The following is a 113319-nucleotide window of genomic DNA, read 5'->3' as shown; positions in this document are numbered from 1 at the left end:
CGTTTTATTTTAAGGTTGCAAAGAAAAGCGACTCTGTCGCTGATGAAGTGTGGTAAATAAGGCAAGAGCTTTATCTAATCGATTGAAAATCGATTCATTCTTAGCTGCCTCAAAATATATTATTATAAAAATAAAGCTTTGCGTTCCAGAAATAAAGTGCTTTATATTTAACAAAAATAAAAGTTGAAGTAAAAATGCATAGGATTATGGCTTTTAAAATTGAAAAATAAACGCAAAGCTTTCTTAATTGAACGTTTTATTTTAAGGTTGCAAAGAAAAGCGACTCTGTCGCTGATGAAGTGTGGTAAATAAGGCAAGAGCTTTATCTAATCGATTGAAAATCGATTCATTCTTAGCTGCCTCAAAATATATTATTATAAAAATAAAGCTTTGCGTTCCAGAAATAAAGTGCTTTATATTTAACAAAAATAAAAGTTGAAGTAAAAATGCATAGGATTATGGCTTTTAAAATTGAAAAATAAACGCAAAGCTTTCTTAATTGATCATTTTATTTTAAGGTTGCAAAGAAAAGCGACTCTGTCGCTGATGAAGTGTGGTAAATAAGGCAAGAGCTTTATCTAATCGATTGAAAATCGATTCATTCTTAGCTGCCTCAAAATATATTATTGTAAAAATAAAGCTTTGCGTTCCAAAAATAAAATGTTTTACATTTAACAAAAAACATAAAATACACAAATGGATGACAGAAAACGAATTATCTTACAAAATAATAGGAGCTGCTATAGAAGTGCATAAAAACCTAGGTGTTGGCTTATTAGAAAATGCATATGAAATGGCTTTAGCTTATGAATTAAAAAATCAAGGGTTTAATGTACAGCAACAAGTTTATTTACCATTAAGATACAAAGATATAACTGTAGAAAATGCTTATAAAATTGACTTGATTATAGAAGATAAAGTAATTGTAGAAGTTAAATCAGTATTAGAGTTACATCCTATCTTTTATTCGCAGACATTAACCTATTTAAAACAAACCAATTTAAAATTGGGACTGCTTATTAATTTTAACAGTGAATTGATTAAATACGGAATCCATAGAATTGTAAACAAACTTATTAATGAATAAAACTATCCTTTTTGCCTTTCTTTTCATTCAGAATTTTGTAGCTGCACAGTCTTTGGAAAGAAATCTTTCCTCTGAAAACTGGCAGTTTAAAAACCAGAAAGACCAAAACTGGCTTTCAGCAAAAGTACCCGGAACAGTTCATCTGGATTTGATGAATAATAAAGCCATTTCAGATCCTTTCAAAGACGAAAATGAAAAGAAAGTACAATGGGTAGAAAATGAAGACTGGGAATATCAGACTCATTTTAATATTTCTCAAAAAGAATTAGAAAACCAACATGCGGATCTTGTATTCAACGGGTTGGATACTTTTTCAGAAATCTACCTTAACGGGAAACTGCTGAAAAAGACAGATAATATGTTCAGAAAGTGGGAAATTCCGGCGAAAGAATGGCTGAAAAAAGGAGATAATGAACTGAAAATTATATTCAGATCTGCCGTTGAAGAAGGAAAAAAACTTGCTAAGCAGGTTCCTTTCACAATGCCGGAATCTCCGAGAAGTTTTGTAAGGAAAGCCCAATATCAGTTTGGCTGGGACTGGGGACCAAGGCTTGTAACGGCAGGTATATGGAAGGATATAAAAATTGAATTTTGGAATGCCGCCAAAATTGAAACAATAAAAATTGAACAGAAGAAGTTATCAGATAAAAAAGCTGAGTTAGCTATCCATGCTTCGATTTTAGCAGAAAAAGAAGGGAAGTACATCTTTATCATCAATAATAAAACGAATACGATTGATTTAAAGAAAGGGAAAAATCAGCTGGAAATTCCTTTTACGATTCAAAATCCAAAGCTTTGGCAGCCTAATGGCTGGGGAGAGGCTTATCTCTATGATATGAAATTCTCATTACATAAAGATTCGGAATTGCTCTCTGATGAAACTATGAAATTAGGGTTGCGAACAGTAGAACTTATACAGGAAAAAGACACCAAAGGAAAATCATTTTACTTTAAGGTTAACGGAAAACCATTGTATATTAAAGGAACCAACTGGATTCCTGCAGATAGTTTTTCACCAAGAATTACAAAAGAAAAATATAAAAAGCTTATCGGGGATGCCAAAGAAGTTCATATGAATATGATCCGTATCTGGGGTGGCGGGATTTACGAAGATGATGAATTTTATAAAGCCTGCGATGAAAACGGAATCTTAGTTTGGCAGGATTTTATGTTTGCAGGAAGTTTTTATCCCGCAGATGATATGTTTTTAAATAACGTAAAAGAAGAAGTAAAAGATCAGGTCAACAGACTTCAGAATCATCCTTCAATAGCCTTATGGTGTGGAAATAATGAAATTGATGAAGCCATTGTCAACTGGGGATATCAGAAGCAATTCAAATATTCAAAAAATGATTCCCTGCAGGTGTGGAAGGATTATAAAAAATTGTTTCATAACTTGATTCCCAATACGTTAAAGGAAAATCTTACAGCAGATAAAAATATCTATTGGCCAAGTTCCCCTTCCATCGGGTGGGGGCATAAAGAAAGTCTTACAGAAGGAGATTCCCATTATTGGGGTGTTTGGTGGGGAGAGCAGCCTTTTGAAATTTACAATGAAAAGGTAGGCAGATTTATGTCGGAATACGGTTTTCAGGGAATGCCGACTCTTGAAACAACAAAATCTATGTTTTCAGGAGCTCCGGATCTGAATTTACAGAATCCGAGTATCAAAGCCCACGAAAAGCATGCAAGAGGTTGGGATATCATTAATGAATATATGAAACGGGATTATAATATTCCAACAGATTTTGTGAAATACAATTACGTTTCCCAGTTACTGCAAGCCCGCGGAATGCAGATTGCCATCGAAGCTCACAGAAGAGCAAAACCATATAATATGGGAACTTTATACTGGCAGCTTAACGATTGCTGGCCTGTGGTTTCATGGTCTTCCATCGATTATCTTGGAAATTGGAAAGCATTCCACTATCAGGCAAAAAGAAGCTTTGAGCCTGTAATGGTGTCCGTTACAGAAACAGATAAGACCTATGATATATATGGTATAAATGATGGACTTAAAAAGTCGAACTTCAATTTGAAATTGGAACTGACAGACTTTAACGGGAAAAAACTCTGGGAAAGTAACAATTCCGGAATATTAAAAGAAAATGTGAGTGAAAAAGTATTGAGCATCCATAAATCTGATTTTGCTCCGTTTGACTTGTCAAAAGCTGTTTTAAAAATTTCGGAAGCAGAGCTGAAATACGAAAAACTATTCTTTTTTAACAAACCGAAAGATTTAAAACTTACAAAACCAAACATTACAATCAAAAAGATATCTCCAACTGAAATTGAAATATCCACTGATGTTCTCGCAAAAGATGTTTATCTGATTGGAGACACTCATTTCAATGATAATTTTTTTGATCTTCTGCCCAAAACTACAAAAAGAATTATCCTCTCAAAACCTTTGAAAAATGTTGAGGTGATGAGTCTTTGGGAAACGAATTAATTAAAAAATAAAGATACTATTTACTTAAAGCTTTGTAAAATCAGCGTATTCTGCAAAATCCGCGAGATATAATAAAATACCTGTATTCCAATACTACCGGAACTTAGCAGGAATTCTACCCAAAAAAGTATAGATTTTACCTTTCCAACTCAAAAATCAGCCGTAAATTTGTATCATATTTCTTTACAGTTATGGTAAATTTTGTTCTTATTGCAGTGTGCATTATGGCAGGAATGATATTCAAAGCAACAAAATCTATCCACCCGGATGCTCATAAAGGCATCAACACCTGGATTCTTTATCTTGCTCTTCCGGCAGTTTCATTTAAATATCTGCCTAAAGTACAATGGACGACAGAAATGTTATTTCCGATTGTTGCTACATTTCTGATCTCTGTTTTCTGTTTCTTTTTTATGATGTTTTACAGTAAAAGCAGAGGCTATTCAAGGCGTTCGAGAAGTACATTGGAATTGGCAAGCGGATACAGCAATACCTCTTTCATTGGTTTTCCTCTCATCAGCGCTTTTTATGGGGAAGGGCTCTTAAGTATTGCTATTATTTGCGATCAGACCATGTTTTTTGCCCTTTCAACTCTTGGAATTATTGCTGCGGTTAAAGGAGGAAGTAGATCAGGAAAAGTAAGTGCTTTGTTTATTTTGAAACGACTGGTAACATTCCCTCCGCTAATTGGTTGTATTTCCGCATTGATATTATCACAGTTTATAGATTTTACAGTGGCAGAGCCGTTTTTTGATAAACTGGCAGCAACGGTGAGTCCTTTGGCCTTATTCTCAGTTGGGTTACAGCTGAAGTTCAACGGTTGGAAAAAACTGATTCCACAAATGTCGATGTCTATGCTTTACAAGCTTGTTCTGGCTCCGGCAATGGTCGTAGGGTTGGCTTTACTATTTAAAATAAAAGGAGATATTGCCAAGATTACAGTATTTGAAGCCGCTATGCCAACTTTAGTAACCTCAAGTATTATTGCAGAACAGTTCAGATTAAATACAAAATTGACGAACCTGATTATTGGAGTCAGTATTATTGTCGGATTTTTTACATCTGCATTTTGGTATGAGATTACAGAGTTCCTTTTTTAATTGAAGGAATGTACCCTTTATATCCCACGTTTCTCGTTAAGAATGATTTTAAATGTTTAATCTTTCACAGCTTTTGTGGTTAATCTCATCGTTGAAACAAGTATTCTGGATAGCGCAAAAGAATGTATGTAAAGTTGCAGTTCTCTGAAGAAAAAATTAATTTTACAGTTTAAATATTTCCCTTGCAATACGCTCAAATTGTTTTACCTCTGAATTTAAAAGGATCTTTTACTTATAAAGTTCCTGAAGAACTGATGTCCAACATACAACCCGGAATGCGGGTGCTGGTTCCGTTTGGAGGAAAGAAAATTTATACGGGAATTGTTTTTGAACTGCATGACAATGCGCCGGAAAGCTTTGTGGCAAAGGAAGTCATCAGTATACTAGATGATCAGCCGATTCTTCCGGGGGAGCAGATCAGCTTCTGGAACTGGCTTTCAGGATATTATCTGTGCAGCCTTGGTGAAATTTACAGATTTGCTTTTCCTTCATCTCTAAAACTTGAAAGTGAAACCTATCTAAAATTAAAACCAGGTGCAGTTGTAGATTTCGAAAACCTTGATGTCAATGAAATGTACCTGATTCAAGCGTTGGAGGTCAGACAGCTGATCAATCTGACAGATATTGAAGCATTCATTCCTAAAAAAGAGATCATTAAGACCATTAATTCACTGATAGATCTGCAGTATATTGAAATTGATGAGAAGATTGCTGAAAAATATAAAGCAAAGGAAGTAGCCTATGTAAGAATTAATAGTGATATTTTGAATAATCAGAGTCTTACTGAGATTCTTTTGAAGCTGAACAAGGCTCCAAAGCAAAAAGATCTTTTTCTTGCCATTCTTGAGAAACAGACTGAACATCCTGATACCCCTATCAAAAAAGCGGAACTGTTTGAAGACGGATATTTCGGAAGCTCCCATTTCAAAGCACTTGCAGATAAAGGCCTTGCGGAAGAATATTATATGCAGAAAGACAGGATTGAAAGCTATGAGGGAGAAATAGAAGAGCTGGAAGAGCTTTCCGAACAACAGAAAACGGCAAAGTCTGAAATAGACGAAGCTTTTGAAGAAGGGAAGAATGTTCTGCTTCATGGCGTTACTTCATCCGGAAAAACCCATATTTATCTTGAGAAAATTGACGAATGTATCAAAGAAGGAAAAAATGTTCTGTTCTTACTGCCTGAAATTTCTCTTACCAAACAGATCACACAAAGATTAGAAAAAAAATATGGAAGACAACTGGGGTTCTATCATCAGAAACTAACCGATTTTGAAAGAGTGGAAGTCTGGAGAAGAATTAAGCAGAATGATATCCGTATTCTGATCGGAACGCGTAATGCCTTGTTTCTGCCTTATCAGAATTTAGGACTTATCGTAGTGGATGAAGAACATGATTCTGCATACAGGCCAAGAGAAGTTTCACCTTATTTTAATGCAAAGGATGCTTCACTGGTTGTAGGTGGGTTTTACAATGCAGGAGTAATCTTAGGATCTGCCACACCTTCTGTTGAAAGCTATTACCGAGCCAGAAAAGATAAAATGAAATATGTTTTCCTGAATGAAAGATTCGGGAATGTTAATCTGCCGGAATATGAGCTGATCAATTTCAAAGAAGCTCAGGAATCTAAAAAGGTTTCCGGGAATTTTTCTTTGAGACTTATTGAAGAGATCAAAAAGACAATAGATGAAAGAAATCAGGCTATTGTCCTTCACAACCGCCGTGGTTATGCCAATGTAGTGGAATGTGAAAGCTGTGGATATGTGAATTACTGCTCCAATTGTGATGTCGTAATGACGTATCACAAAGCTGCCAACGAAATGAAATGTCATTATTGCGGGCAAAGAGCATCGAAACCGAAAACTTGTCCGAAATGTTATTCGGAAAACCTAAATGAAAGAGGTGTAGGAGTTGAACAGATTCATGAAGAAGTTTCTAAATTATTTCCTGAAAATGAAGTGGACAGAATGGATGTAGATTCCATGCGTAAAAAGTTCGCTTATGAAAAGCTATATGAGAAGATTGAAGACAGGGAAACCGATATTATCGTAGGAACACAAATGATTTCCAAAGGATTGGATTTTGATCATATTGAACTGGTTGCCATTCCTAAAGCGGACTCCTTATTATATGTTCAGGATTTCAGAGCGGAAGAAAGAGCATATCAGCTGATCACACAGGTTTCAGGAAGGGCGGGGAGAGTTTCAGGGAAAGGAAAGATTCTCATTCAGACCTATAATCCTGATCATTCCGTATTTCAGCTGATTAAGATGAATAATCCGGCGAAAATTTATAAATATATTCTTACAGAACGTCAGAAATTTCATTATCCGCCGTTTACCAAGCTGATCATGATAGAGCTTAAGCATAGAAGAGAAGATAAAGTAGACCGGGCCTCCCAGTTTCTGGGTTCTATCTTAAGAAAATACCTTCCGGAAGATTGTGTTTTGGGACCGGAAAGGGCTCAGATTGCAAGGCTTAACAATTTATACCAGTTTCAAATTATGCTTAAACTTCCTCGGGGGAAAAACTATGAGAAGTTCAAGAATATGGTTTTGATAAGTTTGAAAGAATTTGATGAAATCACTGCATATCAAAGCATTAAAAAAGACGTTTTTGTGGATTTTTAACAATTTTTAACAAAATTTACACTCTTTTATAATGGGGCTGTGGTCCTTTATATAACAATAATTTCTACTTTTGGACGTTGATTAAGTGTTTGGCTTTTTAATTGAATGATTTAACCTATCATTTTTTATAGAGTCAAAACCTATAGAACAAAAAGAAGATAGATGGTAAATTTCAGAAAATATATTTCAAGCGCGGCGGTGTTGGCTTCTGGTCTTTTCCTGGCTCAATCTACCGTTTCTACTGTTCTTTATTCTCAGAATTATGACAATCAGAAAAGCAGTTTAAATCTGCCCTCACCGGTGAGTTCGGTGGTGGAAAAAACTGTTTTGTCAGCAAAAGAACTTGTAGACATTAATGTAAACACAATGATGGCGGATCCTGTGCTGAAAAATGCAACCTGGGGATTCGTTGTGTATGATCCGAAAACGAAGAAAGTGATTTCTTCGTACAATGAAAACACTCCTTTAGTTCCGGCTTCCACTACCAAATTGCTGACAACAGAGACGGCTTTAAACCTTTTAGGGGAAAACTACCGTTGGATGACTCAGCTGGAGTATTCGGGAACAGTAGACGAAAATGGAGTTTTAAATGGAAATCTTTATATAGTAGGAAGTGGTGATCCTTCTTTGGGAACCAATAAAGCAGGAGCTTCTTCTTACAGGGATATTATTTCAGATTTTATAGGAGGACTTTCACGTGAGGGAATCAAAAAGGTAAATGGTGATATTATCATTCAGACAGCGCTTTTCAAAGGTAATATTTCAGTGCTTCCGGAAAATGTTGTATGGTTGGAGAACAATAATTATTATCTGCCGGTAGGTACAACACGGGGAATTAATCCTGCAAACGAAAAATTGATCGTAAAGAAAGGAGGCTTCTCTACAGAAAAGAAGTTTTTCTACGTTTCTCCTTATGCCCACCAAATGGTGTATGCTGAAAAGTATGACGGAGACGGTCTTTTAACAACAAAACTTCCTGACGCACCGGCTTACCTTGCCAATTCTTTCAGAACAACAATGGTAAAAAGCGGGATTCCTGTTACAGGGAAAGTAAGCACCAAAATGACAGATACTGCTCCTGAAAACAGAAAAATGCTATCTGCGTATAAATCTCCCACTTTAAGTGATATTATTTATTATACGAATCAGCATAGTGATAACTCACTAGCTGAAGCCTTGTTAAGAACAGTAGGTTTCCAGAAAATGGGTGACCAGACTTCTGAATCAGGAAGAATAGTAGTAACCGATCACTTAAAAAATGCCGGGTTTGATATGAATGGCTTGAATTATATTGATGGAAGTGGCCTTTCAAGAAGCAACAATGTAACTCCAATTTCTCAGGTGAAGTTCTTAACTTCTCTGATGGACGAAAAGTATTACAGATCTTATTTAACTTCTCTGCCGATTGGAGGGCAATCCGGAACTTTAAAAAGAATGTTCATCGGGGGCGGGAACGGACAGGTTTTTGCTAAAACCGGAACTTTAAATAAAGTAAAAACATTGGCAGGATATCTGAAAACCAATTCCGGGAAAACTTTAGTTTTTTCTTTAATGGTTAATAACTATTCAGGTTCCGTAGATATGGTAAAAAAGAGAATGGAGAAGATTCTTGAACCTGCATTGGATCTCTAAAAATATTTTATTTTATATATTATAACAGCCTTTTAATCATTGATTAAAAGGTTTTTTTTATATTTGGTTAAATATTTCGAAGTATGAAAAAATTGTACCTTCTCGCATTGGGATTCTTATTGTCTCAATCGTTTTATGGGCAGAAACAGGACCAAAACATAGATAGAAAAGGGCTGTTAGAAAAGGAAAAAAAATCCTTTGCCCACAAAATGAACATTGGAAATGTGAATCCCAATACCCTGAATTATGACCTTCAGTATCAAAGAATGGATGTTACTCTGGATCCTGCGGTCTATAATATTTCCGGTTCGGTGACTTCTCATTTTAAACCCACTCAGAGTTTGGGAAGTATTTATTTTGATCTTTCCAATTCATTAACGGTTTCTCAGGTGCAATATCACGGAACCAATATCACGAGCTTTCAGCAGCTTTCATCAAAGGAAATAAAGATCGATCTTCCGGCTTCCATTCCTGCCAATACATTAGACTCTCTTACCATTTATTATTCGGGAGCTCCTTCCACGGCTAATGATGCTTTCAGAACCTCTGTTCAGGGCGGTACACCGGTTCTTTCTACTTTAAATGAGCCATATGGTGCTCAGGACTGGTTTCCAACCAAACAAAGCCTGAATGATAAAATTGAGAGATTTGATTTTAAAATTACCACACCATCACAATATAATGTGGCAGCTAATGGGAAACTGATGTCTGAAACAACCCTTCCGAATAGTAAAAAACTTACCTTCTGGAGAACGATGTATCCAACACCAGCCTATCTGATCGCACTTTCCATTACCAATTTCATTAAGTTGAATGACACGATGGGAAATCCTCCGTTCCCATTTGTAAATTATATTTATCCGTCTACTAATTCGAATCCTACCAGTATGGCGAATATTGAATGGACGAAGCAGATCATGAATACTTTTGAAACTTATTTCGGTACATATCCATTCCGCAATGAAAAATACGGCCATATGGAGTTTATGTATGGTGGAGGAATGGAGCATCAAACCATGTCTTCCATGGGAGGGTGGAGTAAAACGCTTATTGCTCACGAGCTGGCCCATCAGTGGTTTGGAGATAAAGTAACATGCGGCGCATGGAATGATATCTGGCTGAATGAAGGTTTTGCTACTTTTGGAGAACATGTGGCCTATGAAAAACTTATCATGTCAAACACGGAATTTTTAAGTTATCTGCAGGATCAGGTAAATTATATTACTGGCAGTCCAGGAGGTAGTGTTTATGTTCCGGATAGCGGCCTTTCCAGTATAAACAGAATTTTTGACAGCAGACTTTCCTATGCGAAAGGAGGTTATGTCTTGAGAATGCTGAAATGGATTTTAGGAGATACTGCTTTTTATCAGGCTCTTAAAGATTATCATAACAGACCGGCATTGGCCTATAACTATGTAAGAACTTCAGACCTTAATGCCTCTTTACTTCAGTCTACAGGAAAAGATTTTACAGAATTTTTTAATGATTGGGTGAATGGTGAAGGATATCCTACCTATACCATTAAATGGATGCAGAACGGAAATCAGGCATTATTCAATGTTTCTCAGACACAGAGTAGTTCAACAGTAAGCTTTTTTGAAATGCCTTTACCGGTTAAAGTGGTTGGAGCAGCCGGACAAACCGCTTATCTGGTACTTAATAATACATCAAATAACCAGAATTTTCTGGAATCTGTTCCTTTCCAGATTACAAGTGTTCAGTTCAATTATGAGTATCAGATCCTGGAAAAAAACTCTACGGTTACCAAAGACAATACATTGAGTGTTTCTTCAGTAGATAAAGACAATTTTGGTTTATATCCTAACCCTGCAAAGAATGAACTTTATCTGAAAGGAATTAGTAAAGCAGCCGATTTCTCTATTCATGCAATTGACGGAAAATTGGTAAGAAGAGGAACTTATCAGCCGGGTAAAGCAATCGGAATTACAGAACTGGTTCCCGGTGCTTATATTTTCACGATTGGTGAGAAAAATATCAAGTTTATTAAACATTAATATTTCAGGATCAAATATGATTTTGTGATAAAAAATATGATACAATAAGAAGCTTTCAGATTTGAAAGCTTCTTTGTTTTCTGGCAGCTCTTGCTCCTCTTATTTTAGCTTTTTTTACTTTATATTCGAACCATTTTTCTTTGAAAATCTTACGCATCAGATTATCGAAATGCCTTGTGATCACCAGGTTTTTAAAGCCACGCCATTTTTCAAGTGAGCTTGAAGGAAGAGCTCTTACAGAAACAGAATATCCTTCCGTATCATATTGTATATAATGCCACCATCCGGATGGAATATAAAGTGTTTCTCCCGGATGGAGAATGGCTTCATAGCCATTTAAATAGAGCAGGGCTGGGTATTTTCTGTAATCAGGGTTTTTAATCTGAACAAGGCTGTGAAAATTATATGGTAGTTTATACATAAAATCAGACTGTTCCCACGGAAACAACCAGATTCTTTTAACTCCCCGGAATTGGGTGATAAACACATGCGACATGTCAATATCAATATGATTTCTGGTAACGGAACCTTCTCCTCCGAAAAACATAAAAGGCAGCCATTTTAATATCTTACCGTCTGTAACATCGTTGTAAATGATGTCGTTTTTAAGTTCAGGTCTGATTTTTAATAAATTAAATAGGAAAAGTCTGTGTTCGGTAGGGCGTTTTGTGATCAGATCCAGATATTCTGAAAATGTGGTCTGCGCAACTGGATCACTTGCAACTCTGTCCAGAGAATCAAGTTCACTGCCATAAATATTGACCATCTGATCTCCTGCAACTTCTTTGAAATAATCATAATTCCACTTTTTAAAAGCAGGACTTTCGGGATTTATAAAATTTTCAAGAATGGTAGGAAGCCTTGATTTCATATAGCTTTTGATAAAGGTTTCTGAGTTAATTGACTTTATTTTCTGTACCTGCTTTAATCTCATGCTTTCAAATTTTAAACAAATATAAATATTATCCTACTAAATTAGTAGACTATTAATGTTAAAACTGAATGTAGGATCAATTTTTTAGAATTAAACTTATAAAAGGTTTTATTTTACTGCCTTTTTAGTAAATTAGCACATCTAAAAAATTACTAAAATGATCTCTGAAAAATACCTTCAACATTTACAGAATGAACTTCAGAATATTGAGAATGACGGACTTTACAAAAGAGAAAGAATCATCACTTCTCAGCAGAGTGCAGAAATAGAAGCTAACGGAAAAAAACTTTTAAACTTCTGTGCCAACAATTATCTGGGATTATCCAACAATCCGGAAGTTATGAAAGCTTCTCAGGATATGATCCAGTCTCATGGGTACGGAATGTCTTCTGTACGTTTTATCTGTGGAACTCAGGATATTCATAAAGAGCTGGAGAAAAAGATTGCAGATTTCTTAGGTCTTGAAGATACGATCCTTTATGCTGCTGCTTTTGATGCAAACGGAGGTGTTTTTGAACCGTTATTCACTGAAGAAGATGCTATTATTTCAGATGAACTGAACCATGCTTCAATTATCGACGGGGTTCGCCTGTGTAAAGCAGCGAGATACAGATATAAAAACAATAATATGGCTGATCTGGAAGCTCAGCTGATTGCAGCTTCTGAAAAAAATCACCGTTTTAAAATCATCGTTACAGACGGAGTTTTCTCTATGGACGGTATTGTGGCTAACTTAAAAGGAGTGTGCGACCTTGCTGATAAATATGATGCTTTGGTAATGGTAGATGATTCTCACGCCACAGGTTTTATTGGTAAAACAGGCCGTGGAACACATGAAGCCAACGAAGTAATGGGTAGAGTGGATATCATTACTTCTACATTAGGAAAAGCTTTAGGTGGGGCTTTAGGAGGATTTACCTCCGGTAAGAAAGAGATCATCGATATGTTGAGACAACGTTCAAGACCTTATTTATTCTCAAACTCTCTGGCTCCGGGAATTGTAGGTGCTGCTTTGAAGGTATTGGATATGATTGCTGATGATACCAGCCTTCGTGATAAAGTAATGGAAAATGCAGACTATTTCAGAACGGAAATGAAAGCAAAAGGTTTTGATATTCCTGACGGAGATGCTGCAATTGTTCCGGTAATGCTTTATGATGCGCCGCTGTCTCAGAAAATGGCTGAAAAACTTATGGATGAAGGAATCTATGTAATCGGGTTCTTCTATCCTGTAGTACCGAAAGGAAAAGCAAGAATCAGAGTACAGCTTTCAGCTGCTCATACAAAAGAACATCTTGATAAAGCGATTGCTGCTTTTGAAAAGGTTGGAAAAGAGCTGGGAGTGATCTCTTAATTGTGATTCTACTAATGAAAATATAATGTTCGGCTCGGGCAGCTTTGCTGCCCCGAGCCGAACTATTTTTTATAGAAATCTATTTTTAATTATATTTTCCTGATCAAAAGAAAATTATTTTTAAAAATTAGATAAAAGCTTATCTTTGCTGTTAATTTTTTCTGAATGCTTTACACTATAATCAAAGCGCTGCACATTATTTTTATGGTAAGCTATTTTGCGGGAATTTTTTATCTCGTAAGAATCTTTGTGTACTATAAGGATACCGATGAATTTCCGGAAGAAAAAAAGAAAATTCTGAGAGAGCAGTATACATACATGGCCAGAAGGCTGTGGAATATTATTACCGTTCCGGCGGGTGTCATTATGGCGGTATGTGGACTAGTCATGATATTCCTGAATCCGGGACTGATGAAAATGGGCTGGTTCCACTTAAAACTGACATTCCTTATCGGTCTTGCCGTTTATCATTATTGGTGCTGGAAAAAAGTACTTCAACTAAAGACTTTAAACGGGAATACAATCCCTACGGCCAATATCAAACTCAGACAGGCGAATGAAATTGCAACCTTCATTCTGTTTCTTGTGGTATTTACCGTTATTCTGAAATCAATGGTAATTGAATACTGGTGGCAATTAATCACAGGATTTTTCGTTCTTGTATTTCTGATCATGATGACAGTGAAACTCGTTAATAAAAATAAAAAAAACAAATAATTGTGAGGTAGGGTGTATGCATTAATACATTCATCCTTTTACATTTTACAAAAAAACTATGATTGCAATTTTAAAGAAAGAACTTTGGAGTTATTTCGGAAACTGGAGCGCATGGGTGATCATTGCTGCTTTTAGTCTGATTACGACTCTTTTCCTGTTCTTTTTCGACAACGATTCTAATATTTTTGAGATCGGAATGGCATCTCTTCAGAGCTATTTTGTATTGGTTCCATGGCTGTTAATGTTTATCATTCCGGCGCTTTCTATGAAGACTTTTGCGGAAGAACAGCAAACAGGAACACTCAACTGGCTTTTTTCACAACCGTTAAAAGTGTCGGATTTGGTGACAGGAAAATTTTTGTCTGTATGGATCGTCGGGATTCTATGCCTTATTCCATCTCTAATTTACCTTTATACCGTATATGTTCTGGGAGTTCCTGTGGGAAATATAGATCTTGGAATGACCTTCGGAAGTTATTTAGGGTTAATTATTTTAATTGCAGGATTTTCGGGAGTGGGGATTTTAGCTTCTTCATTATCACAGAATCAGATCATGGCTTACCTGCTGGGTGTTTTTATGTGTTTTATCATGTATTTTGGGATCGAACAGCTGGCAAGCTATAAACTATTGGGCGGAGCAGATTTTATTCTTCAGAATATAGGATTTTATCAACATTTCTTAGGATTCACAAGAGGTCTTATTGATTTTAAAGATGTTGCTTATTTTATACTTATTATCGGTGCTTCATTAGTATTGTCGAATCATTTTATTAACAAAAAGAAGTAGAATTATGAAGAAGATCAATGCTAAATCTCCACTGGGAATTTTCTTATTTGCTATAATTCCTTTAGTTATTATCCTGGCATATTCAGGAATCAGATTAGACTTAACAAAAGAAAAAAGATATACTCTTTCTGACAATACGATTAAAGTATTGGAATCCGTTAAAAAGCCGCTTACTGTTGAGGTTTATCTTGAAGGTGATTTTCCGGCAAGTTTCAAACAGCTGCAGAGTGAAACGAAGTTTATGCTGGAGGAATTCAGAAAGATCAATCCGAAGATCGATTTTAAATTTATCGATCCTATTAAAACAAAAATGTCTCAGGACACCCTTATGGCTATGGGAATGCAGCCTTCAATCCTTCCGGATGTGAAAGACGGCAAAATCTCGCAAATCACCCTTTTTCCTTATGCTGTAATCAAACATGGAACTGATGGAGTTTCCATACCTTTAGTAGTACAGCAGGCAGGTATTGATGCAGATGAGCAACTGACAAGGTCTATTGAAGGACTGGAATATAACCTTGTTTCCAATATCAAAAATATTGCTGCCGATAAGAAGAAGAAAATCGGGATTCTGGTGAATCATGATGAATTGAGCCCGGAAGAGTTTCAGGGTTTTGTTCAGCTGGCATTGGAAAATTATGATGCAGGGCCAATTATTCCTAAAAATCAAACAGAACTTTCATTGGCAGACGTACCATTGTTAAAGCAGATGAGTGCTTTAGTGATTGCAAAGCCAAGAAAAGCCTTTACGGATAATGAAAAAGTGATTCTTGATCAATACATAATGAACGGAGGGAAGACACTTTGGATGATTGACGCAGTAAATGCGGAAATGGATACTTTAACAAGATCTAAAAAAGTGATGCCTTTCCCGATTGATATCAATATGACGGATTTCTTTTTCAACTACGGCTTAAGAATCAATCCGGCATTGGTGAAAGATGTTAAAAAGTTTGCTTTATTGAGACTCGTAACCGGAGAAGTAAGCGGAAATCCTCAGTATACAAGCTTACCCTGGCCATATTATCCTCTGGGAATTGCTGAAAACAACAATCCGATTACAAAAAATATCAACCCTGTGAAATTTGAATTTCCAACTTCCATTGATACATTGGGAAGAAAGAATATCAAAACAAAGGTACTTTTCGAGTCCAGTGAAAGAACATTGCTGAAACAGGTTCCGAATTATGTGGATCTGAAAGAAATTGCAAGCGTAGACAGCCTTGGACAAATGGAAAAACCAAGCACACCAAAGATCTTTGCAGTTGCTTTGGAAGGAAAGTTCAACTCTGCTTATGCTTCAAGAATTGAAAGAAAATCTTATCCTGGCTTTAAAACATCCAGCCCGGAAAATAAAATGATTGTTATCGCAGACGGAGATGTCGGAAGAAATAAAGTAATCAAAGGAAAACCGCTTCCGTTGGGAGTAGATCTGATGACCAATGAACAGTTTGGAAACGAACAATTCCTTAGAAATGCTTTAGATTACCTGTTAGACGACAGCAACCTGATGGAGCTAAGAAACAGAAATATTGAAGAAAGACTTCTGGACAGGTACAGAATTACAGAAGAAAAAAGCCAATGGCAATGGTTTAACTTATTGCTTCCACTGGCAGTTATAGGCCTTATCGGAGGATTATTCTTCTGGCTGAGAAAGAAGAAGTTTGGATAAAAATAAAAGAAGCCGTCTCACTTGTGAGACGGCTTCCAATTTTGTTTTTACAAAATAATATTTTTTCTGTCAGCGAAGAAGTTTGAATTCTCTTCCATATAGTAAATAATTAGTTGATTTGGGTATTAAGAGAGAATTATTATTTCTGATAGGCTTCTTTAGGAAGTAATGCAGCGGTTTTATAATAGCTGATATCCGTTGCGATACGTTCTTGAAGATCCTGGAAAGTATCATAATCATAATGTGTCCAGTTTTCCTCATGTTCAGGATCAGATGTTTTATCAATGGCTAATTCCAGTTTTCCGTCTTCCTGATAACTGCATTCTATAGCCGCGTATTTTTCACCGTTCTCATCGTTGGTGTACCAGCATTTCACCGTTCTTTCAAGTTGTGGCTCCTGAGTTTCATTATCAATAACCTGGGAACATATAAAATTTTCAGGATCATCTGTTTTGAAAACAGTCTTTGAAATTAAGGGCAGTTCGTCTACAGATAAAGAATAAAGTTTATTCGTGGAAATAATAAATCCGTCATCGGTTTCTTTTTTTTCAATATCAAAGAAATCGGACTTCTCTTTCAGATAATCTACTACCTGTGATTCATCTTCTCCATCACTTAGAAAATAGTTGATATTATAAATACTGTCTTCATTGATAAATTCAATCTCTTTTATAAAATCAGAACCTTCCTCGTAATAATACAGATGATATTCATCTAGTTTCATAGCATTGCTCTTGGAGATAACTTCTCCAAAAATGTTTTTGTACACTTTTCTCATTTTTAGTCATGTTATTTAGTTTCATCTATTAGTTTAAGTGGTATAAGCAAAGATAAGATTTCTTTTTTATCTCTACTTGGGCATTAAACGGTAATTATTTCACAAGTATTCTATATATCCTTTATAAAATCCTCATATTCATAATAAAACCTTTCGAAACCTTCCATTTTGTCGAAAAAAAATTCAAAAGTTTCCTGCCAGGTATTTTTATTAAAAATGGAAACATTATGTTTCTCTACCCATATTCTGCTGATAACCTTGCCATTGTCCAAAGTGAAATACTCTTCTTTCTGAAAATCTCCTATAAAATCCTTTAAGATATCTTCCAGTGACCAAATCTTTTCGTAATAGGCATTCCGGAAGATTTCATCTTTCATTTCGATATCTAACGAAACCTCTGCCTTTTTATTATCGGCAGAAAATTTAAATGCCATATCCTTGATTTTGGTATCATAAAGAATCCATTTTCTGGGAAACGATTTTCCGAAAGCTGTCCAAAATTCTTTTTTTAGTTGCTGTGCCTCTTGTTTACTGAACATATGGCAAACATAATGATTTAATAGGAGAAAGGCAAAAATGTGGTAGCTAAAGCGAAGCTGAAAGAAGGTATTATAAAGAAAACGGAATATATTAATTGGTTTTTGCAGTGCACATAGAGGTGTTAGCTTTCTTCACTTTTTCACATATTAAACAATTTTCTTATTTTTGCTGTAATGCTTTCAAAAAAATCTCAATATGCGTTTAAGGCGCTTTCATATCTTGTAGAAAAAAGAAATGAAGGCCCGATTCTTATTTCTGAAATTGCGGAACACAAAAAGATTCCTTTAAAGTTTTTAGAAAATATTCTGCTTGAACTGAAAAAAGCGGATATCCTTGATAGTAAAAAAGGGAAAGGCGGAGGTTACTTTTTCAAAGAAAATCCTGAAAATGTAAAACTTGCCAAGATCATCCGTCTTGTTAATGGTCCCATTGCCATGCTTCCTTGTGTAAGTCTGAACTTTTATGAAAAATGTGAAGATTGTAATGAAGACCACTGCGGGCTTCATGATGTATTGATTGAAGTACGGGATGCCTCACTGAATATTCTTGAGAAAAAAACTTTAATGGATCTGGTCGACTGACCTGATCCTTTTTTTTGAATTATTAGTCTACTTATTTTGTAGGGTAGATATTTTATCAGATATTTGCAAGACTTCAAATGAATAAACTATGATTTCAAAAGAAGATACAACCAGATTACAAAAACTTACGGTCTTCATTGGAACAGGAGATCCTGCCTTAGCACACAGATCATTAATCCTGGAATTGTACGTTAATACCCCAAATGATTTTGTAAAATGGTAATTTCAAGAAAAATTCAAATAAGGCTTAATGTTCTTTTTGTGACTACAGTTATTTTGCTCATTACGGTATTTTCTATGTACGAGCTGGGATATCTGGATGACCTTTTGACTATTTTGGCAAAAGATAACCATATTTTTTACTGGATGCTGCTGGTAGGCGTTTTTGCCGAAATAGTTGCAGGATCAATGGGAATGGGATATGGTGTTATCTGTACTACAACACTTCTGCTGCTGAATATTCCTCCTCATATTGTAAGTGCAAGTATTCATTCTGCTGAAAGTTTCACAACTGCCGCGGGAAGTATAAGCCATGTAAGGCTTAAAAATGTGAGCAAAAGTCTGGTAAAAAAACTGGCAATTCCTGCCGTTATCGGTGCTGTTATCGGAGCCGTCTGCCTTACCTATCTTGGGGAATATTACGCCAAAATCACAAAAACAATAATTGCTTTTTATACTCTTTATCTCGGATTTCAGATTTTCTCAAATGCTTTTAAGGAAAAACAGAACAAATCGCTTAAAAAGAAAACAAACCTTACAAGATTAGGGGTAATCGGAGGTTTTATAGATTCATTTGCAGGGGGTGGCTGGGGACCTTTGGTAACCGGAACTTTAATCAAAAATGCATTTACTCCCAGATTTGCAGTAGGTAGTTCTACGGTAGCCAAATTTATACTGACAATAACCGCCGCTGTTACTTTTTTCTTTACCCTTGGAATTCAGCACTGGAACATTATTCTCGGGCTTTTGATCGGAGGTATTATTACCGCTCCTTTTTCTGCAATGCTTACAGCTAAGCTTCCTGTTAAAAAAATGTTTCTGATTATTGGTTTGCTGGTTATTGTTATGAGCTCTATAACTATTTATAAATCAGTTTTTAATTAAAAAATAGGCTTGCTGTGGAAAAATAAAAGCTGTAAATTCTATTTCGGTTTTGAAAATATTTTACTTTTACATGACTAAATATTAGAACATGAATTTACATATCATTGCACTCTTTAAGTTTAATGAAAATTATCTGATGGAAGCTGTAGAGCTGTTTCAGAACCTGGTGAAAGAAACAAGAAAAGAAGAAGGCTGTCTGCAGTACGATCTTATTGAAGATAAAGATAATAAAGGCACCTTTTTCCTGATCGAACTTTGGGAAAGCATAGATCATCATAACAGACACAACGGGCAGGATCATCTGCTGGATTTCCGAAAAGATGCTTCCAAAATGATGGAAAGCTCAACGGAAGTGTACAAAGGATTTAAAATATACTAGAATAAAAGGCGGTTTCAAGATTCTGAAACCGCCTTTTTATTAGAAAAAATAGAAAGTATTAAAATAAAATATCTTATTTTACAATAAGCTTTTTCGTCTCCGATTGGCCGCCGTAAGTAATTTTAACAAGATAATTTCCTGAAGTCAGATAAGATAGGTTCAGATCTTGCTTGTAAAACCCAGCCTGATTGGTAAGTTCTGCAGAATATACTTTTTTTCCGGTAAGGTCAAAAACTTCTACATTCCCTTTGTTACCCGCTTTTTCTTTTATGTCAAAAAGAACCGTTACTTTTTTATCCGCTGTAGTCGGGTTTGGATAGATTCCGAAAGAAGCCTTTTTCCCTACTTCGGTAATTCCTAAAGTTTCGGTGATCTTTTTGTATTTGAAATACATATTTCCTGTGGAAGATCCTCCGTTGGTTGTAAAATACATTCTGTAGTAATCGCTTCCCTTCTTAATATAATAAACAACATCGGAATATGCATTACCAATACCTTTCCAAGAGTGTCCTACCGTGGTGATATTGGAAGAGAAACTCGCATTGGCAGGAAGGGTATATGCAGCTGTTGCTTGAGTCTCCGGCTGCACTTTAGCCACGGTCACAGTAGGTGCCTGAATAGCTCCGGAGAGCGGGTACATCATAATATTGTTATAGAATGTGTAATATTTAGTGAAGACGAAATCCCATGCACTTTTGGAAGGTTCAAGATTATTAACTTTGGCTCCTGTGGTGAAAGAGAAATAGTTAAAATAAGCGTCATCCGTTCCGTTTGCTATAGTTCTGGTTTCAGTTGCATCCCATGAGTTTCCATTCCACTTTGAATATTTGAATGTATATCCTCCGAAATAGTCAAGAATAGCAAATTTGATATAGGTTCCGTCAGAATATTTTAAAACAAAAATGATTTTTCCATCTATGTGATGTGTTGCACCATTATATTGTCCCCAGCCGTAAGGAGCCGATCCTTGTTCAAACGCACCATCCTGGAGAGAAGTTGTCTGATCCGGATTATAGATAGGACTTCCCCAATTGGATACATTTGCAATATTGATATTGTCCCAATCTGCAAGATTATTGGAAGCTTCATAAACTTCAATATCTTGTGCATCATTCACTCTGGATCCGAAATTCATTGAGGAATTTCTGAAGAACGCAATATCCCAGCTTTTTGCAGGCTGAGAAACCATATTACCATCTGCCAGATTGAAAAAAACACGGTTTTGGTATCCCTGTCCCATTGTCATGTTTACTTGTGAATATCCCAATGCATCAGTTTGTGCTAGAACTGTCTGCTGAACAGAAAGAGCAAACAATGAAGCCAATAATAGTTTTGTTTTCATAATTTAATTTTTTACATCCTTATTTAGAATTATTCTACAAAAGTATATATTTATTTTTAATGATTCTAAATAAAAACATGATTTTTATCGTGTTTTCTTTTGATCATATATTAAAGCAGGGGATTATAGAGTAAAAAAAGCCGGCAGGAAAAATCCTGTCGGCTTTGAAAAGGTAAATAATAGTCTAATAAACCTTATTTTTTGATAAACTTAGATTTGATTTCTTTCCCCTCGGTAGTTTCGATAAGCATATAATAAACGCCGGGCTGAAGAGTACTGATGTCGAAACTTTGGCCGTTCAGTTTTCCTTCCGCTGCTTTTTGACCTGAAGCAGAATAAATCTGGATATTTTTAGGATCCTTTCTTGTTCTAAACTCCAAAGCAGTTTGAGAATTATTCATAGCAAATCTGATTTCTTCATTGGATTTCAGGTGGTCAGAAACAGACAGGGTAGATGAAGTATTGTAAACTACATTATCAATTTGTAATGCAGTATGCACAATGGTTGGTGTAAACTTGAAAACAATATAGGTAGAGGTGGATGCCGGTACGGAAACGGTATAGGTCTGCATGGTTTCACTCGTTAAGGAAATTGGAGCTCCCAATGATACAAAAGTGGTCATATCTGTCGGGTTTGAAGCCAGTCCTATCTCTAGTGTTCCGTTACCGTTGGTTCCTGTGCTTTTTGCAGCTGAAAAAGAGAGTGTTTTGTCACCTGCAGGAGCTATGATTTGCGGAGTGATCAGGTATGAGGGTGCGCTTGAATTATTTCCTGAATAAGCCTGCACTACTTTATCTGTAGTAGCAGTTACAATCATCAGAGGAGCAGGAGGGAAAGGCATTGGATTAGGGGCTAGTACAGCAGACCATCCGTTTTGAGGAAAAGTATTATTTCCTGCCGTAAAATTGTCAAAATTTTCGTTGAGTGTTGAAACCTGAGCGTTTGCTGCAGCTGCTGTGAACATTAAAGCTCCTATAAGTAATTTTAGTCTCATAATAGATTTTATTTAGAATTATTCTACAAAAATATATATTTATTTTTACTTGTTCTAAATAAAGTTTTATATTTGCGAAAATTTTTTCAATCTATGAAGAAGAAAGTGCTTACCGTTTTGTCACTGTCCATTGCTTTCTGGATGAATGCACAACAAAAAGATTCTTTAAATCAGAAGAATATTGATGAAGTTGTTATCACAGGGCAATATATGCAGCAGTCAATTAGTAAATCAATTTATAAGGTAGAAGTAATTGATGCACAGCAGATTAAAAACATGGCAGTAACCAGTGTTGCCGAAGTTTTAAACCAAAACCTTAATATCTTAATAGTACCTGATAAAGGCTCAGGGAATTCCGGCGCAAATATCATGGGACTTAGCGGAGCGTATACCAAGATTCTTATTGATAATATTCCAGTTGTTAGTGATGAAGGGTTGGGAAATCTGGTAGACCTTACAAAGATCAACGTTAATAATGTTGAGCGTATTGAAGTGGTAAAAGGAGCAATGGGCGTGGAATACGGAAATAATGCACTGGCAGGAGTGATCAATATTATTACGAAAAAGAATTACAGTAAAAAAATTAATATTCAGGCTTCTTTGCAGGAAGAAACAGTGAATAAGGATTATGACTGGTTTAAAAAAGGAAACGGACGTCATATTCAGTCTTTGAACTTAGGATACAGAATAAATGACAACTGGTCTGTTGCTGCCGATATTAATCATAATGATTTTCAGGGGTATAAAGGACGATTTCAGGGGTATAAATACTTTAATGAAGGGAATGACGGACAGCGTGGCTACGACTGGCAGCCCAAAGATCAGGTGACAACCAATGGAGTGATCCGATACAGTAAAAACAACACAAGTTTTTATTATAAACTGAATTTTCTTTCCGAAAAGATCAATTACTATAATCCGTTGGTGGAAGAATTGTATCTGGGAGGAGGTAACAGAACCTATACTTCAAAAGATATTGATTACAATACAAAAAGATGGATTCATCAGTTCAATATACAAACCAAATTGGGAAGACTTAATTATAATGGGGATTTCTCTTATCAGACTCAGGAAAGAAAATCTCAGCATTATACTTATGATGTTCCCAACAGAAAAGAATTGTCAAGAGATCCTAATTTAACATTTTATAAATCGGATGTTCTTTATTCAAGAGGAATGTTCAGTAACTTCTTAGACAGTGAAAAAATTAACTTTCAGATAGGCTATGAATTAGACCGAACCAAAGGTTTTGCAGATGCCACAACATTTGAAAGCAATAACAACGGAAAAAGTATTGAACGCTCAATATTCAATTATGCCAATTTCTTATCTGCAGAATGGAATGCTACTCGCTGGCTTTCTGTGCGTCCCGGGTTGAGATTAGCTTTGAGTGATAAATTTGATACACAATATAACTACTCAACCACATTAAGGTTTAAAACCACGGAAAAATCTGATATCCGTCTGGTATTTGGCTCTGCTAATAGATTCCCGACTTATGATGAGCTATATACTTTTGTAGTAGACAACAATCATGATATCAGAGGGAACGAGAACCTGAAACCCGAGACAGGATATTCAGCAGGGATGTTCTGGGATTATGCAATCACTAATCATAATGACTGGAAGTTTAATTTCAGTGCTTCAGGAATGTTTTTAGACGTAAAAGACAGAATTGAAAGTGTAATTATTAACAACAGTCCTTTACAAATTACCTATTTAAATGTTGATAATTTTAAATCTATATTATTGGGAGGAAGCGTAAATGTTAGAAAAGGGGACTTATCCGTAAACGCAGGTGTTTCAGTAATGGGAGTTTCTCAGGTGTTGAATACCGGAAATATTTATTCTCCTGATGATTATAATTTCTACGCAGAAGCCAATCTTGCAGCTAACTATACACTACCTTACACTAAAACATTATTTGCCCTTTATTACAAATACACAGGAACTCAGAAAAAATATACCCTTAAAACGAATGCTAATGATCCAAAAGATCCAGGGCAGTATGTACTAGGAGAAGTAGGAGATTATAATATGCTGAATTTCACCCTGAGCCAGCCTTTCTTTAAGAATCATTTTGAGGTCAGTGTTGGGGTTAAAAATATTTTTGATGTAACCAATGTGAGAAATACAACTCTGGCAGGGAACAGTCATAATGCTTCTGCAGAAATGCAAAATCTATTCTATGGCAGAAGTTATTTTGCCAGATTAAATTATAATTTTTAAAGGTTAAAAATGAAAAAAATACTATTTTCCCTTTTAATAGGTGCTTCTTTTATTTCTCAATCATGTATTAATGATAATGAAGACGCCGTGATGGTTGCTCCTTCAGACGGAGCTGTTGTCAGCCCGAATGTAGGCGGAGCTGCTGAACCTAATCAGGTTTGGTTTGATTTGGGAACCAATACTGAAGCTTTAACAGTAAGAACAGACTGGGATTTTGCATTTTATTCAGGAAATGAATTTAAAGTGGTTTTAAATTCATCCATCATGATGGCAGCAGGTAAAATTCCAAATGCAACAAATATAGATTTAGTAACAGATGCAAGTGTAGCCGCCCTGAAAGATAAAGTACAGGTTGCTAACTTCGATCCTTCCAATGAAACCTATATAGATGATGTGAAAGGAAACTTCCCTTCAGGATATACTGCTATTAATGAAATTAAGTCTGATGATTCTGAAAACGCGGTTTACCTTGTTAATATGGGGAAAAAGATCTTTACAGGAACTATTCCTACAGGATCTGTTGCTACAGGAGGTGACAGCAGAGGATGGATGAAGGTCCAGGTTGTAAGATCAGGCAACGGCTACAAAATAAAATATGCTGAGCTTAATGCTTCCAGCCATAAAGAACTGACCATCGTAAAAAATGCAGTATACAATTACAATTTTGTAAGTCTTGCAAAAAACAGTGAGGTAATTATACAGCCGGAGAAAAAGAAATGGGATATCTGTTTTACGGTATTTACCAATATTATTTCCGGTGCCGGAAGTTATATTTATGCAGATTTTGTAACCACTAATACGGTAGGAGGAGTAGGTGCCTATGAAGTAAAAGTAACCTCAGGATCAGGTGTGGAAGCTTACAATAATTTTAAAGCCTCAGATGTTGACCCGTCCAAATTCATTTACAACGATCACAGAGTAATAGGAGGAAACTGGAGAAATCCTGTAGGGACCAATGGACTTGAAGTATACGGGGACCGTTTCTACATTATTAAAGATGCTGAAGGCTATTACTTTAAACTAAGATTTACAAGGCTTACCAGCACTACAGGAGAACGAGGAAGACCTCAATTCGAATATAAACCTTTATAAAATATGGCTGTATGGATTTATGATTAACTGGTTTTCCAGAGATGATGATTCCATATGACCTTAAAAATATCTACACTATGAAAAAATTCATTCTTGCAGCCTCTGTTCTTGTAGCAGTATACTCATGCAAAAAAGCAGAAGGAACAACCAAAGAAAATACAACGGAAGCTACTTCCGAAGCACCAAAGACTAATAATAAAATCGTATCGCTAAGCGGAGGAATTACAGAAATTGTAAGCGCTCTGGGCCACGAAAAAGAAATCGTGGGAACAGATGTTACCAGTACGTACCCTGAAAGCTTAAAGGCTACAGCCAAAGATTTAGGCCATGTAAGATCTATGACCATTGAGCCGATCATGGCAGTAAACCCTACTTTGATCCTTGCTTCCGATAAAGATATCAACCCGGAATTATTAGGAAAAATCAAAGCATCAGGCATTAAAGCAGATGTTTTCAAACAGGAATACACCGTTGAAGGAACCAAGAAACTGATCGAAGATGTAGCAAAAGCCTTAGGAAACACAGAGTATCAAAAACTAAATGATAAGATTGATGCAGATTTGAAACAGGTACAGCCGATTGAAAAAAAGCCGAAAGTATTATTTATTTATGCCAGAGGGAATATGCTGATGGTAGCAGGTAAGAACACGCCTATGGCTGAACTCATCAATCTTGCCGGAGCAGAAAATGCAGTCAATGATTTTGAAGATTTCAAACCATTAACACCCGAAGCTGTTGTAAAAGCTAATCCTGACGTATTATTTTTCTTTACTTCAGGTCTGCAGGGAGCAGGAGGAAACGAAGGAGCGCTTAAAATGCCGGGAGTTTCCCAAACCAACGCAGGAAAAAATAAGAAGATCATCGCAATGGATGGAGGTTTAGTGTCAGGTTTCGGACCGAGACTAGGAGAAGCAGCATTAGGATTAAACAAACTTTTAATTGAAAGCACAAAGTAAACTATACTTTTATCTTATTATAAGTGCAGTGCTGCTGGTTATCATAGCAGTACTGTCACTTAATACAGGAGTCTACGATTTTAGCGGAACATCTCCGTTCAGAGTTTTGTGGCAGTTTATAAAAGGAGATCCCGGTTTATCCTTAAGTGATAAATATGTAATATGGGACGTAAGAGCAGCCAGAATTATTATGGCGATTTTAATAGGAAGTATGTTATCGGTTTCAGGAACAAGCCTGCAGGGGCTTTTCAAGAATCCTTTAGCAACGGGAGATTTAATAGGACTTACATCGGGAGCAACATTGCTGGCGGCCATTGCCATTGTTTTAGGAGGACATTTTAAGCAATATCTTCCTGAAGCTGTACAATTTTCCCTGGTAGGAATTGCAGCCTTTGTAGGATCTTTTTTATCGATGATGTTGGTATACAGAATTTCAACAAGTGGAGGAAAAACCAATGTAGTAATGATGCTTTTAACCGGTGTTGCTATTACAGCAATTGGATTTTCAATCACCGGATTTCTGATCTATATTTCAAAAGATGAGCAGCTCAGAGATTTGACATTCTGGAATTTAGGAAGTTTAGCAGCAGCTACCTGGACCAAAAATATTATTTTAACCATTGTTGCTGTCATTGCCTATATTATTCTTTTGCCAAAAGGAAAAGCACTGAATGCTATGATGCTGGGTGAAAAAGATGCACAGCATCTGGGAATCAACGTGGAAAAGCTAAAGAAGCAGATTACTATTATAGTTGCTTTAATGGTGGGAACATGTGTAGCATTTTCGGGAACGATTGGTTTTGTAGGTCTTATTGTACCTTATATTTTAAGGCTGTTGTTCAAATCCAATTATACTTTCATTCTGCCCTTATCAGCATTATGCGGAAGTATTTTGCTACTAACTGCGGATACATTCAGCAGAAGTATTGTAGCACCGTCCGAATTGCCGATAGGAATCTTGACAGCATTGATGGGAGGACCTATTTTTATCGCTATTTTGGTTAAATTTAAAAAATCACTGTAATGATTAAGGCACATCAGATTAATTATAAACATAAAGACTTTCGTATTCTGGATGGCGTAGACGTTTCTCTGGAATATGGTGAATTTCTGGCAATCGTAGGACCAAACGGAGCCGGTAAATCAAGTCTGCTGAGTGTTCTGGCCAATGAAGTGAAAACCGGAAAACAACAGGTTTTGTTTAAAAATAAACCCATTTCTGATTGGAATGTGAAAGAACTTTCAAAACATAAAGCAAAGTTTTCCCAGCATAACAGCAACGATATTCCACTTGAAGTAAAAGATGTCGTGATGATGGGAAGGTATCCCTATTTTGATGCCCAGCCAGGTAAAGAAGATCTTGAAGCAATGAATAATATGATGTATGAAACCGATATTTTTCATCTGAAAGAAAGAGAATACAATACCCTTTCCGGCGGTGAAAAACAAAGGGTACACCTTTCAAGAGTAATGGCACAGCTGCAGAATGAAATAACCCATAAACTTGTTTTTCTGGACGAACCTCTGAATAATTTAGACATAAAACATCAATACAAAGCGTTGGAAATTATCAAGAATTTCACGAAAAAAGCCAATAGTGCAATTGTTGTTTTACACGATCTGAACCTTGCTGCACAATTTGCAGACAAGATTTTATTAATGAAATCAGGAAAAGTTTCCGCCTATGGAACACCACAGGAAGTTTTTACGGCAGAAAATATCAGTAATGCCTATAATTTCCCCTGTACCATCTGCGGGCATCCCATTACCAATAACCCAATGATCATTTTTGGATAACCATGGAAAAAGAAGAACTTAAAATTCTCGCACAGAATCTAGCCAATCCTCAGGGAGAAAAAGGTATAGAGATTGGTGAAATGATGAATGCCACTAACATCAGTATGACGTTAGAAAGTATCAGAACACTTCTGATTGAAGATAACCAGCAGATCCTTGAAATAGGACACGGAAATGCCGGACATCTGAAAAATATTTTTGGATTAGCCAAAAACCTGAAATATACAGGAATTGATATTTCCGAAACCATGCACAATGAAGCCAAAAGATTGAATAAAGAATTCGAAAATCAGGCAGATTTTATATTGTATGAAGGAAAGAAACTTCCTTTTCAGGACAGAACCTTTGATAAAATATTTACAGTCAATACCGTGTATTTCTGGGAAAATCCGGTTGAGTTTTTAAATGAGGTTTACAGAGTTCTGAAAGACGACGGAACATTTGTTCTCACTTTCGGACAGAGAGAATTTATGGAAAAACTGCCGTTTACAGCATTTGATTTTACCCTGTACAATAATAATGAAATGGAAGAACTGATCTCCAAAAGCCATTTTAAAAGGATGAAAACTTCTGAAAAAGAAGAACAGATAAAAAGTAAAACCGGAGGCGAAACAATACATAGAATTTATACAATTTTAACCATAAAAAAATAAAATAATGAGCACATTAGTAAATGACTTAAAGGAAAAATGGGAAGCTCTGAAAGCAGAAAATCCACATATAAGAATAAGAAATGCCGCTGCACAATTAGGAGTTAGTGAAGCAGAACTTTTACTGACCAGTGTAGGAGATGAGGTAACTGTTTTAAAAGCAGATTTCCCAGGCATCCTTACAGAAGCAGAGAAGTTGGGGAAAGTAATGGCTCTTACCCGTAATGATGAATGTGTTCATGAAAGAAAAGGAACTTACCTTAATGGTGATTTCAGCAGCCCTCATGCACAGCTTTTCGTAGGAGAAGATATTGACCTTAGAATTTTCCTTAACCACTGGAAATTCGCTTTTGCAGTAGTGGAAGGAGATAAAAAGAGTCTTCAGTTTTTTGGTAAAGATGGATTGGCGTTACATAAAATCTATCTTACAAAAGACAGTAACAGTGATGCTTTTGATGCTATTGTTGAAAAATTCAGAGCCGAAGATCAGAACGAAACTTTTACATTTGAAGCAGTGGCTCCTAAACAAGCAGAAAAAGCTGATTCTGAAATAGATGTAGAAGGTTTCAAAAAGGCCTGGACAGAACTAAAAGATACTCACGATTTCTTCATGATGACCAGAAAATACGGAGTAAGCAGAACACAGGCATTAAGATTAGCTCCGGAAGGATTTGCTAAGAAAATTGATAATGCTAAAGTGGTAAACATCCTGGAAGACGCTTCTGAAAAGAATACCCCAATCATGGTTTTCGTTGGAAACAGAGGAATTATTCAGATCCATACAGGAAATGTTAAGAAAACACTTTGGCACCAGCAATGGTTCAATGTAATGGATCCTGATTTCAATTTACACCTTGATGTAACGAAAATTGCAGAAGCCTGGATCGTTAAAAAGCCAACGGAAGACGGAGAAGTAACCGCTATTGAAGTTTTCAATAATGAAGGTGACTTTATCGTTCAGTTCTTCGGGAAAAGAAAGCCGGGAATTCCTGAACTTCAGGAGTGGAAGGATCTTGTAGCAGCATTAGAGCAATAATAATTAGATAATTTGAATAAGACCGTTTTGTTTGTAAAATTCAAAGCGGTTTTTTTATTTCAGATAAAAGATAAAGAAATTCAAAAGACAAGTTTGGCTGCTATAGTAGGATGAGTGCCAAAATATTTGTGTAATTTGTAGTTAAATATAAAATAAAAATGAAAAACATTTTCATAGCGATACTGATTGCCGGTTGCTGTTCTTTGAAAGCACAGGAATTTAAAGCGTATCAGTTTTATGATAAAAAAGGGAAGGAGGTAAAGACAGAAAAATTAGTGAAAGAACTGGCAGATTATGACGTGGTATTTTTTGGTGAAAATCATAACAGTTCCATTAATCACTGGCTGCAGCTTAAAATTACAGAAGCTTTGTTTGCTAAGAAGAACGGTCAGCTTATTCTGGGGGCAGAAATGTTCGAGAGAGATAATCAGGCTCAGCTGGATCAGTATTTAAACGGGAAATTCGACGCAAAAACATTAAAAGATTCAGCCCGTTTGTGGAATAACTATGCAACAGATTACAAACCTTTGGTTGATTTTGCTAAAAGTAAAAAACTGAATTTCATTGCAACAAATATTCCAAGAAGATACGCTTCACAAACGGCAAAAGAAGGGCTGGAGTCTTTGAATAAATTAAGTGAGAAAGAAAAGACTTATATCGCCCAATTACCAATCAAAGTAACTTTAGATACTCCAGGTTATCCGGAAATGAAAAAGATGATGGGCGATCATGCGGAGGGAACAAAAGTGATGAATTTTATTTCAGCACAAGCTACAAAAGACGCTACAATGGCGGAATCTATTCTGAAAAATATTCAGGCCGGAAAAACATTTGTTCATTACAACGGAAATTATCACAGTAAAGAGTTCGGCGGAATTTACTGGTATATCAAACAGAAAAATCCGAATCTGAAAATGGTAGTGATCTCTGTTTTTGAATCCGATGATCCAGAGTTGAAAGTTCCGGCAAAAGATTATATCCCAACTGATTTCAATTTGATTATTCCGGGAGATATGACAAAGACTTTTTAATTTTACTTCTACAGACTATTTGAGTTTATTAAAAGAAGTAAACAAGATTTATTCAAGTACATATCAATAGGGACGGGCTTTAGCCCGTTTTTTAGGTTAAATTTTCAACGGCTTTATCCAAAACCTGAAATCCTGCAGTAAATTATTCTTAGTATTAATTGAAGTCTGGTCTATTTGAATAACAATATTTACCTTTGTATCACATTTAAAAAACATGAATAAATTATCCATTCTGCTCATCTTTTTTATGGGATTTTTCAATGCCCAGAAGCTCACCTCTAATGAACTTTCGATTATTAATCAGGGAGATATAAATACAGCTTTGCCTATCTATCAGACTACTGATTCCAATCAACATAAAACACTGTTGAGCCTTTCTTCAGAAATAAACCCTTTGGATCCCAATACTGCTGTTCTGGTAAAAAGAATGAAAGAATCCCTTCTTTCAACAGATGGTGGAGTAGGAATTGCAGCACCGCAGGTTGGAATCAACAGAAAAATAATCTGGGTACAGCGTTTTGATAAAGAGGGAACACCCCTTGAATATTTTATCAATCCGGTGATCGTGTGGAAGTCTGACTTACAAAATCTTGGTCCTGAAGGAGATCTGTCAATCCCGGATTTCAGGGATCAGTTTTACAGAAGTAAAGTCATTCAGCTGGAATATGTAGATTTGAAAGGGCAAAAGTATTCGGAGCTTGTGGAAGGATTTACGGCGGTTATTTTTCAACATGAAATAGACCATCTTTACGGAATTTTAATTTCAGATAAAAAAGAAAAAGAGAAGAATAACTCATATAAAAAGGTAGATGCATATCAGAAAAGTGATATGAACAGAAGATAAATGATGAGTGACTGATAGTCTAACGAAGTTTTAATGAAGAATCCTTTTGTATTTATCTCAGAAATTTTGTTACTAGAAAATAAAAAGGAGCTGTTTTCATAAAAAACAGCTCCTTTCGTTATAACTATGCTTAAAAAAATTGGATTAATCGTTATTGGTTACGGAAAGTTTCACCTCGATATTATTTCTGGTAGCATTGGAATAAGGACAGATCTGATGTGCCTTTTCTGTTAAAGCCTGTGCTTCCTCAAGAGAAACTCCCGGAATATTGACATCCAGTTCTGCGGCTAATCCGAAACCTCCGTTTTCAAGTTGTCCTATGCTTACTTGTGCAGTAACTGTTGTTTCTCCGGTTTTTACTTTTGACAAGCTGATCACTCTGTTCAAAGCACTGTCAAAACACGCTGAATATCCGGCCGCAAAAAGCATTTCAGGATTAGCAAAATCATCATTAGCTCCTCCTAAACCTTTTGGCATTCTTACTTCAAGATCTAAAACTCCGTTTTCACTTTTCACGTGGCCGTTTCTTCCTCCTTTGGCGGTTACCTGTGTGGTGTATAATGTTTTCATTTATTTTTCTATTTTGTTTAATATTTTTAAGACGGTATCTTTTAATTGTATAAGCTCTTCCGGCTGTATATCAATTTTTTTATGAATTTTTCCGGGAATTTCACAGGCTTTTTCACGCAGTTTCTTTCCGGCCTCATCCAAAAATACTTCAACCACTCTTTCATCTTCTTTTTTCCGTTTCCTTATAATAAAACCTTTAGATTCCAGTCTTTTGAGAAGAGGAGTTAAAGTTCCGCTGTCCAGGAAAAGTTTCTCTCCAATATGGCTTACCGTAATGCCGTCTTCCTCCCATAATATCATCATAACAAGGTATTGCGGATAGGTGATGTCCAGTTCATCAAGAAAAGGACGATAAAGTCCGGTGATCTCTTTAGCTATCACGTATAAAGGAAAGCAGATCTGGTTTTCTAATTTGGGTGTTTTCGGATTTTCCATAAGTTGAAGTACGAAAGATTAGATGAAGGTATTACTTTTTTATGATAAATTCATCCATTGGAATACGGACTTTTTTCATACTGGAAAGCCAGTCATTAGCCTCGTCGCGGTATCCCAGATATAAAAGACTCACGCTTTTCAGACCTAACTCTTTTAAGCCCAATACTTCATCTACCACCTGATTACTGAATCCTTCAGCGGGAGTACTGTCGATTTTAAGTTCCGCTGCTTGTGCAAGAGCAATTCCTAACGCAATATAAGTTTGGCGGGCAGTATGTGCAAAATGCTGCTCTGGAGTCTGAGTTCCGTATATTTCTTTAATTTTATCCGTATAACTTCCGAAACGCCCTCTAGGAAGATCTCTTACATCTGTGTGATAATCGTAAACTTTATCTATTTTTTCATTAGAATAGCTGTCCCATGCTGCAAAGACCAATACATGAGAAGAATCTCTCATCACTTCCGGGTTTAAAGCTCCAGCTACCATTTTTTCTTTCAGTTCCTGGTTTTCTACTACAATAATTCGGAAAGGCTGTAATCCGGATGAAGTAGGAGCCAGTCTTGCCGCTTCTAAAATAGTGTTAAGGTCTTTCTGTGAAACTTTTTTATTAGGATCATAAGCTTTTACAGCATGTCTCCAGTTTAGATTTTCTATTAATGACATTTTTATCGTTTTTATATTGAACTCAATTAACACTGCAAATATATGGCCAATTAAATTGTGTGCAATTTAATTTTAAAAGATTTTATTGATGGCAATTATTGATAGATTTAAAAATGTACAGCCACTTCCGCAGGATTCGGATTTTTTGAGACCCTCTCTATTTTAATCTTTGCAGTAGAATTTTAAACTAAAAAGCAATGCAGAGATTTAACAACAAAACAGCATTAATAACCGGCGGAACCAATGGAATGGGATTAGCTACTGCGCAAAAATTCATTGAAGAAGGGGGAAAGGTAATTATTACGGGGAGGAGCGAGAAAACCGTAAATATGGCTTTGGAAATATTGGGAGAGAAAGCTTTTGGAATTGTATCCAATGCCGGAAATATCAATGATCTGATGAATATACGGAAGGAAGTTGAGAAATATACGGATCAGATAGATGTACTCTTTTTAAATGCTGGTTACGGAAAATTTGCACCTATAGAATGTGTAGATGAAAATCAGTTTGATGAGCTTTTCAATATGTTGGTAAAAGGACCTTTTTTTACTGCTCAGCAGATACTACCATTGATGAAAAGCGGGAGTTCCGTCATTTTTAATACTTCCATGGCAGCGGATATTGCGATGCCTGATTTTTCAATATATTCAGCCGCAAAATCTGCCGTGCAGTCTTTCATCAAAACATTTGCAGCAGAGCTTACGAAGCATGGAGTTCGTGTGAATGGTGTGAGCCCGGGGCACATTAAAACCAATATCTTTAACAATACGGGTTTAACGAAGGAACAGATTGATAATGCAATTATTGACATTATTCCTAACATACCTTTTAAAAGACAGGGGGAACCATCTGAAATCGCGAATGTAGTGCTGTTTCTTGCATCAGAAGAAGCTTCATACATTCATGGAGCAGAGATCAAAGTAGATGCTGGAATTTCTGTGATCAGATAAAAAATTGTGGATTATTTGATATCGTTAATCTGTTTAATGATATTCGTATTATTTTCAATTCCGATATTGTAAGCCTTTCCTTTCTTAAAACTCTGATCCAGCTTTTGCATAAGTGTTTTATAGTCCGGTGATTTTTTTGAAAGATAAAAAACCTGCTGGCTGATGCCTATGGAAATACGCATCAGTTCTTTAGGTTTATCAGGGTCTTCGGTGATATTGCTTATTGTAGCTTTATTATACCAGGTTAAGTTTTGTGAACCTGAGCTGCCTGAACAGGATGTGAACATACAAAAGAATAATAGAATGTAATGTAAGATTTTCATTATTTGTACCATGTATTAAAATGCTCCTGCTATTTATAGCTGATAAAAGCAGGAGCTATATTATAAAGGGTTAGAACCCGCAGTGGCTTACACTTGGAGCTGGCGATGGCGAGCATCCTGAAAGTGATGAGAAGGTAGTTAATACGCAATTGGTGTTTACGTAATTATTGTCATATAACAATGATCCGGCAGGGCTTCTGTAATAAACGTTTCCTGCCGTATTGGCAAAAGAAGACACAGATGCAGATCCACAGCTTGTGTTGGTGCATGCTGCTCTCCAAGCCGCATCCGTTACCGGTCCGCTGGAGAATAATGATGGATCTATGATTCTTTTTTCAACCACTCCCGAAGCATTTTTAAAGCTTACTAGGATTGCTACGTGATACACCCAGGATACACAGCATGTACCTGTGGAAGCTCTCAAATTACCATATACAAACTGTTTTTCACAATCATATCCGGCATTAATAAGGATTTGTCTCATTTTGTGAGCCCTTGCATAGCATCCATCCACAGGGTATCTGAACGTAATACAAGGAGAAGAAGCGGTAGAAGTTCCGCAAGACTGATTTTTAATTTGTGTGAACAAGCTGTTCAAAGTAGCAAGATCAGGAATAACGCTGGCCAGTTTTTGACTGTTATCACTTTTCGTTTCCTTGGTCAGGACTGATTTGAAATAACGGATGTCGTCTTGTGTAGCTTTTTCAACTTTAGCAATTTCAGTGGTATTGCCTTTCATAAAAACATGAATTGGAGATTCATCTTTTACGGCTTGTTCAATCATGGAAATGTACGCCTCATTGTCTTTGCTGTCTTTAATTTGAAAAGGTTGTGCAGAAACAATAAATGAAACTTTGTATTTTCCATTTTCTTTTTCTATCCCTACCGGAACAGTTTTTCCGAAGTCTTTCAGAGCCATTTCACTTGACTCTTTTGAAACGAGATTCGGATCTTGATTCGCATTTGAATCTGAACAGGAGTTGAATGACAGTACCGTTACAAATACCATCATGGATAACAGAAATTTTTTCATAATTATTATAATTTAGTGGTTGATGAGTCGTAAACTACTTGATAATAGTTCACTATTTTGTGATTTTAAAATTAATAAAAATTAAAATATATACAAGAAATTTTTTCAAAAAATAAATAAATTCTACAAATTCTTTGATTTTATGATATTAAAAAGGGCTAAAAACCCAATGATTTTAATGGTATAACTCAGGGAAAAGATAAAATGTTAGAATAATGGAAATTTGAATTTTGTAGTCTGGATTCCTTAGGAATGACAAACTGTGGATAAGACCTCGGTTTCGATTGTGTCATTTCTTAAGAATCCAGCCGATTTCACAAAATAACATTATTTTCCAACATCATTAAGCCTTTTTTAACATGTAGGAATTTTTAGATACTTGAATGTTTAAGAAGTACACTTAGGGTTTTGAAGCCTTTGATTTTCAAATTATAAATAAAACGGTTTAGATTCTGTAGGATCTAAATGTTCTGATCATCAGGGTATAATTTAAACTAAAAAACCAGCTTCAATTATTGAAACTGGTTTATGATGAGTACATCTTAATTTGTATTATTTATAGATCAGTTCTGCCTGGAAGACCTCTACGAAATGTTTTCTTAGTTTGGCTTTCAGTTCTTCCATTTCCTGGGGTGTCAGCTCTCTTTCAAGTTCTCTTTTTAAGGAAGTAACCTGTTTATCTTTGATTCCGCATGGAATAATGTATTCAAAATAACGCATATCTGTATTTACATTCAAAGCAAAACCATGTAAAGTAACCCAGCGCGACGCTTTTACGCCCATAGCACAGATCTTTCTTGCGTAAGGTTTTCCTACATCCAGCCAAACCCCTGTTTCGCCCTGAGACCGTTCACCTTTAAGGCCGTATTCTGCCATGGTTCTGATGATCACTTCTTCCAGATTTCTCATATACAGATGAATATCTGTAAAAAAGTTTTCAAGATCAAGGATAGGATACCCTACAACCTGTCCGTAACCGTGATAAGTAATATCACCACCGCGGTTTACTTTTACGAAAGTAGCATCAATTTCTTTCAGTTTATCGATGCCGGCAAGCATATTTTCTTCATGTCCGCTTTTTCCCAAAGTATAAACATGGGGATGCTCTACAAAAAGAAGGTGATTCGGAGTGGTGGTATGTTCTTCTTCCGGAAGATCTCTGTTTTTTATTTTGGTATCAATAATAGATTTCATCAGTTGTTCCTGATAATCCCAGGCTGGCTGATATTCTTTGATACCCAGATCTTCAAATTCTACTGCTTTATTTTGATTTGTATTCATTTCAATTTTTGATATACAAATTTAGTGAATTTTACCCTTTTATGGAATGGATAAAATCTATGGCGCTTTTCTTCCAGTCTTTATCCTGCAGCAGAATATTCACAAAAGCAGTTCCAATAATTCCTCCGTCTGCTTTTTCCGTTACATTTTCAAAATCTGCTTTAGACTTAATTCCGAATCCTATCATTACAGGATTCTTCAGAGGAAGAGAAGCCAGTCTGGAAAGGTAGTTCTCATTTTTTAACACGGCATTTTCATTTCCGGTTGTTGAGGATGAACTTACCGCATACAGAAAACCTGAGCTCAGAGAATCAAGATAGAGTATCCTTTCATCAGAAGTTTCCGGCGTTACCAGAAAAGTGAAATTGAGATTGTATTGTTTTAAAATATGCTGGTAATTTTTCTCAAACTCAATAGGAGGAAGGTCGGGAAGAATCAATCCTGAAACTCCGCTTTCGGAACATGCTGCACAGAATTTTTCAAATCCGAAACTCAATACGGGATTGATATATCCCATCAGAATAATTGGAATTTTGATTTCATTTTTGACTGCTTTTAATTGAGATAACAGTTTCTCAATTGTCATTCCGTTTTGCAAAGCCAGTTCATGGGCTTTCTGGATTACAGGTCCGTCTGCTACAGGATCAGAATAAGGCATTCCGATTTCGATCATATCAGCTCCGGAGTCCTGGATTAGTTTTATAATATCAGCTGTATCTTCCAATTGAGGAATTCCGGCTGTGAAATAGATGTTTAGTTTTTTCATTTCCTTGTTATAGAGGTTAGAAATTAGAGGTTAAAAATTAGAAGATGAATGTTGTTTCCGAGTAATATTGTACTAATTTCCGGCATCTAATTTCTTTAAATAGGTTTCCATATCCTTGTCTCCACGTCCGCTCAGACAAATAACTACAATGTCATTTTCATTAAATTTCTTTTTGTCTAAAACAGCAAGAGCGTGAGCGCTTTCCAGAGCGGGGATAATTCCTTCCAGTTTGGTAAGCTCAAAAGCACATTTCAAGGCTTCATCATCATTGATACTGAAAAATTCTGCTCGTTTTTCTTTAAACAAATGTGCATGGAAAGGCCCGATTCCCGGATAATCTAATCCTGCGGAGATGGAATGTGGTTCTATTACCTGCCCGTCTTCTGTCTGCATTACGAGACTTTTACTTCCATGAAGCACTCCAAGAGTTCCTAAAAAAGTGGTTGCTGCAGATTTTCCTGAGTTAACACCAAGACCGCCGGCTTCGGCAGCAATGATTTTTACCTCCTGTTCTTCTACAAAATGATAGAAAGTTCCGGCAGCATTGCTTCCTCCGCCTACACAGGCAATCACATAATCAGGATTTTCTCTTCCAATCTTTTCTTTAAGCTGTTCTTTAATTTCTTTGGAAATAATACTCTGGAATCTTGCCACAAGATCCGGAAAAGGATGAGGGCCTACTACACTTCCAATCACGTAATGAGTGGTCACAGGATTGTTGATCCAGTCTCTTAATGCTTCATTTACCGCATCTTTTAGTGTTTTTGAACCTGAAGTGGCAGCTACTACTTCTGCTCCCAGCATTTTCATTCTTGCGACATTGGGGGCTTGTCTCTGGATATCGATTTCTCCCATGTAAACAATGCATTCAAGACCTAAGAGAGCACAGGCTGTAGCAGTGGCCACCCCATGTTGCCCGGCACCTGTTTCAGCAATAATTCTTGTTTTTCCCAGTCGTTTTGCCAAAAGAACCTGCCCCAGTGCATTATTGATTTTATGCGCTCCGGTATGATTAAGATCTTCTCTTTTCAGGTAGATCTGAGTCTGATATTTTGCACTCAGATTTTTGGCAAAATACAATGGTGTCGCCCTTCCTACATAATTTTTAAGCAGATCCTGATACTCGGTCTGAAATTCTTCAGATTCAATGATTTCAAGATAATTTTTTTGTAATTCTTCTACATTAGGATAAAGCATTTCGGGGATAAATGCTCCTCCGAATTCACCATAATATCCATGTTCATCAGGGTTTTTATAATTCATTTCTTTATTCTTTAGTGATTAAATAAGCATTGTTTTGTGTGCTCAGCTGATTGAGCAGTTCTTTTCTTTCCTTGTTTAAATTAAAAATCAAAATATCATCATCTTCAGAATTAATCCATTCTGAGCCGATATTTTCTTTGATCATTTTGGCTTTGTCGTGGAGGATTTCAATATTACATTTTTCATAAAACGGGCGAAGGTCCGAATGGCAAAACCCAATGGTGTCCATATTTTTTTGGGCAGTATCATCTTTAAAATGGCGAACCAGTGCAGCTCCATATCCTTTTTTCTCATGCGCGGCCACCAATCCTACAACTTCTGCAAAAGAATAATCTTTATCAGATATTTTTAAGGTGAAATCAAAGTTTACCCGGAGAACCGCCAGTATATTTTCATCAGTATCCATCAGAAAATGAAATTCCGAATCTTTAAAAAAAGTACGAAAATAGGCAGATTTCATCGTGTTCCAGGCAGATACGTCCCAGAGATGCAAAATATGTTCGATCTCTTTTTCTTTTAAATCTTTGGCTTCTTTTATTTGATATTTCATGGGTTTAAACTATTAATAAATGTAAGATGGTAATCATACTGCTGTTTGGTAATCAGTTTTTTATAATATAATAACTCAATTTTATGAGTCAGATCAACTAAGGTTGCTTTATCTATTTTTGACTGATACATTGTAATAGCAATTTCCAGATTGTCAATTAAATAATAAGGATCAGAATCTTCGTAAAGCAGAAATATTTTGGCGTAAATTAGTCCTAAATCGTATTTTATGCTTGATCTGACATGGGTTTCTAAAAATTTATCCGAAATAATAACCAGATAATAGCTGTTCCATAGGCTGATCCTCTCAAAAAAATACTGAATATCATTCTTTTCAAAATCCTTAATAATACTGATAAAATCAGACAATAATCCACCTACTTCCCAATGTTCTGTATTATTGTCGTTCTGCGCAATAAAGTGATAGAGTGTCTGGATTCTATTATTTCCAAATTTAGGAGGAAATAATGTTTTGTAAAATGTCTTTTTTAGTAAATGTATGTTCATCATTGTGTGTTTTTTAATTTATATATTTTGCTGATACAAGGTCTTAAACTTTTTTATGTTATCTATATTTTTATTTCCCGGGGCTGTTTCAAATTTTGAATTGATATCCAAAGCAAAAGGCTGCTGGCGCAATATTTTCATGTTTTCAACATTTTCTTCTGAAATACCTCCGCTTAAAAAGTAGGGAAGAGGGATTTCCAGGTCATTTAATAAACTCCAGTCAAATTGTTGCCCTGTTCCTCCGAAAGCTTTACTGTCTGTATCAAACAGATAGTAATTGATATACTTCAAATTATTTTCTTTAGAGATCAGTTTGACAATTTTATCTTTATTTTCTGCATCATTGTTCCCGATTCTGATGGCTTTGATGATTGCTGTTTCAGGGTTTAACGTCTTTCTTAACTCTATAATAAAATCACCGCTTTCATCACCATGGAGCTGAATAAAATTCAATCCGGCTTTTTGAGCAATCTCTGCCACTGTATCAATTTTTTCATTGACGAAAACCCCGGTTTTTCCTTGATGATCAATAGCTGAAATAGCTTCCAGGCTCATATGATTCAAAACATACCTTGGTGATTTTTCATAAAAGATAAAACCAAGGAAATCTACATTCATTGCTATCAGCTCCTGAATCTGATCAGGTTTTGTGAGACCGCAGACTTTGAGTTTAGGGAGGTGGGCAGGTTGCAGGTTCATTTTTATGGCTATTTTATATATTAAATCTGTATTGAGAAATCTTCAAATGCTTTGGCAGGATCTGTATTTTTCATAAAATATTCTCCCATCAGGAAACCGTCGAATCCTTTTTGTTTTAAAAATTTAAAATCTTCAAGATGATAAATACCGCTTTCCGCAACAGATAAAACATCTTTTGGAAGAAGGTTTTTCAACTGAACGGAGTGTTGTAAATCCACTTTAAAATCTTTTAAGTTTCTGTTATTAATTCCAACCAGATCAATTGTTGAATGGAAGTGTTTCAACTCATCCTCGGTGTGAATTTCTAGAAGAACTTCCATTTCCAGTTCATGAGCAAGTTGGGTAAACTCCTGAACCTGATTGGGGGAAAGACAGGATGCAATTAGTAAAACAACATCAGCTCCAATGCTTTTGGCTTCATAAAACTGATATTCATCAATCATAAAATCTTTTCGAAGAATAGGAATTTTAATTTGATCTCTAACCTTGAGTATATCATTAAAATCTCCTCCGAAAAAATCTTTGTCGGTAAGGATAGAAATTCCACTGGCTCCGAAGCTTTCATAAGCAGAAACTACTTCCAGCGGCTGAACACGGTTGTTGATCATTCCTTTTGAAGGAGATTGTCTTTTAAATTCAGCGATAATTCCACTTTTATTTTTCACAGAGTCTTTCAGAGAATAGGTTTTGCGTCCAAAAAACTCAGTGTTTTTTAAGTGTTCAAGAGAAATATTTGACTTTGATGTTGTAATTTCTTCCTTTTTTCTTTCAATAATTTTATCTAGTATAGTCATTTTTTGTGTTTGAGATGAGAATCCTGGGTTGTGATTAAAAAACTTATATTTTCTTTATTTATTGAATCAAAAGCTCAAAACTGTTGAGTGCTTTTCCACTTTGTAAGCTTTCCTGAGCAAGAAGGAGACAATCATCATAACTACCGAATTTATGAGTATTGTAAAGTGCTACGGATGCATTGGCCAAAATCACTGAGTTTTGTTGTTCGGTGCCTTTTCCTTCAAGAATATTCATGAAAATTTTTGCTGTTTCCTGAATTGTATCTCCCGCTTTGATATCCTCCAACGTTACCGGATTAAAGCCCAGATCTTCCGCAGAATAAATTTCTTCTCCGTTTTTCGTAATAATTTTGGTGTCATGTGTTAAACTTATTTCGTCATAACCATCCAATCCATGAACAAGAATGAATTCTCTTTCTTCATTTTGTAATAGATATTGATAAATTCTTGCAATCTCAAGGTTGTAGACCCCGATCATGGAATGTTGAGGTTTTGCAGGGTTTACCAACGGACCTAAAAGGTTGAAGAAGGTTCTTAACCCTAAAGATTTTCTCAATAACCCTACAGATTGTAAAGCCGGGTGGAAGTATGGGGCATGTAAAAAGCAGATGTTTGCTTTTTCAAGTTCTTCATTCAATTGATCCGAATTATTTTTAAACTGATACCCCAGTTCTTCCATCACATTGGATGAGCCTGTAATGGTGGAAGCCCCATAATTTCCATGTTTTGTTACTTTCTGCCCGGCCCCGGCCACTACAAAGCTTGCCAATGTTGATATATTGATTGTGTTTTTTCCGTCACCTCCTGTTCCTACAATATCAATAGCGTTTTCAGCATTGATATGAACAGGTACCGCCATTTGTAACAAAGCTTCTCTGAAGCCTTCCACTTCTTTCAATGTTATATTTCTCATCAGAAAAACACTGATGAAAGCGGTTACCTCTGCGGCATTGAATTTATTCTGTGCAATCTCGATCATGGTTGCTTTTGCCTCTGATTTTGAGAGTGTATTATGATTGAACAGGTATTGTAGTATTTCTTTCATTTGTGGAGCTTTTATGGTTGATAAAGGGAGGTCTGTTGTTTTCATTATAAAAGAAAATTTTTAATGATTGTTTCTCCGTCCGGAGTCAGAATGCTTTCAGGGTGAAATTGTACCCCATGCACATCATAAGTCTTATGCTGTAAAGCCATGATCATTCCGTCATGATCTACGGCAGTCACTTCCAGTTCTTCCGGGAAATCCTGGGTATTGACTGCCCAGCTGTGGTATCTTCCAACTTCAAGCCCTGAATGTAAGCCATCGAATAGTTTTGTGTCTTCTTTTATAATATCCGTTGTAGTAGCTACACCATGGAAAATTTCCGACAGGTTGATAAGGCTTCCTCCAAATGCTTCGGCAATGGCCTGCTGCCCAAGACATACTCCCAGAATACTTTTGGTAGGAGCATATTCTCTGATCAGATCTAATAAAATGCCTGCTTCTTCAGGAATTCCGGGACCTGGAGAGAGAATGATTTTATCATACTTTCCGATTTCTTCCAATGTAATTTCATCATTTCTTACCACATCCACTCTTTGATTCAGAATCCTTTCGATAATCTGAACGAGATTATAAGTGAAGCTGTCGTAGTTGTCGAATACAAGAACTTTAAGCTGTGGCTGCTGAGTGTTTATATTGTTATTCATTACTTTTTTATGAGTTAGTTACTGATTGTTTTTGCTGTTAGTTGATGGGCTGGAACTCGTTTTTATTTTTCAACTATTTTTTCTGCTTTTTCCACTGCTTTTTTTAGCGCGTTCAGCTTATTATTGACCTCCTGCAGTTCATTTTCAGGAACTGATTTGGCAACCAGACCGGCTCCTGCCTGATAATATAATGTATTGTTTTTACTTAAGAATGTTCTGATCATAATCGCCTGGTTGCATGTACCATTGAGACCAATCATTCCAATACATCCTCCGTAATATCCCCGGGAATCTTTTTCATATTGATTGATCAGCTGTAAGGCTTTGTGTTTAGGGGCTCCGCTTAATGTCCCCTGTGGAAAGGTGGCGGAAACCATTTCGAGAGGATTGATGTCGTTAGCAACATCAGCAGTCACTTCGCTCACCATATGAATTACATGGGAGAAAAGCTGGATTTCTTTCAGTTTGGTAACGGTGACATTTTTACCCAGTTTTCCAAGATCGTTTCTGGCAAGATCTACCAGCATGGTGTGTTCCGCATTTTCTTTTGGATCGGCTTTTAAAACTTCAATAGCTTCTAGATCAGCTTCAAAATTTCCTGTTCGTTTAGAAGTTCCGGCAATGGGATGGATAATAGCTTTGTTGTTTTTTATAATAAGTTGGCTTTCGGGGCTTGATCCAAATAGCTTGTAATTCCCATAATCAAAGTAGAATAGGTAAGGGGAAGGGTTAATGTTTCTCAAAGCACGGTAAACATTGAATTCATCCCCTTTGAATTTCTGTTCAAATCTTCTGCTCAATACCAATTGGAAAACATCTCCTCTCATACAGTGTTTCTGAGCTGTTTTCACCAATTCGATATAATCTTCGTCAGTAATATTGGATGTCTCCAGATCTGTTTTTTCAAAAGGATAAACCGGAGTGTTCTGGTTTTTGATGAGGTTTTCTAAAAGGTGGAGTTCTGATTTTACGTCATCTATCTGATTTTCAATAATGTACATTTCATCATTGAAATGGTTGATAGCAATAACATACTGGTACAATCTGTATCGTAATACAGGAATCTCTACTTCCGGACTTTGTGCCTTTAAATTAATATTTTCAAAGAACTGTACGGCTTCAAAACTGGTATATCCGAAAAGACTTTGAGCTGTTTGTTCAATGAGATCATGGGTTGTTTCACACTTAAAGATATTTCGGAAATCTTCAAAAATATCAGTGATCTTACGTTCCATAATAAATTGTTTTACAGGAGCGGAAGTGGGAAGCTTTATTTCATATTCATTAAGGTTTTTTACTTCAATTCCGGCAATGGCATTCACCGCAATAAAGGAAAAGTTGTTATCAATGCTTTTTGAATCTGAGCTTTCCAGAAGGATGGTATCTCTGAATTTGTCTCTGATCTTAAGATAAATATTCATTGGGGTATGAAGGTCTCCCAGTGTCTTTTTCGAAACGGTTTTTATTTTGATTGTATCAGTAAACATCTTGTTGTTTTTTTTTAGGTTAAGGAATAAAAAAAGGCTTTAACGTTATCCGTCAAAGCCTATATATTGTTTATTTTATTATTTCTGCTGTGTAATTAACAACATGACAATACCTTCAGACCCGACGAAGAGTTTGAAAGCCACCACCAAATATTGTTGTTCATTTTTAACATGTAGCAAATGTAGAAAATTTTTTAATACAAAAAAGAAAAAATATCAGAAAATAAAAAAACTTAATATGACAACCTTATTATTTAAGTTGTTTAAGCTCTTTTTTCAATTCCTTGATTTTTGCTTCATAGGTTTCATCATCATATGTTTTTACATAATCTTCCAGTGCTGATATATATTCTTTAATAAACTCCTTGTTGGTTCTGTCTGCTTCGTATTTTATTTTTGCAGAATTAACGGGAGCTTGTTTAGAATATCTGAGTACAGCTTGTCCTTCATCAGACTGATTATAGAGAATAACAATATTTTTCTCATACCCCGGAATATATTTTACAGGAAAATAAACTTCCGTTTGTGGTATCCGAATTGCATTTTCAATAGGATAAATAGCGGCAGAAGTTGTAGAGAAGAAGGTTGAAACATATTTCCCATCTTGTTTCTTTACTATAGCCTCATAATCATGGATAGGCATATCGTTAAGAGTAGAATTGGTTTCTATGTCAGAAGTGATGAGAGCTATGCTTTCCGTACCATATTTATTGAGAAACCAGGCATTTAAAAACTGTCCCGCGAATCCGTTTAAAATTGCCAGTGGAATGATTGGAATAAGAAACCATACCTTCTTTGTCAGAAAAGAGAGCAGACCAAAGAATAAGATCAGCAATATCACAGTGTAAAAACCATGATGGCTGATGAAAAACAGAATTTTTGATAGTAAAACCATGATCTAAATTTACTACTATCTTTTTAATATAGAGTGAATTAAATAATATGATTTAAGTGTAAAGCTTGAAAAAGGAAGCTGAAAGTTTCCGTCTTCCAGTCTTAAGCTTTTTTTAATCCTATTGTACTGGTTCTGATAGCGGGATGTCAGGAGTTCCGCTGTAAAAAACAATCAGAGTAACGCCCTTATCTCCGGTTTTGCCTCTGTGGGCTATATTCACCATCTCAGGAAGAACCTGGCCTTTTGTTATCCATTGTGTTTTACCATTATCTTTCCTTTCTACCTGAATTTCACCCTTTTCTACATAAGCAGCATTGATCACTGGATGTTTGTGCCAATCCAATGCCTTATTGGGAGGGACGGCAATTTTAAGCACAGAAATTTCAGGTTGTGTAGTGGGATAGGCGGGATATTGGGTTCCATCCCATGATTTGGTAGTTTTCAATAGTGTTACCGATTCAATTTTGTCAGAATATTCCGACTTAGGTTCTCCCGATGAGCTCTCACAGGAAAAGACAAGAGTAGATAGCACAGCTAATAATGCTGTACGGAACAATTTTTTTTTAGACATAAATTTTTAATTAAATGTGTTATTTTCAGATCTTAATGATCCGATACACAAAAATAACGATGAATTTTAAATATCTATTATATTTGAACTAATTATTGTTAATTGTGGAGGGTGAAAAATATTTCTCAAAGGAAACATTTGTCATCAGTTTAAAAGTTTATTTTTTATATTTTTGCTTCCAAATTAGAAAACAATGAAAAAAGTATTAGCAATCGCATTTATCGGAGGTTTATTATTAGCAAGCTGCTCTAAAAAAGTAGATCACTCTTTACAGGACAGCAATACAATGCTTGAAGAGCCTGAAGCAACTACTGTGGCAGATTCTACTGCAAAACCAGCTGCTCCTGCCGCTGCAACTCCTGCTCCTGAAGCTGCTAAAACAGATTCTACAGCTAAGAAATAATGAAAAAAATATTTTTGGCAGGAACTTTAGGTCTTCTGATCATGTCCTGTTCTAAAAAAGAAAATACAGCAGAAGTAGCATCTTCTTCTGAAACTAGTGCTGTTTCAGAGCCTGCAAAATCTAATCTTTCCGGTGACCAGATCATTGGGACTTTAGACTGTTCAGGGTGCCATTCTGCTACAGAGAGAATGATAGGACCTTCTTATCAGGAGATAGCAAACAAATACTCTGAAAAGGATATAGAATTGCTGGCTTCCAAAATTATAGAAGGCGGAAGTGGAGTTTGGGGAGGTGTGCCTATGGCTGCCCATCCACAGGTATCTAAAGAAGATGCCAAAAAAATGGTGGAATATATTTTAAGTCAGAAGAAATAAAATATGTCCACTGAAAAATCCAGTCTGCACACAAGAAATCTGCATCGTAATCCCTATGATTTTGATCAGCTTATTTCTTGTGTGCCAGAACTGAAACACTATGTTTTTGTAAATGCTTATCAAACGCTAACCATTAACTTCAGCATTCCTAAAGCGGTTAAGCTGCTCAATAAGGCCCTACTCTTACATTTTTATAATATTAAAGACTGGGATATTCCCGATACCAATTTATGCCCCCCGATTCCCGGACGGGCAGATTATGTACACTATATTGCAGATTTATTAGCTGAAAAATCAGGGGAAATCCCAACCGGAACTTCTGTAAAAGGTCTGGACATTGGTGCAGGAGCCAATCTTGTTTATCCTTTAATAGGCCACAGGTCTTATGGCTGGAAAATGTTAGGAACAGATATCAATCAGGCTTCTCTGGAGAATGCACAACGTATTTTAGATCAGAATCCGGATCTGTCATCTGTCATTCAGTTAAAGCGTCAGCCTGATTCCAACCATATTTTCAAAAATATTATTGGTACTGAAGATCAATTTACATTCACCATGTGTAATCCTCCTTTCCATGATTCTGAAGAATCAGCTTTAAAAGGGAATATCAGGAAGACAAAAAATCTTAATAAATCAAAGAAAGAAAAACCGCTTCTTAACTTCGGTGGACAACAGTCTGAATTATGGTGTGAAGGCGGAGAACTTGCTTTCATCACAAAGATGATTCACGAAAGTGTATTGTTTTCTTCACAGATTCTTTGGTTTACCTGTCTGGTTTCAAAAAAAGATAATTTGCCTAAGCTTACCCATTTGTTAAAGAAGGTGAAAGCTGCGGAGGTTAAAACAATTGATATGGCTCAGGGACAGAAGGTGAGCAGAATATTGGCGTGGAGATTTTCTCATAAGTAATGATTACTATTAATAAAGGTGTTTAAACTTAACCACAAAGTCACAAAAGGTTTTTATTTTTCAAACACTTTAGCCCACTTTAGAAAGCTTAGAGAAATACCTCACATTTAATTTCACATACCTGTTAATTCTTATTCTTCTGTCAAAAATCAATATTCACAATTTCCATTTTAAAATTTCTGAAAAAACTCATTGACGGTCAGCGCAAAAATGCCTAAATTTGTACGCTTTTAGAAAAATAAGAAATGCAATTATCAGAACAAGAAATCATTAGAAGAGAAAAGCTGAATAAGCTGACTGAAATGGGGATTAATGCGTTCCCTGCGGATGAGTATACAATTACAGATACTACAGAATCTATAAAACAGGATTTTTCTGAAAGTAAACAGGTGAAGATCGCTGGTAGATTGATGTCACGCAGAATTCAAGGGAAGGCTTCTTTCGCAGAATTGCAGGATTCTAAAGGGAAAATTCAGGTGTATTTCAACAGAGACGAAATCTGTCCTGGTGAAGATAAAGAACTATATAATGAAGTGTACAAGCACCTTTTGGATATTGGTGATATTATCGGTATTGAAGGTGAATTGTTTACCACTCAGGTAGGAGAGAAAACTGTTTTAGTGAAAAACTTTACACTTCTTACCAAAGCACTTCGTCCACTTCCTCAGGCTAAAACTGATGAAAACGGAGTAGTACATGACGGATTCACGGATCCTGAACTAAGATACAGACAACGTTATGTAGACTTAACGGTAAATCCGCAGGTTAAAGAAATTTTCGTGAAAAGAACAAAATTGTTCAACGCGATGAGAACGTTCTTCAACGATGCAGGATATTTTGAAGTGGAAACACCTATTCTGCAGTCAATCCCTGGTGGAGCTGCTGCAAAACCGTTTATCACGCACCATAATGCATTGGATATTCCGTTATATTTAAGAATTGCCAACGAATTATATCTGAAAAGATTGATCGTAGGTGGTTTTGACGGAGTATATGAGTTCTCTAAAAACTTCAGAAATGAAGGGATGGACAGAACCCACAACCCTGAGTTTACCGCTATGGAAATCTATGTAGCTTACAAAGATTATAACTGGATGATGGATTTCACTGAGAAATTATTGGAATTCTGTGCTATCCAGGTAAACGGAACTACAACGGCTACATTCGGAGAGCATAATGTTGATTTCAAAGCTCCTTATCCAAGAGTTTCTATGACGGAAGCAATCCTGAAATTCACAGGTTTTGATATTACCGGAAAAACTGAACAGGAATTATATGATTTCGCGAAGTCTATCGGTATTGAAGTGAACGAAACAATGGGGAAAGGAAAATTAATTGATGAGATTTTCGGTGAAAAATGTGAAGGAAACTTTATTCAGCCGACATTCATTACTGATTACCCGATCGAAATGTCTCCACTGACTAAGAAACACAGAAGCAAAGAAGGTTTAACAGAGCGTTTTGAGTTAATGGTTTGCGGTAAAGAAATCGCAAATGCTTATTCAGAGCTTAATGATCCTATTGATCAGAGAGAACGTTTTGAAGCACAGATGGCTTTATCTGAAAGAGGAGATGATGAAGCAATGTTTATCGATCAGGACTTCTTGAGAGCACTTGAATATGGAATGCCGCCAACTTCTGGATTAGGAATCGGTATGGACAGGTTGATCATGTTCTTAACGAACAATGCATCGATCCAGGAAGTATTATTCTTCCCGCAGATGAGACCTGAAAAAGCTGCTCCTCAAATTGAATTGGGAGAAGACGAAAAAGTAATCCTTGAAATCCTTAATTCTCAGGAAGAAGCAATGTCTTTAGCGGAAGTAAAAGAAAGAAGCCAGTTATCCGGTAAAAAATGGGATAAAGCTTCTAAAACTTTGACAAAAAATAATATTGTGAAAGTAGAGAAGATTGATGAAAATCTTTTGATGAAATTGGCTTAATATTTTATCAGAAAATATAAATATAAAAGGTACAGAGCTATTCTGTACCTTTTTCTTTTTTCCATTTCCGAAGCTGTATTCTAAAGTTTGTAAACGGAGCCACTGTATTAATGTGAATCCATTTCCAAACCGGCCATTGAGCAGGAGTTGTTGCCCATTTTCTTTGGCCAGGAATAAATAAGGTTTCATGGTCAGTATTTTCAATCCATGCTGTGATTTCATTCACTTGACTTCTTAGTGCCTCTCTTTGCTGAGTCAGGCTATAGGAACCATACCGATTATAAAATGATTGATATAATCCTTTCAGATTATTCCATTTATATTCTGGTGTAGGTGTTTTCACTTCAATTCCCTTCTTTTCATCAGTTTCCCATTGAAGGAGCAAGTTTGTCCATCCGATCTGATATGAAATATTTTGTGATGGAGTTTTATCAATTCCCGGTTTTAAAAGATCTTTCTGATCGTCAGGGATCTCATCAAATTCCAGATCATAAAGCTCATACCTTTTTTTAATTTCTTGTATAAGCTCTGCTTTATCTTTATAATTCTGCATATCTACTTTCTCAGTTTACTGAATGAAGCCATCAGATAGAATAAAAACGGAAGAATAAATAATGAACCTAGCATCAGTGCCCATCCTAGTGCTGCAATTGTCTTTGGAGGAGCCATATGTTCCAATAAAGAAAGGTGCTGCCCGTTTCCTAATAAAATAATATCCGGATTATGCTGATACGTGGCTGCCACAAGAATCATAACCATCTGGAATCCGGCTAGAGCACGTACAGGAAGAAGTTTCTGGCGGTTCATCGCTCTTAAAATAAGTAATAGCGCTATCGTTGCAAAAGCAATTGCCATAATACCCAGAGGCTTTGAAAATACCCACATCAAAAGAGGAATATCTGAAAGATATGCGGTAACAAAAACCAATATCCCGGTAATCACTACAAAGATCATAGTCTGTTTGGATTTTCGTATCATCAATAAAAGATCTGCTTTATCTCTGGTTTCTCTCAAAGAAAAAATAGAAGCCAGATAAGCGCAAAGTGCCACTGTAAATAGACCTACAGAAACTCCGAACCAGTTCAGCCAGCTGAAAATATAGAGATCCAGAAACCCAACTGCATCAGGATTAATAGAATGCGAAACCGTTGCAGCAGCAATCAATCCTAAAAAGAAAGGGGTTAAAAGACTTGCGTAATAGAAGATCTGAGTATACAAAACCTGCCAGTTATCCTTCACTGCATCATAATGTCTGAAGGTAAATGCCGTTCCTCTTGCAATAATTCCCAACAGCATTAATACCAGCGGTATGTGGAGATAGGTAGACATCTTGGTATAAATCTCAGGAAATCCTACAAAAAGAATAACGATGGCAATAATGAGCCACATGTGATTCGCTTCCCACACAGGAGCAATAGATTCATACATAATTTCTTTAGTCTTATGACGGGCTCTTTTATGCGTGAAAAGCTCTACAATCCCAGCTCCGAAATCAGCACCTCCCAGAATAATATACAGGCAGATGGAAAGCCATAGAAAACCTATAACAACGTAAATCATGATCTTTTGTTTTTATCGTTAAACTGAGCATCGGTTGGATCGTAAAGTTTCGGTACCATCTGAATCTGTCTTCTTAAAAGGAAAACAAGAATTAATGATAATGATACGAAAATGGCCGTGAAAAAGTAGAATGAATATTGTATGCCCGGCATTGGAGTAACGGCGTCTACAGTCTTCATAATTCCGTAGATAATCCATGGCTGTCTGCCAACTTCAGTTACCGTCCATCCCGCTTCCAGAGCAATATATCCGAATGGTGTTGCTATTAAGAATGTTTTTAACAGCCAGTGCTTAGTGAGCCATTCTTTTCTAAAGAAGAAAGCATATAAATAAATGACCCCAATAATAATCATTACCACTCCGAAAAAGATCATAATCTGAAAAGCATAATGAACAACCGCAATAGGAGGCCATTCATCTCTTGGGAAATCTTTAAGACCTTTTACTTCAGAATTGAAATCATTACTCACCAGGAAACTTAAAACCTTTGGAATCTTTACGGCATATTTCACTTCTTCTTTTTCTTCATCAGGAATTCCGCCGATAACAAATGAGGCGCCTTTCTCCGTTTCGAAGTGAGCTTCCATTGCTGCCAGTTTAATCGGCTGCCTTTCTGCTACAGATTTAGCGGCAATATCACCACTTAAAGGAGCCCCGAATGCACCGATAAGAGCAAAACCTACTGCAATTCTAAAAGCTTTGGTATGAAACTCAACATTTCTTTTTCGCATAATCATAAAAGCGTGAACCCCGGCCACAGCAAAACCTGTTGCACAAAATGCGGCCACCGTCATATGAAGTGCCTGTGGAAACCAAGCATCATTGAACATTGCCTTAATAGGATCTATATTAAGGTATTGTCCATTAATATAATCAAAGCCGGTAGGAGAGTTCATCCATGCATTGGCGGCCACTACCAGAATTCCTGAAGCCAGCCCGCTTACTCCAACAAGGAAGCCGCAGAACCAGTGAAACCATTTATTGAATCTTTCCCATCCATATAAAAAGAACCCGATAGCAATAGCTTCAATAAAAAAAGCAGTTCCTTCCAGAGAAAACGGCATTCCGAAAATAGGTCCGGCATGTTTCATAAAACCAGGCCACAATAGTCCCAGTTCAAAGGACAGCATTGTACCTGAAACAGCACCGGTGGCAAATAAGATGGCTACACCTTTACTCCAGGCTTTTGTCAATCCTTTATATACTTCATTATTGGTTTTCAGATATTTCCAATGGGCAAAAGCCATTAGAAAAGGCATCACCATACCCACACATGAGAATATGATATGAAAGCCCAGGGAGAGCGCCATCTGGGCGCGGGCAGCAATAAAATCATCCATAATATCAACTTTTCAGTAAATAAATTTACGCATAAATTATTGATGTTGAATATGATTTACAACAGTTAAGGTTCAGAAAATAGACAATAACTTTATGCTCTTTTAGGTAGGGTACTATTTAAGTTTTGTAATGTAAAAAAGAAAATAGCTATTTTTGGATAAACTTTAATAATTATGAAAATTAGATTTTTCTTTTGGCTACTTTTATTGCCTGTAATGAGCTATTGTCAGTATTATGTTGGGCGTGAGCAGGCTTATCCTATCTCAGAATTTTATTCTTCTTTAAATTTTAAAGGAGCAATAGGAGCCGATGGAAGTACATATATGTATTATGGATCTTCGAATTTGAAAAAAGTTACAATTATGGGTACACCTTATCCTGGTTTTGGAACTAATGGAGTGATAGATAACGTAATTCCAATAACAAATAATTCAAACTCTATATCAGTTAATGATCAGAATATATACCTGTCTTCAAATGATAAAATTGCAAAATATGATTTGGGAGGATTACCAGATTTATCATTTGGTGTAAATGGTGTGGTGACATTTCCGCAAAATGTATATAGTATATCCGTTAATCCTGATTCTTCATTGTTTTTTCGAACCAATGGACAAATAAGAAAGCTTCTTTCTAATGGACAGATAGACAACTCATTTGTAATTAATACAGGGCAACAATTTATTGTAAGTGATAATAATATTTATGTGTTTAATTATTATCCTAATAATAATCCTTCTGGACCTTCTTACGGCTATATGATTACAAAATATGATTTTAATGGAATGCAAGATACTCAATATGGAAATGTAGGGAGTTTGGATGTGTCTAATTTTACATTTGCCTTAGACCATGTAAATGGTAACCTTTATTTACAGCCCTCTACAGGTATTATTAAAAAATACACATCTGCTGGAGTATTAGATAATGCTTTCGGAATTGGAGGAACTATTCAAGGGGATTTTCCACCTGGAGGATCAAAAGTAATTACAGATTCTAATAATAATATTCTATTTTTTGGAGGTGGTCAAGCATATGGGTATAATGCTACTGTAATTTTTAGGTTAAAAAGTAATGGTGAACCAGATAATACTTTTAATAATGGAAGCTATAAATACACTTCTGCAGATGCTGTTATCAGGGTTGTCCGTTTAATAGATGATAATACATTTGTCTGTCTAGACAGTAGAAGATATAGTTTAAACAGTACTACAGATCGAGTGAATAAATATATAAGAACTCTAAATCCTTCTGAACTTGCATTAAATGTTAAGAATGTCGATAATATGAGTGTAGATAATATTCAGCTATATCCTAATCCTACATCAGATTTTATTAATATTCAAGTTAGTAAGAATGAAAAGATCAATAAAGTAAATATTTTTACAGTAGCAGGTGATTTTATCTTCTCGTCTAATAAATCTAAGATAGATATTGAGCATTTAACAACTGGAAGTTATATTATAGAGGTTATTACAAATAATACGACATATAAGAGCAGGTTTATTAAGAAATAATAGCATTTTCAATTATAATAATTAATAACTTCCTCTAAAAAATATTAGTAGGCTTGGGCTTGTTTTTTGTTCTGCTAATAATGTTTTTTTGACATTTTTTAACTTTCATACCTCAAAAAAAATCACGATATTTGTAAGTCTTTGCATAGAGCAAGATTTTTAATATTTAATATGAGTCAAAAACAATATACAGCTAGTAGTATTCAGGCATTGGAAGGAATGGAGCACGTTCGTATGCGTCCTTCAATGTACATTGGTGATGTAGGAGTAAGAGGTCTTCATCATTTGGTTTATGAAGTAGTAGATAACTCTATTGATGAAGCGTTGGCAGGATTCTGCGACACGATCTTTGTTGCCATTAAAGAAGGAAACGGAATTGAAGTAAGCGACAATGGTAGAGGGATTCCGGTTGATTTCCACGAAAAAGAACAGAAGTCAGCCCTTGAGGTTGTAATGACGAAAATCGGGGCCGGAGGTAAATTCGATAAAGATTCTTATAAGGTTTCCGGAGGTCTTCACGGAGTAGGAGTTTCGTGTGTGAATGCACTTTCCAACGAAATGGTTACCACTGTTTACAGAGACGGAAACATCTACCAGCAGGTATATTCCAGAGGTAAGGCACAAACCGGAGTAGAAGAAATCGGACACAGTGAAAGAAGAGGAACAAAACAGTTCTTTCAGCCGGATGATAGTATATTTACAGAATTAGTTTACAATTACGATACATTAGCAAGCCGTTTAAGAGAACTTTCTTATTTAAATAAAGGTATTACCATTACCCTTACTGATGAAAGAGAAAAATTAGAAGACGGTTCATTCCGTTCAGAAGTTTTTCATTCTGAAGGAGGTTTAAAAGAATTTGTTGCTTACATTGATGGAAACCGTGAATCCATTATGGAACATGTAATCTTCATGGAAGGCGAAAGAGATGATATTCCTGTTGAAGTAGCGATGCGTTATAATACATCATTTAACGAAAATCTTCACTCTTACGTTAATAATATCAATACGCACGAAGGAGGAACTCACCTTGCAGGTTTCAGAAGAGCTTTAACAAGAACTTTAAAGAAATATGCAGATGAATTAGGACTTCCGGCAAAAGAGAAAGTAGAAATTACAGGAGATGACTTCCGTGAGGGATTAACAGCTGTAGTTTCTGTAAAAGTAATGGAACCACAATTTGAAGGACAAACCAAAACAAAATTAGGTAACTCCGAAGTTTCTGGTGCTGTTGACAAGATTGTAGGAGAAATGCTTACTAACTTCCTGGAAGAGAATCCTAATGAAGCTAAAATCATTGTTCAGAAAGTTGTTTTAGCAGCTAAAGCAAGACAAGCAGCTAAAAAGGCACGTGAAATGGTTCAGAGAAAATCTCCTATGGGAGGTTCCGGACTTCCGGGAAAACTATCTGACTGTTCATCAAAAGATCCGGCAGAATCTGAGATCTTCCTTGTAGAGGGAGATTCCGCAGGTGGTACTGCTAAGCAGGGACGTGACAGACACTTCCAGGCTATCCTTCCGTTGAGAGGTAAGATTTTGAACGTAGAGAAATCTATGCTTCATAAAGTATATGATAACGAAGAGATCAGAAATATCTATACTGCTCTTGGAGTTTCCGTAGGAACAGAAGAAGACAGCAAAGCTTTGAATATGGCTAAGCTGAGATATCATAAAATTGTAATCATGACCGATGCCGATATCGATGGTTCTCACATTTCTACGCTGATTCTTACTTTCTTCTTCAGATATATGAAGGAACTGATTGAGAACGGATATATCTATATCGCTCAGCCACCTTTATATCTTTTAAAGAAAGGAAACAAGAAGATCTACGCTTATAACGAGAAAGAGCGTGAAGAGTTCACTCTGGAAATGTCTCCGGACGGGAAAGGAGTAGAAGTACAGCGTTACAAAGGTCTTGGGGAAATGAACCCGGAACAGCTTTGGGAAACAACCCTAAACCCTGAACACAGAATCCTGAAACAGGTAACCATTGATAATGCAGTGGAAGCAGACAGTATTTTCTCCATGTTAATGGGGGATGAGGTTCCGCCAAGAAGAGAGTTTATCGAAAAGAATGCAAAATATGCAAAAATTGATGCATAAACCTTTTTAAAAATATAATAAAAAAGCTTCTAATTATTTAGAAGCTTTTTTTATATTTGGTGAAACCAAAAAAAATAATAATATGTTAACTCTTTTACAAACAGCTCCTTATGAAGGGGCAGATTCGGTTTCCGGTGCAGCTGCTGCAGGATTAGGGATCGGCACAATGTTTATAGGCTTAGTATTCTATTTATTCTATGGATACTGCATGTATAAAATCTTCCAGAAAGCGGGAAGACAAGATGCCTGGGCAGCTTTTATCCCCATTTATAATACGATAGTTCTGTTGGAGATAGTAAAGAAACCAATTTGGTGGTTTATTCTATTCCTGATTCCTTTGGTAAATATCTTCGCTTGCTGGGTTGTTTACGACAGGCTGGCCAAAGGCTTTGATAAAGAAACTCCTCTTTACACGATACTGATATTCTTCCTTGGATTTATTTTTATTCCTGTACTAGGGCTGGGAAGCGATACCTATGATAGTAAAAGAATTCCGAATGATTAGAAAATGAAAAAATTAAAGGCTCCTTTTTAGGAGCTTTTTTTATGATCTTTTTTACTCTTGTAGAATTTATTGTACCATTCTTTATTATTAATTCTACAAATATTGAATTATAGTAAAGCTAAATTTATAGTAATTTTGAAATGCAGACAATATGAAGTTCTTCTCACTTCATGTAAGGAATATATATTTTACCTCAGTTTTGAGGTATAAATATATTCTGCGGATTTTCTCAATAAAATTGGTAATGTGTTCATAGCCTTATAGGTACATTCAGGATAGTACTTTTTTAAGTATTAATAAAGGTTCCATTTTGTGGAGCCTTTTTAATATTTTTTTAAAGATTGTTAAGATTTTCTTATTTTTGCCTGCGTTAATAACTAATGATGAAAATATTCTTTCTTGGGGTCTTATCTGTAACCTCTTTGTATTTTGCACAAACGTATCCTGTTTCTGCAATTCCTGAAAATTTAAAGAAAAATGCCAATATTGTTATTCGAAAGGATTTTACAACTGCTCAGATTAACAAAATAGATGAAATAAAATATCAGCACAATACAGTAACCACGGTTTTAAACAAAGATGGAAATGAAAAAGCTGCAGCTTATATTTCTTATAATAAAGCGAAAAGTATTTCTAATATAAAGGTCACAATCTACGACGAGTCTGGAAAAAAGATCAAAAGCTTTTCAAAATCTGACTTTAAAGATTATGCCAACAATCCGCAGGGCGTATTCTATTCTGATAACAGAATTCTTATATTTTCTTATACGCCGGTTCAGTATCCTTATACTATTGATTTATCTTATGAGACTGAAGATAAAAATACCATTTTTATCCCGGATTTTATGCCATTTGCCTTGGTTAAAACTTCTTTAGAAGAAGCACAGTTTAAAATCCTCAACACGTCAGGGATTGAACTTAAATCTAAAATTTATCCATCAAAATACAATTATGCATCAGTTATAGAGAGTGGCAGTGGAAATGAAAAGACGTATTCATATAAAAATGTTCCGGCAATTGATGATGCTGTTCTAATTCCGGATCCTGTTAAGATATTGCCGTTTGTTAATTTTACACTTACAAAATTTAATCTCGCAGGTAAACAGGGTACTTTCAATAGCTGGGCAGATTTCGGAACCTGGTATTATAAAGATATTTTAGAGCCTGTTTCTCTGTCTACTTCTGATATTAAAGCAGAAGTGGCTTCATTGCAGTTACAGGGTTCAACAGAAGAAAAAGTAAAGAAGATCTATCAATATATGCAGGCTAAAACCAGATATATAGCCGTATCGTTAGGGATAGGAGGATGGATGCCTATGCAGCCTGATGAAGTACACAAAAAAGGATATGGTGACTGTAAAGGGCTTACAAATTATATGAAAACCCTGTTGAATGAAGCAGGAATTCCATCTACTTATTGTGTGGTTAATTCCAATGGATCACCGGTTTCTTTTGATGCTGACTTTCCTTCAATGGGAGGTAATCACGTCATTTTGATGGTTCCTACTGAAAAAGGGAATATCTGGTTGGAAAATACTTCACAGCAGATCGCCTTTAATCATTTAAGCTATAATACAACAGATAGAAACGTACTTGCTGTAACTTCAAAAGGTATTGAATTGATGAATACACCGGTATATAAGGCTGAGCAAAATAAAGAAAAACAATTGCTGAAGATCAATCTTAATGAAGACAACAGTATTACAGGAACAGGAAACTTCTCCTATACCGGAAGCCAGTACGATTATAATCTGGGATTTGTCAATCTTAATTCCAAAGAAAAAAATGAGGCTTTGAAAAGCAGGTTTAATATTTTAAACTTTGAAAAGGTTGAAATGAAAAATTTTGTCAATGACAGAGATAATGCTGTTATTACTTATGATATAGATTTTAAGACGAATAATTTTTCTAAACAGGCAGGAAGTAGTCTCTTATTCAGAGCTGTTCCGATTTTCTCTGATAATATCTATAAAACAGACGAAAGCCGCGAACTTCCTTTCGAAATCAGACAATCTTTTGAAGATGATTATGAAATCGTTTTTACCCTTCCTAAAGGGTATAAGATAGATGAAACCCCCTACGATAGCAATATCAATTCTGAATTCGGGGCTTATAAATTGAGCTTTGTGAAAGAGAAAGATCAGGTAAAAGTCATACGAAAAATACAACTGAATAAAGGGATCTACCCCAAAGAGAAATACAACGATTACATAGGATTCAGAAAAAAAATCATGAATATGGACAATTCAAAAATCTTAATAACTAAAATATAATGATGAAAAAAATAATAGTACTGATCATTTGTTCCGCCAATACAATACTGATCAATGCGCAGAAAAAATATGAGTTTCTGAATCCTCCCAAATTTAATGAGGCAGATCTTTCCAAAACGAAATCATTATTAGATGAAAATGCACCTGCTGAAATATTGTATAAATCAGCCTATTTTATGGTGGACGTATCCACAGGGAACCTGCACAAAAAATATTTTTACAGAGTAAAAATTTATGATAAAGATAAAGCAGAAGATTGGTTGAATCTTGAAATTCCCATTTACAATGTTGGTTCCAACAGAGAAACATTAAGTAAGTTCAAAGCGTTTACCTATAATCTGGAGAACGGAAATGTAGTCCCTGTAAAAGTAGAAAAGAGCTCACAGTATAAAAGTAAAGAGAGTAAATCTGTTATGCTGACTAAATTTGCTTTTCCGAATGTGAAAAACGGGTCTGTATTAGAATATCAGTATGAAGTGGTATCACCTTTTCTGTTTATCATCCCGGAGGTGCTGATAGAATCTGATACCCCATCCCTGAATACGGAATATGTGTTGGATGCTCCGCTTAATATCGCATATAATGTTAATTATACCGGAGAGATGCTCCCTAAACACAGAGAAATAGAAGAAAGAAATTTATATGGTTCTCAGTATAAAACCTTCAGGTTTGCTTATGAGAATATAAAAGGATTTAAAACGGAAAAATGGGTAAGAAACGATAGAAATTTCCGTACAAAAATTAGTGCTGAGCTGAATTCAACGAATTTCAGAGAACTTAAATTGTATTCTTCTTCCTGGTCTCAAATTGGTAAAAGGCTTTATGAAAATGAAGACTTTGGACAAGAATTGAAAAAGACAAAGCTTGCTAAAGAAAATATGCCGGCCGGAGTTTTAGAGATGAAAACCGATCTTGAAAAGGCCAATGCAATATTTTCCTATGTTCAGAAAACATTTACCTGGAATAAAGATAAAGGAATTTATACTGAAAACGGAATTAAAAACCTTTTGGAAACTAAAGTAGGAAATGCCGCAGAAATTAATCTTTTTCTAACGATGATGCTTCGTGAGGCTGGAATTAAAGCAGATCCGGTAATTATTTCCACCGTAGAAAACGGACTAATCAATTTATCATCACCCAATGTTTCCAATATGAATTTTGTACTGGTGGCCATCAATGTTAATGATAAACTTCATCTTTATGATGCAACCTCCAAACAGTCCTCTTTAGATGAACTTCCTCTTAAAAACTGGAATCAGTACGGAATTCTTGTAGGCAGGGATAAAGTTCTGCAGGTTCAGATGATTAATACAAAGCCTAGCAATACTTTTCTTACCGCGGAAGCAAAAATCAATGATGATGGTAGTATTTCCGGAACGTATTCAGATAAAGATACCGGAGCATATGCAATGTATGCGAAAGATAGTTATGATGACAATGCTGAAAAATACAAAAAACAGTATAAAGAGAACTATGCAATGGATTTTTCGGATATTAATTCTAAGGTAATGGAAAATGGAGCATTTGAAAGCACCATGAAGTTCACTTCAACAAACCTGATTGATAGAGTAGGAAAGAAAATGATCATCAATCCGATGTTATTTTTAAGCAGGAATTCTAACGAATTTGATCAGACGGAAGTAAGAAAATACCCCATTGATTTCGGAGCACCTATTACAAAAGTGAAAAAGATCACACTTGAAATTCCGGAAGGCTATGCCATTGAAGAAATGCCAAAATCCAAAAGAATTGTAACAGAAGATAAAGAAATTGAATATACGTATGCTGTTGAACAAAAGGGAAATAAACTGGAAGTGACAACCACAACAAAAATAGGAAGTGCCGATTACCCGAAAGAATATTATCCTGCATTCAAGCAAATCTGGGGGGTGGCATCAAAGTTTGAAAATCAGGTTATTAGTTTAGTGAAAAAATAATATCCGGAAGATTTTCAACGGAATACGTAAAAAAAATATTTTTTTTCAAAAACCATTCATCTTTTGAATGGTTTTTGTATTTATTGTAAAAAATAGACTTATGAAAAATACAATTGCAGTTTTGGCTTTATCTTCATTCTTTGCTTTTACTGCGTGCAAAAAAAATGAAACAGCTGTGCCAGCAACTGCAAAAGCAGAAAATAAAATATCCAATGAATTAATGGTGGACTCTGTAAAAGTAAATGATTCCACAAAGATTACAGACTCTTTAAAAGTAAATTATACTTCAAAGCTGCTTGTTTTTCCTTCTATAAAAGATAAAAAACTTCTGGATAGTATCTATTTTCAGAATGATAAGATCAAAGATTTTTCGAAAGCCGGGCTTCAGGCCTATCTGGACAAAGAAAAGAATAATTATTTCACCTCTTTGAAAAATGATAATAAAGACTGGGTTTCAGATGTTACCTATGCACAGAACTGGTATTCCAGCTCTCATATGAATCTGATATCCAATACCAATAACTATATGCATATTCAATATGTTGGAAGCGGATACGAAGGCGGGGCCCATGATAATTATGGTTTCTCAGAACGTGTTTTCGATCTTAAGAACAGCAAAAAGCTGGAGTTGAAAGATATTACTTCAATGCCTAAAAGTAATATTGAAACTATTCTGATGAAAAATATTGACAAGATCAACAGCGGAACTATGGATGGAGACGGAGAAGTGAAGAACTCTGAGATGCTGTTGGTAGAAAAGATCCCGGCTTCCGATAATTTTTATTTTGATGATAAAAACCTGTATTTTCATTACAGCCCTTACGAAATCGCTGCGTTTGCAGCAGGAGATATTACAATTCCGGTCTCGTGGGAAGATTTGAAAGGGACATTAAATGCAGAATTTAAAGAAAGAATGAAAATTAAGTAATATTAATGCTTCCAGTTCAGGAAGCATTTTTTAATTTTGCGGTAATGGAAAAAGTAGCTTTTATTATCAACCCTTTTTCGGCCAAAAAAAATTATCAGCCGTTTTTGAATGAACTCAAAAAAAAAGTTGATAATCCGTCATATTACGTCTCCGAATCTATTGCAGGGACAGATGAATTTATTCAAAATTATTTTGATAAAGTGGATATTTTTGTAGCAATAGGTGGAGATGGAACAATTTCAACCGTTGCTAAAAATCTTATTAATACAAACAAAATCCTGGCAATTTTTCCGGCGGGCTCGGGAAATGGATTTTCCAATGAAACCCGATTCAGTAAGAATCTGGACGAACTTTTAGAAAAGATAAAAGCAAGAAAATCCAGAAAGATTGACACATTTACCGTGAATGACAGGCTTTCTATCAATGTTTCAGGAACTGGATTTGATGGTAAAGTTGTTAAGGAATTTGAAAAGACAAGCCGTGGATTCAAAAATTATATCAAAGTTTCTCTGAAAACCTTCTTTAATTATAAGCCGATCAAAGTTAAATTCTTAGATGAAGCATACCAGCAGTACAATGGAAAATATCTGATGCTGAATATTGCCAATACCCGCCAGTTTGGTAATAACGCTTATATTGCACCAAAAGCCAGCAAAAGTGACGGATTGGTAGACATGGTTCTGGTAAAGAAGTTTCCATTGACGTATTCAGCGCTATTTGCCTTCAGAATGTTTACTAAAAGGCTGAAAGATGATGAATATGTTACTTATCTTCCGGTTTCAGAAATATCTTTTAAAGTCAATACCAAAAACTGGCATCTGGATGGTGAATTTAATAAGATAAAATCACCCATTCATGTTAAAGTGCAGCCGGCAAGTCTGAATATTCTGGTTTGATGTTTCAATAAAGGATCTTATGTTATCAGCTTGAATTCGAATCTTAATTATATTTAGTTCCTTCAAATTAGATGTTATTTTTCATCACACTTCAAGCTTTTTCTCAATTTCTCCCGGATGGTCCAGACAAAAATGAAGCTGCTCTTTATCAAGCTGCTTTTCCCAGTTGGCAACCACTATCGTAGCTACGGAATTGCCGATTACATTGGTCAACGCTCTGCATTCACTCATAAATTTATCAATTCCAAGGATCAGAGTCATTCCTGCAATTGGGATTTCGGGAACTACGGCCAATGTTGCTGCCAGCGTAACAAATCCGGCACCCGTAACACCAGCGGCACCTTTTGAACTCAACATAGCTACCAAAAGCAGCATCAGCTGTTTTTCAATAGGAAGATGAATATTAAGGGCCTGGGCAATGAACAGAGAGGCAAGTGTCATATAGATATTGGTTCCGTCAAGATTAAAAGAATATCCTGTAGGTACTACAAGACCAACAATAGCCCTCGAGCAGCCTGCTTTTTCAAGCTTTTCCATAATCCCCGGCAGGGCAGATTCCGAAGAGCTGGTTCCCAAGACGAGAAGAAGTTCTTCCTTAAGGTAGAAAAGAAGCTTAAAGATATTAAATCCGTTATACCACGCGACAGCACCAAGAACCAATACGACGAAAAGTATAGACGTAATATAGAATGTAGCAACAAGGAATATAAGATTCAGCACAGAATGAAGTCCGTATTTTCCAATCGTAAATGCCATTGCTCCGAATGCCCCAATTGGAGCCAGCTTCATCAGCATATGAACGATTTTGAATACAGGAGTGGATAAATCCTGCAAAAAATCAGTGACTTTCTGACTTTTTTCTTTTGTAAGAACCAATGCAATTCCCATCAAAATGGCTACAAGAAGTACCTGAAGTATATTATCACCTACCAAAGGGCTGAACAGCGTTTCCGGAATAATGTTCATAATAAAACCCGTAAGTGTAGATTCATGGGCCTTAGCCTGATATTGTGAAACATCACCGGAAAGGGTAGCGGGATCAATGTTTAAACCATGTCCCGGCTGTAAAAGATTACCTACAAATAAACCGATGATAAGGGCAAGGGTGGAAAATGTAAAGAAATAGATCATTGCCTTTACAGCGATTCTTCCCACTTTTTTTAAATCGGTCATATGGGCAATTCCCAACGTAAGGGTAATAAAGATGACCGGAGCGATGATCATTTTGACGAGTTTGATAAATCCGTCTCCTAAAGGTTTCATTTTCTCACCCAGTTCAGGATAGAATCTTCCAAGAAGGATACCCGCAATTATGGCGATAATAACCTGGAAATAAAGCTGATTGTATATTTTTTTTGCTTTCAAAGAACAGTCGTTTTGTTTTTTTAAGGGCGAAAATTAAGAATTTTTATCTGAAAACATGATAAAAGTCAGTAAAATTACTTCAAATTTGAACTTCATATTAACAGCAAAAAAAATCGGCTCCATTGATTATGGAACCGAAATAATATTGTTGATTTAATAAATAGTGAGATTACTCCACTGCCACAGAATCATCCCCACGGCCGTCTGCTACAGCATGAATATTTCCTTTCTCATCCATGACGATCATTTCTGTCTTTCCGATGTATTTTGTCTTTTCAATCACATAGTTCTTGCTCTTCAATTCTGCGATGGTGCTTTCAGGGAAATTATTTTCCACGGTAATGGTTTCCGGAAGCCATTGATGGTGGAACTTAGGCGCATTTACTGAAATATTGGCATTCAGTTTAAAATCTACTACATTGACGATAGATTGGTACACAGAAGTAGGAATTGTGGTTCCTCCCGGAGTTCCTACAACCATATAAGGTTTTCCGTTCTTAAGTAGAATGGTTGGAGTCATGGAAGAAAGCATTCTTTTATTAGGCTGAATAGAATTCGCTTCACCGCCTACTGCGCCAAACATATTGGGAACACCTGGCTTGATGGAAAAATCATCCATCTCGTTATTTAAAAAGAATCCGGCTCCTGAAACCAATACTTTACTTCCATAATAACCATTAAGAGTAGTGGTTACAGAAGCTGCATTTCCCTCTTTATCTAATACGGAAATATGAGTGGTTTGGGTGGATTCCTTAGGCTGTGGAATGATTTTGCCTACTTCAGCACTTGGAGTCGCTTTATCAAAACTGAAACTTTTCCATCTGTTTTTCAGATATTCATCAGAAATGAGATAAGAGGTTTTATCCTGGATAAAATCCGGATCTCCCATATATTCTGCTCTGTCAGCAAAGGCTCTTCTTTCGGCTTCAGCCATGATCTGAACAGCTTTTGTTGAGTTTTGCTGATAATTTTCAAGATTCTCGAAGCTTGCCATTCTGAGCATCTGAGCTAGAAGAAGTCCGCCGCTTGAAGGTAAAGGCATTGAAACTACATCATTTCCTTTGTATTCAAATTCCAGAGCTTTTCTTTCCGCAACTTTATAGTTTTTAAGATCTTCAAGAGTGATAATTCCGTTTCCTTTTTTCATTTCTGCTACCAGAAGATCGGCAGTTTTTCCTTCATAGAATCCTTTTGCACCCAATTTCTGGATTAGTTTTAAAGTCTCCGCCAGATCTTTCTGAACCAGGATATCACCTGCTTTCCATGGGGCATCTTTTACAAAAATAATAGAAGATTTATTGTGCTTCTGGAATTTCTCTCTCTGGCTGTTGAGCATATCTGCTTCCTTATCTGTAATGGCAAATCCTTTTTCCGCCAGATCAATAGCGGGCTGGATAATCTTTTCCATAGGAAGTTTACAGTACTTCAGTGTTGCAAAAAATCCGGCAACACTTCCCGGAATTCCTACCGCCAGTCTTCCATTTTGAGAAAGATCAGTATTTGCTTTTCCGTTTTTGTCAAGATACATATCTCTGGATGCCTTTTTCGGAGCTGTTTCTCTGTAGTCCAATGTGAATTTTTCACCGTTATTTTTAACGCCTACCAGAAATCCTCCTCCTCCAATGTTTCCGGCTTGAGGATATACTACCGCCAGTGCATATTGAGTAGCTGTGACTGCATCATAGGCATTTCCGCCCATTCTCAGGATTTTTGCACCTGCTTCACTGGCTAGCGGATGTGCAGAGACTACAACACCCTTGTTTTTTACCTGTACTTCCTTGATGGTATTGAAGTCTGTAAACTGAGCCCAGCTAAGTTGACTTACAAGCAGGACCGAAGCAATTAAAATCTTCTTCATATGATTGTTTCTTTACAACAAAATTATTGAATTTTATGTAAACAGGTGCTGGTAATTATAAGCAAATTATTCTGGTTGTATTAAGAAAGAAATTTGTTAGAGTTTGAATATATGCTTGATGAATTTTTTTTAAATGCACCTTTTTTATTATGGTTAACATGTTTTTTTTACTTTTGTACAATTCTAAAAAAAATCTGAAAAATGGAATCCTATACGGAAAGAATACTGATTACAGGTGCGCTGGGACAGATCGGCACCGAACTTACAAATAGACTTGTAGAAATCCACGGAGCGGAGAATGTAGTTGCTTCAGGACTGGACAGATGGCAGGAAGGAATTACTTCTGCAGGACATTACGAAAGAATGGACGTTACGAATACACAATTGGTAAGACAGGTAATTCATGATTACGAGATCACTACCGTGTATCATTTAGCCTCTCTTTTATCAGGAACTTCTGAAAAGCAGCCTATTTTTGCCTGGAAATTGAATCTTGAACCTCTCCTTCATTTTTGTGAAATGGCGAAAGAAGGGCTTATTAAAAAGATCTTCTGGCCTAGTTCTATCGCTGTATTTGGAAAAGGAATTCCAAAACATGAAGTGGGGCAGGACGTAGTATTAAATCCTACAACAGTTTACGGGATTTCGAAAATGGCGGGAGAAAAATGGTGTGAATACTATTTCGATAAATATGGAGTAGATGTAAGAAGTATCAGGTATCCGGGATTGATCTCATGGAAAACTCCGGCAGGAGGTGGTACTACCGACTATGCCGTTGAGATTTTCTACAAGGCAATTGAAGATGGAAAATATACAAGCTTCATTTCCGAGAATACAGGAATGCCGATGTTGTATATGGATGATGCTATCAACGCAACATTGAAATTAATGGAGGCTCCTAAAGAAAGTTTATCAGTTCGTTCATCTTATAATCTGGGTGGAATGTCTTTTACTCCAAAAGAATTGGCGGAAGAAATCAAGAAAGAAATTCCGGATTTTACCATCGATTACAACCCTGATTTCAGACAGGCAATCGCAGATTCCTGGCCCGCTTCTATTGATGATTCAGTAGCTAAAAAAGACTGGGGACTAACTTATGATTTCGGAATTTCTGAAATGACGAAAGATATGATCAAAAATCTGAAAGTAAAATTAGCTAAGGATTAATAATGTAAAGTAATACTTTAATTAGATTTTAATTTAACATCTGATTTTTAGTATTTTATGAAATTTATATATATTTTAATTTAAATGGTATTGTTGACTTTTAACATCACTTGTATTGAAGCTGGAGCAAAAAATGGCTTCTCAATTACTGATGAAGAGCGATTGAAAATCACTGAAGATAATACCAAAGCAATTCTTAGAATTTTAGATGTTCATGATATCAAATCAAGTTTTTTTGTAGAGGTTTCTCTTACTGAAAAACTACAGAATTTAATAAAAGCAATTTCATCCAAAGGGCATGAAATTGCTTTTTATAATAAAGATTCTAATCTTGAAGAAATTGAAAATGCCAAGAAGAATATCCAGGAACTTTTGGAAAAACAGATCCGGGGAATCCGACAGAAAGAGGTGAAGATTTCTCAGGAAAATCTGAAACTGATGGAATTCAATTATGTTTCGAATATTGATAATGCAGATATTCTTTTCCCTTTCAAACGTCTGAAAAGAGATACGGAAATTACGGAAGAAGATGGGCTAAGTATTGTGCCGGAAAGTATTTCTCCATACAGTCAGCTGCCCTACAATGATTTCGTATTCCAGATTCTGCCCATGAAGTATTATCAGAATATGGTGTTGGAAACTTTACAGAATGAAGAATTTGTTCTGATTTATCTAAATACCTGGCAATTTACAGACTTTAAGAAATACCGTTTTGATATTCCTTTTTACAGGAGTCTGTTTTCGGGCAAAAAAATGGAGGACAAATTAGATGCCCTCCTTACTTTTCTCAATGACAGGGAAATGGCTACTTCCCGTATGAAAGATTATATTTTTTAGGTGATAGATTCCAGGGATTAGGGTAGGAGCTTCTTATGATAAACAATAATCCATTTCTAAACCTCTAACCTTTAAACTTTGAACCTTGGATTAGCTTAGCTCAAAAAGCGTAATCTCCGGCAGTACACCAACTCTTCCAGGATATCCAAGCACTCCAAAACCTCTGTTTACGTATAAAAGTTTTCCTTCACTCTCGTAAAGATCTGCCCATTTCGGATAGCGATACTGAACCGGTGACCATTTTACATTTTTGAGATCCAGACCAAACTGCATTCCGTGAGTATGTCCTGAAAGTGTTAAGTGGATGTTTGAAGGATGTTTTTTTACCACATAATCAAAATGAGTAGGATCATGGCTCATTAATATTTTGGTGGCGGATTCAGGTACCCCTTTTAATGCATCTTCAATTTTTCCGAATTGAGGAAAGGGTTTCAATCCCCAGTTTTCAACGCCCAGAATATATAATTTTTCTCCGTTTTTTTCAATAACTCTGTGTTCATTTCTTAGCATGTCAAAACCTGCCTGCTTTTCATAATCAATCAGAGTATCAAGGTTGTGTTTCTTGGCATCAGGAGAGGTCCAGGTTACGTAGTCGCCATAGTCATGATTTCCTAATACAGCAAACTTTCCGTCTTTAGCCTTGATCTTTGAAAATAAAGGGATAAAAGGCTTAAATTCATCTGCAACATTATTTACCATGTCTCCGGTAAATAACACGAGATCAGGATTCTGTTCGTTAATCAATTCAATGGCATGTTCCAGTTTACCGGGATCAGAAAAGCTTCCGCTGTGAACATCGGAGATCTGGACAATTTTGTATCCTTTAAAGCTTTTCGGAAGGTTTGTAAAGTTGACTCTCACTCTTCTTACTTTGTGTCTGTATTTTCCGAAAGTAATTCCATCAATGAAAAGAGCTGACAGAACACCGCTCATTCCCAATCCTACCAAACTCAGGAACTTTCGTCTTTCCGGGAAGAAGTTTTCCGAAGGTTTCGCGAACCCCAGCAAATATCCTCCGATCCTAATGATGTCATCAATCAATAAAAATAAAACTACAAAGACTTTAGGCAGAATGAAAATCAGAAATAATGAAATCATGATCTGAGCCCTTACCATGCTTCTGTCTGATCTTTGATAATGGGTAACTTCATAGGCAAAAATTCCATACACGATTAAAGAGATGACCCAATATCCGATTCTGATCCATGAATTATCTGTAAGGGTTCTTACAGCCTGATAAATGTAAACTTCCAGAAACAGGAAGATCCCGGCGATGATTAAAAAATTCTTTTGCATGTTCTGATCAAAAAAGCACAAAGAATAACTTCCCTGTGCTTTTATATTTTTTTTGTTTATTAAATATTTTAAGGAAATCTGTAAACGATAGCATTGATGTTCATTCCGGCACCTACCGAAGTCATTACAATGTTACCTTTTTCTTTAAACGATTGACCATCCATTTTTCCTTTAATTATTAAATCATACATGGTAGGAATCGTTGCTACAGAAGTGTTTCCAAGATCCTGGATCGTCATAGGAGAGATCGCGTGATCATATTCTTTCACGTCATAAAGTCTATGAAGTCTTTCAATCATAGCATAATCCATTTTAGCATTAGCCTGGTGAATTAAGATTTTATCAATATCTTCAATAGATAAACCTGCATCTGTAATCGTGTCTTTGATGGCAACCGGTACATTTTTAAGAGCATATTCGTAGATTTTTCTCCCCAGCATTCTTACATAAAGACGTTTTTGATCTACTTCTTTGTTGATTGATGGAGCGTTTTCAAGATAATTTAATTCTGGACCATTATCACAGATAGTATTGTGAGCAATAATTCCTACGTTCTCGTCATCTGTTGCTTTTACAACTACCGCGCCGGCTCCGTCAGCAAAAATCATTCTGTTTCTGTCATGCGGATCTGTTACACGGCTTAACGTTTCACCACCAATTACTAAAATCGTTTTTGCTACTTTAGCTTTGATTAAGTTGTCAGCCAAAATCATGGCTTCCACCCATCCCGGACATCCGAAAAGCATATCATATGTTATGCATTTTCTGTTTTTGATTCCCAGTTTATTCTTTACTCTTGCTGCCATGGTGGGCATAAAATCGGCATATCCGTTTTCAGTAACTTCCCCGAAATTACTTGCGTAGATGATATAATCCAAATCTTCGCCGTCTACTTTTGCGTCTTCAAGGGCAATTTTTGCGGCTTCATAACCGATCTGAGAGTTGGAAAGATCATCCTCAATGAATCTCCTGTTTTCGATCTCTGTAATCTCTACAAATTTCGCAATAGTTTCTTCCACAGGCTTTTCAATCTTTACCCCGTCTTCTGTATAGAACTCGGAATTCATGAAATAATCTCTACCAATAACTCTGTTTGGAATATAAGATCCAGAGCCAATAATGATCGTATTCGGCATTCGTTTATATGATTTTTTTAAAGATGCAAAGTTAATAATTAATATTAATAACGGAGAATTAAAAATATTATTAAATTTGCAAAAATTGTACTTTACAATCTATGAAAAACAACTCGTCCTTAAAAGGCTTACTTATTGCAGCTGTGGCGTTTATCGTTGCCTTTGGGATCTACTTCCTTTTTTTAGCCAAGAAGAATTATTATGTGGTAGATAATCCTACCCCGAACACGTATTACTTTAAGATCAATAACGGTTCTGAAGGTATTATTGCAGCGGGGCAGTATGTGCATGTGGATTTGAATAAGGGGAAAAACTCTATTCAGGTTTTTGACCAGAATAAAAAAATGCTTTATGATTCTGCATTTGAAGTGAATAAACTTCGCGGTCTTCTTAATATCACACATCAGGATTATTATGTGAATGATCAGTATTACGGATACAACCTTAAAAAGGATTCTTTACTGATGGCACTTGATAAAACGGTTATTGATGGAAAAGATTACTACGGAGGTGCCAAACGCTTCAATAAGCTTTACACAGAAGATTTTTATTACAATGTGGATGAAGACTATGACAAAGTGATCAAAAATATCCAGCAAGTGGAATCGAGATCAAAAATCTTCAGAAAGCAGGATTACCTAAATTATTATAAAGAATATTACAAGTTTTAAGTTTTGACAAAAGATATCACCAAAGTTACTCCCTACAATTCAGAGGCTACTAAAAAAAGCCAGGTAGAGGATATGTTCGACAACATTGCACCGAAGTATGACCTTCTAAACCATGTTTTATCCATGAAAATTGACGTTTTATGGAGAAATAAACTGGTAAGATGGATGAAAAATGATAATCCGCAGGAAGTGCTGGATGTGGCTACAGGAACGGGAGATCTGGCAATTACGATTGAAAAAGGAACCGGTTCAAAAGTCGTTGGTTTAGATTTATCACAACAAATGCTGAATGTTGGCGTTATTAAAATAAAAAAACTTAAATTAGACGGCAAAATTTCCATGCAAAAAGGAGATGCGGAAAATTTACCTTTCGAAGAGAATAGATTTGATGCTGTCTCCGTTGCATTTGGAGTAAGGAATTTTGAGAACCTTACCAAAGGTTTGGCAGAATTACGAAGAGTAGTTAAAGATAACAAAAGTGTTTATATACTGGAGTTTTCAAAGGTTGAGGGTTTCATGGGACCGTTTTATATGTTTTATTTCAAAAATATATTGCCTGCCATTGGCAGATTGGTTTCTAAAGATAATAGGGCGTATACATACCTTCCGGATTCTGTAAATGCTTTTCCTTTCGGGGAGAAGATGAAACAAATTCTTTTAGATACGGGATTTAAGAAAGTAGAATATAAAAAATTAAGTTTAGGTATAGCCACAATTTATAAAGCAACAAAGTAACCTATGAATAAATTTCTATTAAAAGCACTGGTTTTAACCTCAGTAAATGTTGCCGTTTTTGCTAACGCGCAATTCAGAACCCGAAACAGAATGGATAAGTTGGAAGACTTTGACGAACAGAAATTCAGTTGGGGATTCTATTTGAACGGGAACAGACTGGACTACCGCATTGTACTGCATCCGAAGTATGGGATGAATGATAATGAAAACCTTGTTACTTCTAAGGAAAGTTACAGTTTCGGTGCCGGGCTTATTGCAAAATGGAGACTGAATGATTATCTGGATGTAAGGATAGAACCAGGTTTACAGTTTGCACAAAGACAGTTGACTTTTAATACGCAATCTAATGACATCTATGCAGGTGGATCTTTAACCAATCCTCCTTTCATGCCTTTCCCTCTACAGGAAAAAGATAAAGTAAGAGAAGTAAAATCTACTTTGATCGATATCCCTGTGCTTTTGGAACTTCACGGGCAGAGATGGTATAATTCAAGGCCTTATGTTGCAGCCGGGGTAAACTATGTTGTTAACCTTCAGTCTAATGCAACCTCTACTGACGATAACATGCAGGGAATCTACAGATCAACGACTCACAACTTTGCATGGTCGGCAGAAATGGGAATTCAGTTTTATTTCAACAAATTTAAACTGACTCCTGCCATCAGAGGAACATTCTTCATGAATAACGAGAAAGTGGCTGATAATGCTACTACACCTCCTTACTGGGCATCTGCAATATCTACATTACAGACAAGAGCCGTAATGTTCGTTCTGAAATTTGAATAAAAAAATTATTATTAAAAATACTCGGGAGGTGCATCAGCGCCTCCTTTTTTGTTCGTATATCAAAATATAGAGCGTTTTATTTTTGTTAGTGTTATTATTTTTTTATTTTTGCTTTTAGTTAGAATATACAAACCTGAAATGCTTCAAGATTTAGAAAACAATTTTTCAGAATTAGAGAGAAAGATTTTGACTCTCCAAAAGAATTATAAAAATCTTACTGAAAGTTTATCGGAATTAAATATTGAACATGAGGAGTTGAAGAAGAAGTACGATGAGGAAAGAAGACGAAATCAGGTATTAGCAGAAGAACAAAAAAATATAAAACTTTATTCAGCAATATCAGGAAATCCTGAACACAATAGGTTAATGAAAAACCACATCAACAGATTGGTAAAAGAAATTGATTTCTGTATTGCTCAGCTTCAAAACAGTGGATTATAATGGAGATAAGGAGAATAACCGTCAACATTGCAGGAAGAGTATATCCGCTGAACGTACCGGCAGCAGAGGAAGAAACTTTGCGTAAAGTAGGGAAGCAGATAGAGAATATGATTAAAGATTTTGAACAGAACTTTGATGTAAGAGATAAACAGGATGCTTTGGCAATGTGTGCCCTGAAACTGGGAACCAATGCAGAAGTAGTTTCTCTTAACTACGAAAAAAATATTAATTCTACCAACGAAAGATTAGCACAGATTAATCAGTCGTTGAATGAAATCGGGAAATAGATTTTTTTTCCTGAAAACAGACTGCCTACAATAATTCTAACACATTAAAGGTAAACTCAACGCTAAACAATTACCGAGCAAATGTCCTTTGAATGGCGCGCCGGATTCCCGGATTACAGACAAAGGAAATCAGTTCAAATCGTGTTGATTAGGAGTTTACTCTCAATCGCTGAATTGTTGTGGGCTTTTTTATTTTGATATGAATACAATTTAAACTCAATATATATTATGATAGAAGTTATAGTCGGTGTTGTTTGTTTAGTAATCGGAGCTGCAGTGGGAATGTTTTTTTCCAGAAGCTCTCTGAATACTAAAGCAAAATTCATCTTAGATGATGCCAAGAAAAATGCCGAAAACCTTATAGAAAAAGCTAACGTACAAGCTGAATCCATAAAGAAAGAAAAGAACCTTCAGGCAAAAGAAAAATTCCTGGAGCTGAAATCACAGCATGATACAGACATTCAGTCCCGCGAAAAGAAAATGCAGGAAGTTGAAAAAAGGATTAAAGACAAAGAGCACAAGCTGAATGACGAACTAAGCAAGACCGGAAAGCTTGAAAAAGATCTTGACAAGCAGATTGCCGATTATGCCAAGAAGAACGAAATTTTAGAAAGAAAACAGCAGGAATTAGATACAGCTACTGCTAAAAAAGTAGAAATACTTGAAAAAATCTCTAATTATACCGCTGATGAAGCTAAAGCAGAATTGGTAGAAACCATGAGAGCCGAAGCGAAAACAAGAGCACAGGCACACGTTCAGAGCATTATGGAAGAGGCTCAGATGAATGCCAAGAACGAAGCAAGAAAAATCGTTATCCAGACGATTCAGAGAATCGGAACAGAACAGGCTATCGAAAACTCAGTATCAGTATTTAACATTGAATCTGATGAAGTAAAAGGTAGAATTATCGGTAGAGAAGGAAGAAATATACGTGCTTTAGAAGCCGTAACAGGTGTGGAAATCATTGTTGATGATACCCCTGAAGCAATCCTTCTTTCATGTTTTGATCCTGTAAGAAGAGAGATTGCAAGATTATCACTTCACAGATTAGTTACCGATGGTAGAATTCACCCGGCAAGAATTGAAGAAGTAGTTGAAAAAACAAGAAAACAGATTGAAGAGGAAATCATTGAAGTTGGAAAGAGAACCATCATTGATTTAGGAATCCACGGATTACACCCTGAACTGATCAAAATAGTAGGTAGAATGAAATACCGTTCTTCTTACGGACAAAACTTACTGCAGCACTCAAGAGAAGTTGCTAATATTGCTGCAACAATGGCTGCAGAATTAGGATTGAATGTAAAGCTAGCTAAAAGAGCAGGTTTATTACACGATATCGGTAAAGTTCCTGAGCAGGAATCTGAACTGCCGCACGCCTTGTTAGGTATGCAGTGGGCTGAGAAATATGGTGAAAATCCAGAGGTAGTGAATGCTATCGGTGCTCACCACGACGAAATTGAAATGAAATCATTATTATCTCCGATCATTCAGGTAGCAGATGCGATTTCAGGAGCAAGACCGGGAGCAAGAAGACAGGTATTGGAATCTTATATCCAGAGACTGAAAGATCTTGAATCCGCAGCATTAAGCTTCGATGGTGTATCTAGTGCTTATGCTATCCAGGCAGGTAGAGAGCTTAGAGTAATGGTAGAAAGCGGTAAAGTAAACGATGAAGTAGCTTCTCAATTGTCTTATGATATCTCTGAAAAGATCCAGAATGAACTTACTTATCCTGGACAGGTTAAAGTAACAGTGATCAGAGAAACAAGAGCAGTGAATATTGCAAGATAATAATCAAAGCAAGATATTTAATAAAAACCTTTCAAGAAATTGAAAGGTTTTTTATTTTTATCAAAACTTAAAAATGCAAGAACTGTCCATGTCTTCAAAACTGAAGCATATCCTTTCAATTCCCGTTATTATTTCAGCCTTAGGCTATTTTGTAGATATCTATGACCTCCTTTTATTTGGAATCGTGAGAATTCCAAGTCTGAAAGCTTTAGGTCTTAACCCTGATGCTGACGGAACGTTTATTTTAAACTGCCAGATGGTAGGGCTTCTTCTCGGAGGTGTTTTCTGGGGAATCTTCGGAGATAAAAAAGGAAGGCTTTCCGTATTGTTCGGGTCTATTTTAGTCTATTCTCTGGCTAATATTGCCTGTGGTTTTCTCCCTTATTTTCCAAAAGAACATTTGGTGTACCAATATGCGGGTTTAAGGTTTATTGCAGGGATTGGCTTAGCAGGAGAACTGGGAGCCGGAATTACATTGGTTTCTGAAAGCCTCCCGAAGAATTTAAGAGCGATCGGAACTTCGGTAGTTGCAGGTTTCGGATTAATGGGTGCGGTAGTGGCACAATTAACGGTAGAATTAGCCGGTGGATGGAATATTTCTTACATCATTGGCGGAGTTATGGGGATTTTACTATTACTGCTGAGAATAAGCGTCTCAGAATCCGGAATTTACAAGAATATAGAACATAAAAATGTCTCAAAAGGCAACTTTCTTTCTTTTTTCACAAATAAAGATCGTCTCATCAGATATCTGAAATGTATAGCAGTAGGATTGCCTACGTGGTATTGTATAGGGATACTGGCGGTTTTAGCCAACCAATTTGCCCCTGAATTAGGAATAAAGGAGATCAACCCCGGAAAGGCAATTATGTGGGCTTATGTAGGTATCTCTGTCGGTGATCTGTTGAGTGGTTTTATTTCTCATGCTTTAAAATCCCGTAAAATGGCTATATTTTATATGCTGATCTTTACACTGATTGGTGTTGCAATTATGCTGTTCGGAAATACCAATACAGAAATAAAATATTATCTTTTCTGTGTGTGGCTTGGCTTTGGGACAGGATATTGGGCAATGTTTGTAACGCTGGCAGCAGAGCAGTTCGGAACTAATATAAGAAATACCGCAACTACAACCGTTCCGAATATGGTACGAGGGTTAGTTCCCATAATGATTCTTGCTTTTGATTCTCTTAAAGGGAATTTTTCTGTAATAGAAAGCGCTGCAATTGTTGGAATTGTAGTATTTGGACTAGCTTTTTATTCCTCTTTAACCATCTCAGAAACGCACAATAAAGATCTGGAGTTTACTGAGTAATTAATATTTCTTAAAAAGATTAATCATATCTGTTTGTAAACATAATGGTCTCAAAAAAAGACAAAACCTATTGCCTTAGAAAATGAACATACCGTTTTTAATTTACCCGATTATTTGAATTGTTTAAAAATTATAAACATTCTATTCCTTATTTAAGATATAATAATTAAGTTAGAATCAATAAATTATTAATTTTTGCAATAATTTTTGTTGCGTGTGATTAATATTTGTTTAACTTTGGAACGTAACTAAAACTAAATTATAACTAAAACTAAATCACATGAAAAATGCTAAAAAACTAAAGAAGCAAGATTTGAAAAATATTGTAGGAGGCCTTGACAGCTTTGGAAGTATTCAGATAGACCTTTCTCTTTGCGGATGCAGCTGCTCAGGAGCGGTAACAGGTCCAAAATATTGTTCTCAATATATGGCTTGCCCGCAGGTATATACTTGTGGTGAGGCTCTTGCATAAAAAAATTATTTCAACACATGAAATAAACATTTCCACATTTAATATGCAGAACCCTTTTGATTTCAAAAGGGTTCTGCTGTTTTTTAGTGAATGATATAAAGAAGACTTCCCACACTTATGGTTACCCAAAGGAGGATTGCTGTAAGTAAAGGTTTCATCCCAATTGACTTCAGGGTCTGTAGAGAAAGGGTAGATCCTATGAAAAATAGGGTCAGATTTAATCCTGATTTAGCCAGAACAGTAATCGAAGCACTGAATCGGTCAAGAAATGGGAAATAAGTATTCAGAAGAATAGCAATGATAAAGTATCCTATAAACCACGGGATTTTTATTTTTGAATCTTTGCTTTTAAAAACAAACATAGTAATCAGTGAAACGGGAATGATCCATAAAGCGCGGGCCAGCTTCACTGTTGTTGCAATTTTCAAGGCTTCGTCTCCATATTTGCTGGCAGCACCCACTACAGAACTTGTATCATGAATTCCCACAGCACACCACAGGCCAAACTGCTCCTGGGAAAGATTCAGAAGGTGTCCGATAGCAGGATATACGAATAAAGCAATAGAATTTAGAGTAAAAACAATAGCCAGTGCCAGAGAAATCTGCTTTGTACTAGGCTTTATGATAGGTGAGACCGCTGCAATCGCACTTCCTCCACAAATAGCTGTACCAGCGGAAAGAAGATAAGATAAAGGTCTTTCAAGTTTAAATACTTTCCCCAGGAGATACCCTAAAACCATTACAGTAACAATACTTACTACGGTCAGCATCAGTCCGGTTTTTCCGGCGTGAAGAGCTTCGTCCAGCTTCAGCCCGAATCCCAGCCCTACAATTGAGATCTGTAATAATAAATGGATATATTGATGAAGATGTTTTTCAAAGGGATTTCCAATAAAAACCGCTAAAAGGAAACCCAAAGCCAGAGCGATTGGAGATGAGATAAGCGGAGTCAGGCAAAGAGCTGCCAATACAATGAAAATTACTTTCCGTGTCATTTCATTCTGAATGAAATCTTTCATAATACGAACTTTTAAAATCTGATTCAAAATTCCGTATTTTATTATTACAAAGTAAATTGTATTTTGTTATGTTGGATAACTAAAAGTTATATCTTTGTTTACTGCTTACTATTCTGTAAATCTCAGGAAAAGTTGTATCAGTTCAGACTGCTCTCCCTTAGGAAGAATAAAATGAAAATCCCTTTCAATACTAAAGTTTTTAATATCAATAACAGTCAGTACATTATTTTTAAGCTCATTCAGAATAGTACTTATAGAAAGAAATGCCATACAATCTGAGTGGAGAAGATAATTTTTAATACTTTCACTGCTTCCCAGCTGTATAACGGTATTCAATTCATTGATGTTGATATCCTTTTCTTTCAGGCGGTTTTGAATAAATTCTAAAGTCCCGGAACCCTGTTCTCTGAAAATAAGGTCCAGATCATAAAGATCTTTTAAATGCAATGTTTTGTGTGCTAAAGCATGGTTTGATTTTGCGGTGAGCACAATTTCATCGGGTTTAAAAGTTTTATAATCAAAATAGGAAGACTGTGATTCTCCTTCAATAATTCCCAGATCAATTTTTTCTTCTTTTAAAAGTGTTGAAATAGCTTCCGTATTTCCGGTAAGAAGTTCAATTTTGATGTCTTTATAATAAGTATTGAATTTTGCTAAAATTTCAGGCAGAATATATTGGGCAACAGTAGTACTTGCCCCAATGATCAGTTTTCCTTTATGCTGCTGATTAATCTGACTGATTTCAAATTCAAGGTCACGGTAAATATTTCTGATCTTTTCAGCATGTTCGTACAAAATCTTTCCACTTTGTGTAAGCTGGATGGAAGTTCCCTTGCGGTCGAATAATTTAGCACCTATCTGAATTTCAATTTCTTTAATATGTTTAGTAACAGCAGGCTGCGAAATGTGAAGCTCTTCTGAAGCCTTTGTGAAACTCAATCTTGAAGCTACCGTATGGAAAACTTTTAATCTGTAATCGAACATACGGGTAAAATTACGAATTATAGTTGGAAAAGAAAGGTGCTGGGTGAATGAGTTTTAGAGTAACACAGAAGGTTACGTGAGCTGGAATTCAAAGTTCAAGGTTTAAAAGTTCAAGGTTTAAAGTTATATGAGTAACTAGCAACCAGCAACCAAAACAACCAGCAACTAGCAACAAACCTATAAAAAATCCGAAATTGAATGATCCTGCTGACTTTCATACCTTCTGTTTTTCGCTTCCCCGATTTTCTGTTTTGTGTAAATACTGTTATGTCCTGAAAAAAGATACGAAACAACACAGGCAATAGCCACATACACACCGCATTCAGCTCCGAATAATTCAATTCCCATCAGCATACAGGCGAGTGGAGTATTGGTAGCACCTGCAAATACAGCAACAAATCCCATTCCCGCCAATAAACCAAATGGAAGCGGAATAAACAGAGATAAGGCACTGCCTAATGCTGCACCAATGAAGAATAAAGGAGTAACCTCACCTCCCTTAAAACCGGCAGAGAGCGTAACGATTGTGAAGATCATCTTTAGCGCAAAATCATAGAGTGGAAGCTGCTTTTCAAAAGATTCTACAATCACGGGAATACCCAGTCCGATATATCGGGTGGTACCCATGGCAAAAACGGCCAGAGCTATGATAATTCCACCAACAACCGGACGAAGCGGAGGATATTTGATATTTGATTTGAAAACAGAACCTGCCCAATGAATGATTTTACTGAAACACGCAGCACAGATTCCAAAAGCAATACCAGCCAGAACACTGTAAAGAATTGGCAGAAATTCCAGTTTTGGAATAAAATCAATAGGGTAATGAGTGTGTTTTACATTCCATAGACTGGTGACCCAATCGGCCAGGATTGCAGCAGCAAAAGCTGGAAAAATAGCATTATATCGAATTCTTCCGATCAGAAAAACTTCAAGCCCGAATACCGCTCCTGCCAAGGGGGTTCCGAATACAGAACCAAATCCGGCAGCAATGGCAGCAATAATTAATATTTTTCTATCATTCCTGTCAAGTTTAAAAGGTTTAGTGAACTGATCTGCAATAGCTCCCGCCATTTGAAGAGCTGTTCCTTCACGCCCTGCAGACCCTCCGAAGAAATGAGTGGCCATTGTTCCAAGATAAACAAGAGGAGCCATCTTAAAAGGAATGATACCCTTGGGGTCCTGAATGGTGTCAATCAGAAGATTGTTTCCGGCTTCCACTTCTTTCCCCAATTTATAATACAAAAGTCCGATCAGGAAGCCCGCGATGGGTAACAAAGCAATCAGCCATATATGATTCTCCCTGAAATGAGTAGCCCATTCCAGCGATTGTAAAAAGCCTGCCGAAGCCGTTCCTACCAACCCCCCAATAATGATACTGATGAACAGCCATTTTAAAACATAAGGCAGGGCCGGAAATTTTCTAAAGAAAAAATGAGTGTGAAAAACTGCTTTTTTAGCAAGTGTTCGTTGATTTTTTGACATAATAATCCTGATCAGTTATTGTTAATAATCTTTCAATCAGGCGTCATCAGCTTTTGTAAAGCGGTTGGGTAAGGAAGAACACCATTTCCTTTGATGATACAAATATATAAATTATAATAAAAGATAAAAAGATCTTGTTGTTAATTTTCAATGTATCCTGGTCGTGGTATTTTCGTTTAATATACAGGATAATGCATTCCCTTATCAATCTCCAGCGGATTATTGTATTTTCTGATCACTTCCTGCATACTTTTAGTTTGGGTGTTAAGCTCATCAATATTACGGATCTCTTTTCCATTGATATTAATTTTAAGATCATTAGTAGATTTGCTGATGGTATTTCTTTCAAATGCAAATGGGTCGTTGTAAAACTCCATGATCAGTTTGTATTTTTGTTTCTCATTGATAGGAACGGCTTTATTTCCGAAATTGGATTCCAGGAAATCATTCGTTGAGTAGAATCCTGTTAGTTTCTGACTTTTAATAAGATTGTAGACGAAGTTCTTCTTCGCATCAGAAAGTTCAAAGATCAATCCGGGAAGTCCCCGGAACTTAAACGGCCCTTCATTGAAAGGAATATCTTTGCAAAACCAGGCTGTCCAGCTTCTTCCCCCGAATTTTGTAGTAGCTTTTTGCAAGGTATAGTTTTCTACTTTCTTTATCTCATCAGAAATCGTCCAATTTATCTTATCTGTGGTTTTATAAGAATAATATCCCTGCTTGATGTTGATGTAATTTTCATTATCAAAAGAATTGATTTTTCTTTTCACAACCTGCCCGGACATATCTGTATGACTGGAATTCATTCCGAATTTTTTGTTTAAAGAATCGGTAATAATGAGATTTTGCCCATAAAACTTAACTTCTTTGGGAGTAATATCCAGAACCATATTCAGTTTTTCGTGGCCGGCTTCCGTAGAATCCATTTTATACTGTAATTCATAGATGAAACGATGAGTCTGAGAATGAATCAACCCCATAGTAAACACAGTAATTAAGGTTAAAATACTTTTCATGTCATGGTTATTTTGTTGCTGGTTGCTGGTTATTTTGTTGCTGGTTGCTGGTTGCTGGTTTTTTTTGTTGCTGGTTGCTCACATAACTTTAAATTTTAAACCTTGAACCTAAAACTTTGAACTTTAAATCTGAGACCTATAGAAAAGGTTTCATTTCATCCTCGATCTGTGTTCTTAGTTCCATCAGGCGCTTGGCGTACATTTCCAGTTGTTTCTCTTCTTCTGTTTCCGGGGTCCATTTAGGTACAGGAAGTTTTTTTCCGTTCTCATCTACGGCAACAAAAACGATGATACAATGGGTTTTTTTCTCAAAATTCGGCTGCTTAAGATTTCTTGAAAAAACATTAATAGCGATATGCATGCTTGAAGTTCCGGTATAGATTACCTGAGCGTCAACTTTTACCACTTCCCCGATTTTGATAGGATCATAAAAGCGGATTCCCCCTACATACACTGTGACGGAATAATTACCACTCCAGGTTGTAGCACATGCATAACCGGCCTGGTCAATCCATTTCATAACACTTCCTCCATGTACATTTCCTCCGTAATTAACATCTGAAGGCTCCGAAATAAACTGAAAAGTAATAGGCTTGTTCTGCATCTTTATAAAATTTGAATAAAGTTATTTAATAATTTCCAAAGTTTTAGATTAAATCCTACTTTTGAATGGCGAAACGTTTAATGAAAGAGAATTTTAACAAATAACAGATTAGAAACAGCAATGAAGAAAGTATTTTATCTTAACACATGTGATACCTGCAGAAAGATTTTAGCACAATTTGACCTTACAGGATGGGAACTTAGGGAGATCAAAAAAGAGCCGATTACAAAAGAAGAACTGGCAGAAATGCATAAAAAAACAAAATCATACGAAGCATTGTTCAGTAGAAAATCTACTCAAATCAAATTGAGAGGACTTGATGTAAAGTCTTTGACGGAAAAAGATTTTAAAGAATTGTTACTGGATCATTATACCTTTTTGAAACGTCCTGTTTTTATGACTGATAAGGAGATTTTTGTAGGAAATGATAAGAAAAACGTTGAAGAATTACAGAAATTTTTTGATGTAAAGAAATAAATATAACTTTAAAAAGTAGATTTGTCCGGCTTAATAATGATTTTTATTATAAGCCGGACATTTTTATTTACGTTATTTATTTTCCTATCAAAATGTTATATTCTTCGGGAATCTGTACACCCAGAAAGCGGTTGGTAAATCCATAGAAAATTAGAAGAGTGGTAAAAATACCTAATATGAGAATAGCTTTTGATTGTGTGGCTGGTGATATTTGGTAAATAGACATTTGCATTTTTTTATAATGTATTGCTGCAATATGTCCGAAAAAAGATAAAATAGCTAGTGAATAGTAAGGTATAAAGAATAAATTGAGAGGAAAAGTATTGATCCCTGCCGCTCCAAAATAGAAGTTGGTATCCAGATGTAAATAAAATCTTCCTGTCAATACAGCAGATACATGAATCATAAGAAAAAAAGCCAGATAAAGCCCTGATAATATCTGAAGCTTTTCAAACTTTAAATGGGTATTTTTCCGGAGGATAAAAAAAAGACTGAGTCCCGAGATAATCTGTACAACCACCGCAAGTAATAATACAGTTTCACTTATAGGATTGCGATATAGTTTTCTGAAAGCATGCATGATTTCAATATGCAGATCCGCTCCAAAAATACTGCATATATGATTGAATAAATGAAGCCCGACAAATAAGGAAATAGTTAGTCCGGAAAAATAATGTAAGCTTTTGGTTTTCATGAAATAGTTTTTTGTTTATAATATCTTTAGAAGATGTTATTATACAAAAGTAAATATTGATTTTCCGGTAAAACTTAAACTGGTTTAAGAAACCGTTGATTAGCCCTTAAATATATTTGTTTTTGTTTTAAATGTCTTATTGTCAGTGTTTTATTTGTTTTTTTGAATGGTTTGGAAGAATAAATACATATATTTAGGCTTACCAAAATCTTAATACTATGAAAACATACTTTTTAAAAACAAAGAAACTTAACAGATCAGAACTGAAGGATGTTAATGGAGGAGTTGCTTCAATAAACCAATGCAACTTTTTATGTGGGGCAGCTGGCGGAGTAGTTTCTATCAGACCGGGAGTTGGGGATGTTTGTAATGCTGACAGGTCTGTTTGCTGTATCTGCTATTAAACAAAAAAGAGGCTGTAATTTTATTTACAGCCTCAGTTATTTAAGAATATCTTTTGAACGGATTATACAAAAGGAGCTTTTACCACTTTTGCAGGAATGTTCTTGTTTCTTACCTGAATAAAGATCTCAGATCCTAATTTGAAATGAGGCTTGTCTACATAGGCTAAACCTAACCCGATTTTCTTCATTGGAGACTGTGTTCCTGAAGTTACTTTTCCGATTACGTTTCCTTCTGCATCCACCACAGGATAATCATGTCTTGGAACTCCTTTGTCTGTAAGCTCAAAACCAACTAATTTTCTGGTAACTCCTTCTTCTTTCTGCTTTGCGAAAACATCTTTAGATACGAAGTCTTTGTCAAACTTAGTGATCCATCCTAAACCAGCTTCAATCGGAGAAGTAGTATCGTCGATATCATTTCCGTAAAGACAGAATCCCTTTTCCAGTCTTAAAGTATCTCTGGCAGCCAATCCGCAAGGAATAATTCCTTCCTCTTTACCTGCGTCCATTACTGCATCCCAAAGTTTTTCAGCACTTTCGTTATTGAAATAAATCTCAAAACCACCGCTTCCGGTGTATCCTGTATTTGAAATGATTATATTATTTTCTCCCGCAACACTTCCCACTGTGAAATGGTAGTAAGGAATTTCTGAAAGATTTACATCCGTAAGCTTTTGAAGAATTTCAGTAGCCTTAGGTCCCTGAACGGCTAATAATGACATTTCATCAGAAGCATTCGTCATTTTAGCTCCGAAAGTATTGTATTTTGAAATATGATTCCAGTCTTTTTCAATGTTAGAAGCATTAACTACAACGAAATATTTGTCATCTTCCATTTTGTAGACGATAAGATCATCTACAATTCCTCCGTTTTCATTCGGAAGACAAGAATACTGTGCCTTTCCATTTTCCAAAGCATCTACATTATTGGTCGTTACCAACTGTAAAAGATCTTTTGAACCCGGCCCTTCAATGAAAAACTGTCCCATGTGGGAAACATCAAATAATCCTGCCTTTTCTCTTACTGCAAAGTGCTCTTCTGTAACCCCTGAATATTGAACAGGCATTTCAAAACCTGCAAACGGAACTATTTTAGCTCCTAAAGAAACGTGTTTGTCGTATAAAGCCGTTTTGTTCATAATTTACTTTTTAAATTTATTTGTTATTCTAAAAATATTTTTCCTTTTACCTCTGTATGTTTGTCTGAAATAGTATTAAGTAATAGCTTCTCAGTATTGTTTTTGATGGTGAAATTGATATTGGAATCAGCTTTTTACCATTTAAAACTTTATTATAAATTTTCTTAGGATTAATTCCGTTCATAAGATTGTTTCCATTCTTTGATAAAGAGTTATAAAGCAGGGGAAATATCCTGTTGAAACTAAAAAAAATATATAAGTAAGAACACTTTCATGGTAAGATGAGTTTATAAGTGCTCTTTGTATTCTTTCAATATGATTTTAAACCATTCCGTAAAGTTTTCCGGATGATCTTTTAGTTCCTGGTCCAATTTTTCCATGGAAATAAAACGAACTTCAGAAACTTCATCAGGGTTCAATTGAAATTCATGATTATAATTACCAGTAAAAACATGGTCGAGCTCATGTTCCCATAAATTTCCTCCCACATCTGCTTTGTAAATAAAGTTGAATTTTTCCGAAAGTTCCGTTTCAATCCCCAGTTCCTCTTTCAGTCTGCGTATTGCTCCATTCAGATACGTTTCCCCATTTCTGGGGTGTGAGCATACGGCATTGGTCCATTGGTTAGGAGAATGGTATTTTCCCGGTGCCCTTTTCTGAAGAAGCATTTCACCTTTATTATTGAAAAGGAATACAGAAAAAGCACGGTGTAACAGGCCATTGATGTGAGCCTGTTGTTTTTCCATCAGCCCTAAAACTTCATCTTCAGGATTTACTAAAACGACTAATTCTTCCATTCCTACAAATGTAAGCGTAATAAATGTATTTCGGAAATTTTTAGATAAACATCATACTTTTTGTAATAACGTTGTTGAAGCCAAAGAATGAGGAATGTTTATACGCAAATTTGAAAATTCATATATTGCCTTTTTCTACATTCTCATTTAAAAAGAAAATGTAAAACGAAAAATTTTAATCAAAATCTATTAAATGATTAATAAAATATTAATATTATTCTAAGAATAACGGTTTTTATAGTAAAAAATTAACATATACTAAGTTTAATATGCCTTGTAGTTGTAAAAACGCTAACTTTGTTACTTAATATTTAGTAATGGAATTAGAATACATTGAACACATTAGTCCTATTCTAAAGGATGGAATAAAAAATTACTTAATAGATATCGACGGAACCATTACTGATGACGTTCCCAACGAAGAACCGGAAAGAATGGTTACCTGCGAACCCTATCCTGATGCACTGGAAACGATCAACAGATGGTATGACGAGGGACATCAGATCTGCTTTTTTACCTCCAGAACCGAAAATCTGAAACAAATCACAATAGACTGGCTGGACAAACATGGTTTTAAATACCACAGCGTGCTTTGCGGAAAACCAAGAGGAGGAAATTATCACTGGATAGATAACCACCTGGTAAGAGCTACAAGATACAAAGGGAGATTTACGGATTTGGTAGAAAAACAAGTGACCATTGAAGTATTCAAAGAAGACGGCGAATAAAAATATAATTCAAAGATTTAAAAATTAAATGCGAGAAACTATCCTTTAATTTTTAAATCTTTCATTTTTTAATATACTTAATATTTTATGAAAGTTTTAGCAAACGACGGCCTGGATCAATCTGGAATTGACGCATTAACAGAAAAGGGCTTTGAAGTGATTACTACAAAAGTTCCGCAGGAGTTTTTGGTAGATTATATTAATGAGCACAAAATCCGCACGCTGTTGGTGAGAAGTGCTACACAGGTAAGAAAAGATATTATTGATAACTGCCCATCCATAGACATTATCGGAAGAGGAGGAGTAGGTATGGACAATATTGATGTGGACTATGCCAGAGAAAAAGGAATTCATGTGATTAATACACCTTCCGCTTCTTCAGAATCTGTGGCTGAACTTGTTTTTGCCCATTTGTTTTCCGGAGCAAGATTTTTACAGGACTCCAACAGAAAAATGCCTTTAGTAGGCGATACTGAATTTGCTGGGCTTAAAAAAGCTTATGCTGCAGGTATCGAATTGAGAGGAAAAACGATTGGTATTGTAGGAATGGGAAGAATCGGGCAGGAAGTGGCAAGAATTGCTTTAGGACTTGGTATGAGAGTAGTTGCTGCGGATAATAATGTGGGAAGAGCAAGCATCAAAGTGAAATTTTACAATAATCAGTTCATTAACGTTGATATAGAAACAGAACCTTTACAGGAGGTTTTAAAACATTCAGATTTTATTACCTTGCATGTTCCGGCTCAGAAAGATGGTTATATGATCGGGAAGAATGAATTTGAAATGATGAAAGAAGGAGTAGCTGTTGTCAACTGCTCAAGAGGAGGGGTGATTGATGAAGCAGCGTTGATCGAAGCTTTGGATTCCGGTAAAGTAAGATTTGCAGGCTTAGATGTTTTCATCAATGAACCTACACCATCTAAAGAAATCCTTAACCATTCGAAGATTTCCCTTACCCCTCATACAGGAGCTTCTACACTTGAAGCTCAGGACAGGATCGGCCTTTCACTTGCAGAACAGATTTCAAGTATTTTACAGATTCAATAGTTGAATATCTTGAAATGATATAGTAAAAGCACCTCTATTTGAGGTGCTTTGATATTTTAAACTGTTATAAAGTGACAGATTATATATTTTTGCTTTTCAATAAATCTCTGATCTCCGTCAGTAACTTTTGGTCTTCTGTAGGTCCTGCAGGAGCCGCATCTTCTTTCTTATTGATTTTGTTCGCACCTTTGATAATCCAGAAAAGAACCATCGCAATACAAAGGAAGCTGATTACTGCCGAAAGGAAATTCCCGTAAGCAACACCGTTCCAGTTAAGTTTAGCAATATTTTCTGCTCCCGCTGCTTTCAATGCAGGGTTTAATATCAGAGGAGTAATTACATCTTCTACTAATGAGGAAACAATTTTACCGAATGCTGCCCCGATGATTACACCGACAGCAAGATCAAGAACGTTGCCCTTAAAGGCAAACTCTTTAAATTCTTTAACAAATCCCATAATTTATATTTTTTTTAATTAGTATATACACAAAAATATAATTAAAAAATGTAAAAAACACTACTTTTTATGGTTTTTTATCTCAAAAAAGCAAAAAAATGTTCTGAATTCATAGTATTGATTTTAATGAAAATATTTGCTTTGGAGAAATATCTTATCTCATTATTGAGGACTTTTTATTTTTGTTAATGAGGTGGTATCATAATGAAAAATCTTTTGTAATTTGCTTAAAAGTTGATTTGCCTTATGAAGATATTGACCGCAGAACAAATACGCAGTTGGGACCAGTTTACAATTTCTAATGAACCGGTTTCTTCGATTCAGTTGATGGAAAGAGCTTCAACAGCTGTAGCTAACTGGATTTCAGAACATTGTAAAAACCATAAAAAAGCAGTGATATTTTGTGGCTGCGGAAACAATGGCGGAGATGGATTAGCTGTTGCGAGATTGCTTTATCTGAAAGGCTTTGATGTAGATGTATTGGTTAATGATCCCAAACAAAGATTTTCAGAAGATGCTTCCGTTAATCTGAAAAGGCTTCGGGATATTTCCGGAATTACCGTAAGGAAATTTGATTATACCGAACAATATGTTTTTGATGACAAAACAATTATTATTGATGCGCTTTTTGGTACAGGTTTATCAAGACCTTTAGAGAAAGAATACAGGCTGCTTGTTGAGAAGCTAAATGAAGAAAAGAACATTAAGATATCCATTGATATTCCTGCCGGATTGTCTGCAGATAAGATGTTTGAAAATACTTTTGTTGCTCTGAAAGCAGATTATACATTGACTTTTCAATGCTGGAAGCGAAGCTTTCTCCATCCGGAAACAGGAAAATATACCGGAAAAGTAATAGTACTGGATATTGATTTAAGCAGAAACTATCCTGAAACTACAGAAACTGAATACTTCGTAGCAGAAGACGAACTTATTGGATCTATATTTAAGCCCAGAGAGGAATTTTCTCATAAAGGAAGCTATGGTAAAGCTGTTATTGCAGGAGGAAGTTACGGAAAAATAGGCGCTGCAGTGCTAGCAACGAAATCAGCGTTGAAAACCGGAGCCGGACTGACATTTACCCTCGCTCCTGAATGTGGGTATGAAATATTGCAGACGTCCTGCCCTGAAGCTATGTTTATTAAAGGAGGAGAACAGTTGATAACAAATTTTGAATGGGATAAAGGAGCGGTTTGTGGAATTGGGCCCGGTCTTGGAACTCATCCGGAAACAGCACAAAGCCTTCTGAGGTTTCTGAAAGAGTATTCTCATCCTTTGGTTCTGGATGCAGACGCCTTGAATATCATTGCAGGAGATCCGGAAAATTTGAAATTAATTCACCAAAGGTCCATCATTACTCCGCATCCTAAAGAATTTGAAAGACTTTTTGGAAGTACAACCAGCTCTTATGAAAGATTAGAATTAGGAAGAGAAAAAGCGAAAGAACTCGGTATTTATATTGTTTTGAAAGATCATCATACCCAAATCATTACCCCTGAAAAAAATGTTTTTTATAATATAACAGGGAATGCAGGTCTGGCCAAAGGAGGAAGCGGAGATATTCTGACCGGAATCCTAACCTCACTTCTGGCTCAGGGGTATTCCGCGGAACATGCATCTATTTTAGGAGTCTGGCTGCATGGAAGAGCTGCAGATCTCGCATCTGAAAAACATTCAAAAGAATCTATGCTGCCAACAGATGTTATTGATGAATTGGGAGGTGTTTTTGACGAACTAAACAGGAAAGTTATTAAGAATTTGTGATACAGCAAATGAAGCTAAATGGCTGAAATAATAAAGACGCTGAGAGGATAAAGAAAAAAGGTAAGTTTGTAATGATACAAACCTACCTTTATATTTTAATAGCTAAACAAAGCTTCCGGTTTCATCAACCATTTTTGCTTTTCAGCTATTTTACCTTTAATCTGATTACCTTATTCCGGTTTTTCGTTTTCTTCCGGTGTAATTTTAAATTTCTTAGAAACAATCATAATTACAACTCCGGCAATCATGAAAGGGATAGAAAGAACCTGTCCTGTATTTAAATTACCCAATTGGATAAACTCATCACCCTGAGGTTCTTTAAGGAATTCAACAAAGAATCTGATCGCCCAAAGAATGATAAAGAACAATCCGAATAACCACCCCTGCTGATATTTTTTATCTGTTTTTCTATATAAGATCCAAAGTAAAATGAAAAGAGCTACATAACCCACGGCCTCAAATAACTGGCTGGGATAACGTGGCACGGTAAGTCCGTATTCACTGCTTTGTTGAGGGAAAAGTAATGCAAACGGAGAGTTTGGATCTGCCGGTTTTCCAACAATTTCAGAATTGAAGAAATTCCCCATTCTTACAAAAGCACCTCCTAACGCAACTACAATACCTAATCTGTCATATACCCAGAACGGATTTTTTTTGATGATTCTGAACGAATAATAAAGTGTTGTAAGGATCAGGGCAATCGTTGCTCCATGGCTGGCAAGCCCTGAAAACCCTGTGAATTTAATTCCGTTTTTTGTGCTTATCGGTAAAAATACACTCCAGAAATCTTCTTTGAATAATTCAGGCTGATAAAAAATAACATGTCCTAATCTCGCTCCAAGAATTGTTCCTATCAATGTCCAGGTAAAAAGAGGTTCAAGGTATTTTTGGTTAATATTATCGATTTTAAAGATTCTGGACATTAAAATATATCCAAAACCAAATGCAAACACAAACATTAGACTGTAGAAGTGAAGCGTTATAGGTCCTAAGTGAATTCCTTTGGAAGGATCCCATATTTTAAACGGAGTTTTAAGCTCCACTTTATCAGAAGCAGTGATGGGTTTTGCAGATTTTACAGCATATTTGAATGTGGTAATATTGTCTTTGGTAACCGGACTGTCGATCAGTTTGAAGTCTTTGTCAAAAAACTGATATTTTGAATCTTTGAATCTGGCTAAAGTAGATGAACCATAATTATAATAAGCAGGCTCAAGATTGGCTTCATTAAGGATAACCAGAACATTATTATTGATGGCTCTGTCCGGGAAAGCAGTAAGGTCTCCCATTTCTGTGGTGGAATAGATCTTTACAGGAACATCGCTTCCATTGATATCTAAAGTTCCGTCAGATAAACCTCCAGGGTATTCCTGTGCAAAAAAGAGCTGCGTGGTGAACGCAAACAGCACAAGATAAATTCTGAAAAAAATAGTATTCATTTTTCTATTGATTTAATAGTTTGATTATTGATTTTTATGTTTGGGCGGGACAGGATCATAACCGCTTCCTCCCCAGGGATGGCATCTTAAAATTCTCCTGAATCCCAGCCAGAATCCTTTAAAAAGACCATGAACCTGAAGTGACTCTACCATATAATGAGAGCAGGTAGGTTCGTAACGGCAGTTTTTGGGAAGTAAGGGCGAAATGAACCATTGGTAAAATTTGACCAAAATTACCAGCGGGAATGTAATGATTTTATTGAATGTAAGTTTCAAAACAATGCAAAAATAGGGTAAAAAAATGAAAATTAGTTTAATTTTGTTATAAGTTTCGGAGATCAGAAATCCGGGATATTCATCTTATAAAAATAGAATTACCTTGAATCAAAATATTCCATTAGCTGAAAAATTAAGACCTAAAACCCTGGATGAAGTGCTGGGGCAGGAACATCTTACCGGCGAGAAGGGAACGATCAGGAAAATGATCGAAAACAATACCCTTAATTCGCTGATATTTTGGGGACCTCCGGGGACGGGAAAAACGACACTGGCTGAAATTATTTCTGAACAGTCCGGCAGGAAATTTTATAAACTTTCGGCGGTTTCTTCAGGAGTGAAAGATGTACGTGATGTGATTGAAGATGCTAAGAAGCAAAACCTGTTTTCAGGGAAGTCACCCATTTTATTCATTGATGAAATTCACCGTTTCAATAAATCACAGCAAGACTCACTGCTGCATGCAGTAGAGAAGGGCTGGATTGTTTTAATAGGAGCTACTACAGAAAATCCAAGTTTTGAAGTAGTGTCAGCATTACTTTCAAGAAGTCAGGTCTATGTCTTAAAAGCTTTGAGTTATGAAAAGCTGGAAGAACTTATTGATATTGCTGCTTCTCGATATAATAAAGATGAAAACGCCGATTTTAAGATTCTTGAAAAAGAAGCTTTCATTCAATACTCCGGAGGAGATGCCAGGAAGCTGATTAATTCCGTTGAGTTGGTTTTGAATCAATATAAGGATTCCGGAACAAAAGAAATTATTAATGCCGATGTTCTTGAAGTGCTTCAGGAAACAATGGCACTTTATGACAAAAACGGAGAACAGCATTATGATATTATTTCTGCGTTTATCAAATCCATGCGGGGAAGTGATCCCAACGGAGCTGTTTATTGGCTGGCAAGAATGATTGCAGGTGGAGAAGATATTAAATTTATTGCCAGGAGAATGCTGATTCTGGCAGCAGAAGATATCGGGTTAGCAAACCCTAATGCATTGGTGATTGCCAATAATTGTTTTCAGGCTGTTAATGTGATCGGAAATCCTGAAGCAAGAATCATATTAAGTGAAACAGCGGTATATCTTGCTGTATCTCCTAAAAGTAATTCAGCCTACATGGCAATTAATGACGCGCTGGCATTAGTGAAACAGAGCGGGAACCTGCCTGTGCCTCTCCATTTAAGAAATGCGCCTACAAAGCTGATGAAAGATCTGGATTACGGGAAAGAATATAAATATGCCCATTCTTACGAAGGTAATTTTGTGGATCAGGATTTTCTTCCTCAGGAGATAAAGGATGTGAAACTATACGAGCCGGGAAATAACTCTACAGAAAAGAAAATTTACGAAGAGCTGAAGAAAAAATGGAACAATAAATATTAAATTAAAAAGGATACTGTAGAGCCAGTATCCTTTTTTATATAGTATTAATTACTCGGTAGTATAAATAAATAATGTCTTTCTGCCGTTGTGATCTTTTACTTCGGCTTTTTTCTTGATTTCCGGATATATTACTGTGCTGGTATCCGTAAATTCATATCCGTCAATAATTACAGGAGTATCTGACGGAACATTATACTGGGTATTGATATCAGCCAATGGCATTCTGTCAAATATATTCTCTCCGTTTTTGAATTTGTACTCAGTAACCCCTTTTGTAAAAACAGAACTGTATTTTTTTAAACTTTGGGGAAGACTTGCCGGAGTATTGTATACTTTCGAAACCTGCAATACGTTTTTTCTTGTATTGAACAATTCTACTGTTCCAATAGCATTGTCAGCAACTGCAAACTTTACAGCCGGATTTTTTTGCTGTGCAAATAAAGTTGCAGATGACAGTATTAAAAAAGAATAGAGTAATTTTTTCATAATCAGAATATGTAACTGTTAAAAACGTGATAAATATAGTTATTTTTTACAAAATGTGAATAAAATATTGTATTGTTTTAAATTTTATTTATAAATAAGACTTTTTATCCTAATTGTCAGTCTGTAAGGTCTTCGTTTTTTTCTTTTTTATCCACCATATTCCTGATGATGTTTTTCAGACGTTGAAAGGTGAAAGAGCTTAATAACAAGATGATACCAAGTGCAATAAAAGCACTGATTCTTGAAATATTATCCATTTGCCATACATCATGACCGTAAAGTTTCAAAACCATAAGCCCCATGAGAGCAAATCCTATCTTGCTGTATTCCTGTATATTCTTTTTTAATCCTATATAAATAAAGATGCTGGCAAGAACTGTCCATATAATTGGTAAATAAAGGATATTAAAATGTTTTTGCAGATCATAAGAGTGTTGCAGATCATTTGCAGACATCAGAATATAAGCGTGATGTAATTCGAAACTTATTCCGGTAACTATTGCCAGAGCAAGTATCCAATAAGAAATTTTGTATTGATGAAATCCTGATGAAGGTATAATTTTAATTCCTGCATATATAAAAGTAATCCATTGTAAAAGATGCAGCAGGAAAAAATTGGTTTGAAGTTTTTTTGTTAGAATATCGGTAACTACTGATGAGGTGGAAACAGAAACGTTCACTATGGATAAAAAAAGGAGCAGATAAATAAAAGCATTCTGAAGCTCATTGCTGATCTTTAGTTTTTTTCTTAAAAGCAATAGGGCGAAGATATAGTAAATACTGAATAACAACCCTACACTCATTATAACAGCCCAGGGCATATCATAAATGTGATAAATGATTTCCAGTAAAATAGCAAAATAGATTATGCCATAACTGACCACGGTTATAAGATCTTCAAAAAAGTTTCCGGGCTCTTCCTGCTTTTCTTTCTGAGTATTCTTGAGAATATATAAATTGATAACCGTTGAGATTACCGTTACCAGGCTGGTTAAAAATACAGGATTAATAATGATGGAGAGGTTTTTTGCATTAAAATATTCAGACCAGGTAATCATCTGTGCGATAATAACCAGTGGAAAAAGGATGTAAAATAAGCTCTTGAAAACCTTATGACCTGTTTTTTTCCAGATAAAAAGAAGGAGAGTGGCTTCCACTGCCCATACACTTGTAATCAGATGAGCTTTAAACTGAATGGCGGCAGCTATGGTAATCAGACTTACTGTGATTCCTGCAAATACGGAATAAGAGATGCCAAAATTTTTCCTTCCATATTCTCTGAATAATAATACCGAATTGATTAGCGCAAAAGCAACCGGAAAAATAATTGCGGGTTCATATTTTAATTCATCAAAAGTATAAACCAGACCAATAATACTTGAGAAATTAATGAATGCAAGCATTAAAATATCTGAAGTTGAAAGCGTATTTTTTCTGATATAATCAAGCAGTGCAAAAATATAAAATATCATATAACTGATGATGTAAAAGGAGATGCTTAAAAGTTCAGGCTTTTCATAAGACCAATTCAGAAGATAAAGGGTTGTGAAAATATAGGCTGCCCATCCCACACTTTTCCAGTGTCTTAGAAAAGTGGCAGCTAACATTCCTGAATTTAAAAGGCTGAGATATATAAAAAGGAAAAGATAATTGCTATTGCCTGTGCTCACCATTAAAGGAGCAGTAAAACCTCCGATTAATGAAAAGATAATCAGAACTTCACTTTTGTAATAATAAGAAAGTATAATGGATATTGCAGTAATTAAGGTTGTAATAAAAAAAGCGGTATTCTGTGTAAAGAGATGGTATTCCCGAAAAGCGATGGTGGCTGTAAAATATAAAACAGCGATTCCGCCTCCTGTTATGATGGAAGCAAAAGCTGTATAATTTTTTCTTAGAAAATGTCCTGTAAGAATGATTGCTGCTCCCGTACAAAATCCTATTCCTGCTCTTGCAGTTTCTCCGATCCAGTTTTTATCTATAGCATATTTAACAAAATAACCGATTCCCAAGACAAGGGTAAAAATACCGATAATAGTCAGTGCATTTTGTTTTAAAAAATCAAATAAAGGAGCAAGTCTGTCTTTCTGCGCTATGGTTGTAACGGATTCTTCATTTGTACCATGCATCTGAGGCGCAGAATAAACCTCATGAGGCTGTATTTGTTTTGGAATGATGGATTCTTCAGCCGTAACCTGTGCGTTGTCCGCTTCATGTTGGGCTGGAGTCTTGTTGATTTTAGCAGTAAGATCAGCTATCTTTTTTTCAAGTTTCCTGATTTTGTTGTTCAGGTTATTGAAAATGATGATGATAACCACTATTAATAAGACAGCAAGAATTTCATTCATTTCGTAGTTTTTATCAAATATAAAGAAATGTGTTCTAAATGCAGTTAAAAAATTAACCCATCACAGAGTAAGTGATGGGTTAACGGTATAGATAACTAACAATATGTTCTTATTAATTGGATACTTTGTAAATATAGAATGATGCTATACTGGAACCAAGTAAACCTACACTGATATTACCTGAATCTACAAGTCCGAAAGAGACTTTATCATTGGCCTGGAATGAATACAGGGAGTTGATGCTGGAATCAGAAAGTGTAAGATTGACAGCCAGGGCAAGGTTGATACCACTGAAAGGACGGCTGTCTATTATGGTAGATACTCCGGACCTTGTTCTTGCTATTCCGATACCCGGCGCTCCTGATAATAAAGATGCCTGAAGCCCTGATCCGTACCTGAAAGCAAATCCGATGGCATATACACCTGTGCTTTGGATGTTATAAGATCCGTCAGCATCTGTAAAATAACTGGCATTTCCTATATTTCGATCTGCTGCTACAAAGTTTACAGGCTGAAATCCTCCCGGAAAAAGCCCTAAGCTTAAAAGACTGATACCTGTTGTTTTTTTTGCTGTATATACTGAAGTGTTAACTCCTGTTGCATTAATTATCACCTGAGGGTCCATTGCATATACTTCTGTACTCCCTTGGTTAAGAGCTAGGATCTGATATCCGGGTAAAGCAGTTGCCATAGGAGTTTGTCTAACTTTTAGTGTTCCGTTAACATCTAGGGTAGCTGTTGGAGAAGTTGTATTGATACCAACTTGTGAAAATAAGGGAAAAGCTGCGCATACCAACATTAAGCTGTAAATTTTAGTTTTCATGATCAAGATTTTTAATTAGTTGCTCAACAAATATACAACAAAAATATTATCGATATTATGAAATTTGTAAATTAAATGTAAATATGGTATTATATTTTTAAACATATGTTTGTATTTTAGTATATATTATCACATAATATATTTACGAGTTATTATTAATTTTTCACCATTAAATGAGTGTTTGTGAGTATTTTAAGAAAAAATAATTCTCCCTTTTGTGTGGGTTATTTTTTTGATGCTGGTAAGCAATTGCTAACTAGGTATTTATTGTAAAAAAATGTTTTTTTGCTCATATAAGGGCATAAAAAAAACACTGTTTTGAAAAACAGTGTTTTTTATAAGCTGATGAATGTGTTTTAGCTTTCTAAAAGGAATTCTCTGTAGTTTCCAAGAAAGTCAATATTAGCATTGATTGATTCAAGTTCTTTCAGTGCGTTTCCGTGCAGAATATCCTGCCAAGGTCCTTCAACATTAATAAAAAAGAAATAATTTCCCAATCCGGTTTTTAAGGTTCTTGATTCTATTTTACTGAGGTTCATTTTTCTCCATGCAAAGACCGACAGAACCTGATGTAAACCACCAGGGTGATCTTCCGGGAGTGTGATGAGCATTCCTGATTTTTCTCCTAAGACTTCCAGATGATCGTTTTGGTATTGAGTATGTTCTTTCGATATTATAATGAAACGAGTATGGTTCTGTTCGAAATCCTGAATATTACGATTGATAATCTTTAAGCCATATAGATTCGCTGCAAACTGATTGGCTACCGCTGCAATGGCTGTGTCCGGATTTTCGGAAACAAATTTTGCTGCTGCTGCAGTAGAAGAAAAGTCCTGCTTCGGGATTTCCTTGTAATGAGTATCCAGAAAATGAAAACTCTGTGCCAGAGCCTGTGGGTGAGAGTATATTCTTTCTACGTCCTCTATGGAATTTTCAGGGTGAATCATCAGATGATGGGCAATTGGCATTACTGCTTCTGCTTCTATTTTAATGGAAGGGGTTTTATATAAATAGTCCAGTGTCATAGAAACAGTTCCTTCAATAGAATTTTCCAAAGGGACAACTGCTTTTACTGCGTCACCGTTTTCTACGGCATTAAAACAATCCAGAATGCTGGCTTGCGGTAAAAGTTCTTCATCAGAAAAGAGCTGTGCAGCGGCAAGTTGGGTAAAACTTGCATGAGGCCCTAAAAATGCAATCTTCATAATATATATTAGTATGGTTAGAATAAGAACGCAAAGGTGCGAATTAATTCATTAAAATAGAACGCTAAAGTTCAATATCTATGGTTCCTTATTTTATTTCCGGATATCAATTTGATCATTCGCTGGAACCCGCCCAATTTTTTTCAATCATTTCCATAAGAAAATCCGGACATTTGATTACCTTGTTCGTTTTTGCATCCAGAAAGAAAAGAGTAGTAGAAGCTTCTGTTATTTTAATATGCTCTTCATTGTAAATTTCATATTCAAATTCAATTCTTACTCCGGGAATTTTTTTTACATATGTATGAATTTCTAATTTCTGATCATACAAAGCAGGGCGAATATACTTAATTTTGTAGTCCGAAACAGGCAGCCAAATTCCTTGGTTTTCAATTTCATCGTAGGAAATTCCTATGCTTCTGAAGAGTTCAACTCTGCCTACTTCGAAGTACATTGCATAGTTGCCGTAGTATACATATTTCATAGGGTCTGTCTCTGCGTAACGTACTCGTATTGAGTGTGTTGTGTGTATCATTTTAGCGGTTAAATTATACATACAAATATATTTTTAAATAATCAATAGCTGCAATATTTTTTTTTAAAAAGAAAAAATTGGACCTTTGTCTTCCTTCTAAAAACAGTACAAACAAAGAATAATCGGGGCATAAAAAATGGATGACAACTTAATGATGATATGGCAGAAATGCCTTCAGTTTATGCGTGATAACCTGAACGCAGCTGAGGACAATTCTGACCTCAAAAAACTTGAAAAATCTTTCGATATGTTATTTGATAAGGTACAGCCGCTTTCATTAGTAGCGAACAACCTTACACTTATCGTACCGAGTGATTTTTACAAGGAATATATTGAGGACAATTACCTGTCCCTGCTTTCTGCTGCCCTGAAGAAAAATATAGGTAAAGGTGTGAAATTATGGTATTCTGTTATGGAAAACAGACCAAAAGGTGAAGAAAAACCGGTTACCATGAACATCAAGGGACAAAGCGTTCCTACTCCTAAAACACAGGAAACAATGCCACAAGGATTTTCAGCTAATATCGTAAACCCTTTTGTGGTTCCTGGAATAAGAAAAGTAAACATAGATTCTAACCTGAAACCTGACTATTCTTTCGATAGTTATGTAGAAGGAGAAAGTAATAAATTTGCTGCAACCGTAGCGCGATCTATTGCAAAAAGACCTGGAGCAACAGCATTTAACCCATTGTTCTTATATGGAGGATATGGCGTTGGAAAAACACACTTAGGTCAGGCGGTTGGTCTGGAAGTAAAAAATCAATTTCCGGATAAAGTTGTTCTTTATCTGTCTTCCGAGAAATTTATCCAGCAGTTTATTTCTGCTGCTAAAGCTCATAAACAGACAGAATTTGCGAATTTCTATCAAATGGTAGATGTACTGATTATAGACGATATTCAGTTCTTGTCAGGAAAATCTGCTACTCAGGATAGTTTCTTCCATATTTTCGACCACCTGCATCAGAACGGAAAACAGATTATCCTTACTTCAGATAAAGCTCCGGCAGATATTATGGATATTCAGGATAGAATTGTATCCCGTTTCAAATGGGGGCTTTCTGCAGAAATCAAATCTCCTGATTTATCTACAAGAAGACAGATCATCGAAGATAAATTAAGCAGAGACGGAATCGTTCTTCCGGGAGATATGCTTGACTTCCTTGCTGCTGAAGCAAAAACCAATGTAAGAGAACTGATAGGTGTTATCAACTCCGTGATCGCTTATTCTACAGTATACAAGAGAGACTTAAGTCTTGAGCTGTTAAAAGAGACTATCAACAGAATTGCTGCTAACCAGAAAAAAGTGATCAACATTCCTTATATTCAAGAGGTAGTTTGTGATTATTTTGGAATTAAAAAAGAGCAGCTTTTATCCAAGACAAGAAAAAGAGAAATTGCGTTGCCAAGACAGCTTGCGATGTACTTCTCCAAAGAATTTACCAATTCTACATTTACTAAAATTGGTGAGGAAATGGGAGGAAAAGATCATTCTACAGTAATGTACGCTTGTGATACGATCAAAGATGTATCCAAAATTGATAAAGAAATCAAAAAGTACGTTAAAGATCTTACAGAAAGAATCAAACAATAATCATTGTTGAACAGAAAATAATTTAAAATGAAGAATAGTTGTATTCTTCATTTTTTATTTAGTTTTGCTGGAGGAGTATCCATTTTAAATAATTAGCATATGAAAATATTAATGGTCTGCCTGGGAAATATCTGTAGAAGTCCTTTAGCAGAAGGGATTATGAAAACGAAAGTGCCGGAAGGTTTTATCGTAGATTCTGCCGGAACCATTTCATTGCACGAAGGGGAGCATCCGGATAAAAGAGCTGTTAAAACAGCAGCTAATCACAATATAGATATTTCTAAACAAAGATCGAGACCAATCACAAGAGCTGATTTTGAAACTTTTGATAAGATCTACTGTATGGATATTGATGTACTTGAAGATGTTGTTTCTAAAACCAAAAGTGAAAAAGAACGTCAGAAAGTATCATTATTCTTAGAAACATTGGGAGATCACAAAAATGCTGAGGTTCCGGACCCATATTGGGGCGGCATGAAAGATTTTGAAAATGTTTTCCAGCTTTTGGATAAAGGATGCGACGCTATCAGAAACCAAGTATTAAAATAATAATTATGAAAAAGCTGTTTTTACTGCTTTTATTAAGCATTAGTTTTTCCTTTGCCCAAACCAAAGATGAAACAGAAATTCGTAAAGTAATGGATGACTTCATGGGGTGTATCAAATCCAGAGATGAAGCCAAGTATCTTACACTGTTCCAGGAACCGGTGCTCTGGACCGGTATTTATAAAGACAGAACACAGGCCAAACGCCTGGAGAAAAATCCTAAAGCGGATTACTACTTTGCAGATGATTATAAAGCTTTTATCAAAAGTTTTAAAGATGATAAATCTGAAGAAAAATTTGACAATATTAAGATTGTGGAAGATGGGGCAATAGCTTCTGCTAATTTCGATTATAGCTTTTGGTATGACGGTAAAATGGAAAACTGGGGAAAGGAGATCTGGACATTAATGAAGATCAACGGAACTTGGAAAATCACTTCCGTAACCTTTTCTATGGATTTGACAAAATACTTCCCACAACCTACATTAAACGAAAGAACTAAAAAATAATACAATGCTTTTTTTACTCCCTGCTTACTTATCAGAAAATACTTCTATTAGCCACTTTTCACCCGTTTTGAAAGATTATATCATGCAGACGGATTATTTCTTTGTGGAAAATGAAAAGACCGCAAGAAAAGTTGTTAAATTCTTTGCTCCGGAAAAGAAGCAGGCTGATCTGAAATTATTCTTATTGGATAAATACACGGAAAATGCTGATGTCAAAGAAGCTCAGGAGCTTATGTTGAAAGGACAGGATTTCGGATTGCTGTCTGAAGCCGGTTTACCCTGCATTGCTGATCCTGGAAATCTGATTGTAAAATGGTGTCATGAAAAAAATATAAGAGTTATCCCTATTTCAGGGCCGTCATCCATTATCCTTGCTTTGATTTCCAGTGGATTTAATGGGCAGGAATTTACTTTTCATGGATATCTTCCGATTGATAAAGGAGAGAAAAAGAAACAGATAATGAATCTGGAAGCACTCGTTCAAAAAACAGGATATTCCCAGATTTTTATGGAGACTCCGTACAGGAATAATCAGCTTTTCGAAGATTTGTGTAAATTTCTATCACCTCATACAAAATTGTGTATTGCGGCTAATATTAATGATCCGGAACATGAGTTCATTAAAACAAAGTCAATAAAAGACTGGCAGAAACAAAAGCCGGAACTTCATAAAATCCCTGCCGTTTTCGTACTGGGGAAATAGTTTATATTAAAACAGATAAAGCCGGTGAGGCAAAGAAAGTGATCATAAAGAATAAAGTGAGTCTTTATTTTTTTAATTATTTATAAAATATGATCATATTATTTCTTTTCCTCATCGGTTTGTTGCATTTTTTACACAAGAACTAGTCTCAATTGATTAAAATTTCCCTATTTAGTGATAAAAAATATTCTATTTAAATGTTTAAATGAAATATATTATTAATGTTTAATTTATATTATGTTTTAAAATATTAATCAATTTTATGTAATCATATTTAAATTATATTAAAAATTGTATAGTTTTCTGTATTTTTTTAAATTTAGATACACCGAATCAACTTTAAATATTATAATATGATTAAACGTAAAACTTTTTTTCCGGTATTGCTTCTTATAGCTATACTGGCAACTTCTTTAATTAATTTATCTGCTCATGGATATGTTGTGAGCCCCGCTTCAAGGGGATATCAGGGGAGTCTGGATAAAGCCAGCCTTGGTTATACAGCAGCGTTTGGAGTATATGGTTCCGTTATTAATGAACCCGGCTCTCTGGAAGCACCAAAAGGGTTTCCTGCATTCGGACCGGCAGATGGCAAAATTGCTTCAGCTAACGGAAGTATTGGAGGGAGCACTACCCTGGATATTCAAACTGCCGACCGTTGGAAGAAAACCAATATTACAGCTGGAATGAATACCTTTATTTGGAAATATTCCGCATATCATGCTACAGCAAAATGGCATTATTATATGACGAAACCAGGTTGGAATCCGAACAAGCCTCTTGAACGCCAGGATCTCGAACTAATAGGAGAAATTACTCATAACGGAACACCACCACAGGATAATGTTCCTCATTATATTACCGTTCCCAATAACCGCTCTGGTTACCATGTAATTTTAGCAGTCTGGGATGTGGCAGATACTGGAAATGCATTCTATAATGTTATTGATGTAAATGTGACAGCAGGAACCGGAACTCAGAATCCGCCGGCGACACCTACAGGATTAACCCAGATAGGATTAACCAGTTCTTCTGCCAAGATCAGTTGGACACAGCAAACTGATGCAGTATCCTATACGGTTTTTCGTAACGGGCAAAGTGTACAGCAAGTAAATGTAGCACAGTTTGAAGATCAGGGATTATCTGCCAATACAACTTATACTTATGAGATACAGGCAAAAAGCGCTTCAGGATTGATTTCGGCAAAAAGTGCTCCCCTCACTGTAAAAACAAATAATGAAGGCGTCCCCGAAAAGCCTTCTGCACCTTCTAACCTCCATTCAATGGGAATAACAGAAAATTCGGTTTCTTTAATGTGGGGGGCTTCAACTCATACGCAAGGTATTAAAAATTATCAGGTGTTTGAAAACGGAATTAAAGTAGGAGAGACTACTCAGACCAATTATTTACGTGCAGGCTTATCTCAGGATACGGAATATCGATATATTGTAAAAGCTGTTGCAATGAATGATCAGGTTTCTGATGCAAGTAATGAATTAAAGATCAGAACGAAGAAAGTAACGTCAGGTAATGGCCAGATCTATTGTGGAGCAGAACAATATAATCCTTCTATTGCTTATCCTACGGCTGGTGCAAAAGTATTCTATTTATGCAGGATCTGGAAAAATAAATGGTATGCGAATCCTGGAGAATTACCGGGGACCAATATGGTCTGGGAAGAAATAAGTTTCTGCAATGAAGGTCCTGATTGTAGTTCCAATGCTCCTGTTACCTACTGCGGATCACAGCTGTATAATCCGGCAAAGGCTTATTCTGCTGCTGGTACAAAAGTTTTTTATGCGTGCAAAATCTGGGAAAACAAATGGTATGCTAATCCTGGGGAAGTACCGGGAAGCAACCCTGTCTGGAAAGCGGTAAGTGATTGTAATGAAGGCCCGGGTTGTACGGCCGGACTGGCAAATAAAGAAGGAAACCTTTCAGTAATTGTATCAGATAATACAATCAGCTTCTCACCGGAAAGCTACTATGATAAGGTATGCAGAGTAGATGTAATGAATCCTGCCGGACTTCAAATGGTTTCTGTAATGAATCCTGCAAAGAATGGTATTAATATCAGCTATTTGCAGCCTGGAATTTATTTTGTGAAAATTCACCATAAAGATGGAAGCAGTATCATGAAAACCATCAGAAAATAAGCTTATTAAAATGAAGAATAAAATAAAACCACTTTGTCATTAAAGTGGTTTTATGATGTAAGTAATGTTCTTCGGACCATCTTTTTTTCTTTGTATCTATTGCTGCTTTATTATTTAATTTTTTCAATACAATATTTAACAGCTCTTAACATCTCTATTGCATCATTCTTGTTTTTTTTGATGTAGATTCAAAGGATTGTAAAATATAATTGAATTGTTGATAATGCAAAAAAATCCGGGCATCTCTGATGCCCGGATTTTTTAACCCTTTCAGATAGAATAAAATACTCAAGAGATTGAATTAAATTTATTTTAATAGTAAAGCCTTAAGCTCGTTTTCATTCATATCATCGAATGATCCTGTCTTCGTATACTGTATGTTTTGTGATTGATCTAAAATAAAAGTGGTGGGGAAAGCTCCAATTTTTGATTTTAAGTTTTCTGTACTTCTTACAAAAATAAAATTATAGCCTTCTTTGTCATTGAACGCTTTTATAACTTCTGGCTTTTCATCAGATATCATAATGAAAACGTAATCATTTTTTACCAGATTATAAGTGTCTTGTAAGAGAGGCATTTCTTTTCTGCAAGGGGCACACCAGGTTCCCCAAATATTGATTAGAACTTTCTTATTGGGGAATTGAGCGATATTAAATGGTTTTCCGTCAAGGTATTCCAGCTTTAAATTTAAGTCTTTGAAACTTTTACTTTTAGTTACCTTTTCATTTTGCTGAAGATTTTTTTTGGTTACATAATATAAATAACCCAGAAATGAAAATGATAGTATAGCTCCTAAAATAAGGCCGAAAATCAAGCCTTTTTTGAAAAAAATCCTGTTCATTATCTAAGCATTTATCGTTAAGAAACCAATTAAATAAGCAATTGTTAAAATCAGGACCATGCTTAGTATAAGTCCGGTGAGAAAGCCAGCTGTGGCCAGCAGGTAATTTTTAATATTCATCATCGTATTTTTTACAAATTTATATTTTTTATGTATAATATGTTGATTGTTTGATAGATATTCTCTATGCGATTTTAAGTCATATTTATGATTCTATTTAATTCTATGATAAGATTCAAATAATTTTATATTTTTAGCAAATGAAAAAAAATATTTTAGCATTTATCTTTTTACCGTTTTTAAGTTACGCACAGCAAACTCCTAAACTTACAGACGAAATGGCAATCAAATTATCAGAGAAACCACTTCATTGTATCAATCAGGAATATCCTAATAAAACAGCGCATATCATCAATAACGCAGGAGAGGTTCCTTTAACTCCTAAAGACCTTCATCCCGCTTTTTATGGGTGTTTTGACTGGCATAGCTCTGTTCACGGGCATTGGATGCTGACCAGACTTTTAAAAACAAAACCGAATCTGGTTAATGCAAAAGAAATTGAAAAGATTCTTGATGACTCGTTTCAAAAAGAGAAACTTCAGACTGAGGCAGATTATTTTACAAAATATCAATTAACAGGAACTTTTGAGAGAACCTATGGCTGGGCATGGATCTTAAAATTAGACGAAGAACTGACGAACTGGGATCATCCGAAAGCTAAAATATGGCATCAGAATTTAAAACCTCTGACCGACCAGATTCTAAAATCCTGGAAAACGTACCTTCCGAAACAAACCTATCCTAACAGAACAGGGGTTCACCCGAATACCGCATTTGCAATGGCTTTTGCAATCGACTGGGCAAGAGCGAATAAAGACAAAGAATTTGAAAATCAGCTGATAGAAAAAGCAAAATATTTTTTCCTGAAAGATCAGAAAACACCGGCCTATCTCGAACCGGACGGCTCCGATTTCTTTTCTCCAAGTCTTGAGATTGCAGACCTTATGCGCAGAGTTCTTCCACAGAAAGAATATGTACTATGGCTGAATAGTTTCTATGAAAAAAGAAGCCTTGAAAATATTGAACAAATTCCTGTCGTAAGTGATCTGAGTGATTATCAAACCGTTCATCTGGTGGGATTATCCTTTTCAAAAGCCTGGTGTATGAAAGGAATTTCAAAAGCACTTCCTGCTAACCATCCGCTGAAAAAAGAATTTCAGAAAACAGCTGATATATTTTTAGCGAACGGCTTACCTTTACTGTTCCAGGGAAATTACGGAGGAGACCATTGGCTGGCAAGCTTTGCAGTGTATGCGCTGGAAGATTAATACCTGATTCCTGTTTTCTTTAAGATAAAACTTAAAAGCCAGATCGGACCTATCAAAAGAAACTGAAGATCTTTAAGGAACGACGGCTTTTTTCCTTCTATTTTGTGCCCGATAAACTGGAAAATCCAGGTTACCACAAAGACTGTAAGGTATATGATCCAGGATTGTTTACCCCGGCTGATATTGGTAAGATAAATGAAATGCTCCATCAGAAGCATTACAACAATCATAATTATACCTATCAAAAGAGAAAGTCTTATATAGAATAAAGTAATAAGTATAATGACAATAAGGCTTACGATACTAATGCATCCGAAATAGGAAGCACAGAAATGAGGAGAGGGAATCAGGGACGTAAAACCAAGAATAGTCCAGAAAATCAGAGGTACACAAATCCAGTGGATGAACTTGTTGATAGCATTCCTGTGGCTTTTACTGTATTCGGCAAATAAGAGATCAACCTTTCTCATAGGTGAGGGAATTGGATTAATGCTAAAATAATAAAATTTTGTAATCACTGGTAAGATTGCTTACATTTGTGTTATGTCTGCCCTAGAAAAGTTCGGAGTTGAAATATTTACACAACGTAATATTTTCGAGAGAATTGCTGTCGATAAGCCTTTTCGTCCCGATAATCCTGCATTTCTCTTTATTAAATCAGGAACTATAAAGCTCAGACAGCATTTTAATGATCTGGAACTTTCTGCTAATATGTTTATGGTAACCGATCCGCAGACGATTTATGAAGTCGTATCTGTGAGTGAAGGCTTTCAGTCGAGGATGGTTTCCTATAAAAGAGAATTTATTGCCGCTTTATCATTAAAATTCAACCGGCTGATCACTTACCGCTATTTCAGACAGCAGATGAATAAAGGAGTTCCTTTTCCGGAAAGTGAAATGGAAGTAGTGTGGCAGAGTGTAAATTTTCTGAAATATATTCTGGATTCAGAAACTGAAATGTTGTATAAGAAAGAAATGGTAGAGCATCTCTTCTCTGTTTTTTGTTACCAGATGGCAGGAATTATTTCCAAAGAAGATAATAACTCTATGAATCAGATGTCCAGACAGGAAGAAATTGTTTTTGTTTTTCTTACCGATCTTGCCGAACATCACCTTACAGAAAGATCTGTGGAGTTCTATGCTGAACGGCAGTCGATTACAACCAGACATCTTTCTTCTGTGGTGAAGGATGTTACCGGGAAGACAGCGAGCCACATTATTGCATTGATTGTTATTAATGAAGCGAAAGTACTTTTAAACTCCTCTCAAAAACCTGTTTCGGAGATCTCTTCAATTCTGGGATTTAGTGATCAGTATTCATTTTCTCATTTTTTTAAAAAACATATTGAGGTAAGTCCGAGACAATATAGACACCAGTTCGAAAATTAAAATCCTACATTTGAACATCTTTTTCCAAAAATCAAACATTTGATTGATTTTGTTGTACACCTAACTTTGCATCTGTAAAACAAGGTAAAATGACAAAGAAAATAAAAACAGCACTATCAGTTCTGATAGCAGCTTTTCCTGCGCTGTTTTTTTCGCAACAGATTAAACAGATGACTGCGGGAGAGGTAGCTGAGCTGGCTGTTCGGAATCATCAGCAGCTAAAGGTTTCTGCCCAGAATATTGATATTGCAAAGCAGGGGACAAATGTTGCAAAACTTCAGAAACTGCCCACTATTACAGCTTCTACAAGCCAATTCTATTTAGGGGATGCAGTAGCAATTGATAAAGATTTTTCAAACTCAACTAAAGTTCCGATGCCGCATTACGGAAGTTCGTATGCAGTACAGGCTACCCAACTGATCTTTAAGGGAGGATTGGTGAATAAGTCTATTGAAATGGCAGGGCTCCGTGAACAGCTTTCCGAACTTGATCTTGAAAAGAATAAACAGGATGTAAAATTTCTGGTGATTTCAAATTATCTGGATGTTTATAAGATCATAAACCAGGAAGAAGTGTTTCAAAACAATAAAAAACTGGCTCAGGAACGTCTTAAAAATATTCAGAAGTTCTATCAGCAGGGAATGGTAACCAGAAATGAAGTGATCAGGGGAGAACTGGCCATTAAAAATCTGGATCAGGGAATTCTGACACTCGTCAATAATAAAAAGATTCTTAATTACAACTTAAATATTGCTTTAGGTTTATCATCTGACACTGAAATTGTTCCTACTGAAAGCTTAGACAATAAAGAAGTAGGAATAGGAATGGAGTATTATGCCAATCTTGCCCACGAAAGTAATCCGCTCCTTAAATCTGCAATGAAAAATATAGATGTTGCAGATAAGAATATTGAAATTATAAAAACCGATAATATGCCTACGGTAGCCGGATTTGGAGGATATACCCTGCAAAGACCGATTACCACGAGAAATCCTGTTCTGGATATGTATTCAGGAGGGTGGCAGACAGGTGTTTCTCTTAGTTATAATATAGACAATCTTTATAAAACAAAAGAAAAAGTAAAATTAGGTGAACTGCAAAAGTCTCAGGCAAATGATGCGATGACTTTGGTACAGCAAAATGTGGATATGGGCGTTAATGCAGCCTATACAAAATACCAGGAAGCTATTCAGCAGGCAGATATTCTTAATGATTCTAAAAGACTGGCAGAAGAAAATTACAAGATTACGGAAGCCAAATATCTGAACCAATTGGCTGTGCAGGCAGAAATGATTGATGCACAGAACCAGAAGCTGCAGGCGGAACTGGATTATGCGAATGCAGAGATCAATGTTTTGTATCAATATTACAATCTTTTGAAATCTACGGGAACATTATAATTTTTAAAACTGAAAATCAACACAATGGAAAACAAGGGACAAACCATTCAAAATACAACAACAACTCCCGCAGCATCGGGGGCAGATAATAACAAGAAAAAAAATAAAACCAATAAAATCAGAGCGATTATTTCTAATATCATCGTTTTTATAGTGATTGGTTTCGGATTATTCTGGCTGATAAGTGAATATTTCCATATCGGGAACAAAACCTATACGGAAGCAGCGCAGGTAGAAGAATTTATCAATCCAATCAATACCAGAGTTTCAGCTTACATCAAGGATATTAAATTTATTGAGCACCAAAGGGTAAAAAAAGGAGATACACTGGTTATTTTGGATGAAAGAGAAATCTTAACTCAATTGGGACAGGCAGAAGCTGCTTATCAGAATGCAATGGCTCAGAAAACAGCAACAAGCTCTTCTGTGAATACGGTTTCCAATAACATTAATGTAATGCAGTCTAATATTGCAGGGGCAAAAGCCAGATTATGGAATGCCGAACAGAACTTAAACCGATACAAAAACCTTCTGGCAGCTGAAGCCGTTACCAGACAACAATATGATCAGGTAAAAACAGAATATGATGCTCAGAAAGCGGCTTATGAAACGCTGGTTAATCAAAAACAATCAGCAAATCTATCCACTACCGAGGTAAAAAGCAGATTGGGAATTAATGATGCAGAAATTAAAAGAACAAAATCTGCATTGGATATGGCCAGAATCAACCTTTCATACACTGTGATCACGGCTCCTTACGATGGCGTGATGGGAAGGAGAACAATTTCTGAAGGACAGCTGATCCAGCCGGGACAACAAGTGGCAACAATTGTGCTGAACGGCCAAAAATGGGTAACTGCCAACTTTCTGGAGAGCCAGATGCCGAATATTAAAGTAGGAGATAAGATCGCAATGACTGCCGATGCTTTAGGCGGAAAGAAATTTGAAGGAATTGTAACTGCGGTTTCTGCTGCTACAGGATCAAGGTACTCAAGCGTACCTACAGATAATTCTACCGGAAACTTTATCAAAGTACAACAACGAATTCCCGTACGAATTGAATTTACCAATTCCAATAAAAAGGAGGATCTGGATAAACTGAGCGCCGGAATGAATATGAATATTAATAAAGACTAAAAGATGTAAGATATCAGATTCTAGACATCACGTTTCTGAAATCTATTACCTAAAAAATCATGTACAATAAAGGATTATATAACGACTGGGTACTCAAACCTATACAGCTTTTGCTGATTGTGTTGCTGCTTGCAGTAGTAATGCCTATCGGTGGAGTGTATACAGGGAATATCAGTTATCTGGTGAGTGGTACCGGAGCAATGACGGAATATTTCATGTGGGCGAATTATGCCACAACGATTGGAATGGGCGCCTGTATGCCTATTGTACTCAGAATGAAAATGAGGTTCAAAGTAAGAGATAAAATGGTCTTTTTGCTGGTGCTCTTAGGTCTGTTAAGCTATGTGAATGCCACTACTTTACAACCGATGGTTTTCGTATTTACCTCGCTGATAATCGGGTTTATGAAAATGATGGTAACCATTGAACTGTTTCTTCCCTTGATGATGATGATCGGAAACCGCGGAATGTTCTATGGCGTGTTTTATACATTTGTTCTTGTAATGAACCAAGTGGCGGTTTATTATTCAGCTCAATTTGCACTTCTTTATAACTGGCAGCAGTTTTATATTCTGACCTCTGTATTGTGCTTTACATTAGCACTCATCCACTGGATTTTCATGCATAATAAATACTTCGCTCTAAAAGTGCCTTTGCACTATATCGACTGGCTGAGCATACTGCTTTTTATTTCTGCATTTATGTTTTCCGCGTACGTCTATTCTTTTGGAAGACAGCAGGATTGGCTGAATTCGAAAAATATTATCAGTGCAAGTATTGCAGCTTTTATAAGTTTCGGATTATTAACAGTCCGCCAGCTTACTTTAAAAAGGCCTTATCTCTCGTTTAAAATTTTTAAAAAAAATAATGTGCTGCACGGTCTTTTCATGTTATTCTGGTTAGGAATGTTTTTAGGAACGGCAACGCTTCAGAGTACTTTTGCAGTAGGGGTTTTAGGATATGACCAGATCACCAACGCACGGCTGAGTATGCTGATGGTACCGGGAATTATTGTAGCCGGAACTATAGCTGTTTTCTGGTTTAAAAAAGAAAAACCGTTGAAAATGTACATTTTTTCGGGCTTCTCTGCGATGATGGGATATGCTTTGATCATGTATTTTTCTATGGTACTGGAATTCAATTATGAAAACTGGTATCTGCCTATGTTTTTAAAAGGTTACGGAATGTGCTCGTTGTTTATTTCAGTCTGGTTTTATACATTGGATAAACTTGAAATGGATGATATGCTTGCCGCTATCGGATTAGTATTAGTATGGAGAACGTTCCTGGCTGTAGGAATCTTTTCAGCTTTGTATTCATGGTTTCAGTATCATTTTCAGGTGATTGCAATAGGAGATCTTGCCGTTTATATGGACGGAATGAATTTTTCTCCTCAGAATGCAGCTGCAAATATGAAAGCGGTTCAGTTAAATGCCGTCATCATTGCCACCAAAAAGATCTTCGGATATATTATTCTGGTTGGTTTTGGAGTGCTGTTCTATGTGCTTACCCATCATTTCGGGGCCAAAAGATTTCAGTATCTGAGATTTATAAGAGTTCTTGGTGGAAAATCGGTCATTGCAAGAAGGAGGCTTCACGAAAGAAAAAAATTATTGGAAGAAATAAAAGATGCTGCAGGTCCTGCAGGATAAGAAATACCTTGTTTTTCACCAGTGAGATCCCGGCTTTTATAGTTTCGGGATCTTACGTTTATAAATACTTTTTTACATGAAGGGTTATGAAAAATTTCATGTTTACTTATTTTTATTTAGAAATAATAAAAATTAACTTTGCGGGATTATAAAACTTTGATCAGAAGAATGAAAAAGCAATATGCATTCATAGGTCTTTTAACTTCGGGAATGATGTTTTCCCAGACAGTGAAAGATTCTATCACCTCGAAAGGTATTGAAGATGTGGTAATTGTAGCTTCCAGAAAACCTACTAAGATCTCTGAAATTCCGGGCACGGTTTGGGTAGTACAGAAAGAAAAGATTCAGGAACAGGCAAAAAGTGGAGTTCCCATCAAAGAAATGCTTTCTATCCTTATTCCAAGTATGGATATCGGCCCGCAGGGAAGAACCAATTACGGACAAAACATGAGAGGGCGTTCTGCCCTGGTGATGATTGACGGGGTTTCTCTGAACAGTATCCGTGCCATCAGCCGACAGTTGGATGCTATTGATCCGTTTAATATTGAAAGAATTGAAGTACTTTCCGGAGCCAGTTCTATCTATGGAGGAAATGCAACCGGAGGTATTATTAATATCATTACAAAAACCCCTTCTAAAAAAGGAATCAGCGGAGAAACAGAACTGGGTGTACGTACAGGTTTTATGGGAAAAGATGACCATGATTTCCGTGCTGCACAGGCTATTGCCGCAAAAGGAGAAAAGTTCTTCGGAAGATTGGGTGTTGCCTATCAGCAGAATGGTGGTGTTTATGGAGCAGACCAGAAACAGCTTTTTACAGATATTACACAGACTGACCTTCAGTATAACCAGTCGATAGACATTTTGGCAACGGGGGGATATCAATTTAATAATAAACATAAAGTAACAGCCTCAATTCAGTATTATAACTCCAAATTCAATGGAGACCGAAGTTTGTTTTTGGGTGAAAATCTAAGTGCTTTCACTAAGAAAAATGCTTCCTTACTGGAAATGAGAGACGGATTTTCATCCGATAAAAATGTAGGAACAGAACGTTATATGGCAACGGTTGCCTATACCGGAAACGGAATTCTGGGCGGCCAGGATCTGTATGTACAGCTGGCTACACGTGGTGAAAAATTAGGATTTTATCCTTTCCCCGGAAATGTTACCCTGCAGACAGGAAAGATCGCTTATATGTCCTCTTCACAACAGGATACTTATTATTCCGGGATTAAAGCTTTATTGTCAAAATCATGGAGAGGGCTGAATGTTACATACGGAGCAGATATTGATTTTGAGAAATTCGAAGGAACTCAATCCGTTTATAATATTGCGAAAACAATGTCAAGCGGAGGGCTCGTAAACGAAACACAATACAGTTTGGGCAGATATCCTACCAACCACTCACAAAGTTATGCAGGATATGTTCAGGCCAAATATAATATCTTACCAAAATTACAGATCAATGCCGGAGTTCGTTATCAGCACATCAATGTAAAAATGGATGATTTCGTTGGTTCAGAACAGCAGACACAGGTAGCAATGGGATACGGAAGCTCTGCAGCTGCAATTCCCGGAGGCGAAAGTTCTTATAATGTTACCCTGGCCAATGCCGGATTATTGTATAAAATCAATGAACAGCATCAGGTTTGGGGAACCTTTTCTCAAGGGGCTAGTCTGGCAGATCCGTCAAAATTTTACGGGATCGGACAGTATAAGTTCAACGGTGCAGGCTGGGATGTAATCTCAAGTATCAACGTAAAAGATCAGCCTTTACAGGCAATCAAAACTAACCAGTTTGAAGTAGGATACCGCGTCAATAAAGGAGGTTTAAGAGCTCAGATTGCGGGATTCTTAAGTAATTCGGATAAAACGGTTACAGTAGATAAAAAGA

At 36.0% G+C, this 113319-nt stretch carries 108 protein-coding genes, 1 pseudogene and 1 riboswitch (1 of these 110 only partly in view); of the genes and pseudogenes, 62 read left to right on the top strand and 47 right to left on the bottom strand.

The window, feature by feature from the left end; translation table 11 throughout:
• Positions 1 to 700: 700 nt before the first annotated feature.
• The 6 genes from F3J23_RS13710 (at position 701) to F3J23_RS13685 (ending at position 10916) form a co-directional block, all read left to right on the top strand.
• Positions 701 to 1087: a GxxExxY protein gene (locus F3J23_RS13710; RefSeq protein ID WP_167029892.1), complete on the top strand. Its 387-nt coding sequence runs from the start codon at positions 701 to 703 to the stop codon at positions 1085 to 1087.
• Positions 1080 to 3539 carry a beta-mannosidase gene (locus F3J23_RS13705; protein ID WP_167029890.1) on the top strand — a complete coding sequence of 820 codons (2460 nt, stop codon included), beginning with the start codon at positions 1080 to 1082 and terminating at the stop codon, positions 3537 to 3539. The genes F3J23_RS13710 and F3J23_RS13705 overlap by 8 nt, the downstream gene beginning before the upstream one ends.
• A gap of 191 nt (positions 3540 to 3730) precedes the next feature.
• Positions 3731 to 4639, top strand: a complete 909-nt coding sequence (locus tag F3J23_RS13700; RefSeq protein WP_167029888.1) for an AEC family transporter — start codon at positions 3731 to 3733, stop codon at positions 4637 to 4639.
• A 182-nt stretch (positions 4640 to 4821) separates the two neighbouring features.
• A complete protein-coding gene (priA, locus tag F3J23_RS13695; protein ID WP_167029885.1) occupies positions 4822 to 7269 on the top strand; it encodes a primosomal protein N' in 2448 nt (815 codons plus the stop codon).
• A gap of 162 nt (positions 7270 to 7431) precedes the next feature.
• The gene (gene dacB, locus F3J23_RS13690; RefSeq protein WP_167029883.1) at positions 7432 to 8901 is read left to right on the top strand and encodes a D-alanyl-D-alanine carboxypeptidase/D-alanyl-D-alanine-endopeptidase; all 1470 of its coding nucleotides are present in this window, start codon (positions 7432 to 7434) and stop codon (positions 8899 to 8901) included.
• An 83-nt stretch (positions 8902 to 8984) separates the two neighbouring features.
• Complete coding sequence (locus F3J23_RS13685; protein WP_167029880.1) at positions 8985 to 10916, top strand: M1 family metallopeptidase; 1932 nt, start codon at positions 8985 to 8987, stop codon at positions 10914 to 10916.
• Positions 10917 to 10971: 55 nt separating this feature from the next.
• Here F3J23_RS13685 and F3J23_RS13680 read toward each other — a convergent pair whose 3' ends face one another.
• Positions 10972 to 11850, bottom strand: a complete 879-nt coding sequence (locus F3J23_RS13680; RefSeq protein WP_167029878.1) for a cupin-like domain-containing protein — start codon at positions 11848 to 11850, stop codon at positions 10972 to 10974.
• A gap of 157 nt (positions 11851 to 12007) precedes the next feature.
• On the opposite strand from F3J23_RS13680, the gene kbl reads away from it, so the two are divergent.
• From kbl to gldG, 4 genes are all read left to right on the top strand, one after another.
• Positions 12008 to 13204, top strand: coding sequence for a glycine C-acetyltransferase (gene kbl, locus F3J23_RS13675; RefSeq protein WP_167029876.1), 1197 nt, complete (start codon positions 12008 to 12010; stop codon positions 13202 to 13204).
• Between the two features lie 165 nt (positions 13205 to 13369).
• Positions 13370 to 13921 (top strand): CopD family protein, encoded by a 552-nt coding sequence (locus F3J23_RS13670; RefSeq protein ID WP_167029873.1) that lies wholly within the window; start codon positions 13370 to 13372, stop codon positions 13919 to 13921.
• Positions 13922 to 13979: 58 nt separating this feature from the next.
• On the top strand, positions 13980 to 14708 hold the full coding sequence (locus F3J23_RS13665) for an ABC transporter permease (RefSeq protein WP_167029870.1): 729 nt from the start codon (positions 13980 to 13982) through the stop codon (positions 14706 to 14708).
• Positions 14709 to 14712: 4 nt separating this feature from the next.
• Positions 14713 to 16380 carry a gliding motility-associated ABC transporter substrate-binding protein GldG gene (gene gldG / locus F3J23_RS13660; protein WP_167029867.1) on the top strand — a complete coding sequence of 556 codons (1668 nt, stop codon included), beginning with the start codon at positions 14713 to 14715 and terminating at the stop codon, positions 16378 to 16380.
• A gap of 139 nt (positions 16381 to 16519) precedes the next feature.
• Here gldG and F3J23_RS13655 read toward each other — a convergent pair whose 3' ends face one another.
• Together F3J23_RS13655 and F3J23_RS13650 are read right to left on the bottom strand one after the other, a co-directional pair.
• Entirely contained in the window at positions 16520 to 17158 is a 639-nt protein-coding gene (locus F3J23_RS13655; RefSeq protein WP_167029865.1) for a hypothetical protein, read from the bottom strand.
• Between the two features lie 110 nt (positions 17159 to 17268).
• The gene (locus F3J23_RS13650; RefSeq protein WP_167029862.1) at positions 17269 to 17697 is read right to left on the bottom strand and encodes a DUF4268 domain-containing protein; all 429 of its coding nucleotides are present in this window, start codon (positions 17695 to 17697) and stop codon (positions 17269 to 17271) included.
• 174 nt (positions 17698 to 17871) lie between these two features.
• On the opposite strand from F3J23_RS13650, the gene F3J23_RS13645 reads away from it, so the two are divergent.
• The 4 genes from F3J23_RS13645 to F3J23_RS13635 all read left to right on the top strand — a co-directional run bounded on the left by F3J23_RS13645 (position 17872) and on the right by F3J23_RS13635 (position 19762).
• On the top strand, positions 17872 to 18279 hold the full coding sequence (locus tag F3J23_RS13645; protein WP_167029859.1) for an RrF2 family transcriptional regulator: 408 nt from the start codon (positions 17872 to 17874) through the stop codon (positions 18277 to 18279).
• An 88-nt stretch (positions 18280 to 18367) separates the two neighbouring features.
• Positions 18368 to 18502, top strand: coding sequence for a hypothetical protein (locus F3J23_RS21725; protein WP_262888155.1), 135 nt, complete (start codon positions 18368 to 18370; stop codon positions 18500 to 18502).
• Between the two features lie 38 nt (positions 18503 to 18540).
• Complete coding sequence (locus F3J23_RS13640; protein WP_317167726.1) at positions 18541 to 19383, top strand: sulfite exporter TauE/SafE family protein; 843 nt, start codon at positions 18541 to 18543, stop codon at positions 19381 to 19383.
• A gap of 88 nt (positions 19384 to 19471) precedes the next feature.
• Positions 19472 to 19762: a putative quinol monooxygenase gene (locus tag F3J23_RS13635; RefSeq protein ID WP_167029853.1), complete on the top strand. Its 291-nt coding sequence runs from the start codon at positions 19472 to 19474 to the stop codon at positions 19760 to 19762.
• A gap of 73 nt (positions 19763 to 19835) precedes the next feature.
• Here the strand turns inward: F3J23_RS13635 and F3J23_RS13630 are convergent, their stop codons facing one another.
• Both F3J23_RS13630 and F3J23_RS13625 read right to left on the bottom strand, forming a co-directional pair.
• Complete coding sequence (locus tag F3J23_RS13630) at positions 19836 to 21104, bottom strand: T9SS type A sorting domain-containing protein (protein WP_167029850.1); 1269 nt, start codon at positions 21102 to 21104, stop codon at positions 19836 to 19838.
• 194 nt (positions 21105 to 21298) lie between these two features.
• The gene (locus tag F3J23_RS13625) at positions 21299 to 22099 is read right to left on the bottom strand and encodes a T9SS type A sorting domain-containing protein (protein ID WP_167029847.1); all 801 of its coding nucleotides are present in this window, start codon (positions 22097 to 22099) and stop codon (positions 21299 to 21301) included.
• Between the two features lie 93 nt (positions 22100 to 22192).
• Between F3J23_RS13625 and F3J23_RS13620 the strand changes: the two genes are divergently transcribed.
• From F3J23_RS13620 to F3J23_RS13580, 9 genes are all read left to right on the top strand, one after another.
• Complete coding sequence (locus tag F3J23_RS13620; RefSeq protein WP_167029843.1) at positions 22193 to 24328, top strand: TonB-dependent receptor plug domain-containing protein; 2136 nt, start codon at positions 22193 to 22195, stop codon at positions 24326 to 24328.
• 9 nt (positions 24329 to 24337) lie between these two features.
• Positions 24338 to 25420, top strand: a complete 1083-nt coding sequence (locus F3J23_RS13615; protein WP_167029841.1) for an HmuY family protein — start codon at positions 24338 to 24340, stop codon at positions 25418 to 25420.
• 77 nt (positions 25421 to 25497) lie between these two features.
• Entirely contained in the window at positions 25498 to 26376 is an 879-nt protein-coding gene (locus tag F3J23_RS13610; protein ID WP_167029838.1) for a hemin ABC transporter substrate-binding protein, read from the top strand.
• Positions 26360 to 27400 carry a FecCD family ABC transporter permease gene (locus F3J23_RS13605; RefSeq protein ID WP_167029835.1) on the top strand — a complete coding sequence of 347 codons (1041 nt, stop codon included), beginning with the start codon at positions 26360 to 26362 and terminating at the stop codon, positions 27398 to 27400. Before F3J23_RS13610 ends, F3J23_RS13605 begins: the two co-directional genes overlap by 17 nt.
• Positions 27400 to 28173: a heme ABC transporter ATP-binding protein gene (locus tag F3J23_RS13600; RefSeq protein WP_167029832.1), complete on the top strand. Its 774-nt coding sequence runs from the start codon at positions 27400 to 27402 to the stop codon at positions 28171 to 28173. The genes F3J23_RS13605 and F3J23_RS13600 overlap by 1 nt, the downstream gene beginning before the upstream one ends.
• Before the next feature lie 2 nt (positions 28174 to 28175).
• On the top strand, positions 28176 to 28826 hold the full coding sequence (locus F3J23_RS13595) for a class I SAM-dependent methyltransferase (RefSeq protein ID WP_167029829.1): 651 nt from the start codon (positions 28176 to 28178) through the stop codon (positions 28824 to 28826).
• Positions 28827 to 28830: 4 nt separating this feature from the next.
• The gene (locus F3J23_RS13590) at positions 28831 to 29859 is read left to right on the top strand and encodes a hemin-degrading factor (protein ID WP_167029826.1); all 1029 of its coding nucleotides are present in this window, start codon (positions 28831 to 28833) and stop codon (positions 29857 to 29859) included.
• A 158-nt stretch (positions 29860 to 30017) separates the two neighbouring features.
• Positions 30018 to 30890 (top strand): ChaN family lipoprotein, encoded by an 873-nt coding sequence (locus tag F3J23_RS13585; protein ID WP_167029823.1) that lies wholly within the window; start codon positions 30018 to 30020, stop codon positions 30888 to 30890.
• 214 nt (positions 30891 to 31104) lie between these two features.
• Positions 31105 to 31734 (top strand): peptide deformylase, encoded by a 630-nt coding sequence (locus F3J23_RS13580; RefSeq protein ID WP_167029820.1) that lies wholly within the window; start codon positions 31105 to 31107, stop codon positions 31732 to 31734.
• Between the two features lie 144 nt (positions 31735 to 31878).
• On the opposite strand, the gene F3J23_RS13575 is transcribed toward F3J23_RS13580, so the two are convergent.
• The 3 genes from F3J23_RS13575 to F3J23_RS13565 are packed head-to-tail and all read right to left on the bottom strand — an operon-like array spanning position 31879 to position 33403.
• Positions 31879 to 32304, bottom strand: coding sequence for an organic hydroperoxide resistance protein (locus F3J23_RS13575; protein WP_167029817.1), 426 nt, complete (start codon positions 32302 to 32304; stop codon positions 31879 to 31881).
• On the bottom strand, positions 32305 to 32739 hold the full coding sequence (locus F3J23_RS13570; protein ID WP_167029814.1) for a MarR family winged helix-turn-helix transcriptional regulator: 435 nt from the start codon (positions 32737 to 32739) through the stop codon (positions 32305 to 32307). It lies immediately after the preceding gene.
• A 31-nt stretch (positions 32740 to 32770) separates the two neighbouring features.
• Positions 32771 to 33403, bottom strand: a complete 633-nt coding sequence (locus F3J23_RS13565; RefSeq protein ID WP_167029811.1) for an NAD(P)H-dependent oxidoreductase — start codon at positions 33401 to 33403, stop codon at positions 32771 to 32773.
• A 197-nt stretch (positions 33404 to 33600) separates the two neighbouring features.
• Between F3J23_RS13565 and F3J23_RS13560 the strand changes: the two genes are divergently transcribed.
• Positions 33601 to 34353, top strand: coding sequence for an SDR family oxidoreductase (locus tag F3J23_RS13560; RefSeq protein WP_167029808.1), 753 nt, complete (start codon positions 33601 to 33603; stop codon positions 34351 to 34353).
• Between the two features lie 11 nt (positions 34354 to 34364).
• Here the strand turns inward: F3J23_RS13560 and F3J23_RS13555 are convergent, their stop codons facing one another.
• The 14 genes from F3J23_RS13555 to F3J23_RS13490 form a co-directional block, all read right to left on the bottom strand.
• Positions 34365 to 34676 carry a hypothetical protein gene (locus F3J23_RS13555; RefSeq protein WP_167029805.1) on the bottom strand — a complete coding sequence of 104 codons (312 nt, stop codon included), beginning with the start codon at positions 34674 to 34676 and terminating at the stop codon, positions 34365 to 34367.
• Between the two features lie 70 nt (positions 34677 to 34746).
• On the bottom strand, positions 34747 to 35709 hold the full coding sequence (locus tag F3J23_RS13550) for a protein-glutamine glutaminase (protein ID WP_167029802.1): 963 nt from the start codon (positions 35707 to 35709) through the stop codon (positions 34747 to 34749).
• A 552-nt stretch (positions 35710 to 36261) separates the two neighbouring features.
• Entirely contained in the window at positions 36262 to 36990 is a 729-nt protein-coding gene (gene lipB / locus F3J23_RS13545; protein WP_167029799.1) for a lipoyl(octanoyl) transferase LipB, read from the bottom strand.
• 31 nt (positions 36991 to 37021) lie between these two features.
• A complete protein-coding gene (gene trpA, locus F3J23_RS13540) occupies positions 37022 to 37780 on the bottom strand; it encodes a tryptophan synthase subunit alpha (protein WP_317167728.1) in 759 nt (252 codons plus the stop codon).
• Positions 37781 to 37828: 48 nt separating this feature from the next.
• The gene (gene trpB, locus F3J23_RS13535) at positions 37829 to 39019 is read right to left on the bottom strand and encodes a tryptophan synthase subunit beta (RefSeq protein WP_167029793.1); all 1191 of its coding nucleotides are present in this window, start codon (positions 39017 to 39019) and stop codon (positions 37829 to 37831) included.
• A gap of 4 nt (positions 39020 to 39023) precedes the next feature.
• Entirely contained in the window at positions 39024 to 39569 is a 546-nt protein-coding gene (locus tag F3J23_RS13530) for a GNAT family N-acetyltransferase (RefSeq protein WP_167029790.1), read from the bottom strand.
• Entirely contained in the window at positions 39566 to 40078 is a 513-nt protein-coding gene (locus F3J23_RS13525) for a hypothetical protein (RefSeq protein ID WP_167029787.1), read from the bottom strand. Before F3J23_RS13525 ends, F3J23_RS13530 begins: the two co-directional genes overlap by 4 nt.
• Positions 40079 to 40093: 15 nt before the next feature.
• Complete coding sequence (locus tag F3J23_RS13520; protein WP_185156460.1) at positions 40094 to 40774, bottom strand: phosphoribosylanthranilate isomerase; 681 nt, start codon at positions 40772 to 40774, stop codon at positions 40094 to 40096.
• Positions 40775 to 40794: 20 nt separating this feature from the next.
• On the bottom strand, positions 40795 to 41568 hold the full coding sequence (gene trpC / locus F3J23_RS13515; RefSeq protein WP_167029785.1) for an indole-3-glycerol phosphate synthase TrpC: 774 nt from the start codon (positions 41566 to 41568) through the stop codon (positions 40795 to 40797).
• Between the two features lie 58 nt (positions 41569 to 41626).
• On the bottom strand, positions 41627 to 42613 hold the full coding sequence (gene trpD / locus F3J23_RS13510; RefSeq protein WP_167029919.1) for an anthranilate phosphoribosyltransferase: 987 nt from the start codon (positions 42611 to 42613) through the stop codon (positions 41627 to 41629).
• Positions 42614 to 42657: 44 nt separating this feature from the next.
• Positions 42658 to 43257 (bottom strand): anthranilate synthase component II, encoded by a 600-nt coding sequence (locus tag F3J23_RS13505; protein WP_167029782.1) that lies wholly within the window; start codon positions 43255 to 43257, stop codon positions 42658 to 42660.
• A 62-nt stretch (positions 43258 to 43319) separates the two neighbouring features.
• A complete protein-coding gene (locus F3J23_RS13500) occupies positions 43320 to 44744 on the bottom strand; it encodes an anthranilate synthase component I family protein (RefSeq protein WP_167029778.1) in 1425 nt (474 codons plus the stop codon).
• Between the two features lie 250 nt (positions 44745 to 44994).
• Entirely contained in the window at positions 44995 to 45639 is a 645-nt protein-coding gene (locus F3J23_RS13495) for a hypothetical protein (protein ID WP_167029775.1), read from the bottom strand.
• A gap of 118 nt (positions 45640 to 45757) precedes the next feature.
• Positions 45758 to 46210, bottom strand: coding sequence for a cupin domain-containing protein (locus F3J23_RS13490; protein ID WP_167029772.1), 453 nt, complete (start codon positions 46208 to 46210; stop codon positions 45758 to 45760).
• A gap of 193 nt (positions 46211 to 46403) precedes the next feature.
• Between F3J23_RS13490 and F3J23_RS13485 the strand changes: the two genes are divergently transcribed.
• The 4 genes from F3J23_RS13485 (at position 46404) to lysS (ending at position 49839) form a co-directional block, all read left to right on the top strand.
• The gene (locus tag F3J23_RS13485) at positions 46404 to 46613 is read left to right on the top strand and encodes a hypothetical protein (RefSeq protein WP_167029769.1); all 210 of its coding nucleotides are present in this window, start codon (positions 46404 to 46406) and stop codon (positions 46611 to 46613) included.
• Entirely contained in the window at positions 46613 to 46987 is a 375-nt protein-coding gene (locus F3J23_RS13480; RefSeq protein WP_167029766.1) for a c-type cytochrome, read from the top strand. The genes F3J23_RS13485 and F3J23_RS13480 overlap by 1 nt, the downstream gene beginning before the upstream one ends.
• 3 nt (positions 46988 to 46990) lie before the next feature.
• A complete protein-coding gene (gene rlmF / locus F3J23_RS13475; protein ID WP_167029763.1) occupies positions 46991 to 47896 on the top strand; it encodes a 23S rRNA (adenine(1618)-N(6))-methyltransferase RlmF in 906 nt (301 codons plus the stop codon).
• Positions 47897 to 48141: 245 nt separating this feature from the next.
• Entirely contained in the window at positions 48142 to 49839 is a 1698-nt protein-coding gene (lysS, locus tag F3J23_RS13470; RefSeq protein WP_167029760.1) for a lysine--tRNA ligase, read from the top strand.
• Positions 49840 to 49876: 37 nt separating this feature from the next.
• On the opposite strand, the gene F3J23_RS13465 is transcribed toward lysS, so the two are convergent.
• Genes F3J23_RS13465 through F3J23_RS13455 form a run of 3 tightly spaced genes read right to left on the bottom strand, consistent with a single transcriptional unit; the run spans position 49877 to position 52739 of the window.
• Entirely contained in the window at positions 49877 to 50392 is a 516-nt protein-coding gene (locus F3J23_RS13465; RefSeq protein WP_167029757.1) for a ClbS/DfsB family four-helix bundle protein, read from the bottom strand.
• A 2-nt stretch (positions 50393 to 50394) separates the two neighbouring features.
• On the bottom strand, positions 50395 to 51399 hold the full coding sequence (locus tag F3J23_RS13460) for a cytochrome d ubiquinol oxidase subunit II (RefSeq protein ID WP_167029754.1): 1005 nt from the start codon (positions 51397 to 51399) through the stop codon (positions 50395 to 50397).
• Entirely contained in the window at positions 51396 to 52739 is a 1344-nt protein-coding gene (locus tag F3J23_RS13455) for a cytochrome ubiquinol oxidase subunit I (protein ID WP_167029751.1), read from the bottom strand. The genes F3J23_RS13460 and F3J23_RS13455 overlap by 4 nt, the downstream gene beginning before the upstream one ends.
• Positions 52740 to 52913: 174 nt before the next feature.
• Here F3J23_RS13455 and F3J23_RS13450 point away from each other — a divergent pair, with 174 nt between their 5' ends.
• The 7 genes from F3J23_RS13450 (at position 52914) to F3J23_RS13420 (ending at position 62902) form a co-directional block, all read left to right on the top strand.
• Positions 52914 to 54257, top strand: coding sequence for a T9SS type A sorting domain-containing protein (locus F3J23_RS13450; protein WP_167029748.1), 1344 nt, complete (start codon positions 52914 to 52916; stop codon positions 54255 to 54257).
• A gap of 171 nt (positions 54258 to 54428) precedes the next feature.
• On the top strand, positions 54429 to 56363 hold the full coding sequence (gene gyrB, locus F3J23_RS13445; protein ID WP_167029745.1) for a DNA topoisomerase (ATP-hydrolyzing) subunit B: 1935 nt from the start codon (positions 54429 to 54431) through the stop codon (positions 56361 to 56363).
• An 82-nt stretch (positions 56364 to 56445) separates the two neighbouring features.
• On the top strand, positions 56446 to 56868 hold the full coding sequence (locus F3J23_RS13440) for a DUF5684 domain-containing protein (protein WP_167029742.1): 423 nt from the start codon (positions 56446 to 56448) through the stop codon (positions 56866 to 56868).
• A 383-nt stretch (positions 56869 to 57251) separates the two neighbouring features.
• On the top strand, positions 57252 to 59141 hold the full coding sequence (locus tag F3J23_RS13435; RefSeq protein WP_228455337.1) for a DUF3857 domain-containing protein: 1890 nt from the start codon (positions 57252 to 57254) through the stop codon (positions 59139 to 59141).
• A gap of 2 nt (positions 59142 to 59143) precedes the next feature.
• Positions 59144 to 61078 (top strand): DUF3857 domain-containing protein, encoded by a 1935-nt coding sequence (locus F3J23_RS13430; RefSeq protein ID WP_167029736.1) that lies wholly within the window; start codon positions 59144 to 59146, stop codon positions 61076 to 61078.
• Between the two features lie 100 nt (positions 61079 to 61178).
• Positions 61179 to 62006, top strand: a complete 828-nt coding sequence (locus F3J23_RS13425; protein ID WP_167029732.1) for an RsiV family protein — start codon at positions 61179 to 61181, stop codon at positions 62004 to 62006.
• Positions 62007 to 62050: 44 nt separating this feature from the next.
• Positions 62051 to 62902 carry a diacylglycerol/lipid kinase family protein gene (locus tag F3J23_RS13420; RefSeq protein ID WP_167029917.1) on the top strand — a complete coding sequence of 284 codons (852 nt, stop codon included), beginning with the start codon at positions 62051 to 62053 and terminating at the stop codon, positions 62900 to 62902.
• 84 nt (positions 62903 to 62986) lie between these two features.
• Here F3J23_RS13420 and F3J23_RS13415 read toward each other — a convergent pair whose 3' ends face one another.
• Both F3J23_RS13415 and ggt read right to left on the bottom strand, forming a co-directional pair.
• Complete coding sequence (locus F3J23_RS13415; RefSeq protein WP_167029729.1) at positions 62987 to 64267, bottom strand: dicarboxylate/amino acid:cation symporter; 1281 nt, start codon at positions 64265 to 64267, stop codon at positions 62987 to 62989.
• A 169-nt stretch (positions 64268 to 64436) separates the two neighbouring features.
• Positions 64437 to 66125 carry a gamma-glutamyltransferase gene (gene ggt / locus F3J23_RS13410; RefSeq protein WP_167029726.1) on the bottom strand — a complete coding sequence of 563 codons (1689 nt, stop codon included), beginning with the start codon at positions 66123 to 66125 and terminating at the stop codon, positions 64437 to 64439.
• A gap of 201 nt (positions 66126 to 66326) precedes the next feature.
• Between ggt and F3J23_RS13405 the strand changes: the two genes are divergently transcribed.
• On the top strand, positions 66327 to 67292 hold the full coding sequence (locus F3J23_RS13405) for an NAD-dependent epimerase/dehydratase family protein (RefSeq protein WP_167029723.1): 966 nt from the start codon (positions 66327 to 66329) through the stop codon (positions 67290 to 67292).
• An 84-nt stretch (positions 67293 to 67376) separates the two neighbouring features.
• On the top strand, positions 67377 to 68129 hold the full coding sequence (locus F3J23_RS13400; protein WP_167029720.1) for a polysaccharide deacetylase family protein: 753 nt from the start codon (positions 67377 to 67379) through the stop codon (positions 68127 to 68129).
• A 90-nt stretch (positions 68130 to 68219) separates the two neighbouring features.
• Here F3J23_RS13400 and F3J23_RS13395 read toward each other — a convergent pair whose 3' ends face one another.
• Positions 68220 to 69425 carry a metallophosphoesterase gene (locus F3J23_RS13395; RefSeq protein ID WP_167029717.1) on the bottom strand — a complete coding sequence of 402 codons (1206 nt, stop codon included), beginning with the start codon at positions 69423 to 69425 and terminating at the stop codon, positions 68220 to 68222.
• Between the two features lie 68 nt (positions 69426 to 69493).
• The gene (locus tag F3J23_RS13390; RefSeq protein ID WP_167029714.1) at positions 69494 to 70561 is read right to left on the bottom strand and encodes a 3-oxoacyl-ACP synthase III family protein; all 1068 of its coding nucleotides are present in this window, start codon (positions 70559 to 70561) and stop codon (positions 69494 to 69496) included.
• A 101-nt stretch (positions 70562 to 70662) separates the two neighbouring features.
• Here F3J23_RS13390 and F3J23_RS13385 point away from each other — a divergent pair, with 101 nt between their 5' ends.
• The 8 genes and pseudogenes from F3J23_RS13385 to F3J23_RS13350 all read left to right on the top strand — a co-directional run.
• On the top strand, positions 70663 to 71232 hold the full coding sequence (locus F3J23_RS13385; RefSeq protein ID WP_167029711.1) for a hypothetical protein: 570 nt from the start codon (positions 70663 to 70665) through the stop codon (positions 71230 to 71232).
• A gap of 3 nt (positions 71233 to 71235) precedes the next feature.
• Positions 71236 to 71967 (top strand): bifunctional demethylmenaquinone methyltransferase/2-methoxy-6-polyprenyl-1,4-benzoquinol methylase UbiE, encoded by a 732-nt coding sequence (gene ubiE, locus F3J23_RS13380; RefSeq protein WP_065393879.1) that lies wholly within the window; start codon positions 71236 to 71238, stop codon positions 71965 to 71967.
• A gap of 3 nt (positions 71968 to 71970) precedes the next feature.
• Positions 71971 to 72753 carry a porin family protein gene (locus F3J23_RS13375; protein ID WP_167029708.1) on the top strand — a complete coding sequence of 261 codons (783 nt, stop codon included), beginning with the start codon at positions 71971 to 71973 and terminating at the stop codon, positions 72751 to 72753.
• Between the two features lie 138 nt (positions 72754 to 72891).
• Positions 72892 to 73194, top strand: coding sequence for a hypothetical protein (locus tag F3J23_RS13370; protein ID WP_167029705.1), 303 nt, complete (start codon positions 72892 to 72894; stop codon positions 73192 to 73194).
• On the top strand, positions 73194 to 73481 hold the full coding sequence (locus F3J23_RS13365; RefSeq protein ID WP_002980525.1) for a cell division protein ZapA: 288 nt from the start codon (positions 73194 to 73196) through the stop codon (positions 73479 to 73481). Before F3J23_RS13370 ends, F3J23_RS13365 begins: the two co-directional genes overlap by 1 nt.
• A 228-nt stretch (positions 73482 to 73709) precedes the next feature.
• Positions 73710 to 75275 carry a ribonuclease Y gene (gene rny, locus F3J23_RS13360; protein ID WP_185156459.1) on the top strand — a complete coding sequence of 522 codons (1566 nt, stop codon included), beginning with the start codon at positions 73710 to 73712 and terminating at the stop codon, positions 75273 to 75275.
• A gap of 73 nt (positions 75276 to 75348) precedes the next feature.
• Positions 75349 to 76590: an MFS transporter gene (locus tag F3J23_RS13355; RefSeq protein WP_167029701.1), complete on the top strand. Its 1242-nt coding sequence runs from the start codon at positions 75349 to 75351 to the stop codon at positions 76588 to 76590.
• Positions 76591 to 76867: 277 nt separating this feature from the next.
• A pseudogene (locus tag F3J23_RS13350) lies at positions 76868 to 77062 on the top strand (hypothetical protein); the annotation flags it as partial.
• Between the two features lie 83 nt (positions 77063 to 77145).
• On the opposite strand, the gene F3J23_RS13345 reads toward F3J23_RS13350, so the two are convergent.
• The 5 genes from F3J23_RS13345 to F3J23_RS13325 form a co-directional block, all read right to left on the bottom strand.
• Positions 77146 to 78081, bottom strand: coding sequence for a YeiH family protein (locus tag F3J23_RS13345; protein WP_167029694.1), 936 nt, complete (start codon positions 78079 to 78081; stop codon positions 77146 to 77148).
• A 108-nt stretch (positions 78082 to 78189) separates the two neighbouring features.
• Complete coding sequence (locus F3J23_RS13340) at positions 78190 to 79065, bottom strand: LysR substrate-binding domain-containing protein (protein WP_167029691.1); 876 nt, start codon at positions 79063 to 79065, stop codon at positions 78190 to 78192.
• Between the two features lie 177 nt (positions 79066 to 79242).
• On the bottom strand, positions 79243 to 80550 hold the full coding sequence (locus F3J23_RS13335) for a voltage-gated chloride channel family protein (protein ID WP_185156458.1): 1308 nt from the start codon (positions 80548 to 80550) through the stop codon (positions 79243 to 79245).
• A 30-nt stretch (positions 80551 to 80580) separates the two neighbouring features.
• Positions 80581 to 80648, bottom strand: a riboswitch (Fluoride riboswitch).
• Between the two features lie 78 nt (positions 80649 to 80726).
• Positions 80727 to 81566 (bottom strand): GLPGLI family protein, encoded by an 840-nt coding sequence (locus F3J23_RS13330; RefSeq protein ID WP_167029688.1) that lies wholly within the window; start codon positions 81564 to 81566, stop codon positions 80727 to 80729.
• A gap of 136 nt (positions 81567 to 81702) precedes the next feature.
• Positions 81703 to 82170: an acyl-CoA thioesterase gene (locus F3J23_RS13325; protein WP_002980508.1), complete on the bottom strand. Its 468-nt coding sequence runs from the start codon at positions 82168 to 82170 to the stop codon at positions 81703 to 81705.
• 120 nt (positions 82171 to 82290) lie between these two features.
• On the opposite strand from F3J23_RS13325, the gene F3J23_RS13320 reads away from it, so the two are divergent.
• On the top strand, positions 82291 to 82647 hold the full coding sequence (locus F3J23_RS13320; protein ID WP_167029685.1) for an arsenate reductase family protein: 357 nt from the start codon (positions 82291 to 82293) through the stop codon (positions 82645 to 82647).
• Positions 82648 to 82723: 76 nt separating this feature from the next.
• On the opposite strand, the gene F3J23_RS13315 is transcribed toward F3J23_RS13320, so the two are convergent.
• Positions 82724 to 83341 (bottom strand): hypothetical protein, encoded by a 618-nt coding sequence (locus F3J23_RS13315; RefSeq protein ID WP_167029681.1) that lies wholly within the window; start codon positions 83339 to 83341, stop codon positions 82724 to 82726.
• Positions 83342 to 83559: 218 nt separating this feature from the next.
• On the opposite strand from F3J23_RS13315, the gene F3J23_RS13310 reads away from it, so the two are divergent.
• On the top strand, positions 83560 to 83745 hold the full coding sequence (locus tag F3J23_RS13310) for a hypothetical protein (protein ID WP_167029678.1): 186 nt from the start codon (positions 83560 to 83562) through the stop codon (positions 83743 to 83745).
• 62 nt (positions 83746 to 83807) lie between these two features.
• Here the strand turns inward: F3J23_RS13310 and gcvT are convergent, their stop codons facing one another.
• Positions 83808 to 84884, bottom strand: coding sequence for a glycine cleavage system aminomethyltransferase GcvT (gene gcvT / locus F3J23_RS13305; RefSeq protein ID WP_167029676.1), 1077 nt, complete (start codon positions 84882 to 84884; stop codon positions 83808 to 83810).
• Between the two features lie 287 nt (positions 84885 to 85171).
• Positions 85172 to 85681 (bottom strand): isopentenyl-diphosphate Delta-isomerase, encoded by a 510-nt coding sequence (idi, locus tag F3J23_RS13300; protein WP_167029673.1) that lies wholly within the window; start codon positions 85679 to 85681, stop codon positions 85172 to 85174.
• A 317-nt stretch (positions 85682 to 85998) separates the two neighbouring features.
• Between idi and F3J23_RS13295 the strand changes: the two genes are divergently transcribed.
• Both F3J23_RS13295 and F3J23_RS13290 read left to right on the top strand, forming a co-directional pair.
• Entirely contained in the window at positions 85999 to 86409 is a 411-nt protein-coding gene (locus tag F3J23_RS13295; RefSeq protein ID WP_002980498.1) for a phosphoheptose isomerase, read from the top strand.
• Between the two features lie 87 nt (positions 86410 to 86496).
• The gene (locus F3J23_RS13290) at positions 86497 to 87456 is read left to right on the top strand and encodes a D-2-hydroxyacid dehydrogenase (RefSeq protein ID WP_167029670.1); all 960 of its coding nucleotides are present in this window, start codon (positions 86497 to 86499) and stop codon (positions 87454 to 87456) included.
• Positions 87457 to 87535: 79 nt separating this feature from the next.
• On the opposite strand, the gene mscL is transcribed toward F3J23_RS13290, so the two are convergent.
• Entirely contained in the window at positions 87536 to 87913 is a 378-nt protein-coding gene (gene mscL, locus F3J23_RS13285) for a large conductance mechanosensitive channel protein MscL (protein ID WP_167029667.1), read from the bottom strand.
• A 246-nt stretch (positions 87914 to 88159) separates the two neighbouring features.
• Between mscL and F3J23_RS13280 the strand changes: the two genes are divergently transcribed.
• Positions 88160 to 89677, top strand: coding sequence for an NAD(P)H-hydrate dehydratase (locus tag F3J23_RS13280; protein WP_167029664.1), 1518 nt, complete (start codon positions 88160 to 88162; stop codon positions 89675 to 89677).
• 170 nt (positions 89678 to 89847) lie between these two features.
• Here the strand turns inward: F3J23_RS13280 and lgt are convergent, their stop codons facing one another.
• Together lgt and yidD are read right to left on the bottom strand one after the other, a co-directional pair.
• A complete protein-coding gene (gene lgt / locus F3J23_RS21720) occupies positions 89848 to 90720 on the bottom strand; it encodes a prolipoprotein diacylglyceryl transferase (RefSeq protein WP_410497883.1) in 873 nt (290 codons plus the stop codon).
• A 420-nt stretch (positions 90721 to 91140) separates the two neighbouring features.
• The gene (gene yidD, locus F3J23_RS13270) at positions 91141 to 91392 is read right to left on the bottom strand and encodes a membrane protein insertion efficiency factor YidD (protein WP_185156457.1); all 252 of its coding nucleotides are present in this window, start codon (positions 91390 to 91392) and stop codon (positions 91141 to 91143) included.
• 103 nt (positions 91393 to 91495) lie between these two features.
• On the opposite strand from yidD, the gene F3J23_RS13265 reads away from it, so the two are divergent.
• The gene (locus tag F3J23_RS13265) at positions 91496 to 92773 is read left to right on the top strand and encodes a replication-associated recombination protein A (RefSeq protein WP_167029659.1); all 1278 of its coding nucleotides are present in this window, start codon (positions 91496 to 91498) and stop codon (positions 92771 to 92773) included.
• Between the two features lie 48 nt (positions 92774 to 92821).
• Here F3J23_RS13265 and F3J23_RS13260 read toward each other — a convergent pair whose 3' ends face one another.
• From F3J23_RS13260 to F3J23_RS13240, 5 genes are all read right to left on the bottom strand, one after another.
• Entirely contained in the window at positions 92822 to 93259 is a 438-nt protein-coding gene (locus tag F3J23_RS13260) for a hypothetical protein (RefSeq protein WP_167029656.1), read from the bottom strand.
• Positions 93260 to 93375: 116 nt separating this feature from the next.
• The gene (locus tag F3J23_RS13255) at positions 93376 to 95607 is read right to left on the bottom strand and encodes a DUF2339 domain-containing protein (RefSeq protein WP_167029653.1); all 2232 of its coding nucleotides are present in this window, start codon (positions 95605 to 95607) and stop codon (positions 93376 to 93378) included.
• A gap of 112 nt (positions 95608 to 95719) precedes the next feature.
• Positions 95720 to 96430 carry a hypothetical protein gene (locus tag F3J23_RS13250; RefSeq protein ID WP_167029650.1) on the bottom strand — a complete coding sequence of 237 codons (711 nt, stop codon included), beginning with the start codon at positions 96428 to 96430 and terminating at the stop codon, positions 95720 to 95722.
• 356 nt (positions 96431 to 96786) lie between these two features.
• Positions 96787 to 97635 (bottom strand): prephenate dehydratase, encoded by an 849-nt coding sequence (gene pheA / locus F3J23_RS13245; RefSeq protein ID WP_167029647.1) that lies wholly within the window; start codon positions 97633 to 97635, stop codon positions 96787 to 96789.
• Positions 97636 to 97750: 115 nt separating this feature from the next.
• Positions 97751 to 98170 (bottom strand): acyl-CoA thioesterase, encoded by a 420-nt coding sequence (locus tag F3J23_RS13240; protein WP_167029909.1) that lies wholly within the window; start codon positions 98168 to 98170, stop codon positions 97751 to 97753.
• Positions 98171 to 98306: 136 nt separating this feature from the next.
• Between F3J23_RS13240 and dnaA the strand changes: the two genes are divergently transcribed.
• The 5 genes from dnaA (at position 98307) to F3J23_RS13215 (ending at position 103675) form a co-directional block, all read left to right on the top strand.
• Complete coding sequence (dnaA, locus tag F3J23_RS13235; protein ID WP_002980474.1) at positions 98307 to 99761, top strand: chromosomal replication initiator protein DnaA; 1455 nt, start codon at positions 98307 to 98309, stop codon at positions 99759 to 99761.
• Positions 99762 to 99860: 99 nt separating this feature from the next.
• Positions 99861 to 100310, top strand: a complete 450-nt coding sequence (locus F3J23_RS13230; RefSeq protein WP_167029644.1) for a low molecular weight protein-tyrosine-phosphatase — start codon at positions 99861 to 99863, stop codon at positions 100308 to 100310.
• A gap of 5 nt (positions 100311 to 100315) precedes the next feature.
• Entirely contained in the window at positions 100316 to 100816 is a 501-nt protein-coding gene (locus tag F3J23_RS13225) for a nuclear transport factor 2 family protein (protein WP_167029641.1), read from the top strand.
• Between the two features lie 4 nt (positions 100817 to 100820).
• A complete protein-coding gene (locus tag F3J23_RS13220) occupies positions 100821 to 101519 on the top strand; it encodes an SAM-dependent methyltransferase (RefSeq protein WP_167029638.1) in 699 nt (232 codons plus the stop codon).
• A gap of 353 nt (positions 101520 to 101872) precedes the next feature.
• The gene (locus tag F3J23_RS13215) at positions 101873 to 103675 is read left to right on the top strand and encodes a lytic polysaccharide monooxygenase (RefSeq protein WP_167029635.1); all 1803 of its coding nucleotides are present in this window, start codon (positions 101873 to 101875) and stop codon (positions 103673 to 103675) included.
• 307 nt (positions 103676 to 103982) lie between these two features.
• Here the strand turns inward: F3J23_RS13215 and F3J23_RS13210 are convergent, their stop codons facing one another.
• Positions 103983 to 104516 carry a TlpA family protein disulfide reductase gene (locus F3J23_RS13210; protein ID WP_167029631.1) on the bottom strand — a complete coding sequence of 178 codons (534 nt, stop codon included), beginning with the start codon at positions 104514 to 104516 and terminating at the stop codon, positions 103983 to 103985.
• Positions 104517 to 104776: 260 nt separating this feature from the next.
• On the opposite strand from F3J23_RS13210, the gene F3J23_RS13205 reads away from it, so the two are divergent.
• Complete coding sequence (locus F3J23_RS13205) at positions 104777 to 105844, top strand: DUF2891 domain-containing protein (RefSeq protein ID WP_167029628.1); 1068 nt, start codon at positions 104777 to 104779, stop codon at positions 105842 to 105844.
• Here the strand turns inward: F3J23_RS13205 and F3J23_RS13200 are convergent.
• Positions 105841 to 106314 (bottom strand): DUF962 domain-containing protein, encoded by a 474-nt coding sequence (locus F3J23_RS13200; protein ID WP_167029625.1) that lies wholly within the window; start codon positions 106312 to 106314, stop codon positions 105841 to 105843. The two genes, F3J23_RS13205 and F3J23_RS13200, sit on opposite strands and share 4 nt — an antisense overlap.
• Before the next feature lie 73 nt (positions 106315 to 106387).
• Between F3J23_RS13200 and F3J23_RS13195 the strand changes: the two genes are divergently transcribed.
• The 5 genes from F3J23_RS13195 to F3J23_RS13175 form a co-directional block, all read left to right on the top strand.
• The gene (locus tag F3J23_RS13195; RefSeq protein WP_167029622.1) at positions 106388 to 107233 is read left to right on the top strand and encodes a helix-turn-helix domain-containing protein; all 846 of its coding nucleotides are present in this window, start codon (positions 106388 to 106390) and stop codon (positions 107231 to 107233) included.
• Between the two features lie 89 nt (positions 107234 to 107322).
• On the top strand, positions 107323 to 108633 hold the full coding sequence (locus tag F3J23_RS13190; RefSeq protein ID WP_167029619.1) for a TolC family protein: 1311 nt from the start codon (positions 107323 to 107325) through the stop codon (positions 108631 to 108633).
• 24 nt (positions 108634 to 108657) lie between these two features.
• Positions 108658 to 109770: an HlyD family secretion protein gene (locus F3J23_RS13185; protein WP_167029616.1), complete on the top strand. Its 1113-nt coding sequence runs from the start codon at positions 108658 to 108660 to the stop codon at positions 109768 to 109770.
• A gap of 59 nt (positions 109771 to 109829) precedes the next feature.
• Entirely contained in the window at positions 109830 to 111422 is a 1593-nt protein-coding gene (locus F3J23_RS13180) for an MFS transporter (RefSeq protein ID WP_167029614.1), read from the top strand.
• 168 nt (positions 111423 to 111590) lie between these two features.
• Positions 111591 to 113319: the 5' portion of a TonB-dependent receptor gene (locus F3J23_RS13175; RefSeq protein WP_167029611.1), read on the top strand. It continues 482 nt past the right edge of the window; only the first 1729 of its 2211 coding nucleotides appear in the window; it begins with the start codon at positions 111591 to 111593; the stop codon falls past the right edge of the window.

The organism is Chryseobacterium sp. Tr-659, from assembly GCF_011752975.1.
GTDB lineage: Bacteria > Bacteroidota > Bacteroidia > Flavobacteriales > Weeksellaceae > Chryseobacterium.
This window is presented reverse-complemented; position numbering and strand designations above follow the sequence as displayed.

Coding starts and splice junctions, on each gene's coding strand:
- F3J23_RS13490 (WP_167029772.1), bottom strand. CDS start 46,210: ATGTCTAAAAAAAAATTGTTCCGTACAGCATTATTAGCTGTGCTATCT.
- F3J23_RS21725 (WP_262888155.1), top strand. CDS start 18,368: ATGATTTCAAAAGAAGATACAACCAGATTACAAAAACTTACGGTCTTC.
- F3J23_RS13450 (WP_167029748.1), top strand. CDS start 52,914: ATGAAAATTAGATTTTTCTTTTGGCTACTTTTATTGCCTGTAATGAGC.
- F3J23_RS13565 (WP_167029811.1), bottom strand. CDS start 33,403: ATGTCATTAATAGAAAATCTAAACTGGAGACATGCTGTAAAAGCTTAT.
- F3J23_RS13700 (WP_167029888.1), top strand. CDS start 3,731: ATGGTAAATTTTGTTCTTATTGCAGTGTGCATTATGGCAGGAATGATA.
- F3J23_RS13710 (WP_167029892.1), top strand. CDS start 701: ATGACAGAAAACGAATTATCTTACAAAATAATAGGAGCTGCTATAGAA.
- F3J23_RS13420 (WP_167029917.1), top strand. CDS start 62,051: ATGGAAAAAGTAGCTTTTATTATCAACCCTTTTTCGGCCAAAAAAAAT.
- F3J23_RS13210 (WP_167029631.1), bottom strand. CDS start 104,516: ATGAACAGGATTTTTTTCAAAAAAGGCTTGATTTTCGGCCTTATTTTA.
- F3J23_RS13585 (WP_167029823.1), top strand. CDS start 30,018: ATGAAAAACATTTTCATAGCGATACTGATTGCCGGTTGCTGTTCTTTG.
- F3J23_RS13460 (WP_167029754.1), bottom strand. CDS start 51,399: ATGATTTACGTTGTTATAGGTTTTCTATGGCTTTCCATCTGCCTGTAT.
- F3J23_RS13500 (WP_167029778.1), bottom strand. CDS start 44,744: ATGTTTACTGATACAATCAAAATAAAAACCGTTTCGAAAAAGACACTG.
- F3J23_RS13400 (WP_167029720.1), top strand. CDS start 67,377: ATGGTATTGTTGACTTTTAACATCACTTGTATTGAAGCTGGAGCAAAA.
- F3J23_RS13295 (WP_002980498.1), top strand. CDS start 85,999: ATGGAATTAGAATACATTGAACACATTAGTCCTATTCTAAAGGATGGA.
- F3J23_RS13280 (WP_167029664.1), top strand. CDS start 88,160: ATGAAGATATTGACCGCAGAACAAATACGCAGTTGGGACCAGTTTACA.
- ggt (WP_167029726.1), bottom strand. CDS start 66,125: ATGAAGAAGATTTTAATTGCTTCGGTCCTGCTTGTAAGTCAACTTAGC.
- F3J23_RS13330 (WP_167029688.1), bottom strand. CDS start 81,566: ATGAAAAGTATTTTAACCTTAATTACTGTGTTTACTATGGGGTTGATT.
- F3J23_RS13625 (WP_167029847.1), bottom strand. CDS start 22,099: ATGAGACTAAAATTACTTATAGGAGCTTTAATGTTCACAGCAGCTGCA.
- F3J23_RS13560 (WP_167029808.1), top strand. CDS start 33,601: ATGCAGAGATTTAACAACAAAACAGCATTAATAACCGGCGGAACCAAT.
- idi (WP_167029673.1), bottom strand. CDS start 85,681: ATGGAAGAATTAGTCGTTTTAGTAAATCCTGAAGATGAAGTTTTAGGG.
- F3J23_RS13665 (WP_167029870.1), top strand. CDS start 13,980: ATGATTGCAATTTTAAAGAAAGAACTTTGGAGTTATTTCGGAAACTGG.
- F3J23_RS13385 (WP_167029711.1), top strand. CDS start 70,663: ATGAAAAACAACTCGTCCTTAAAAGGCTTACTTATTGCAGCTGTGGCG.
- gcvT (WP_167029676.1), bottom strand. CDS start 84,884: ATGAACAAAACGGCTTTATACGACAAACACGTTTCTTTAGGAGCTAAA.
- F3J23_RS13230 (WP_167029644.1), top strand. CDS start 99,861: ATGAAAATATTAATGGTCTGCCTGGGAAATATCTGTAGAAGTCCTTTA.
- F3J23_RS13260 (WP_167029656.1), bottom strand. CDS start 93,259: ATGAAAAAATTACTCTATTCTTTTTTAATACTGTCATCTGCAACTTTA.
- F3J23_RS13530 (WP_167029790.1), bottom strand. CDS start 39,569: ATGAAATATCAAATAAAAGAAGCCAAAGATTTAAAAGAAAAAGAGATC.
- F3J23_RS13520 (WP_185156460.1), bottom strand. CDS start 40,774: ATGAACCTGCAACCTGCCCACCTCCCTAAACTCAAAGTCTGCGGTCTC.
- F3J23_RS13320 (WP_167029685.1), top strand. CDS start 82,291: ATGAAGAAAGTATTTTATCTTAACACATGTGATACCTGCAGAAAGATT.
- F3J23_RS13180 (WP_167029614.1), top strand. CDS start 109,830: ATGTACAATAAAGGATTATATAACGACTGGGTACTCAAACCTATACAG.
- F3J23_RS13365 (WP_002980525.1), top strand. CDS start 73,194: ATGGAGATAAGGAGAATAACCGTCAACATTGCAGGAAGAGTATATCCG.
- F3J23_RS13635 (WP_167029853.1), top strand. CDS start 19,472: ATGAATTTACATATCATTGCACTCTTTAAGTTTAATGAAAATTATCTG.
- lysS (WP_167029760.1), top strand. CDS start 48,142: ATGCAATTATCAGAACAAGAAATCATTAGAAGAGAAAAGCTGAATAAG.
- F3J23_RS13590 (WP_167029826.1), top strand. CDS start 28,831: ATGAGCACATTAGTAAATGACTTAAAGGAAAAATGGGAAGCTCTGAAA.
- F3J23_RS13615 (WP_167029841.1), top strand. CDS start 24,338: ATGAAAAAAATACTATTTTCCCTTTTAATAGGTGCTTCTTTTATTTCT.
- F3J23_RS13495 (WP_167029775.1), bottom strand. CDS start 45,639: ATGGTTTTACTATCAAAAATTCTGTTTTTCATCAGCCATCATGGTTTT.
- F3J23_RS13580 (WP_167029820.1), top strand. CDS start 31,105: ATGAATAAATTATCCATTCTGCTCATCTTTTTTATGGGATTTTTCAAT.
- F3J23_RS13405 (WP_167029723.1), top strand. CDS start 66,327: ATGGAATCCTATACGGAAAGAATACTGATTACAGGTGCGCTGGGACAG.
- F3J23_RS13600 (WP_167029832.1), top strand. CDS start 27,400: ATGATTAAGGCACATCAGATTAATTATAAACATAAAGACTTTCGTATT.
- F3J23_RS13485 (WP_167029769.1), top strand. CDS start 46,404: ATGAAAAAAGTATTAGCAATCGCATTTATCGGAGGTTTATTATTAGCA.
- F3J23_RS13220 (WP_167029638.1), top strand. CDS start 100,821: ATGCTTTTTTTACTCCCTGCTTACTTATCAGAAAATACTTCTATTAGC.
- F3J23_RS13215 (WP_167029635.1), top strand. CDS start 101,873: ATGATTAAACGTAAAACTTTTTTTCCGGTATTGCTTCTTATAGCTATA.
- lipB (WP_167029799.1), bottom strand. CDS start 36,990: ATGAATACAAATCAAAATAAAGCAGTAGAATTTGAAGATCTGGGTATC.
- F3J23_RS13440 (WP_167029742.1), top strand. CDS start 56,446: ATGTTAACTCTTTTACAAACAGCTCCTTATGAAGGGGCAGATTCGGTT.
- kbl (WP_167029876.1), top strand. CDS start 12,008: ATGATCTCTGAAAAATACCTTCAACATTTACAGAATGAACTTCAGAAT.
- F3J23_RS13310 (WP_167029678.1), top strand. CDS start 83,560: ATGAAAACATACTTTTTAAAAACAAAGAAACTTAACAGATCAGAACTG.
- F3J23_RS13335 (WP_185156458.1), bottom strand. CDS start 80,550: ATGTCAAAAAATCAACGAACACTTGCTAAAAAAGCAGTTTTTCACACT.
- trpB (WP_167029793.1), bottom strand. CDS start 39,019: ATGAATTATAAAAACCCTGATGAACATGGATATTATGGTGAATTCGGA.
- F3J23_RS13240 (WP_167029909.1), bottom strand. CDS start 98,170: ATGATACACACAACACACTCAATACGAGTACGTTACGCAGAGACAGAC.
- F3J23_RS13225 (WP_167029641.1), top strand. CDS start 100,316: ATGAAAAAGCTGTTTTTACTGCTTTTATTAAGCATTAGTTTTTCCTTT.
- F3J23_RS13250 (WP_167029650.1), bottom strand. CDS start 96,430: ATGAAAACTAAAATTTACAGCTTAATGTTGGTATGCGCAGCTTTTCCC.
- F3J23_RS13680 (WP_167029878.1), bottom strand. CDS start 11,850: ATGAGATTAAAGCAGGTACAGAAAATAAAGTCAATTAACTCAGAAACC.
- F3J23_RS13345 (WP_167029694.1), bottom strand. CDS start 78,081: ATGAAAGATTTCATTCAGAATGAAATGACACGGAAAGTAATTTTCATT.
- F3J23_RS13200 (WP_167029625.1), bottom strand. CDS start 106,314: ATGAGAAAGGTTGATCTCTTATTTGCCGAATACAGTAAAAGCCACAGG.
- gldG (WP_167029867.1), top strand. CDS start 14,713: ATGAAGAAGATCAATGCTAAATCTCCACTGGGAATTTTCTTATTTGCT.
- F3J23_RS13570 (WP_167029814.1), bottom strand. CDS start 32,739: ATGGAAAATCCGAAAACACCCAAATTAGAAAACCAGATCTGCTTTCCT.
- F3J23_RS13620 (WP_167029843.1), top strand. CDS start 22,193: ATGAAGAAGAAAGTGCTTACCGTTTTGTCACTGTCCATTGCTTTCTGG.
- dacB (WP_167029883.1), top strand. CDS start 7,432: ATGGTAAATTTCAGAAAATATATTTCAAGCGCGGCGGTGTTGGCTTCT.
- F3J23_RS13325 (WP_002980508.1), bottom strand. CDS start 82,170: ATGCAGAACAAGCCTATTACTTTTCAGTTTATTTCGGAGCCTTCAGAT.
- rny (WP_185156459.1), top strand. CDS start 73,710: ATGATAGAAGTTATAGTCGGTGTTGTTTGTTTAGTAATCGGAGCTGCA.
- F3J23_RS13555 (WP_167029805.1), bottom strand. CDS start 34,676: ATGAAAATCTTACATTACATTCTATTATTCTTTTGTATGTTCACATCC.
- F3J23_RS13190 (WP_167029619.1), top strand. CDS start 107,323: ATGACAAAGAAAATAAAAACAGCACTATCAGTTCTGATAGCAGCTTTT.
- F3J23_RS13455 (WP_167029751.1), bottom strand. CDS start 52,739: ATGGATGATTTTATTGCTGCCCGCGCCCAGATGGCGCTCTCCCTGGGC.
- F3J23_RS13630 (WP_167029850.1), bottom strand. CDS start 21,104: ATGAAAACAAAACTATTATTGGCTTCATTGTTTGCTCTTTCTGTTCAG.
- F3J23_RS13650 (WP_167029862.1), bottom strand. CDS start 17,697: ATGTTCAGTAAACAAGAGGCACAGCAACTAAAAAAAGAATTTTGGACA.
- F3J23_RS13205 (WP_167029628.1), top strand. CDS start 104,777: ATGAAAAAAAATATTTTAGCATTTATCTTTTTACCGTTTTTAAGTTAC.
- F3J23_RS13525 (WP_167029787.1), bottom strand. CDS start 40,078: ATGATGAACATACATTTACTAAAAAAGACATTTTACAAAACATTATTT.
- F3J23_RS13425 (WP_167029732.1), top strand. CDS start 61,179: ATGAAAAATACAATTGCAGTTTTGGCTTTATCTTCATTCTTTGCTTTT.
- F3J23_RS13355 (WP_167029701.1), top strand. CDS start 75,349: ATGCAAGAACTGTCCATGTCTTCAAAACTGAAGCATATCCTTTCAATT.
- F3J23_RS13705 (WP_167029890.1), top strand. CDS start 1,080: ATGAATAAAACTATCCTTTTTGCCTTTCTTTTCATTCAGAATTTTGTA.
- F3J23_RS13595 (WP_167029829.1), top strand. CDS start 28,176: ATGGAAAAAGAAGAACTTAAAATTCTCGCACAGAATCTAGCCAATCCT.
- F3J23_RS13315 (WP_167029681.1), bottom strand. CDS start 83,341: ATGAAAACCAAAAGCTTACATTATTTTTCCGGACTAACTATTTCCTTA.
- F3J23_RS13185 (WP_167029616.1), top strand. CDS start 108,658: ATGGAAAACAAGGGACAAACCATTCAAAATACAACAACAACTCCCGCA.
- mscL (WP_167029667.1), bottom strand. CDS start 87,913: ATGGGATTTGTTAAAGAATTTAAAGAGTTTGCCTTTAAGGGCAACGTT.
- F3J23_RS13255 (WP_167029653.1), bottom strand. CDS start 95,607: ATGAATGAAATTCTTGCTGTCTTATTAATAGTGGTTATCATCATCATT.
- trpC (WP_167029785.1), bottom strand. CDS start 41,568: ATGACTATACTAGATAAAATTATTGAAAGAAAAAAGGAAGAAATTACA.
- F3J23_RS13390 (WP_167029714.1), bottom strand. CDS start 70,561: ATGCCGAATACGATCATTATTGGCTCTGGATCTTATATTCCAAACAGA.
- F3J23_RS13465 (WP_167029757.1), bottom strand. CDS start 50,392: ATGCAGAATTATAAAGATAAAGCAGAGCTTATACAAGAAATTAAAAAA.
- F3J23_RS13670 (WP_167029873.1), top strand. CDS start 13,370: ATGCTTTACACTATAATCAAAGCGCTGCACATTATTTTTATGGTAAGC.
- F3J23_RS13395 (WP_167029717.1), bottom strand. CDS start 69,425: ATGCAAAAGAATTTTTTAATCATCGCCGGGATCTTCCTGTTTCTGGAA.
- pheA (WP_167029647.1), bottom strand. CDS start 97,635: ATGAAGATTGCATTTTTAGGGCCTCATGCAAGTTTTACCCAACTTGCC.
- F3J23_RS13195 (WP_167029622.1), top strand. CDS start 106,388: ATGTCTGCCCTAGAAAAGTTCGGAGTTGAAATATTTACACAACGTAAT.
- F3J23_RS13575 (WP_167029817.1), bottom strand. CDS start 32,304: ATGAAAACATTATACACCACACAGGTAACCGCCAAAGGAGGAAGAAAC.
- F3J23_RS13685 (WP_167029880.1), top strand. CDS start 8,985: ATGAAAAAATTGTACCTTCTCGCATTGGGATTCTTATTGTCTCAATCG.
- rlmF (WP_167029763.1), top strand. CDS start 46,991: ATGTCCACTGAAAAATCCAGTCTGCACACAAGAAATCTGCATCGTAAT.
- F3J23_RS13645 (WP_167029859.1), top strand. CDS start 17,872: ATGCTTTCAAAAAAATCTCAATATGCGTTTAAGGCGCTTTCATATCTT.
- trpD (WP_167029919.1), bottom strand. CDS start 42,613: ATGAAAGAAATACTACAATACCTGTTCAATCATAATACACTCTCAAAA.
- F3J23_RS13375 (WP_167029708.1), top strand. CDS start 71,971: ATGAATAAATTTCTATTAAAAGCACTGGTTTTAACCTCAGTAAATGTT.
- F3J23_RS13610 (WP_167029838.1), top strand. CDS start 25,498: ATGAAAAAATTCATTCTTGCAGCCTCTGTTCTTGTAGCAGTATACTCA.
- F3J23_RS13340 (WP_167029691.1), bottom strand. CDS start 79,065: ATGTTCGATTACAGATTAAAAGTTTTCCATACGGTAGCTTCAAGATTG.
- F3J23_RS13435 (WP_228455337.1), top strand. CDS start 57,252: ATGAAAATATTCTTTCTTGGGGTCTTATCTGTAACCTCTTTGTATTTT.
- F3J23_RS13290 (WP_167029670.1), top strand. CDS start 86,497: ATGAAAGTTTTAGCAAACGACGGCCTGGATCAATCTGGAATTGACGCA.
- F3J23_RS13370 (WP_167029705.1), top strand. CDS start 72,892: ATGCTTCAAGATTTAGAAAACAATTTTTCAGAATTAGAGAGAAAGATT.
- F3J23_RS13655 (WP_167029865.1), bottom strand. CDS start 17,158: ATGAGAAAAGTGTACAAAAACATTTTTGGAGAAGTTATCTCCAAGAGC.
- F3J23_RS13550 (WP_167029802.1), bottom strand. CDS start 35,709: ATGAAAAAATTTCTGTTATCCATGATGGTATTTGTAACGGTACTGTCA.
- F3J23_RS13480 (WP_167029766.1), top strand. CDS start 46,613: ATGAAAAAAATATTTTTGGCAGGAACTTTAGGTCTTCTGATCATGTCC.
- F3J23_RS13505 (WP_167029782.1), bottom strand. CDS start 43,257: ATGAATAACAATATAAACACTCAGCAGCCACAGCTTAAAGTTCTTGTA.
- gyrB (WP_167029745.1), top strand. CDS start 54,429: ATGAGTCAAAAACAATATACAGCTAGTAGTATTCAGGCATTGGAAGGA.
- F3J23_RS13430 (WP_167029736.1), top strand. CDS start 59,144: ATGAAAAAAATAATAGTACTGATCATTTGTTCCGCCAATACAATACTG.
- dnaA (WP_002980474.1), top strand. CDS start 98,307: ATGGATGACAACTTAATGATGATATGGCAGAAATGCCTTCAGTTTATG.